103 protein-coding genes and 5 tRNA genes (2 of these 108 running past the window's edge) are annotated in these 115,343 nt (G+C 57.6%); 29 read left to right on the forward strand and 79 right to left on the reverse strand.

What is annotated here, in order from left to right:
* The 13 genes from flgL to C4S72_RS13625 all read right to left on the reverse strand — a co-directional run.
* Positions 1 to 376, reverse strand: the start of a protein-coding gene (gene flgL / locus C4S72_RS13565; RefSeq protein WP_104003683.1) for a flagellar hook-associated protein FlgL. 1,217 nt of this gene lie to the left of the window's left edge; only the first 376 of its 1,593 coding nucleotides appear in the window; the start codon lies at positions 374 to 376; its stop codon lies off the left edge, out of view.
* A 2-nt stretch (positions 377 to 378) separates the two neighbouring features.
* Positions 379 to 2,439 carry a flagellar hook-associated protein FlgK gene (flgK, locus tag C4S72_RS13570; protein WP_104003684.1) on the reverse strand — a complete coding sequence of 687 codons (2,061 nt, stop codon included), beginning with the start codon at positions 2,437 to 2,439 and terminating at the stop codon, positions 379 to 381.
* Positions 2,440 to 2,524: 85 nt separating this feature from the next.
* Positions 2,525 to 3,586: a flagellar assembly peptidoglycan hydrolase FlgJ gene (gene flgJ, locus C4S72_RS13575; RefSeq protein ID WP_104003685.1), complete on the reverse strand. Its 1,062-nt coding sequence runs from the start codon at positions 3,584 to 3,586 to the stop codon at positions 2,525 to 2,527.
* Positions 3,586 to 4,677, reverse strand: a complete 1,092-nt coding sequence (locus tag C4S72_RS13580) for a flagellar basal body P-ring protein FlgI (protein WP_104003686.1) — start codon at positions 4,675 to 4,677, stop codon at positions 3,586 to 3,588. The genes flgJ and C4S72_RS13580 overlap by 1 nt, the downstream gene beginning before the upstream one ends.
* A 25-nt stretch (positions 4,678 to 4,702) precedes the next feature.
* Positions 4,703 to 5,383, reverse strand: coding sequence for a flagellar basal body L-ring protein FlgH (gene flgH / locus C4S72_RS13585; protein ID WP_104003687.1), 681 nt, complete (start codon positions 5,381 to 5,383; stop codon positions 4,703 to 4,705).
* A gap of 16 nt (positions 5,384 to 5,399) precedes the next feature.
* A complete protein-coding gene (gene flgG, locus C4S72_RS13590; protein WP_104003688.1) occupies positions 5,400 to 6,185 on the reverse strand; it encodes a flagellar basal-body rod protein FlgG in 786 nt (261 codons plus the stop codon).
* A gap of 14 nt (positions 6,186 to 6,199) precedes the next feature.
* On the reverse strand, positions 6,200 to 6,943 hold the full coding sequence (gene flgF / locus C4S72_RS13595) for a flagellar basal-body rod protein FlgF (RefSeq protein WP_104003689.1): 744 nt from the start codon (positions 6,941 to 6,943) through the stop codon (positions 6,200 to 6,202).
* A 183-nt stretch (positions 6,944 to 7,126) separates the two neighbouring features.
* The gene (locus C4S72_RS13600; RefSeq protein WP_104003690.1) at positions 7,127 to 9,220 is read right to left on the reverse strand and encodes a flagellar hook-basal body complex protein; all 2,094 of its coding nucleotides are present in this window, start codon (positions 9,218 to 9,220) and stop codon (positions 7,127 to 7,129) included.
* A gap of 14 nt (positions 9,221 to 9,234) precedes the next feature.
* On the reverse strand, positions 9,235 to 9,912 hold the full coding sequence (locus tag C4S72_RS13605; RefSeq protein WP_104003691.1) for a flagellar hook assembly protein FlgD: 678 nt from the start codon (positions 9,910 to 9,912) through the stop codon (positions 9,235 to 9,237).
* A 21-nt stretch (positions 9,913 to 9,933) separates the two neighbouring features.
* A complete protein-coding gene (gene flgC, locus C4S72_RS13610; RefSeq protein WP_104003692.1) occupies positions 9,934 to 10,368 on the reverse strand; it encodes a flagellar basal body rod protein FlgC in 435 nt (144 codons plus the stop codon).
* 2 nt (positions 10,369 to 10,370) lie between these two features.
* Positions 10,371 to 10,769 (reverse strand): flagellar basal body rod protein FlgB, encoded by a 399-nt coding sequence (gene flgB / locus C4S72_RS13615; RefSeq protein ID WP_104003693.1) that lies wholly within the window; start codon positions 10,767 to 10,769, stop codon positions 10,371 to 10,373.
* A 197-nt stretch (positions 10,770 to 10,966) separates the two neighbouring features.
* On the reverse strand, positions 10,967 to 11,806 hold the full coding sequence (locus C4S72_RS13620; RefSeq protein WP_104003694.1) for a CheR family methyltransferase: 840 nt from the start codon (positions 11,804 to 11,806) through the stop codon (positions 10,967 to 10,969).
* Positions 11,807 to 11,820: 14 nt separating this feature from the next.
* Entirely contained in the window at positions 11,821 to 12,759 is a 939-nt protein-coding gene (locus C4S72_RS13625; RefSeq protein WP_104003695.1) for a chemotaxis protein CheV, read from the reverse strand.
* Between C4S72_RS13625 and flgA the strand changes: the two genes are divergently transcribed.
* From flgA to C4S72_RS13645, 4 genes are all read left to right on the forward strand, one after another.
* Positions 12,758 to 13,537, forward strand: coding sequence for a flagellar basal body P-ring formation chaperone FlgA (gene flgA, locus C4S72_RS13630; RefSeq protein ID WP_104003696.1), 780 nt, complete (start codon positions 12,758 to 12,760; stop codon positions 13,535 to 13,537). The genes C4S72_RS13625 and flgA overlap by 2 nt on opposite strands.
* 191 nt (positions 13,538 to 13,728) lie before the next feature.
* Entirely contained in the window at positions 13,729 to 14,055 is a 327-nt protein-coding gene (flgM, locus tag C4S72_RS13635; protein WP_104003697.1) for a flagellar biosynthesis anti-sigma factor FlgM, read from the forward strand.
* Positions 14,056 to 14,076: 21 nt separating this feature from the next.
* Positions 14,077 to 14,565, forward strand: a complete 489-nt coding sequence (locus C4S72_RS13640) for a flagella synthesis protein FlgN (protein WP_104003698.1) — start codon at positions 14,077 to 14,079, stop codon at positions 14,563 to 14,565.
* A 48-nt stretch (positions 14,566 to 14,613) separates the two neighbouring features.
* Positions 14,614 to 14,688, forward strand: a tRNA-Arg gene (locus C4S72_RS13645).
* 64 nt (positions 14,689 to 14,752) lie between these two features.
* On the opposite strand, the gene C4S72_RS13650 is transcribed toward C4S72_RS13645, so the two are convergent.
* Complete coding sequence (locus tag C4S72_RS13650; protein ID WP_104003699.1) at positions 14,753 to 16,351, reverse strand: response regulator; 1,599 nt, start codon at positions 16,349 to 16,351, stop codon at positions 14,753 to 14,755.
* 326 nt (positions 16,352 to 16,677) lie between these two features.
* On the opposite strand from C4S72_RS13650, the gene C4S72_RS13655 reads away from it, so the two are divergent.
* A complete protein-coding gene (locus tag C4S72_RS13655; RefSeq protein WP_104003700.1) occupies positions 16,678 to 17,598 on the forward strand; it encodes a histone deacetylase family protein in 921 nt (306 codons plus the stop codon).
* A 274-nt stretch (positions 17,599 to 17,872) separates the two neighbouring features.
* Here C4S72_RS13655 and C4S72_RS13660 read toward each other — a convergent pair whose 3' ends face one another.
* The 14 genes from C4S72_RS13660 to pncC all read right to left on the reverse strand — a co-directional run bounded on the left by C4S72_RS13660 (position 17,873) and on the right by pncC (position 30,428).
* Complete coding sequence (locus C4S72_RS13660; RefSeq protein ID WP_104003701.1) at positions 17,873 to 19,174, reverse strand: sodium ion-translocating decarboxylase subunit beta; 1,302 nt, start codon at positions 19,172 to 19,174, stop codon at positions 17,873 to 17,875.
* 21 nt (positions 19,175 to 19,195) lie between these two features.
* Positions 19,196 to 20,983, reverse strand: a complete 1,788-nt coding sequence (gene oadA, locus C4S72_RS13665; RefSeq protein ID WP_104003702.1) for a sodium-extruding oxaloacetate decarboxylase subunit alpha — start codon at positions 20,981 to 20,983, stop codon at positions 19,196 to 19,198.
* Positions 20,984 to 21,029: 46 nt separating this feature from the next.
* Positions 21,030 to 21,281, reverse strand: coding sequence for an OadG family protein (locus C4S72_RS13670; RefSeq protein WP_104003703.1), 252 nt, complete (start codon positions 21,279 to 21,281; stop codon positions 21,030 to 21,032).
* 442 nt (positions 21,282 to 21,723) lie between these two features.
* The gene (thiI, locus tag C4S72_RS13675; RefSeq protein WP_104003704.1) at positions 21,724 to 23,199 is read right to left on the reverse strand and encodes a tRNA uracil 4-sulfurtransferase ThiI; all 1,476 of its coding nucleotides are present in this window, start codon (positions 23,197 to 23,199) and stop codon (positions 21,724 to 21,726) included.
* Between the two features lie 26 nt (positions 23,200 to 23,225).
* A tRNA-Arg gene (locus C4S72_RS13680) sits at positions 23,226 to 23,302 on the reverse strand.
* Positions 23,303 to 23,332: 30 nt separating this feature from the next.
* Positions 23,333 to 23,409: transfer RNA gene (locus C4S72_RS13685), tRNA-Arg, on the reverse strand.
* Between the two features lie 35 nt (positions 23,410 to 23,444).
* A tRNA-Arg gene (locus C4S72_RS13690) sits at positions 23,445 to 23,521 on the reverse strand.
* 4 nt (positions 23,522 to 23,525) lie between these two features.
* Positions 23,526 to 23,614, reverse strand: a tRNA-Ser gene (locus tag C4S72_RS13695).
* 127 nt (positions 23,615 to 23,741) lie between these two features.
* Positions 23,742 to 23,933: a carbon storage regulator CsrA gene (csrA, locus tag C4S72_RS13700; protein ID WP_104003705.1), complete on the reverse strand. Its 192-nt coding sequence runs from the start codon at positions 23,931 to 23,933 to the stop codon at positions 23,742 to 23,744.
* A gap of 158 nt (positions 23,934 to 24,091) precedes the next feature.
* A complete protein-coding gene (locus C4S72_RS13705; protein WP_104003706.1) occupies positions 24,092 to 25,327 on the reverse strand; it encodes an aspartate kinase in 1,236 nt (411 codons plus the stop codon).
* A gap of 52 nt (positions 25,328 to 25,379) precedes the next feature.
* The gene (gene alaS / locus C4S72_RS13710; RefSeq protein WP_104003868.1) at positions 25,380 to 27,977 is read right to left on the reverse strand and encodes an alanine--tRNA ligase; all 2,598 of its coding nucleotides are present in this window, start codon (positions 27,975 to 27,977) and stop codon (positions 25,380 to 25,382) included.
* A 247-nt stretch (positions 27,978 to 28,224) separates the two neighbouring features.
* The gene (locus tag C4S72_RS13715) at positions 28,225 to 28,710 is read right to left on the reverse strand and encodes a regulatory protein RecX (RefSeq protein WP_104003707.1); all 486 of its coding nucleotides are present in this window, start codon (positions 28,708 to 28,710) and stop codon (positions 28,225 to 28,227) included.
* Between the two features lie 81 nt (positions 28,711 to 28,791).
* Positions 28,792 to 29,844, reverse strand: a complete 1,053-nt coding sequence (recA, locus tag C4S72_RS13720; RefSeq protein WP_104003708.1) for a recombinase RecA — start codon at positions 29,842 to 29,844, stop codon at positions 28,792 to 28,794.
* A 107-nt stretch (positions 29,845 to 29,951) separates the two neighbouring features.
* Positions 29,952 to 30,428 carry a nicotinamide-nucleotide amidase gene (pncC, locus tag C4S72_RS13725; RefSeq protein WP_104003709.1) on the reverse strand — a complete coding sequence of 159 codons (477 nt, stop codon included), beginning with the start codon at positions 30,426 to 30,428 and terminating at the stop codon, positions 29,952 to 29,954.
* Positions 30,429 to 30,639: 211 nt separating this feature from the next.
* Here pncC and C4S72_RS13730 point away from each other — a divergent pair, with 211 nt between their 5' ends.
* Positions 30,640 to 31,323, forward strand: a complete 684-nt coding sequence (locus C4S72_RS13730) for a heavy metal response regulator transcription factor (RefSeq protein WP_104003710.1) — start codon at positions 30,640 to 30,642, stop codon at positions 31,321 to 31,323.
* The gene (locus C4S72_RS13735) at positions 31,320 to 32,690 is read left to right on the forward strand and encodes a heavy metal sensor histidine kinase (protein ID WP_104003711.1); all 1,371 of its coding nucleotides are present in this window, start codon (positions 31,320 to 31,322) and stop codon (positions 32,688 to 32,690) included. Before C4S72_RS13730 ends, C4S72_RS13735 begins: the two co-directional genes overlap by 4 nt.
* A 128-nt stretch (positions 32,691 to 32,818) precedes the next feature.
* Here C4S72_RS13735 and C4S72_RS13740 read toward each other — a convergent pair whose 3' ends face one another.
* From C4S72_RS13740 to C4S72_RS13770, 7 genes are all read right to left on the reverse strand, one after another.
* Positions 32,819 to 33,091 (reverse strand): CopK family periplasmic copper-binding protein, encoded by a 273-nt coding sequence (locus C4S72_RS13740; protein ID WP_104003712.1) that lies wholly within the window; start codon positions 33,089 to 33,091, stop codon positions 32,819 to 32,821.
* Between the two features lie 215 nt (positions 33,092 to 33,306).
* Entirely contained in the window at positions 33,307 to 34,317 is a 1,011-nt protein-coding gene (locus tag C4S72_RS13745) for an ABC transporter substrate-binding protein (RefSeq protein ID WP_200826764.1), read from the reverse strand.
* Positions 34,318 to 34,415: 98 nt separating this feature from the next.
* Positions 34,416 to 35,414 (reverse strand): ABC transporter permease, encoded by a 999-nt coding sequence (locus C4S72_RS13750; RefSeq protein WP_235009144.1) that lies wholly within the window; start codon positions 35,412 to 35,414, stop codon positions 34,416 to 34,418.
* Entirely contained in the window at positions 35,411 to 36,292 is an 882-nt protein-coding gene (locus C4S72_RS13755; RefSeq protein ID WP_104003713.1) for an ABC transporter permease, read from the reverse strand. The genes C4S72_RS13750 and C4S72_RS13755 overlap by 4 nt, the downstream gene beginning before the upstream one ends.
* A gap of 13 nt (positions 36,293 to 36,305) precedes the next feature.
* A complete protein-coding gene (locus C4S72_RS13760; protein WP_104003714.1) occupies positions 36,306 to 37,139 on the reverse strand; it encodes an ABC transporter ATP-binding protein in 834 nt (277 codons plus the stop codon).
* A 40-nt stretch (positions 37,140 to 37,179) separates the two neighbouring features.
* Positions 37,180 to 38,622 carry a dihydropyrimidinase gene (hydA, locus tag C4S72_RS13765; RefSeq protein ID WP_104003715.1) on the reverse strand — a complete coding sequence of 481 codons (1,443 nt, stop codon included), beginning with the start codon at positions 38,620 to 38,622 and terminating at the stop codon, positions 37,180 to 37,182.
* Positions 38,623 to 38,944: 322 nt separating this feature from the next.
* Positions 38,945 to 39,598: a TetR/AcrR family transcriptional regulator gene (locus C4S72_RS13770; protein WP_104003716.1), complete on the reverse strand. Its 654-nt coding sequence runs from the start codon at positions 39,596 to 39,598 to the stop codon at positions 38,945 to 38,947.
* Between the two features lie 331 nt (positions 39,599 to 39,929).
* Here C4S72_RS13770 and C4S72_RS13775 point away from each other — a divergent pair, with 331 nt between their 5' ends.
* The 3 genes from C4S72_RS13775 (at position 39,930) to C4S72_RS13785 (ending at position 43,972) form a co-directional block, all read left to right on the forward strand.
* On the forward strand, positions 39,930 to 41,282 hold the full coding sequence (locus C4S72_RS13775; RefSeq protein ID WP_104003717.1) for an NAD(P)-dependent oxidoreductase: 1,353 nt from the start codon (positions 39,930 to 39,932) through the stop codon (positions 41,280 to 41,282).
* Positions 41,283 to 41,284: 2 nt separating this feature from the next.
* Positions 41,285 to 42,556 (forward strand): NAD-dependent dihydropyrimidine dehydrogenase subunit PreA, encoded by a 1,272-nt coding sequence (preA, locus tag C4S72_RS13780; protein WP_200826765.1) that lies wholly within the window; start codon positions 41,285 to 41,287, stop codon positions 42,554 to 42,556.
* 135 nt (positions 42,557 to 42,691) lie between these two features.
* Positions 42,692 to 43,972 carry a Zn-dependent hydrolase gene (locus C4S72_RS13785; protein ID WP_104003719.1) on the forward strand — a complete coding sequence of 427 codons (1,281 nt, stop codon included), beginning with the start codon at positions 42,692 to 42,694 and terminating at the stop codon, positions 43,970 to 43,972.
* Between the two features lie 433 nt (positions 43,973 to 44,405).
* Here C4S72_RS13785 and C4S72_RS13790 read toward each other — a convergent pair whose 3' ends face one another.
* The 4 genes from C4S72_RS13790 to C4S72_RS13805 all read right to left on the reverse strand — a co-directional run bounded on the left by C4S72_RS13790 (position 44,406) and on the right by C4S72_RS13805 (position 49,446).
* Complete coding sequence (locus C4S72_RS13790; RefSeq protein WP_104003720.1) at positions 44,406 to 45,914, reverse strand: hypothetical protein; 1,509 nt, start codon at positions 45,912 to 45,914, stop codon at positions 44,406 to 44,408.
* Between the two features lie 71 nt (positions 45,915 to 45,985).
* Entirely contained in the window at positions 45,986 to 46,729 is a 744-nt protein-coding gene (locus tag C4S72_RS13795) for a hypothetical protein (protein WP_104003721.1), read from the reverse strand.
* A gap of 63 nt (positions 46,730 to 46,792) precedes the next feature.
* The gene (locus tag C4S72_RS13800) at positions 46,793 to 47,449 is read right to left on the reverse strand and encodes a hypothetical protein (RefSeq protein WP_104003722.1); all 657 of its coding nucleotides are present in this window, start codon (positions 47,447 to 47,449) and stop codon (positions 46,793 to 46,795) included.
* 620 nt (positions 47,450 to 48,069) lie between these two features.
* Positions 48,070 to 49,446 (reverse strand): acetamidase/formamidase family protein, encoded by a 1,377-nt coding sequence (locus tag C4S72_RS13805; protein ID WP_200826766.1) that lies wholly within the window; start codon positions 49,444 to 49,446, stop codon positions 48,070 to 48,072.
* Positions 49,447 to 50,314: 868 nt separating this feature from the next.
* Between C4S72_RS13805 and C4S72_RS13810 the strand changes: the two genes are divergently transcribed.
* Positions 50,315 to 51,184 carry an aldo/keto reductase gene (locus tag C4S72_RS13810; RefSeq protein WP_104003724.1) on the forward strand — a complete coding sequence of 290 codons (870 nt, stop codon included), beginning with the start codon at positions 50,315 to 50,317 and terminating at the stop codon, positions 51,182 to 51,184.
* Positions 51,185 to 51,505: 321 nt separating this feature from the next.
* On the opposite strand, the gene C4S72_RS13815 is transcribed toward C4S72_RS13810, so the two are convergent.
* Together C4S72_RS13815 and C4S72_RS13820 are read right to left on the reverse strand one after the other, a co-directional pair.
* Positions 51,506 to 52,279 carry an alpha/beta fold hydrolase gene (locus C4S72_RS13815; protein ID WP_104003871.1) on the reverse strand — a complete coding sequence of 258 codons (774 nt, stop codon included), beginning with the start codon at positions 52,277 to 52,279 and terminating at the stop codon, positions 51,506 to 51,508.
* 17 nt (positions 52,280 to 52,296) lie between these two features.
* The gene (locus tag C4S72_RS13820; protein WP_104003725.1) at positions 52,297 to 53,397 is read right to left on the reverse strand and encodes a M14 family zinc carboxypeptidase; all 1,101 of its coding nucleotides are present in this window, start codon (positions 53,395 to 53,397) and stop codon (positions 52,297 to 52,299) included.
* Positions 53,398 to 53,540: 143 nt separating this feature from the next.
* On the opposite strand from C4S72_RS13820, the gene C4S72_RS13825 reads away from it, so the two are divergent.
* Together C4S72_RS13825 and C4S72_RS25780 are read left to right on the forward strand one after the other, a co-directional pair.
* The gene (locus tag C4S72_RS13825) at positions 53,541 to 54,056 is read left to right on the forward strand and encodes a M48 metallopeptidase family protein (protein ID WP_104003726.1); all 516 of its coding nucleotides are present in this window, start codon (positions 53,541 to 53,543) and stop codon (positions 54,054 to 54,056) included.
* A gap of 74 nt (positions 54,057 to 54,130) precedes the next feature.
* On the forward strand, positions 54,131 to 54,307 hold the full coding sequence (locus C4S72_RS25780) for a hypothetical protein (protein ID WP_160115521.1): 177 nt from the start codon (positions 54,131 to 54,133) through the stop codon (positions 54,305 to 54,307).
* Positions 54,308 to 54,318: 11 nt separating this feature from the next.
* Here C4S72_RS25780 and C4S72_RS13830 read toward each other — a convergent pair whose 3' ends face one another.
* From C4S72_RS13830 to maiA, 8 genes are all read right to left on the reverse strand, one after another.
* Positions 54,319 to 54,660, reverse strand: a complete 342-nt coding sequence (locus C4S72_RS13830; RefSeq protein ID WP_104003727.1) for a type II toxin-antitoxin system Phd/YefM family antitoxin — start codon at positions 54,658 to 54,660, stop codon at positions 54,319 to 54,321.
* A 59-nt stretch (positions 54,661 to 54,719) separates the two neighbouring features.
* Positions 54,720 to 55,577, reverse strand: a complete 858-nt coding sequence (locus tag C4S72_RS13835; RefSeq protein WP_104003728.1) for a PA4780 family RIO1-like protein kinase — start codon at positions 55,575 to 55,577, stop codon at positions 54,720 to 54,722.
* 206 nt (positions 55,578 to 55,783) lie between these two features.
* A complete protein-coding gene (locus C4S72_RS13840) occupies positions 55,784 to 57,052 on the reverse strand; it encodes a TRAP transporter large permease (RefSeq protein ID WP_104003729.1) in 1,269 nt (422 codons plus the stop codon).
* A complete protein-coding gene (locus C4S72_RS13845) occupies positions 57,049 to 57,579 on the reverse strand; it encodes a TRAP transporter small permease (protein ID WP_104003730.1) in 531 nt (176 codons plus the stop codon). Before C4S72_RS13845 ends, C4S72_RS13840 begins: the two co-directional genes overlap by 4 nt.
* 56 nt (positions 57,580 to 57,635) lie before the next feature.
* Positions 57,636 to 58,607 carry a TRAP transporter substrate-binding protein gene (locus C4S72_RS13850; protein WP_104003731.1) on the reverse strand — a complete coding sequence of 324 codons (972 nt, stop codon included), beginning with the start codon at positions 58,605 to 58,607 and terminating at the stop codon, positions 57,636 to 57,638.
* Between the two features lie 120 nt (positions 58,608 to 58,727).
* A complete protein-coding gene (locus C4S72_RS13855; RefSeq protein WP_104003732.1) occupies positions 58,728 to 59,426 on the reverse strand; it encodes a fumarylacetoacetate hydrolase family protein in 699 nt (232 codons plus the stop codon).
* A 94-nt stretch (positions 59,427 to 59,520) separates the two neighbouring features.
* The gene (locus tag C4S72_RS13860) at positions 59,521 to 60,552 is read right to left on the reverse strand and encodes a cupin domain-containing protein (RefSeq protein ID WP_104003733.1); all 1,032 of its coding nucleotides are present in this window, start codon (positions 60,550 to 60,552) and stop codon (positions 59,521 to 59,523) included.
* A gap of 87 nt (positions 60,553 to 60,639) precedes the next feature.
* Complete coding sequence (maiA, locus tag C4S72_RS13865; RefSeq protein WP_104003734.1) at positions 60,640 to 61,281, reverse strand: maleylacetoacetate isomerase; 642 nt, start codon at positions 61,279 to 61,281, stop codon at positions 60,640 to 60,642.
* Positions 61,282 to 61,397: 116 nt separating this feature from the next.
* On the opposite strand from maiA, the gene C4S72_RS13870 reads away from it, so the two are divergent.
* The gene (locus C4S72_RS13870) at positions 61,398 to 62,315 is read left to right on the forward strand and encodes a LysR family transcriptional regulator (RefSeq protein ID WP_104003872.1); all 918 of its coding nucleotides are present in this window, start codon (positions 61,398 to 61,400) and stop codon (positions 62,313 to 62,315) included.
* Between the two features lie 33 nt (positions 62,316 to 62,348).
* On the opposite strand, the gene C4S72_RS13875 is transcribed toward C4S72_RS13870, so the two are convergent.
* Positions 62,349 to 63,254: a LysR family transcriptional regulator gene (locus C4S72_RS13875; RefSeq protein ID WP_104003735.1), complete on the reverse strand. Its 906-nt coding sequence runs from the start codon at positions 63,252 to 63,254 to the stop codon at positions 62,349 to 62,351.
* A gap of 134 nt (positions 63,255 to 63,388) precedes the next feature.
* Between C4S72_RS13875 and C4S72_RS13880 the strand changes: the two genes are divergently transcribed.
* The 6 genes from C4S72_RS13880 (at position 63,389) to C4S72_RS13905 (ending at position 69,496) form a co-directional block, all read left to right on the forward strand.
* Entirely contained in the window at positions 63,389 to 64,372 is a 984-nt protein-coding gene (locus tag C4S72_RS13880; RefSeq protein ID WP_104003736.1) for a 2Fe-2S iron-sulfur cluster-binding protein, read from the forward strand.
* A 58-nt stretch (positions 64,373 to 64,430) separates the two neighbouring features.
* A complete protein-coding gene (locus C4S72_RS13885) occupies positions 64,431 to 65,687 on the forward strand; it encodes an aromatic ring-hydroxylating dioxygenase subunit alpha (protein ID WP_104003737.1) in 1,257 nt (418 codons plus the stop codon).
* 3 nt (positions 65,688 to 65,690) lie between these two features.
* The gene (locus tag C4S72_RS13890) at positions 65,691 to 66,161 is read left to right on the forward strand and encodes an aromatic-ring-hydroxylating dioxygenase subunit beta (protein WP_200826767.1); all 471 of its coding nucleotides are present in this window, start codon (positions 65,691 to 65,693) and stop codon (positions 66,159 to 66,161) included.
* A gap of 19 nt (positions 66,162 to 66,180) precedes the next feature.
* The gene (locus C4S72_RS13895) at positions 66,181 to 66,495 is read left to right on the forward strand and encodes a non-heme iron oxygenase ferredoxin subunit (RefSeq protein WP_104003739.1); all 315 of its coding nucleotides are present in this window, start codon (positions 66,181 to 66,183) and stop codon (positions 66,493 to 66,495) included.
* Positions 66,496 to 66,595: 100 nt separating this feature from the next.
* Complete coding sequence (locus C4S72_RS13900; protein WP_104003740.1) at positions 66,596 to 67,558, forward strand: TAXI family TRAP transporter solute-binding subunit; 963 nt, start codon at positions 66,596 to 66,598, stop codon at positions 67,556 to 67,558.
* 24 nt (positions 67,559 to 67,582) lie between these two features.
* Entirely contained in the window at positions 67,583 to 69,496 is a 1,914-nt protein-coding gene (locus C4S72_RS13905) for a TRAP transporter permease (protein WP_104003741.1), read from the forward strand.
* Between the two features lie 114 nt (positions 69,497 to 69,610).
* On the opposite strand, the gene C4S72_RS13910 is transcribed toward C4S72_RS13905, so the two are convergent.
* Entirely contained in the window at positions 69,611 to 69,856 is a 246-nt protein-coding gene (locus C4S72_RS13910) for a DUF2798 domain-containing protein (RefSeq protein WP_235009145.1), read from the reverse strand.
* Positions 69,857 to 69,971: 115 nt separating this feature from the next.
* Here C4S72_RS13910 and C4S72_RS13915 point away from each other — a divergent pair, with 115 nt between their 5' ends.
* The 6 genes from C4S72_RS13915 to C4S72_RS13940 all read left to right on the forward strand — a co-directional run bounded on the left by C4S72_RS13915 (position 69,972) and on the right by C4S72_RS13940 (position 76,627).
* Positions 69,972 to 70,859, forward strand: a complete 888-nt coding sequence (locus tag C4S72_RS13915; protein WP_104003742.1) for a LysR family transcriptional regulator — start codon at positions 69,972 to 69,974, stop codon at positions 70,857 to 70,859.
* A gap of 220 nt (positions 70,860 to 71,079) precedes the next feature.
* Positions 71,080 to 71,748 carry a TetR/AcrR family transcriptional regulator gene (locus C4S72_RS13920; protein WP_104003743.1) on the forward strand — a complete coding sequence of 223 codons (669 nt, stop codon included), beginning with the start codon at positions 71,080 to 71,082 and terminating at the stop codon, positions 71,746 to 71,748.
* Positions 71,749 to 71,809: 61 nt separating this feature from the next.
* Entirely contained in the window at positions 71,810 to 73,330 is a 1,521-nt protein-coding gene (locus tag C4S72_RS13925; protein WP_104003744.1) for an efflux transporter outer membrane subunit, read from the forward strand.
* The gene (locus tag C4S72_RS13930; RefSeq protein ID WP_104003745.1) at positions 73,327 to 75,540 is read left to right on the forward strand and encodes an FUSC family protein; all 2,214 of its coding nucleotides are present in this window, start codon (positions 73,327 to 73,329) and stop codon (positions 75,538 to 75,540) included. Before C4S72_RS13925 ends, C4S72_RS13930 begins: the two co-directional genes overlap by 4 nt.
* Complete coding sequence (locus tag C4S72_RS13935) at positions 75,530 to 75,730, forward strand: DUF1656 domain-containing protein (RefSeq protein WP_104003746.1); 201 nt, start codon at positions 75,530 to 75,532, stop codon at positions 75,728 to 75,730. The genes C4S72_RS13930 and C4S72_RS13935 overlap by 11 nt, the downstream gene beginning before the upstream one ends.
* 9 nt (positions 75,731 to 75,739) lie before the next feature.
* The gene (locus C4S72_RS13940; protein ID WP_104003747.1) at positions 75,740 to 76,627 is read left to right on the forward strand and encodes an efflux RND transporter periplasmic adaptor subunit; all 888 of its coding nucleotides are present in this window, start codon (positions 75,740 to 75,742) and stop codon (positions 76,625 to 76,627) included.
* Between the two features lie 119 nt (positions 76,628 to 76,746).
* On the opposite strand, the gene C4S72_RS13945 is transcribed toward C4S72_RS13940, so the two are convergent.
* Positions 76,747 to 77,697, reverse strand: coding sequence for a 2-hydroxyacid dehydrogenase (locus C4S72_RS13945; protein ID WP_104003748.1), 951 nt, complete (start codon positions 77,695 to 77,697; stop codon positions 76,747 to 76,749).
* Positions 77,698 to 78,322: 625 nt separating this feature from the next.
* A complete protein-coding gene (locus C4S72_RS13950; RefSeq protein ID WP_104003749.1) occupies positions 78,323 to 78,568 on the reverse strand; it encodes a hypothetical protein in 246 nt (81 codons plus the stop codon).
* 175 nt (positions 78,569 to 78,743) lie between these two features.
* On the opposite strand from C4S72_RS13950, the gene C4S72_RS13955 reads away from it, so the two are divergent.
* Positions 78,744 to 79,646, forward strand: coding sequence for a LysR family transcriptional regulator (locus C4S72_RS13955; protein WP_104003750.1), 903 nt, complete (start codon positions 78,744 to 78,746; stop codon positions 79,644 to 79,646).
* 18 nt (positions 79,647 to 79,664) lie between these two features.
* Here C4S72_RS13955 and soxR read toward each other — a convergent pair whose 3' ends face one another.
* From soxR to C4S72_RS13985, 6 genes are all read right to left on the reverse strand, one after another.
* The gene (gene soxR / locus C4S72_RS13960; protein WP_104003751.1) at positions 79,665 to 80,129 is read right to left on the reverse strand and encodes a redox-sensitive transcriptional activator SoxR; all 465 of its coding nucleotides are present in this window, start codon (positions 80,127 to 80,129) and stop codon (positions 79,665 to 79,667) included.
* A gap of 96 nt (positions 80,130 to 80,225) precedes the next feature.
* Entirely contained in the window at positions 80,226 to 81,698 is a 1,473-nt protein-coding gene (locus C4S72_RS13965; protein ID WP_104003752.1) for an efflux transporter outer membrane subunit, read from the reverse strand.
* Positions 81,691 to 84,768 (reverse strand): efflux RND transporter permease subunit, encoded by a 3,078-nt coding sequence (locus C4S72_RS13970; RefSeq protein WP_104003753.1) that lies wholly within the window; start codon positions 84,766 to 84,768, stop codon positions 81,691 to 81,693. Before C4S72_RS13970 ends, C4S72_RS13965 begins: the two co-directional genes overlap by 8 nt.
* Positions 84,765 to 85,931: an efflux RND transporter periplasmic adaptor subunit gene (locus C4S72_RS13975; protein ID WP_104003754.1), complete on the reverse strand. Its 1,167-nt coding sequence runs from the start codon at positions 85,929 to 85,931 to the stop codon at positions 84,765 to 84,767. The genes C4S72_RS13970 and C4S72_RS13975 overlap by 4 nt, the downstream gene beginning before the upstream one ends.
* A gap of 394 nt (positions 85,932 to 86,325) precedes the next feature.
* Positions 86,326 to 88,458 (reverse strand): TonB-dependent siderophore receptor, encoded by a 2,133-nt coding sequence (locus C4S72_RS13980; protein ID WP_104003755.1) that lies wholly within the window; start codon positions 88,456 to 88,458, stop codon positions 86,326 to 86,328.
* A 119-nt stretch (positions 88,459 to 88,577) separates the two neighbouring features.
* Positions 88,578 to 89,555 carry a helix-turn-helix transcriptional regulator gene (locus C4S72_RS13985; RefSeq protein WP_104003756.1) on the reverse strand — a complete coding sequence of 326 codons (978 nt, stop codon included), beginning with the start codon at positions 89,553 to 89,555 and terminating at the stop codon, positions 88,578 to 88,580.
* Between the two features lie 423 nt (positions 89,556 to 89,978).
* Between C4S72_RS13985 and mutS the strand changes: the two genes are divergently transcribed.
* Together mutS and fdxA are read left to right on the forward strand one after the other, a co-directional pair.
* Entirely contained in the window at positions 89,979 to 92,579 is a 2,601-nt protein-coding gene (gene mutS, locus C4S72_RS13990) for a DNA mismatch repair protein MutS (RefSeq protein WP_200826768.1), read from the forward strand.
* A 63-nt stretch (positions 92,580 to 92,642) separates the two neighbouring features.
* Positions 92,643 to 92,966 (forward strand): ferredoxin FdxA, encoded by a 324-nt coding sequence (gene fdxA / locus C4S72_RS13995; RefSeq protein WP_104003757.1) that lies wholly within the window; start codon positions 92,643 to 92,645, stop codon positions 92,964 to 92,966.
* A gap of 53 nt (positions 92,967 to 93,019) precedes the next feature.
* Here fdxA and rpoS read toward each other — a convergent pair whose 3' ends face one another.
* The 20 genes from rpoS to rseP all read right to left on the reverse strand — a co-directional run.
* Positions 93,020 to 94,051 (reverse strand): RNA polymerase sigma factor RpoS, encoded by a 1,032-nt coding sequence (rpoS, locus tag C4S72_RS14000; protein ID WP_235009146.1) that lies wholly within the window; start codon positions 94,049 to 94,051, stop codon positions 93,020 to 93,022.
* Between the two features lie 42 nt (positions 94,052 to 94,093).
* Positions 94,094 to 94,909 (reverse strand): peptidoglycan DD-metalloendopeptidase family protein, encoded by an 816-nt coding sequence (locus C4S72_RS14005; RefSeq protein ID WP_104003759.1) that lies wholly within the window; start codon positions 94,907 to 94,909, stop codon positions 94,094 to 94,096.
* Positions 94,910 to 94,979: 70 nt separating this feature from the next.
* Positions 94,980 to 95,900, reverse strand: a complete 921-nt coding sequence (locus C4S72_RS14010) for a DUF368 domain-containing protein (RefSeq protein ID WP_200826769.1) — start codon at positions 95,898 to 95,900, stop codon at positions 94,980 to 94,982.
* A 17-nt stretch (positions 95,901 to 95,917) separates the two neighbouring features.
* Positions 95,918 to 96,556, reverse strand: coding sequence for a protein-L-isoaspartate(D-aspartate) O-methyltransferase (locus tag C4S72_RS14015; RefSeq protein ID WP_104003876.1), 639 nt, complete (start codon positions 96,554 to 96,556; stop codon positions 95,918 to 95,920).
* Positions 96,557 to 96,582: 26 nt separating this feature from the next.
* On the reverse strand, positions 96,583 to 97,341 hold the full coding sequence (gene surE, locus C4S72_RS14020; protein ID WP_104003760.1) for a 5'/3'-nucleotidase SurE: 759 nt from the start codon (positions 97,339 to 97,341) through the stop codon (positions 96,583 to 96,585).
* Between the two features lie 76 nt (positions 97,342 to 97,417).
* Complete coding sequence (gene truD / locus C4S72_RS14025) at positions 97,418 to 98,521, reverse strand: tRNA pseudouridine(13) synthase TruD (protein ID WP_235009147.1); 1,104 nt, start codon at positions 98,519 to 98,521, stop codon at positions 97,418 to 97,420.
* Positions 98,518 to 98,814, reverse strand: a complete 297-nt coding sequence (gene ftsB / locus C4S72_RS14030) for a cell division protein FtsB (RefSeq protein WP_104003761.1) — start codon at positions 98,812 to 98,814, stop codon at positions 98,518 to 98,520. Before ftsB ends, truD begins: the two co-directional genes overlap by 4 nt.
* A gap of 143 nt (positions 98,815 to 98,957) precedes the next feature.
* Entirely contained in the window at positions 98,958 to 100,253 is a 1,296-nt protein-coding gene (gene eno, locus C4S72_RS14035; protein ID WP_104003762.1) for a phosphopyruvate hydratase, read from the reverse strand.
* 23 nt (positions 100,254 to 100,276) lie between these two features.
* Positions 100,277 to 101,920 (reverse strand): CTP synthase, encoded by a 1,644-nt coding sequence (locus tag C4S72_RS14040; RefSeq protein ID WP_104003763.1) that lies wholly within the window; start codon positions 101,918 to 101,920, stop codon positions 100,277 to 100,279.
* Positions 101,921 to 101,971: 51 nt separating this feature from the next.
* Complete coding sequence (gene tilS, locus C4S72_RS14045) at positions 101,972 to 103,288, reverse strand: tRNA lysidine(34) synthetase TilS (RefSeq protein ID WP_160115522.1); 1,317 nt, start codon at positions 103,286 to 103,288, stop codon at positions 101,972 to 101,974.
* Positions 103,278 to 104,237 carry an acetyl-CoA carboxylase carboxyl transferase subunit alpha gene (gene accA / locus C4S72_RS14050; protein ID WP_104003765.1) on the reverse strand — a complete coding sequence of 320 codons (960 nt, stop codon included), beginning with the start codon at positions 104,235 to 104,237 and terminating at the stop codon, positions 103,278 to 103,280. Before accA ends, tilS begins: the two co-directional genes overlap by 11 nt.
* 120 nt (positions 104,238 to 104,357) lie before the next feature.
* Positions 104,358 to 107,858, reverse strand: coding sequence for a DNA polymerase III subunit alpha (gene dnaE, locus C4S72_RS14055; RefSeq protein ID WP_104003766.1), 3,501 nt, complete (start codon positions 107,856 to 107,858; stop codon positions 104,358 to 104,360).
* Between the two features lie 2 nt (positions 107,859 to 107,860).
* A complete protein-coding gene (gene rnhB / locus C4S72_RS14060; protein ID WP_104003767.1) occupies positions 107,861 to 108,460 on the reverse strand; it encodes a ribonuclease HII in 600 nt (199 codons plus the stop codon).
* The gene (gene lpxB / locus C4S72_RS14065; RefSeq protein ID WP_104003768.1) at positions 108,453 to 109,643 is read right to left on the reverse strand and encodes a lipid-A-disaccharide synthase; all 1,191 of its coding nucleotides are present in this window, start codon (positions 109,641 to 109,643) and stop codon (positions 108,453 to 108,455) included. Before lpxB ends, rnhB begins: the two co-directional genes overlap by 8 nt.
* A 4-nt stretch (positions 109,644 to 109,647) precedes the next feature.
* On the reverse strand, positions 109,648 to 110,418 hold the full coding sequence (gene lpxA, locus C4S72_RS14070) for an acyl-ACP--UDP-N-acetylglucosamine O-acyltransferase (protein WP_104003769.1): 771 nt from the start codon (positions 110,416 to 110,418) through the stop codon (positions 109,648 to 109,650).
* Positions 110,419 to 110,856, reverse strand: a complete 438-nt coding sequence (gene fabZ / locus C4S72_RS14075) for a 3-hydroxyacyl-ACP dehydratase FabZ (protein WP_104003770.1) — start codon at positions 110,854 to 110,856, stop codon at positions 110,419 to 110,421.
* The gene (gene lpxD, locus C4S72_RS14080; protein ID WP_104003771.1) at positions 110,843 to 111,907 is read right to left on the reverse strand and encodes a UDP-3-O-(3-hydroxymyristoyl)glucosamine N-acyltransferase; all 1,065 of its coding nucleotides are present in this window, start codon (positions 111,905 to 111,907) and stop codon (positions 110,843 to 110,845) included. The genes fabZ and lpxD overlap by 14 nt, the downstream gene beginning before the upstream one ends.
* Before the next feature lie 3 nt (positions 111,908 to 111,910).
* Positions 111,911 to 112,408, reverse strand: coding sequence for an OmpH family outer membrane protein (locus tag C4S72_RS14085; RefSeq protein WP_104003772.1), 498 nt, complete (start codon positions 112,406 to 112,408; stop codon positions 111,911 to 111,913).
* A gap of 9 nt (positions 112,409 to 112,417) precedes the next feature.
* The gene (gene bamA, locus C4S72_RS14090; protein ID WP_104003773.1) at positions 112,418 to 114,760 is read right to left on the reverse strand and encodes an outer membrane protein assembly factor BamA; all 2,343 of its coding nucleotides are present in this window, start codon (positions 114,758 to 114,760) and stop codon (positions 112,418 to 112,420) included.
* Between the two features lie 46 nt (positions 114,761 to 114,806).
* A protein-coding gene (rseP, locus tag C4S72_RS14095; protein ID WP_104003774.1) for a sigma E protease regulator RseP crosses the window boundary here: on the reverse strand, positions 114,807 to 115,343 show its 3' end. The gene runs 819 nt beyond the window's last position; the window shows 537 of its 1,356 coding nt (coding positions 820-1,356); its start codon lies beyond the right edge, outside the window; it ends in the stop codon at positions 114,807 to 114,809.

Below are 115,343 nucleotides of genomic sequence, written 5' to 3' on the forward strand. Positions count from 1 at the left end.
TCATCAAACCAGCGGCATACTCCACCAGGTCTTCCAGCTCATAGGAGATAGCCACACGGTCCGGATCGGACATCGTACCGTTAGCCGCCTGCAGCACCAGCTCTCGCATGCGGTCTGTGGCGGTGTTCAGGTCGCCAATGGTGGTTTCTTCCAGTTGTAGCCGGCGCCGTGAAGCATCTACGTTACCCTGATACATTTCCAGCTGCGCCAACTCACGCTGCAAACTAACCACCCGGCTCGCACCCACGGGATCTTCCGCCAGGGAAGTAAATTCCTTGCCACTGGCCAACTTGTTCTGGATATCAGCCAGGGACGACTGATTCTCCATCATGTTCTGGTTGGCATTAGTGTAAATCTGGCCTGTGGATATACGCATAATTACCTCCGCACAGCCGAAATCAGGCTGTCGAATATGGTCTGGTAAGCCGTTATAAGCTGGGCGGACGCAGAGTAAGCCTGCTGGAAACGCACCAGGTTGGCGGCTTCTTCATCCAGGTTTACACCCGCTACGCTCTGCAGCGCATTCTCGCTGGACTGGAGCACTGAACGGCTTGAGTTGTAAGCGATTTCAGCAGTACTTGCCTGAGTACCCACCCAAGCCAGCATCTGACCATAGGTATCCTGATAGCTAAAACCATCAACAGTTTCAGCGTTCTGCAGATTGGACATGGCCAGGGCGTTACTGTTATCGGAATAACCATCCACGTTGCGCTCGATGGTGAAGCGATCGCCGGCATTGGGCTGGTTTGTCAGCGTGATGCTGAAATCGTAGCCGTCCGCCAGGTCGCCCGCCTGCTGACCATCGGCCGTGCTGGCAAGACTGAAACTGATCGGTTCACCCGCGACGTAAGACAAGGCACTTACTGTATTACCTTCAGCGTCGATCAGATCAATCTGCTGAGGGTTATCTTCGTCTCGCACGTCATAAACGCTGTAACTACCATCCGCGTTGAACACGACCTCCAGGTTTACCGGCACACCCTGACGTAACGGCGAACTATCCTGGGTGGCGGTAATCTCCACATTAGTGATTTCTGCATTGCCGCTATTGGTGGTGGCAGGTTCAACTCGCAAAGGTGAAGCCAAAGCCAGCATACGGGGGTTGGTAATTTCCACATCCATCAGCTGGGCAGCTGAGCGAGTAGGCTGAACGAGAAAACTGTCTCCACGCGACATCTGACCATTGAACTTCATGGTCATGCCGTCGAGGCTGATGGTCAACTGGTTGCCGTCGCGGACAAACACCCCGGACTGGTCCAGATCCTGCTCGTCTTGAGGCAAAGAGGACAGATCACTCAGCTCGGCCGAGGTGATTTTTTCACCATCACTTAACCGAGTGATTGTAAACGTATCGACACCGGTCGCCTCGACACGATAATCGCTGGCGGTCAGCGCTCCTACATCGTAAAAACCAACCGACGCGGAAACATTCAGATTCTTGTTGTTGGCGTTGGCCGTGACTTCTCCGCTTCTAATGTCGCGGAACAGGTCCTGCCCCATATCACCGTTCAGGTCCATCCCTTTACGGTGCTGCTCATTCATTGTTTCTGAGAAAACCAGCGCCAAACGCCCAACTTCATTGATCGTGGGCTGAAGCACCTCATCACGATAACGCACCATACCACCGATAGAGCCTTCGCCAAGCTGATCCGTGACTCTGGCTTCCACACCACTGCCATTGGTCATGTAGATATCAAGCTGGGTCGGATCAGCGTCCCCCGTACGTACCTGCAACGTCGCGGCGCTACTACCTACCACCAGCGGCTGACCATCTCCCATCATCACGTTATAGGTGATGCCATCCTGAGAGATAACATTGGTAGAAACATAGCCGGAGAGCTCTTTTACCAGCAGATCGCGCCGGTCCTGCAGCTCGTTAGAGTTCTGTCCCGCCGTCTCCAGGGTACCAATCTGCACGTTCAAGTCGGCGATATTCTGGGTAATCGAGTTAACCGTCTGAACCATACTGCGGATTTCGGTATTAATGGAATCCGTCTGGCTACGTAGCCGGGAGTCAAAGTCATTGAATGAGTTGGTCAATGACTGAGCTTCCGCCAGGAACAACTCACGGTTGGCGATATACAGCGGGTCGTCCACGACCTGCTGCAAAGACGCGAAGTAGCTGTCCATGGAGGCAGAGAGGCTCGTAGACTCGGATACCAGCATACTGTCCAGCAGAGCGATCTTTTGAGAGAACGCCTCGTTGCTGTTGAATGTAGAGGTATCTGACCAGACCTGACGTACGAGAAACTGGTCGGTAACCCGGTTGATATCCTGGACCTGGACACCAAGAATAGGTGGATCCTGCGTACCAAAGATAACCGTCTGCCGGCTATAACCCTCGGTATTCACGTTGGCGATATTCTGACCAACGGTTGTCAACGCACTCTGGTTAGCGTTAAGCGCCTGAACACCGATGTTGAGTATGCTGGAACTCATTTTAATCTCCGCGGCGCTTGGTTACTGGCGCCTTGAACTTTGCCATTCCGTATCGGCTGGTTATCTTTTGGTTATCGGCTGAGCATCAGCCTTCTTGAGGCTGACCGGTGATCGCCGCCAGTGTGTTACCGCTGAAAATACGCTCGATTTTGTCGGCGTATTCCGGGTCTGTGGCATAGCCGGCACGCTGCAGCTCCTGCAGATAAGCGACCGGGTTACCGGACTGCTTCAGGGCGTTTTCATAACGCGGGTTGTTCTGGATGAACTGCACATAGTCGTCCAGGCTCTGCTCGAGCGAATCGTAAGCACGAAACTCAGCGCGCTCCGGTTGCGGCAGACCGTTGCGATACTCCAAGGTCTGCACCGCTACTCGGTCGCCACTCCAACCACCGTTGGCCTTGATATTGAACAGGTTATTAGTGCTCTGCCCCGCAGCATCACGAATCACCGAGCGCCCCCAACCGGTTTCCAGGGCCGCCTGAGCCACCAGCACCCGGGGATCAACACCAAGCGCCTTGGCGGCGTTCTCAGCCAGCGGCAACAGACGCTGCACAAACTGCTCGGGGGAGTCGAAGGTGACCGATTCTTTGGCTGTTGACGCTGCTGCAGTTGTCGACGTTTCGGTTTCGGCATCTACCGCTGTTGCTTCTGCTGCACTCAGTTTCTGGCTGATCTGGGTAACCGCATCCAGGGAGCTACCAGCGACCCGTCGTGCCGCCAGGTTGAGCAGCGCCTCGTTGATGGAATCGCCCTGGCGTACCGCCTCATCAAGCTGCTGATCATCGCCCGGCATCTGCAGCGCCTGCCGCAGCGTTTCCGGGTTCAGATCACTGCCACCGAGCTGGCGTACGATAATATCGGCCAGGCCAAATCCGTTGCCGCGAGATAACTCCATGGTCAGCTGCTGATCGAGCATCCCCTGGTACATCTCCACTTCACTGGAGTTGAACGGGTTATCTTCGGCAAAACTCTGGTTAGCCTCGCGCATGGTTTTGAGCATCATGTTCATAAACACCTGCTCAAACTGCTCCGCCACCTGCTGCAAAGCTGCGTTTTTATCCTTACCAGCCTCTGACTTGAGTTTACTCAGAGCGGTAAAGTCACTGTACAGCGCGGCATCTGTGCGACCGGGAATTTTACTGTCCATCAGATCACCACCAGCTCGGCTTTCAGGGCGCCAGCCTGACGCAGGGCTTCCAGGATCGCCATCAGATCACCCGGTGCGGCGCCCACCTGATTGACCGCCTCTACCACATCGCTCAGGGTCGGGCCCGGCGCAAATTCAAACATATGGCCGGAGCCTTCATCCACTTCGATGCCGGTGCGCGGCGTGATCACGGTCTGGCCGCCCGCCAGCGGGTCGGGCTGGTTTACATCGAAGTTTTCGTTAATCGCAATGGTCAAGCCGCCATGAGTGATCGCCACCGGCGAAATCGTTACGTTCTGGCCAATCACAATGGTGCCGGTACGTGAGTTGATGACAACCTTGGCCACCTCCTGCCCCGGCTGCACGGTGAGGTTTTCCAGCACGGAAAGGAAAGAAACCCGTTGCGAAGAGTCACGCGGTGCACGCACGCGAATTGAGGTCGCATCCATGGCACGAGCTACTTCAGGCCCCAACAGGCCATTGATCTGCTCGGCCACACGGCGGGCGGTGGTGAAATCAGGCTGGTTCAGGTTCAGCACCAGCGAGTCGCCCTGCGAAAAAGCATTGGGTACGGCGCGCTCAACCGAGGCACCATTAGGAATACGTCCAACACTGGGCACATTCACCGAAAGGCGTGAACCATCGGCACCCTGGGCGCCAAAACCGGAAACCACCAGGTTACCCTGAGCCACTGCGTAGACATTACCGTCCGCGCCCTTGAGAGGCGCCATCAGCAAAGTGCCACCGCGCAGGCTTTTGGCATCGCCGATGGTGGATACGGTCACATCGATGTTCTGCCCGGGCTTGGCAAAGGGCGGCAGATTGGCGGAGATCGCCACAGCCGCGATATTATCCGATTCAGGATCCACATCCGCTGGAATCGCCACACCGAAGTTGTTCAGCATGTTACGGAAGGTCTTCGACGTAAAATCGGTGCCATCACCAGTACCGTCTAGACCGACCACCAGGCCGTAACCCACCAGCTGGTTACTGCGCACGCCGGATACAGAGGTAATGTCTTTCAAGCGCTCGGCGTAAGCGCTGGGTGCGAGCAGACTGAAAGCCAGAATCAGAACAGAAAAGATTTTCATCGCTAAGCCCTTTTAAAAAGCTTCGTTAGAACGGCCAAAGCGGGCCGATAAAGAAGCGGGACAACCAGCCCATAACGTTGGCATCCTGCACAGACCCCGTGCCGCTGTAGGCAATACGTGCATCAGCCATCTTGGTGGAGGCTACCGTATTGGCTTCATCAATATCCTGAGGGCGGATAAGACCACTGACACGGATGTATTCGTCGCCCTGGTTCAGGGTCAGCCACTTCTCGCCCCGTACCAGCAGGTTGCCGTTAGGCAGCACCTTATGCACTGTCACCGTGATGTTGCCGCTCAGGCTATTGCTCATATCCGAGTCGCCCTGGCCATCAAAGGAGTTTTCACTGCCGAGAGAGGCTGAAAGCGGGTTGCCAAAGGCGGAGAGGTTCTGCCCAAAGACGCTTCCCACACCCACCTCATTGCTGTTCGATTTATCGACTTGGGTAGAGCTGCTTTTCGAGGACTGGGTGTTTTCCTGCAGCGCTACGGTGATGATGTCGCCAACACGATGAGCGCGACCGTCACCGTAGATGTTCATGGCAGTAGCTGCGTTATAGATCGAACCGGTCACCGGCTGCAGATTCGGCTGCGGCGCCGCCTCTACAGGTGCGTAGTAAGGATTATCCGGCTTGGGCGGCGTGTTGACGCAGCCCACCAACCCCAACAGCCCTGCGATAAAAACGGCGATCTTTAACTTAGCGCTCATGCCACGAAACCTCGATTTAAAGCTGCTGCGTCACGAACGACAGCATCTGATCAGCGGTAGAGATCACCTTGGAGTTGATCTCGTACGCACGCTGGGTGGTGATCATGTTGACCAGTTCTTCCACCGCGTTAACGTTTGACCCCTCGAGCATCCCCTGTCTCAATGTGCCGGTACCATCTTCCCCCGGGACAGACAGCTGAGGAGCACCACTGGCGGCAGTCTCCATCAGCAGGTTCTGACCGATCGCCTGCAACCCCTGTGGGTTAACGAAGTTCGCTATCTCAAGCTGGCCAATTTCCTGGGGCTGAGTGTCGCCGGCAACGGTGACCGTGACGATACCGTCATTCGCTACGGTGAAGTTTTCGACCTCATCCGGCAGGGTGATCGCCGGCTCAATCAAAAAGCCTTCGGCCGTTACCAGTCGGTTTTCGCCATCCAGATGAAACTGGCCATTGCGGGTGTAGGCTATCTCACCGTCCGGCATCTCAACCTGAAGAAAGCCCTGACCGTTGATCGCAACATCAAAGGTCTCACCAGTGACCTGCATGTCACCCTGCTGGTAAAGCTTCTGCGTACCGACGGTACGCACGCCGTTACCGAGCTGTAGACCAGAGGGCAGCTGAGAGTCAGCGGCGCTCTCAGCGCCCGGCTGACGGCGAATCTGGTAAAGCAGGTCCTCGAAAACGGCCCGGTCTTTCTTGAAACCAACGGTACTAACGTTTGCCAGGTTGTTGGAGATGACCTTCAGCTGAGTATCCTGCGCGCTGAGACCTGTTTTAGCGACGTGAAGCGCCCCGTTCATAGCTATCCTCCGGTTTAGCTCAGCTGCAGAATATTGGCAGCCGCGCTGGAATTCTCTTCAGCTGTTTGCATCATTTTCACCTGCACCTCGAACTGGCGCGCCAGGTTGATAATCGAGGTCATCTCTGCAACTGCATTCACATTGCTTGACTCGAGGTACCCCGATTTCAGGCTAACGGTTGGATCCGGCGGCAACACCTGGTTGTTGTCGGCGTGCATCAGGCCATCTTCCCCTTTATAAAAAGCCCCCGGCTCAGGCCGCACCAGCTTGATCTGATCGATCTGCACCAGGTCCGTGGCGTTATCGCCCAAGGGCCGTATGGTCACCGTGCCATCGCCTGAAATATCGATTTTTTCCGCGGGGGGAATGACCACCGGCAGACCACCGTTGCCCATCACCGGCAAACCACTGCCAGTCACCAACTGGTTGGCGGCATTGATCTGCAGCTCCCCTGAACGGGTATAGGCCTCCTGGCCGTTGGGGCCCAGAACCGCGATCCAGCCTTCGCCATTAATCGCCACATCCAGGTCTCGGCCGGTCTGGATCAGCGTACCGGACGTGGTATCGGTCGCGGGGCGTTCGCTCATGGAATAGACACGGGACTCATAACCGTCGCCCAGAACTCGCATGGCGCGGGCCTGTTCCAGGTCGGTCTTGAAACCAGTGGTGGTGGCATTGGCAAGGTTATTGGCGTGCACCTGCTGAGCCAGCATATTCTCGCGGGCACCAGTCATCGATACGTACAACAACTTGTCCATAACAGCTCCATCAGGAAAAAGGTTGCCGCTTTAAGCGGCCTATACCCTGATAAAGCAAGGCGTGTGCCAATAGAATTTGAGAGACAACTGAGGAGGGAGAGATTCGCGGCGAGAGCTTCGCTCCTAAGATGGGTGCGAAGCGCTCGCCGCGGTAGCCGCCTGGAGCCAGGCGCTTATAGCAGGTTAGATCTGCAGAATTGCCTGGGTCACGGTGTTCAGCGTTTCCAGGGTTTTGGAGTTGGCCTGGAAGTTTCGCTGACCTTCAATCAGCTTCACCAACTCTTCCGACAGATCGACGTTGGACTGTTCCAGAGCGGCAGAACGCAGAGTACCGTTCAGACCGGTACCCGGCGGGTTTACGATCGCGTTGCCGGAGGCCAGAGTCGCTATCCACTCGGTGTTACCGCTGGGCTGCAGGCCATCCTGGTTTTCAAAGGTAGCCACGGCGACCAACCCCAGGTTGGCGCGCTGGCCATTGGAGTAACTCGCCACCATCTCACCGGTTTCGGCGAAGCTTACGCCGATCAGGTCACCCTTGGTGTAACCATCCTGCTGCTGACTCTTAACAATCGATTCTGAGGCGAACTGGCTTGAGTCGGTAATATCCAGCTGGATACCGGCAAGCTGATCGATATCCGAGTCCAGAATACGATCTTCCGGGTTAGCGGGATCCGCGCCAAGAATGGTGATATTCGGAGCCTGGCCATTTCCTGCCACTCGCTCACCGTTAACTTCTTCCAGCACACCCGTTGTGGAGTTAAAGCTAATAAGAATAGGCCCTACTTCACTGGGATTAGCACCACCTGCACCGCCCGCGCCCGGATCTGGCGTTTTACCGATGTTCAGCTGCTCGGTATCGTTCAAGAACGCATAAGCACGATAAACACCTACGTAACTGTTATCACCCTTGTACGCTTCAACGGCGATCTCAGAGCCATCCGGGGTAAAGAGCTGGGCTGTCTGATTTACGTCAGCCAGATCAACATCGCCAGCATCAGCCTTCCAGGTAATTTCCAGACGGTTGTTGTTGGCGTTATAAACAACAGATTCGATATCTGGATTACTATCCAGAATCTCCTGTTCATAGGTGGCAATCTCTTCACCGACATCATCGATCGTTTTCTCGCCAGTATCCGTCACCTCGATGCTGATCCCAGCGACAGAGATCGTGACCGGAGAGCTCAGAAGGTTAGCATCAGGGCCTGCAGTGAACAGCGAGCTATCGAGTCGCAGATACTGAACCTCATTGGAGTCGCGCTCAGAGTTATTACCGGTAAGCGCATTGACCACCTCATCCCCACTGGAATCAAGCACCGCATAATCGCCGTAGCCGGTATATTCGGCGTTCGCCTCAAAATGCAGTGAGCCGGCGTCATCCACATAAACCGTATCTGCAGCTATACGCGGATCACCACCATCCTGCTGCAGTTTCTCTACTGAAGCAGCGGTCAACACCCAGTTACCACTGCCATCGGTGGCCTGAGTAAAGTAGAGCGTATCAGGGTCTGCAGAATCCTGTGCAGGAGTTAACGCTCCAATGTCATCGAGGTTAAAATCAGACAGCATCGCCTGACCACCGAAGTCGATGGACGGTGCCGCATTATCTACGGTACCCATGCCATTGAACTCATAAACTTCACGGACCGGACGCTGCTCGGCAAAATAAAACCGGATACTGTGCTCGTTACCGAGGCTGTCGAAGGTACCTACAGTGGTTGAGTAGGAGTAGGAACCAGGATCGGTCCTGTTGAACACCCGACTCAGATCTTCTGCATTGGCGTTCGAGTTGATATTGAATGACAGATCGATCTGCTCAGTACCCTTAGGCGGGCTTTCCTTTTCGGTCACTGACAGATTCTGAATCGGTAACTGGTTACCCTGGGCATCCAGACCATAGCCCTGCAAAAACTTACCGTTCTTGCTGACGATGTTGCCGTCTTTATCCAGCTCGAAGGCGCCAGCGCGGGTGTAAGTGATATTGCCCTGCCCATCATCCAGCTGAAAAAAGCCGGAGCCGTTGATTGCCAGATCCAGGTTGCTGTTGGTGAACTCGATGGTACCGCCAGAGAAGTCCTGCGCAATATCAGTTACGGTCACACCAGAACCCGCAGTGTTACTCGAACCCGCACCTACTACAGCAGTCGCGTAGATATCACCAAACTCGGTACGTGAGGATTTAAAGCCCACGGTACTGGAGTTAGCAATGTTGTTACCCGCCACGTCGAGCAGCGACGATGCTGACTTCAGGCCAGTTACGGCCGTGTTAAAACCTGCCATTTAATAATCCTCGCTTAGCCGATCTGACGAATATCGTTCATGCTGAATGAGCCCGCATCGGTATTAACGCGCATACCGATACCGTTCTGCCCAAGGGATACACTGTTAACAGTCTGGCCAGTGAATATGGGTACTTCTGTAATGCCGTCACCGGAAGTCGACTTCGCCACCAGCGAATACTCACCCGCCGGATAACCTTCGCCACCCCAGACAAAATCATGATCACCTGCTTCCAGGTTCCCCATGGAAGCCGTAGAGACCAGCTGACCGTTAGCGTCATAGATCTCAATACTGACGTTAGGTGCACTGGCGTCCAGAGACACCATGCCGCGAGCGTATGAGCCTTCCTGATACAGGGTTTTATCGCCACCCTCGGTAAACACGGTCTGTCCAACCATAGAGGAAGCCTGCAAGGCAGCCTGGCTGCTAAGCATGGAATTACTCATATCTTCCACCGTGCTCACCAGCGTGTTGAGACTTTCCACCTGGCTCATGGTCGCTATCTGCTGCATAAAGTCAGTGGTATCCGCCGGGTTGGTGGGGTCCTGATTCTGCAGCTGGGCAATCATCAGCTCCATGAACATCTGACTATCCTGAGCCGACTGGCTCTGTTCAGTGTTCGCGCCTGACTGATTGGCCTGGTTTATCTGGTCATAAACGTTATTGTTACCGACGCCGTTTACTGTACTCATGGCGTTATCCTCTTAACCCAATCACTGCCCAAGCGTCAGCGTGCGCTGCAGCATCTGCTTGGCGGTGTTCATGATCTCCGTGTTGATCTGGAAAGAGCGGGAGGCGGAGATCATATCTGCCATCTCTTCCACGACATTGACGTTCGGGTAGTACACGTAACCATTTTCGTCCGCCATCGGATGACTCGGCTCATAGGCCATGCGCAGCGGTGCATCGCTTTCGACTATGCCATCCACCTGCACGCCCTGCCCCGGCACCAGGCCAGCCTCAACGGCGGTGTAATCATCCGCGGTCGGCTGCTGCACTGAGAAAATCGGTTTGCGGGCACGATAGGTTTCGCCCTCGCTGGAGCTGACACTTTCGGCATTGGCCAGGTTACTGGCGGTGGTGTTCAGACGGATACTCTGCGCGTTCATGGCAGAGCCGGCGATTCCAAATACGTTAGACAATGACATCGTTATTCACCTGTAATCGCGCTGACAAGGCCCGTGAACTTGCTGTTCAGGAAGGTAAAGGAGCTCTGAAAACGGATGGCGTTATCGGTGTAGCGCGCCATCTCTTCCTGTACTTCCACGGTATTGCCATCCACCGACGGCTGATGCGGATTGCGGAACATCAGCTCGGCGGCAAAGTCGGGCTCGATAAAGTCACTGCTGTGCCCGACAGAGGTGGTTTCAAGCTCCATACTCATGGCGCTCTGCTCACCGCGCAGTACCGCCGCAAAATCGATGTCGCGAGCCTGAAAGCCCGGTGTGTCGGCATTAGCGATGTTATTGGCCAGCACTTCGGCACGGCGTGCACGCAGCAGCAGTGCGTCGTCGTGAATACCCAGTGCAGAATCGAAACTGATGGCCATTGAGCTCTCCTCTTGGCTGCCCGTGGAATTGGCTGCTCAAGGAGTAAAGCAAATGGCATACCAGAGTGAGCCGGAGTGAGAAAAGCACCGCTATAACGCGGGTTGGAAGAGCAAAGGGATATTTCAGGTTGAGCGAAGCGGCAACGGGGTGCCTCTGCCGGCGGCAATAGCTGCCGCCTTGCCGCTCCCGAACAGGCTTAGATCGCCTGGTAGATAATACCGGGGCGGCAGTGAATCATCTTGTAGATATCGGACAGGCCGGACAGGGATTCAGACGCCCCTAGCAGAAGATAACCTCCCGGGCGAAGCTGGCGACGCATCTTGCGCAGAATTTCCAGTTTCACGTCGGAAGAGAAGTAGATCAGCACGTTACGGCAGAAGATGATATCGAACTGCCCCAGGGCGCCGTACTGCCCCAGAAGGTTAATACTCTGGAAGCGGACCCGAGACTTGATACCCTGCTGCACCTGCCAGGAACCATCAGCTGAGGAGTTGAAATACTTTTTCAGACGCTCCTGAGACAACCCTCGGCTCAGCGCCAGCATCTCATATTCACCGCGTTTGGCCTGATCCAGAACCTGCGTGGAGATATCGGTGGCAAGTATCTCTTCGCCTGAGCTGAACAACCCCGGATTGGAGCGTTTGAATTCATCGATCACCATGCTGATCGAATAGGGCTCCTGGCCGGTGGAACAGGCCGCAGACCAGATTCTCAGCTTCTGAAACTTACGCTCCGCAGCGATCTCCGGCAGCAGCCGCTTGGCGAGAATATCGTAGGGATGGATATCACGAAACCAGAGGGTTTCGTTGGTGGTCATCGCGTTGATGACGTTTTCTTTCAAGGCGTTGCCGCCGGGCCGCTTAAGGCGATCGACGAGATCCTTAAGCGAACCACAGGCCTGTTCGCGCATGATTTTGCTGAGGCGACTCTGCACCAGGTACTGCTTGTGTTCCGCCAGCAGAATTCCGCAGCTCTCTTCAAGAAACTTGCTGAACTGACGGAAATCTTCCGTGGTGATACTGAAAGCGTGAGTCACCGTTGAACCTGCCCTCAGACCTCACGAACCTGGTTGATACGGTTGACCACAACCGACGCCAGATCGTTAGGGTTAAATTTAGCCAGGAAGCCATCAGCCCCCACTTTTTTCACCATCGAGACGTTAAAGCCGCCACTAAGTGAAGTGTGCAGCACCACATGCATGCGCTGCATACGGGTATCTTCACGGATCATCGCAGTCAGGGTGTAGCCGTCCATCTCCGGCATCTCGATATCAGAGATAACCATCAGGAAGGCGTCTTCGATGTCGATGCCCTTGTCAGCCATACCGCGTAGCAGATCCCAGGCCTGCTTGCCGTTGTTGGCAGACGTCACCTTAACCCCCAGACTTTCCAGCGAGCGCTGCATCTGGTTACGTGCCACTGCAGAGTCATCAACGATCAGCACATGGAACTGCTGTGCACGCTGACGCACCTGAGCGGTCGCCACCTCGTCGCTGACATCTGTGGGCATGGGATAAAGATCGGCAAGAATCTGCTCGACATCGAGGATCTCGATCAGCTTGCCTTCATGTTCGAATACGGCGGTCAGGTAGTTTTCGGAGCCGATCTCTGCCGGCGGCGGCATGATCTGATCCCACTGGGTATTGAATATCCGGTCCACCTTGCGCACCAGAAACGCCAGCGTACGACGGTTATACTCAGCAACAATAAGGAAACACTTGAGCTGATCCTCTTCCGGGATCGGACGACGACCAATCGCCTCGGAAAGATCCAGCACCGGGATAGTTTCGCCGCGGATGTGCGCCATACCCTTGATCGCGGTCGTCTGGCGAGGCACCTCTGTGAGCTCGGGGCACTGCAGCACCTCACGCACCTTGAAGACGTTGATACCGTATTTCTGAGAGGTTTCCAGACCGAATAAAAGCAGCTCCAGCCGGTTCTGCCCCACCATCTGGGTACGTAGGTTTACACTATCCAAGATACCTGACATGATCGATCCAAACCCCAAGGCCAGCGTAGTAATGCCCTATCGAAACGCCCTGCACAATCAGGACTCAGGCGTGAACTTCCGCAATATAATACTATTTGGTGTGCTCATCGCCACCTTTCTGGCTTTTCCATCACGACCCTCTGTCGCGGCCAGCGATATCAACTCTGACATAGAGAATCAGGTCAAGTCGACCATCGAGGAGACTTACCGCTCAAGAGTACCAGATAGTCGCACAAAGGTAACAGTAAACCCCACCAACCGCACTCTTTCTCTGACACCCTGCAATCACAGCCTAGCTATAGACCTGCCCTTTGCCAGTGGCGAACGCATAACTGCCAAAGTCAGCTGCTCTTCACCCCGCCCCTGGAGCCTGTTTGTGACGGCTCGCGTCGAACAGTTTATCGACGTTGTCACCGCTGCGCGGCCAATCCCCAGAAACAGCAAGATACAGGCTGCAGCACTGACACTGACCGAGCAGAACGTCACCCGCTTGCGCGGCGATTACTTTACCCGCCTGCAGGATGTGGCAGGACAAACTGCAAGAACACCAATCGATAACGGCGAGGTGATCACCCCAAGGTCACTTGAAGCAACGCTGGCGGTGCGCCGCGGCGATCAGGTAACTCTGGAAGCACTCAAGGGCAGTCTGGTGATTAGAACCAAGGGAATCGCTCAGGAAGATGGCCATCTGAATCAGCAGATCGATGTCAAAAATCTGCGCTCGGGACGTGAACTGCGCGGTACCGTTACCGGGCCCGGCACCGTCAGGATGGATTGAAGACTCTATTTCAGCTCAGCCAAAGCCGGCAGTTGGCCCACATACGCACCGAGGTTATACTGTGATTTCAAGAAGCTTCGGAGCTGATTTGGAGTCTCCGATGATTTTTGTCAGTTTTTTTTAAAAATTCACCTAAAGTTTCCGACCGGCTAACCGATACCCTTAGCTGTAACAGATAAGAGGTATGAAAGATGGCAATGGATATAACCGGCCTTTCCAACGCTCAGGGGAGCAACGGACGGGGTACCCGGATTAACAATGAGCAGCAGAACACTCCCGGCAACGCCGGTGGGTCTGTCCCCGCTCAGCCATCGGTCCACCAGGGATCACCGGATACGGTGAAGATCAGCGATGCCGCCCAGGCTATTCAGGGCGCAGCACAGAAGCTGGAATCTGAGCCGGATGTAAACAGTGATCGCGTGGCCGAGCTCAAGGCTGCGATCGACAGTGGTGAATATAAAGTAGATGCAGAGCGCGTCGCAGACCGCATGCTCGCATTCGACTCCCTGTTCAGCTAAGCCCAGGCAAGCGGCCGACCGATGTCCAACCCGCAGACTTCCGAGCAACTCCACCCTCTGATCACTCAGGGCGTGGAGCTTTTGCGTGAGCTCAACGAGCTACTCTCTGAAGAGCGCGTCGCTCTGGAGAAACGTGACCTGGATGGCATCCAGAAAGCCACTGAGCTCAAGGCCGATCTGCTGAACCGTGTCGGCGCAAACTTCAATGAGCGCCACGGCGCCATGGAAGCCCAGGGCATAGAACTCTCCGCCGAAGGCTGGGACAGTTTCCTGGCAGATCTGCCGGTAACAGAAGCCAAACCTCTGGCAGATGCTTGGATAGAGCTGGACCAACTGCTTGAACAGGTTCAGAAGGCCAGTCAGATCAACCAGCAACTGGTGCATCGCGGCCAGGAAAACACCGCTCGCCTGCTCAATCTGCTGCAGGGGAAAAACCAGAAAAGCGAACTCTACGGCCGTTCTGGCGCACGCAACAACTTCAGCACCCAAAGCCGCATAGGCAAAGCCTGAACCCTGCCACTGGCGACAGCAGCTCTTTGCCGTTACAATGCGCGCCGTCTCCCCATAGTTCAATGGATAGAACAAACCCCTCCTAAGGGTTAGATCGGGGTTCGAGTCCCTGTGGGGAGACCACTCTTTGCCTCTTTCCGGCTACTCTCTGCCGGAACCTCCATGCCATACCGATAACAGTCATCTGTCAGCGCAGTAACACCGCGAGCGATCCGCCAGGCAATTCCTCCACCGGATGCTGACGCAACTCCTTGAACGCATCGACACGCTGCTGCATCGCCGCATCCAGCGGAAGTTGCTGCGTCAGACGCAGATAGCGATCCACCATTTTCAGACGCTCATCGCGACGGTTCACATTATCCCTGGCGGATTCCAGGTAAAGCTGGGCGAGATTGAGCAAGGCAACGGGGTAACCCGGGTCGTATTCGATCGCCAGACCAAAGTAACGCGTTGCCTGGGAAAGCTTGCCCGCCATGTAATGCTTGATGCCGAGACGATTGACCTTGGCGGCCATCTCCTGGTCTCTGCGCACGTGGGAATGGGCAGCCGCTGATTGTGGCTCCAGCAGCGGCACCTTGTCGCCACTAAGGACAAGATCCTCGCGGGCCAGATCCATGGGATTATCCAGCGCCTGGTTATAACGCTGAGCCTCTTTCTGGAAGCGATTAACCTCATCTTCCTCACCGAGATCCCCCGCCATCTTGCCGCGCAATAGCGCTGACTTAACCTTCAGCGCAGGATCCTTAGGAAAGTTGTATTCGGCGTTGTTAAGCAGGGTATCGAACTCGTTCCGCAACTCGACGCTACGGCGCTCATCCGCGCCCTGCATCTCCAGGCGACGCACGTTAGCCAGTCGCAGAAAAGGTTCGGGTGAACGGAAGCAACTGCGCCGCCCCAAAACGATGGAGCGCTTGTAAGCACCCTCCGCCGTATCCAGCGCCTTGGACTGAGTGGCAACTCGTCCCAGCTCCATCTGCCGAGGAATACCCAGCGGGGCCTTCTGAGTCGCCTCCTTCAGCGTTTCCCGCGCGTCATGCAGCATACCGTTGCGCTCGTGAACCTTGGCCAGCAGATCGAAAGCAGCTATGAGCAGCGGATACGACTCAATCAAACCATTCAGCAGCTCTTCGGCGTCGTTAAGGCGCTCAAGGCGGCAAAGAGCTTCCGCCAGCAACAGGCCTGTGTCCTTATCGTCGTCTTTCCAGTACTGACGCTCCAGCTCCTCACAAGCCTGCTGGGTTCGCCCCAGATCGATAAGGCAACGACCACGCAGACGCATCGCCTGCTCATAGCAGGGATCAGAAGCGGGAATCTCTCGACACGCATCAACCGCCGCTTCCAGATCACCAATTTCAATGGCCTGCTCAACCTGGAAAAGGGTGCGTTTGCGCAGCACCAGTTGATCCAGGCGCTGCTTCAGCTCTTCGACGGAAAATGGCTTGGTGAGCAGAAAATCGGGACGACTGTCGATGGCATGAAGCACCAACTCCTGGGACGCATCCGATGTCATAAAGATCCAGCCTGCCGTGGGGCGGATATAGCCGCGGTAGCGCGCCTCTTCCAGGATCTGCGCACCGCTGACCAGATCACTGCTGTTGTGGCCCAGCAGAATAATGTCGAACGCCTCCTCCCGAATCATTTCCAACACGCGCTCGCTGACGGTGGTAGCCCTCAGATTCTGGACACCCAATTCACGCAGCATATAAAAGATGGTCGAGCGCATGTTGCCGCTGCTATCAACAAGCAGGACATTTTTGTCGGAGTAATCGATTTTCGGCGGAGCCACTAGCGTATTCGCTCACCCTGTTGAACCGGGCAAAGCCAGTTCCGAAGATAGAAGTCGGGAGTTCAAACCCCAGTATACAGAGAGTTAGGAGAGCGAAGAAGAATGCCGGGCGGCAGAAAAAGAAAAGGCACCGATGTTGGGTGAAAACATTCGGTGCCAAAGACAGTTCTATGCTGTGAGTGCAGATTACGCCAGCAACGCCCCAGGCGTTATGACCTGAGTCAAGAAAGGCTCAGAGGCCCAGAAAGCTCCCTAATACCTTCGCCCTAAAGGCAGCGAAGCGCATTTGTAATAAGATGTGAGCAGATGGGAAGTAGGAACTAATAATGACAACAGCATACATCAGCCATCAGGACTGCGGCCTTCACAATATGGGCCCGGAACATCCGGAGAGCCCCATACGCCTGCACGCTATTCAGCGTGTGCTGGAGCGCTCCGGCCTGATCGAGCAGCTACTGTCACTCCAGGCACCCCATGTAGAGCCCGAGCAGATCAAGCGGGTTCATGCCGAACTGCACCAGACTCGCCTGGAGATGAAGCTTCCCACCGAAGGCGTGGTCTACACCGATGAAGACACCGCCCTCTGCCCAGACTCCCTTCATGCCGCCAGCCTTTCTGCCGGTGGCGCCGTACTGGCCACTGACCAGGTGCTGTCCGGCCAGGTAAAAAACGCCTTTGTCGCCACCCGTCCGCCCGGCCACCACGCCGAATTCAAAGCTGCCATGGGCTTCTGCTTCTACAACAATGTTGCCATAGCAGCAGCGCACGCACTGGCGCACGAAGGTATTGAACGGGTCGCAATCCTCGACTTCGACGTACACCACGGCAACGGCACTGTGGATATTTTCAAGGACCGCCCGGAAGTGCTGGTCTGCTCCACTTTTCAGCACCCGTTCTATCCGGAACGCTACTGCGAGATAGACCGCCCGAACATCATCAACTGCCCGCTGGCCGCGTTCAGCCCGGCCAGCGAATGGCGCGAAGCGGTGGAAAAGCGCTGGCTTCCCGCCCTTGAGGAGCACAAGCCCGATATGATTTTCATATCCGCCGGCTTTGATGCGCACAAGGAAGACCCCATGGCGGATCTGAACCTGGAAGAGGAAGACTACCGCTGGGTCACCGAGCAACTGATGGCGGTAGCGCACAAGCACTGCAAGGATCGTATCGTTTCCGTACTGGAAGGGGGTTACAACCCTATCGCCCTCGCCTTCAGCGTACTGGCGCACCTGGAAGCGCTGTCGGCCTGAGGTACTAAGCAAAAAGCGTCGCGGCGGGCGTTAAATTCTGGCGGGTGATCGCGACGGGGTCGTCGCTCCTACGAAAAACCACCGAGTCAAAGTAGGAGGCGCGCCTTCGCGCCGATTGAACACGGCACCACAGCCATTTCAAACCACGGCAGGTGATCGCGGTGGAGGCGCCGCTCCTACGAAAAGCCAGCTAGCTCACGCTGATCGGGCACTAGAGAGAACGAAAAAGGGCTGCCGGATGGCAGCCCTTTTCTATTACTACGACGCTGAACAATCAGCCGACGAACTTGATCATCACACCGGCCGCAACCGCAGAGCCGATAACGCCGGCCACGTTGGGGCCCATGGCGTGCATCAACAGGAAGTTCTGCGGGTTCGCTTCGAGACCAAGCTTGTTGGATACACGCGCAGCCATAGGCACAGCAGACACGCCCGCAGAACCGATCAGCGGGTTGATCGCATCGCCGCCCTGAAGCTTGTTCATCAGCTTGGCCATCAGTACGCCACAGGCGGTACCGATACCGAAAGCGATAACACCCAGAACCAGGATACCGAGGGTTTCCAGATCCAGGAACTTGTCGGCGCTCAGCTTGGAGCCCACGGACAGACCCAGGAAGATGGTTACGATGTTGATCAGCGCGTTCTGGGCAGTATCGCTCAGACGATCTACAACACCACACTCACGCATCAGGTTACCGAAGCAGAACATACCCAACAGCGGCGCCGCATCCGGCAGCAGCAGCGCCACCAGGATCAACAGCAGGATCGGGAAGAGGATCTTCTCGGTTTTGGAGACGTGACGCAGCTGATGCATCTTGATCTTACGCTCGGACTCGGTGGTCAGCGCGCGCATGATCGGTGGCTGAATCAACGGCACCAGCGCCATGTAGGAGTAAGCAGCAACAGCAATAGCACCCAGCAACTGCGGAGCCAGCATACTGGCGACGTAGATCGCTGTAGGGCCGTCAGCACCACCGATGATGCCGATAGCAGCCGCATCCTGAATGGTGAAGTCCATCACGCCGGTCATGCTCAGGCCAACCGCACCCAGTACGGTGGCGAAGATGCCGAACTGGGCAGCAGCACCGAGGAACAGCGTCTTCGGGTTAGCCAGCAGCGGACCGAAGTCGGTCATGGCGCCCACACCCATGAAGATGATCAGCGGCGCGGCACCCGAGGCGATAGCCACACTGTAGAAGTTATACAGCATGCCGTTGGCATAACCGGAGTCCAGAGCCACATCAGTCGCCGCGGTATGCGCCGAATGGGTCGCGCCCTTGTAGGCGTCGAGAATCGCATGGGGATCGACGGAATCGACACCCAGTGCGCCAGCGAGACTTGCCAGCACTTCCGGCTTGGCGAAGTGGATCGCGTTTTCCACCGCCGAGAACGCCAGCCCCGCTTCCGGGATGTTGGCGAGGATGCCACCGAAGCCTATCGGCACCAGCAGCAGCGGCTCAAAGTTCTTGCGGATCGCAAGAAAGAGCAGCAGCAGGCCGATCGCCATCATCAGCGCCTGCCCGGGGCTGATGTTGTAGATCCCCGATGCCACCCATAGATCGAGTAGTTTATCCATTACTCACACCTTTACGTGGCTTCAGGCCAGAGTGACCAGAGAATCGCCTACCTGTACGGCATCGCCCTCTTTGACGTCGACGCTAACGATGGTGCCAGCGCGAGCTGCACGCACTTCGGTTTCCATCTTCATCGCTTCCAGGATCACCAGCACGTCGCCTTCCTGAACCGCCTGACCTGCGTTGACCATCACTTTCCAGATGTTGCCAGCCAGCGGCGCCGGCACTTCTTCACCCGGGCCTGCAGCCGGAGCAGCGGCCGGAGCGGGAGCGGCGGCCGGAGCAGCTGCAACGTTGGAGATATCGCCACCTTCAGCTACCTGAACCACGTAGTTCTGGCCATTTACGGTGATGGTGTAGACTTCCGGTCCGGATTTCTTCGGTGCTGTCATGGCTTTTGCGTCCTCAAGCGTCGGGGCTGGTTCAAAGGCGTCGGGGTTACCACGGTTTTCCAGGAATTTCAGGCCGATCTGCGGGAACAGTGCATAGGTCAGTACGTCATCGATCTGATGCTCGCCCTGCTCCAGCTTGATCCCTTTCTGGCCGGCAATCTCTTTCAGCTCAGCGCTGAGCTTGTCCATTTCGGCTTCAAGCAGATCCGCCGGACGGCAGGTGATCGGCTCGGCACCGGCCAGAACACGTTCCTGCAGTTCAGCGTTGTAAGGCGCAGGCGCTGCACCGTACTCGCCCTTGAGGATGCCCTGCACCTCTTTGGAGATGGTCTTGTAGCGCTCGCCCATCAGGACGTTGATCACAGACTGGGTACCGACGATCTGAGAGGTCGGCGTCACCAGCGGGATAAAGCCCAGGTCTTCGCGCACGCGCGGGATTTCCGCCAGCACTTCGTCAAACTTGTCGGCAGCGCCCTGCTCTCTCAGCTGGCTTTCCATGTTGGTCAGCATGCCACCCGGCACCTGAGCGACCAGGATACGGGAATCGGTACCGCGCAGAGAGCCTTCGTACTTGGCGTACTTCTTCCGCACTTCACGGAAGTAAGCGGCAATCTCTTCCAGCTGAACCAGATCCAGGCCGGTATCGCGGTCGGTACCCTGTAGCGCAGCTACAACGGACTCGGTGGCGGTGTGGCCGTAGGTCATGGACATGGAGGAGATCGCAGTGTCGACACGGTCGATACCGGCTTCCACCGCCTTGAGGATGGTCATATCGGAAAGGCCAGCGGTAGCATGGGCGTGCAGTTGCACTTCCAGACCAGTCTGGGCTTTCAGACGGGAAACGAGATCGAAAGCACCGTAAGGCGTCAGGATACCGGACATATCCTTGATGCAGATGGAGTCGGCGCCCAGCTCTTCCAGAGTTTTGGCGTACTCGACCCAGTTCTCGACGGTGTGCACCGGGCTGGTGGTATAGGAGATAGTACCCTGGGCGTGCTTGCCGGTCGCCTTGACCGCTTTGATGGCGGTTTCCAGGTTACGCGGATCGTTCATCGCATCGAAAATTCGGAACACATCGATACCGCTGACAGCGGCGCGCTCTACGAACTTTTCGACCACATCGTCGGCGTAATGGCGGTAGCCCAGCAGGTTCTGGCCGCGCAGCAGCATCTGCTGACGGGTGTTGGGCATGACAGCCTTGAGTTCACGGATACGGGTCCAGGGATCTTCGCCAAGGTAGCGAATGCAGGAATCGAAGGTCGCTCCGCCCCAGCTTTCAAGTGACCAGTAACCGACTTTGTCGAGTTTTTCTGCGATCGGCAGCATGTCGTCCAGTCGCAGGCGAGTGGCAAACAGGGACTGATGCGCATCTCGCAGTACGACGTCGGTAATGCCTAGTGCTTTCTTTGCGTCGGACATGGGATTGGCCTTATCTCAATCTCGTTTATGATTATTTGTACGCTACTTACGAGCGATACTTCTTGATGGCGGCCGTCATAACGGCGACCAGTTCGTCGTTATTGGCAGTTGCGCCAGCGCTGGCTGCCGCCGGGGCGGGCTTGCGTGCCGGTGCCGCTTTAGGCGCAGGTGCCGGTACGTACTTGTTCACCAGCTTCGACATGACGCCTGTGCTGAAAACCAGCAGCGTCAGGAAGACAAAGACGAATCCCATACCAAAGACCATCAGTTCCAGGCCTTCCGTTAACAGACTATCCATCTATGGGTGCTCCTGTTCGTTACATAACCCTTTCGTCCATTCCGGCTTGTGGCCGCGCCGGTCAACTTGCTTGTGCCAGGACCTGCATGGACGGATGAACCGGCAAGTTACTGATACTTGTGCACAAGTAAAGCAACGCAACCGAGCGGCTATTCTATCCCGAACTCTATGGGTAAAAGCAAGATTCAAGAGGATATGTAATTTTTTTACAGAAATTCGGCGACATTCAGTGCAAAAGTCGTTTTTGCACCTTGCCAAGGAAAGGCTATCAGCGGGGATAAAACAAATTAGGTAGCCGAGCTATCCCTGTCAATATAGAGATACGAACCCGACCACCGGGTTTGCGACGCGGAATTGACTCCGGTCAGACCGGACACCAATAGGTGCCCGGTTTCACTTTGTAGCATGGTTACGCAAGCGGCGGCCAGCGCCACAAAACAGCTTACTTGGCGCTTGCCGGACGGTAAACGCCGATATTCTCGAACCCTTTCTCTACCAGGCTCTGAGCGTGCATCTGGCTCATCACGCCCTTTTCGCAGTAAAGCAGGTATTCACGCTCACCATCCAGCGTCTTGATCTTGGTTTCCAGATCGTAGAACGGGATCTTCAGGATCGTGCAGCCAGGAAGGTTCAGCGGCTTGCGCTCCTCTTCGTGCGGCGCACGGATATCGATGATTGACTGGTTGGCGTCAACGCGGGTCAGCGCCTGGATCTCGGAGTTGATGTTCTGGTTTTCCACAATCTCATCGATGGAGATCACTTCAGCCGACTCCAGGGCGCGCTCCAGCACCTCGAAATCAAACCCGGACTCCTCACGCTCGACACGCTCCTTACGGGCGGCCGTGGTGGGCTTGTCAGAGATGACACCGCAGAACTCCGGCATGGCGCTGGCAAACTCGAAGCAGCCGATCTGGCGGCTGTACTCGATGATATCCGGCTTATCCATGGTCACCAGCGGGCGGATCACCAGATGCTCGGCGACGTTGTCGATCAGATTCAGGTTAGGCAGCGTCTGGCTGGAAACCTGGGCGATGCTCTCACCGGTCACCAGAGCCGGCAGATTCATGCGATCAGCCACCTTGTCTGCGGCACGCATCATCATCCGCTTGAGCACGACACCCATGTGCGAACGATCAACGCTCTGCAGGATTTCACCGACCACCTCTTCAAACGGCACGGTAATAAACTTAACGCGCGCAGAGGAGCCATAGCGCTTCCACAGGTACAGAGAAACCTGTTTCACACCGATCTCGTGGGCATGACCACCAAGGTTAAAAAACAGGAAGTGGGTTTTACAGCCGCGACGCATGGTCATCCAGGAGGCAACGATCGAGTCGAAACCACCGGAGATCAAAGACAGCACCGGCTCCTGGGTACCCAGCGGATAACCGCCCAGACCAGGATGAATATCGGTGACGATAAACAGGCGGTCGTCACGCACCTCAAGGTCTACCCAGACCTCAGGCTTGTGCACATCAACGCCAGCCGCTTCAGTGTGCTGACGCAGGCCACCACCGACGTAACGTTCCATCTCCACCGAGGTGAACTCATGCTTGCCGGAACGGCGTACACGCACCTTGAAGGTCTTTCCCTTGAGCCTCTCGGCATAGGCGTCACGGGTACGCTCGTAGGCCTGATGAAAGTCTTCCAGCGGATGCTGTTCAACTTCCAGGAAGGTCTGAATGCCAGGGATACGCTTCAGCGCATCGACCAGGTCATCGCGCAGGGTTGCCGGCATGCTGGACAGGCCGCCTTCGTAAACCACCTCGATCTTGTCCCAGAAGGCACTGACTTTCACTTCAGGATGGATACGACCAAGAATGATCTGGATGTTGTTCTGGAGACGTGCGACCAAGCGCTTGCGGACAGGCCGGCTCTTGATAGTGATCTCAGGGAAGAGCTTGATGATGAATTTCATGAGGCGATACGTGGGGGAGTTAGAAGTGGCGCGCCCGAGAGGATTCGAACCTCTGACCGCCTGGTTCGTAGCCAGGTACTCTATCCAGCTGAGCTACGGGCGCATGCCGAAAACGGATTTAACGATCAAAGGATGGCGCGCCCGAGAGGATTCGAACCTCTGACCGCCTGGTTCGTAGCCAGGTACTCTATCCAGCTGAGCTACGGGCGCACACTTGAAAGCTTTACCGCATGTTGTCCATTTAATGGCGCGCCCGGCACGATTCGAACGTGCGACCGCCTGGTTCGTAGCCAGGTACTCTATCCAGCTGAGCTACGGGCGCTAAATGGCGGTGAGAGAGGGATTCGAACCCTCGATACCCAAGAGGTATACACCCTTAGCAGGGGTGCGCCTTCAGCCACTCGGCCATCTCACCTTGACAACGGCGCGTATACTACAAGACTGATTTTCAAAAGGAAAGCACTAATTTGAAAAAAAATCTGGTGGGTAAAATATCACCGCTAGACAACTGCAGAAGGAGACGCTTCGCGCCCCCCTTCTGATCACTCCTGAGAGTCGTCGTTGTCGCCTTTTTCGCGCTGAATGCGCTGGTAAATCTCTTCACGGTGCACGGATACATCTTTAGGTGCGTTAACACCAATCCGGACCTGGTTGCCCTTTACTCCCAGAACAGTGACGGTGACTTCATCACCGACCATCAGGGTTTCACCTACACGGCGGGTAAGAATCAGCATTGGCGGATCTCCTTATTACGTCCTGTGGGGCGCTGACCTTTTGATACATCCTAGCTACATTGACTCTACAATTAAGCATATACAACAGAGTCTGCAACCTTAACTAAGTTCAGGATGTTCTGATATTCAATATAGCTCAAAAGGCCAGCAACTCGTATTTATTCGCAGACAGTGTCTGCGCTATCCAGGTTGAACGCCGCATGGAGGGCTCGAACCGCCAACTCCATGTATTTCTCAGCAATCACCACAGAGACCTTGATCTCAGATGTGGAGATCATCTGAATGTTGATGTTCTCCTGCGCCAGGGCGTCGAACATCTTGCTCGCGACACCCGCGTGGGAGCGCATGCCTACACCAACGATAGAGACCTTGGCGATCTTGCTGTTGCCGCCATGGCTGCGGGCACCCAGCTCTACCACGATCTTCTCGAGAATCGCCTGCGCGCGCTCGAAGTCGTTACGGTGAACGGTAAAGGTAAAGTCGGTGGTCTGATCGGCCCCAACGTTCTGCACGATCATGTCGACTTCGATGTTCTCGCGACTGATCGGCCCCAGAATGCGGGATGCCACACCCGGAATATCGGGCACACCCACCACCGTCAGCTTGGCTTCGTCACGGTTGAACGCGATGCCGGAAATAACGGGTTTTTCCACTGTTTCTTCATCCTCTATTGTGATCAACGTGCCCGGACCGTCCTGGAAGCTGGACAGCACGCGAAGCGGCACCTTGTACTTGCCGGCGAACTCCACCGAGCGAATCTGCAACACTTTTGAGCCCAGGCTCGCCATCTCAAGCATCTCCTCGAAGGTGATCTTGTCGAGACGACGGGCGCCGGCCACCACACGCGGATCGGTGGTATATACGCCATCCACATCAGTATAGATCTGACATTCGTCGGCTTTCAGCGCCGCCGCCAGAGCTACACCGGTAGTATCTGAACCACCACGACCCAGGGTAGTGATATTGCCCTGCTCATCAACGCCCTGGAAGCCAGCAACGATTACCACGCGACCCGCTTCCAGATCGGAACGCATACGCTGGGTTTCGATATCCTGGATACGCGCCTTGCCGTGCGAGGTGTCGGTCAGAATCCTGACCTGGCCGCCGGTATAGGAGCGGGCATCGACGCCACGCTTCTTCAGCGCCATCGCCAGCAGTGCGATGGTGACCTGCTCACCGGTGGAAACCAGCACATCCATCTCGCGACGGTCGGGCGTGTCCTGAATCTGGTTGGCCAGGCCGATCAGACGGTTGGTTTCGCCGCTCATGGCAGAGACAACCACGACCACATCATCACCGCGCTCGCGGAACCCTTGAACCTTCTCCGCGACAGCTTCGATACGCTCTACCGAGCCCACCGAGGTGCCGCCATATTTCTGAACGTATAACGCCATTTTCTGTATCTATTCCCAAACGGCGCCCCTGCCAGGGCGCCTATCGCCTATCTTAGAGTGCCTGGGATACCAGCTCCGGCACCGACTCCAGCGCCGCCGGCATAGCCGATGCGTCGGTTCCGCCACCCTGCGCCATATCCGGGCGGCCACCGCCCTTACCACCCAGTTTAGCTGCCAGGTCACGTACCAGATCACCGGCCTTGACGCGGTCGGTCAGATCCTTGGTGACGCCAGCGGCAACACTGACCTTTTCGCCCTGGGCGGTCATCAGCACAACCACACCGCTGCCCAGCTTGTTCTTCAGCTGATCGATGCTGTCACGCAGAGACTTGGCCTCAACGCCTTCCAGCTTGGCCGCGAGCACCTTGATGCCCTGGACCTCGATCACCTGGTTGAGCAGATCACCACTGGCAGCAGAAGCCAGCTTGGCGGTCAGGCGCTCAATCTCTTTTTCCAGCTGACGGTTGCGGTCATTCAGGTTACGCACCTTTTCCACCACCGAGTCGCGAGTACCCTTAACCAGTGAGGAAAGATCGCCCACCACCGCTTCGGTGGTACGGAACCAGTTCAGCGCCGCCTTACCGGTGACCGCTTCGATACGGCGTACGCCAGAGGCGATACCGCTTTCGGAAACGATCTTCATCATCGCGATATCGCCAGTACGGCTGGCGTGGGTACCGCCGCAGAGCTCGACGGAGAAGCCGTCTTCGCCCATGCTCAGCACACGCACCACTTCGTCGTACTTCTCGCCGAACAGCGCCGCAGCGCCCTTGGCCTTGGCTTCGTCGATCGGCATCACCTCGGTGGTCACCTCAGTGTTGGCGCGAATCTGAGCGTTGACGATATCTTCAACCTGCTGCAGCTCTTCGTCGGTCACGGCCTCAAAGTGAGAGAAGTCGAAACGCAGACGATCTTCGTTAACCAGAGAGCCTTTCTGCTGTACGTGGCTGCCGAGCACAATGCGCAGCGCTTCATGCAGCAGGTGGGTTGCAGAGTGGTTCAGAGCCGCCGCACGACGTTTTTCCACATCGATCTCGGTGGCTACGCTGTTGCCGACTTCCAGCACGCCTTCGGCCACTTCACCATGGTGCAGATGGACCTTGCCCTCTTTGGTGCAGTCGCCGACGTTGAACAGGCCGCGATCCCAGCGCAGCACACCGCTGTCGCCTACCTGGCCGCCAGACTCGGCGTAGAAAGAGGTGTTTTCCAGCACCACGGTGCCGCGCTCGCCGGCGCTCAGCTGGTTAACCGGTTCGCCATCGCGGAACAGGCCGACCACCTTGGTCTGGTCTTCGTAGGCTTCGTAGCCGGTGAAACGGGTTTCGCCGTCCACCTCGATACGGGCGTTGTAATCCACGGAGAACTGACCGGAAGCACGCGCTCTTTCACGCTGTTTCTGCATCTCGGACTCAAAGCCATCCATATCCAGGGTGACTTCGTGCTCACGGGCCACATCGGCGGTCAGATCGACCGGGAAACCGTAGGTGTCATACAGACGGAATACGGTTTCACCGGGCAGTACCTTGCCATCCAGATCGGCAATCGCCTGCTCCAGCAGTGACAGACCGTTATCCAGGGTACGAGCGAACTGCTCTTCCTCTTTAAGGATGACGCGCTCAACCTGCGCCTGCAGCTCTTTCAGTTCCGGATAGGCTTCACCCATCTCGGCCACCAGCGGAGCAACCAGCTTATGGAAGAACGTACCCTTGGCACCGAGCTTGTTGCCGTGACGCACGGCGCGACGCAGGATGCGGCGCAGCACGTAACCGCGGCCTTCGTTGGACGGCAGCACGCCATCGACAATCAGGAAGGCGCAGGAACGGATATGGTCCGCAATCACGCGCAGTGACTTGGCAGTAATATCCTGCTGACCCAGCACTTCGGCGGTAGCCTTGAGCAGGTTCTGGAACAGGTCGATCTCGTAGTTGCTGTGGACCTTCTGCATGACTGCAGCGATACGCTCCAGCCCCATGCCGGTATCGATGGACGGCGCGGCCAGCGGCGTCATCTCGCCATCGGCGGAGCGGTTGAACTGCATGAAGACCAGGTTCCAGATCTCGATGTAACGGTCACCGTCTTCGTCCGGGCTTCCTGGAGGGCCGCCCGCCACTTCCGGGCCGTGATCGAAGAAGATCTCTGAACACGGGCCGCAGGGACCGGTATCACCCATGGACCAGAAGTTGTCTTCATCCAGCTTGGAGAAACGCTCGGGATCGGCGCCGATCTCCTCTTTCCAGATCTTTTCCGCTTCATCATCGGTGTAATGCACGGTGACCCAAAGTTTCTCTTTCGGCAGACCCAGTACTTCGGTCAGAAAGGTCCAGGCAAACTTGATCGCATCGCGCTTGAAATAGTCGCCGAAGCTGAAGTTGCCCAGCATTTCGAAGAAAGTGTGGTGACGGGCGGTGTAGCCGACGTTTTCCAGGTCGTTGTGCTTGCCACCGGCGCGGACACAACGCTGAGAGGTGGTTGCGCGGCTATAGGAGCGCTTGTCAGTACCCAGGAATACGTCCTTGAACTGAACCATCCCGGCGTTGGTAAACAGCAGGGTCGCGTCGTTGCCAGGCACCAGCGGGCTGGAGGGAACGATCTCATGGCCATGTTCGTTGAAGTAGTTCAGGAACGCCTGGCGAATTTCGGCACTCGTCATGTATTTCATCTGAATAAACCGTTTTCCTAGTTTCCTATTGCTGCGTAAAACAGCGGGAATGTCTCTGGCGCAGCCGCCGAACTCAAACACCAGAGCACAATCTGGTCATTCGATTAGCTTTTTCGCGCCCTGGCGCGTGCAAACACCGCAAAAAATGGCGGAACAGTATATAACGTGTCTGTTTTTTGTTCGAATACTTTTAGCGGCCCAAACGCGGCAGATTCAAGGCATTCAGCGCCAAACCCGCTCAGTCTTCGTCCACTTCCAGCGCGTATCGGATCTCGTCGAAGCCGAACCCCCGCCCCTGAAGATGACGCACCCGTTTCGCCTTCTCTTTCATATCGGTTATCGGCCGCCCTGCATACTTGCGCCCGGCTAGCTCTCTGGCCTGGTCAAACCAGTCCACGGCCTCCTCCTCCAGCACCTGTTCAATCAGTGTCGAGTCAATGCCTTTGTTCTGCAGATCGAAGCGGACCCGGCGCTCGCCGTACCCCTGCCCCACACGCTGGCGCAGAATCATACCGGCACAGCGCAGGTCACTCTGGTAGCCGTCCGCAACCATCCGGTCGAGCACTTTATCCAGCAGCGCCTCATCAGCCACCCGGCTACGAAAGCGTTGCTCCAGTTCGTGGCGGCTGTATTCTCGCCGCGCCAGCAGCTGGATAACCGCCTCGACCAGTGCCGATTCGGTTTCGATCAGCTTGTCGCTGCTGTTTTTTCGCTGTCCAAACATCGCTAACCCCAGAAAACAGAAAAGGCCCCGAGGGGCCTTTTCATTTTATATCGACGCGCAGCACTTGGAATTCAGTGACAGTTAGAATTCAAGCTCTGCGTTTTTATCAGCGTCTTCCGTGCTCTCTTCCTTGCTCTTGGGCTTGGAAACGTTGAGCAGCTCAGCGCGGATAGCGGCTTCGATCTCATCCGCCACTTCCGGATGCTCCTCAAGGTAACGTGCGGCGTTAGCCTTACCCTGGCCGATCTTGTTGCCCTGGTACGCGTACCAGGCGCCGGACTTGTCGATCAGCTTCTGCTGCACGCCCAGGTCGATCACTTCGCCCATGTGGTAGATACCGGCACCGTACATGATCTGGAACTCGGCCTGACGGAACGGCGGGGATACCTTGTTCTTCACGACCTTAACGCGGGTCTCGTTACCGATTACTTCGTCACCCTGTTTCACAGCACCGGTACGACGGATATCCAGACGTACAGAAGCGTAGAACTTGAGCGCGTTACCACCGGTAGTGGTTTCCGGAGAACCGAACATAACGCCGATCTTCATACGGATCTGGTTGATGAACACCAGCATGCAGTTGGCCTGCTTGACGTTACCGGTCAGCTTACGCAGCGCCTGGGACATCAGACGTGCCTGCAGACCCACGTGGGAATCACCCATCTCGCCTTCGATTTCCGCCTTCGGCACCAGTGCCGCCACGGAGTCGACGATGATGACATCGACCGCGCCAGAGCGGGTCAGCATGTCGGTGATTTCCAGTGCCTGCTCACCGGTATCCGGCTGGGAGACCAGCAGCTCGTCCACGTTAACACCCAACTTTTCGGCGTACTGCGGATCCAGCGCGTGCTCGGCATCGACGAATGCACAGGTCTTACCCTGTTTCTGCGCCTGGGCGATGACCTGGAGAGTCAGCGTGGTTTTACCGGAGGATTCCGGGCCGTAGATCTCTACGATACGACCGTAAGGCAGACCGCCGATACCCAGCGCGATATCCAGGCCGAGCGAGCCGGTCGAAACAGCCGGAATCGCCTCACGGGGCTGGTCACCCATACGCATGACCGCGCCCTTGCCGAACTGACGTTCTATTTGCGATAGCGCCGCATCAAGCGCCTTCTTTCTGTTATCGTCCATCACTCAACCTTTATCAAAGCCAGAGCTTTTATCGAGAGCCGTAAAAGCCGGTTCAAAATACTGTATACCTGACCAGTATTATTCCAGAAAAAGGTTAATTTGCAACCTTAGTCGGGGAGATAGGCCAACAGCCCCTCAAGCGCCTGTATTACGGCCTGTCGGCGCACGGTCTCGCGGTCACCATGAAAAAAACTCAAGCAGGTAACCGTGGGTTTTCCCCGTACCGCCCAGGCCAGCCAGACAGTGCCTACCGGCTTCTCTTTCGAGCCGCCATCGGGACCGGCAATTCCGCTGATCGCCACCGAGATATCGGCGCTGGAATTAGCCAGGGCGCCTTCGGCCATCTGCGTGACCACGGGCTCGCTTACCGCGCCATACTGCTCCAGCGTTTCCGCTTTCACCCCCAGCATCCGCTGCTTGGCATCGTAGGAATAGCTGACAAAGCCTCCCTCAAACCAGGCCGAGCTGCCCGGAATCGCTGTCAGCGCTTCAGCCACCCAACCGCCAGTGCAGGATTCGGCAGTCACCGCCGACGCCCCGGCCTTCAAAAGTGCTTCTCCAACACTGCGCGCCAGTGCTTCCATACGTCCCCCATCTTGTTCTGATTATCCGCCGCACTTCTCTGTGTTGTTATTTATGCGGCTGTATTTATAAGACTTTAGTCGAACCAGTATATAAGCCGTGTATCGTATGACCAGCCCCGATTGGGCTCAGCCGCCAGATTACATTTTTGTCATTGTGACCACGACCACAGTATTTGCTGGCAAAATAATATCCAGCGGAGGACTGGCTTAGATGAAGATACTGATCGTCGAAGATGAGGAAAAAACCGGCAGCTATTTAAAGCAGGGGCTCAGCGAGTCCGGCTACGTGATCGATCTCGCCACCCGCGGCCTCGATGGGCTGCACCTGGCGACCACCGAAGAGTACGACCTGATCGTGCTCGATATCATGCTGCCAGAGATAAACGGCTGGCACATTCTGGAAGCGCTGCGTAAACGGGGTGACGAAACCGCCGTGATTATTCTCAGTGCCCGGGACCAGGTTGAGGACCGTGTCAAAGGCCTGGAGCTAGGCGCCGACGATTACCTGGTAAAACCTTTCGCGTTTTCCGAACTGCTGGCCCGTATCCGCAACGTACTGCGCCGCAGCCAGCAAAACGCCGAGCCCACGACGCTGACCATCGCCGACCTGGAGGTGGACATGATCGCACGCCGGGTCACCCGCGCCGGGCAGCGCATCAACCTGACCGCCAAGGAATATACCCTGCTGGAGTTCCTGCTGCGCCGACGCGGCAAGGTGCTGTCACGCTCTCTGATCGCCTCCCAGGTCTGGGACATGAACTTCGACAGCGATACCAACATCATCGAGGTAGCGATCCGCCGCCTGCGCAGCAAGATCGATGACCCCTTTCCCACCAAACTGATCCACACCCAGCGCGGTATGGGTTACGTGATGGATGAACCAGACGCACCATGACCTCGCTCACCGGCCGACTGACGCTGCTTTTTATCCTCGTATTCACCGTTATGTTCACCGTGCTGGGCCTGATCATTCAGCACAACGTCGAGCAGGAGTTCGAAAAACAGGACTTCAAGCAGCTGGATGACAAACTGCATACCGCAGCCGGACTGGTGACAAACCTGCAGGCCAGCGGTAAATGGACTCTTGTGGACAAGATCATGGACACTGCACTCGGTGCCCACGACAACATCATGATCCGCATCGAAACCACCGCCGGGGACACAATTTTCAGTGACCGTCCCTTTAGCTCGCCGTTCGATAACAACAGTCTGCTCGATAAACCCGGCCATACCGAGCACCTGAGCTGGCGCTCGGACGATCAAGAGTACCGGGGTGCCGCGCTGGCGATGTATGAACCTAAGTCGGTGATTATTTCGGTGGCGATGGACACCAGCCGTCAATCATCCTTCCTCGATCACTTTTCCACCCGCCTGCTCGAGGTGATGCTCTGGGCAACCCTGTGCAGCGGCTTTCTCGCCTGGTGGGTCTCCCGCCAGGGATTGGCTCCACTGCGCAGCATGGGCAGCAGCGCCAAGCAGATTACCGCCTCACACCTGGATGTTCGGGTGCCGCTGGAGCGGATGCCGTTTGAGCTGCATAACCTGACGCTGGAGCTCAACCGCATGTTCGATCGGCTGCAGGACTCCTTTAACCGGCTCAACAACTTCTCCTCCGATCTCGCCCATGAACTGCGCAGCCCGATCAGCAACCTGACCACCCAGATGCAGGTATCCCTGTCGCAGCAACGCAGCGCCGAAGAGTATCGGGATGTGCTTGCATCCAACCTGGAAGAGCTCGACAAGCTCTCCCGCATGATCGCGGACATGCTGTTTCTGGCAAAAGCGGAAAACGGCATGGAGCTGCCATCCAGCGAGGAGATCAGGCTGGAGCAGGAGGTCGAAAAGCTGTTTGAGTTTTATGAGGCCCTGGCGGAAGACCGGGAAATCACCCTGGCAACCAGCGGCAGCGGCACGATCAGCGGTGACCGCATCATGGTCGACCGGGCGATCAGTAACCTGCTCTCAAACGCCATGCGCCACACCTACAAGGATGGCAGGATCGATGTGGATATTTCCACACACCAGGACAACGTCAGGATCAGTATCAGCAACGACGGCGACCTGATTCCTCAAGCCGATATCCCCTACCTGTTTGATCGCTTCTACCGCGGTGATCGCTCCCGCAGTCACAGCGGCAACGAGAGCACCGGGCTTGGTCTGTCGATCACCCAGGCGATCATCAAGGCGCATAACGGCAGTATCGAAGTGACCTCTGACGATGAGGGCACCTGCTTCATCCTGATCTTTCCCTCTATCCAATAAGCGCCTCGCGGCTGGCTCTCAAACCCTGAGCTGGTCGTTCAAAACCGTCCAAGGCATCACGCATAAAAAAGACCTCTTCCCCATAAGGGAAAGAGGCCTTTGGTGCCTGTCGCTGAGAGCCGGATGGCTCAATCAACGTTGCGCAGCAGCTCGATATGACGAACGCGCGCGATCTCGTTACCCACCATGGTGATCTCTTTACCGGTGGTAGTGGTCAGGGTTGAACCTTCTTCCACTGATTTAACCAGACCAAATTCGTTTTCCACACCCATTTTGCCGTCGTCGAATACATAAAGGGTTCCACCATCCTGCAGGGCGTAATGTTCAACCGGCTGAAGACCGGCAAACGCAGCAGAGCTCATCAGGGCAAAACCAGCGGCAATCAATGTCTGTTTAATCATCGTCTTAATCTCCTTGAGTAACTGTTCGAGAGCCATGGTACGACCGCGCCACTTACTCAAAGCTGACATGAAGATTACATGACCGTAATGTTAATCGAACGCCGCTATAACAAGGGTTAAGGAGTTAAGAATAAAGAGGTGGATCGAGAAGAAGAGGATCAGACGCGAAAAACAGAAGCCTCCGCACGGAGGCTCCCGTTTAGCTCAGGCGTTAATTAAAGGCCCGATTTTTCATACACTTCATGAGTCCAGGCACCTTCCGGTTTCTTGGTGATAACCGGGGCGGAGTCGCCGCTCAGCAGGATATCCACAGTACGGTCGAAGGCAGCCGGATCCAGGTAGCCGATCTCTTTCGGGTTACCTTCCAGCAGCTTGGCCACTTCCTTCGCCATGCGGATCTGGTGATCTTCGGTCTGGGCGCCGGTATCGTCATACTCCAGTACGATCTCGGCGGCTTCTTCCGGATGCTCGGCGGCGTATTTCCAGCCTTTCACCGAGGCTTTCAGGAAGCGCGCCAGCTTGTCGACCATTTCCGGGTCAGCCAACTTCTCTTCGGTGGTGTAGAGGCCGTCTTCCAGCATCGCCACGCCCTGATCTTCATAGCTGAATACGGTCAGCTCTTCCGGCGTCAGACCGCCATCAAGTACCTGACCATACTCGTTGTAGTTCATGGTAGAGACGCAGTCCGCCTGGCCCTGGAAGATCGGGTCCACGTTGAAGCCCTGCTTCAGCACGGTGACTCCGCCTTCGCTGCCATCGGTGGCGATGCCCAGCTTGGACATCCACGCCAGGAACGGATACTCGTTACCGAAGAACCAGACACCCAGGGTTTTATCCACCACGTCCATCGGCTGTTCGATACCGGAGTCTTTCAGGCAGGTCAGCATCATACCGGACTTGTTGAAGATCTGGCCGATGTTTACCAGCGGCAGCCCTTTTTCGCGGGATGCCAGCGCCGCCGGCATCCACTCCACGATCACGTCGGCACCGCCACCGGCGATAACCTGCGGCGGCGCGATATCCGGGCCGCCCGGTTTCACGGTCATATCCAGGCCTTCCTCTTCATAGAAGCCCTTTTCCAGCGCCACGTAGTAACCACCGAACTGCGCCTGGGTCACCCACTTCAGCTGCAGCGTCAGCGGGTCCGCCGCCTGCGCAGAGACAGTGGAGAGCGCCGAAAAAGCCAGCGTACATCCTGCAATCAGAGAACTGATGTTTTTCTTCATCCTGTGTAGCTCCTGCTTTGACAAACCGTGTTTTGGCTGTTTGATTTAAAACCCGTTTTTCTAACCCTGTTTACTAAGCACTGCTTTACGAAGAACGTTTAACCGGCAGCCCGTGTTGAGGGGTGCCAGAATGTCAGCTTGCGCTCCAGCAGCGCCAGCAGGCCGTAACTGATCGAGCCGGCCAGGGCAGCAACCAGAATCGTCGCCCAGACCATATCCATGTTCATGCGCCCCACCTCGGTGGAGATGCGAAAGCCCATGCCCACAATCGGCGTACCGAAAAACTCCGCGACGATGGCGCCGATCAGCGCCAGCGTGGAGTTGATCTTTAGCGCGTTGAAGATGAACGGCAGCGCCGCCGGCAACTGCACATACCAGAGCGTCTGGCGACGGTTGCCGGCATAGGTGTGCAGCAGATTCAGGTGCAGGTTGTCGCTGGCATGCAGCCCGGCCAGGGTGTTCACCAACATCGGGAAGAAGGTCATGATCACCACCACCGCCGCCTTGGACTGCCAGTCGAAGCCGAACCACATCACCATGATCGGCGCGATACCGACGATAGGGATCGACGACATGATATTGCCGATCGGCATCAGCCCCTTCTGCAGAAACGGGCTGCGATCGATCAGCAGTGCGACGACAAAGCCGCTACCGCAGCCGATCAGCCAGCCGGCCAGCACAGCCTTGAGCCAGGTCTGGGCAAAATCCTTGGCCAGGGTTTCAAGCTCGGAAAAGAAGGTGATGCCGATGGTGCCCGGCGCCGGCAAGAGTACCGAAGGCACCGCGAAACCTGTGCAGATCAGCTGCCAGAGTACCAGCAGCAGCACGGCGAACAGCGTCGGTACCGCCAGGTTCACGGCCCGCACCGCTGCTTTCGATTCCAGCCGGTCGCCCAGGGCGGTCAGTTGCTCCATGGCAAACCAGCCACCCAGCAGCATCAGCGGAATCAGCACCAGCCAGATCGGCTGACGGTTGTAGGCACCGGGCTCACCGCCGGTTATCCAGAGGCTGAGAAGCAGCGCCGCAGCACCTGCTGCGATCAACACCAACCGGCCCACCGGCGCACTCTGCGTATTAACAGTCATAGCGGAGGTCATGCGGCGATCCCCATACGTCGATTGATCTTGCGCTCCATCATGCCGACCAGCGCTACCAGCACGGCACCGAGCACCGCGGCGACCACCAGAGCCGCCCAGATCTGTACCGTCTGGCCATAGTAGGAACCGCTGAGCAGTCGAGCCCCAAGACCACCCTGAGCACCGGTGGGCAACTCAGCGACGATGGCGCCCACCAGTGAGGCGGCGATGGCGATCTTCAGGCTGGCAAAGAGGTACGGCAGCGCCGTGGGCCAGCGCAGCTTCCAAAAGAACTCACCGGGCTTGGCACTGTAGGTGGCCAGCAGCTCCATATGCAGTTTGTCCGGCGCCCTCAGCCCTTTCACCATGCCGATAGTGACCGGGAAGAAGGAGAGGTACATGGAGATGATCGCCTTGGGCACCAGGCCAGTGAAGTTCAGCGCCCCCAGCACCACGATGATCATCGGCGCAATGGCGAGAATCGGAATCGTCTGCGAGGTAATCACCCAGGGCATCAGGCTGCGCTCCAGGGTACGGTTATGCACTATGCCGATGGCCAGCACGATGCCGAGCAGGCCGCCCATCAGGAAGCCGAGCAGCGTTGAAGAGAGCGTGATCGCCGAGTGATAAACCAGCGAGCGCTTGGAATCCACGGCGGTATCGAAGATCGACTTATACAGCTCAGCACCGATCTGGTCCGGCGTCGGCAGCATCGGCCTTTTCATCGAATAGGCGTCGGCCACCAGCTGGCTGAAATTCCAATCGATATTGCGCCGCTCATAGCCGTTGATCAGCTGATCGCTGTTGAGCCAGAGTGCCCCGGCATACCAGAGCAGCAGCAGCGCCAACACCATTAATGTCAGCGCGGCGGCCTGACTTTTGTGAAACGACTTGAACATCGATCCGCCCCCGTCAGTTGATGCGATGATCGTTGGCCAGTGCTTCACGCACTTCCTGCGCCAGCGCGATAAATTCCGGGCTCTCCCGATCCTCAAGGGTGCGTACCCGCGGCAGCGGGCTCTTGATGATCTTGGCGATCCGCCCCGGTCGCGGCGACATCACCACGATATGAGTCGAGAGCAGCACCGCTTCGGGGATCGAGTGGGTCACGAACACCACGGTCTTGCGGGTCTCGCGCCAGATCTTCAGCAGCTCCAGGTTGAGGTGATCGCGGGTAATCTCATCGAGAGCGCCAAAGGGCTCATCCATCAGCAAAAGTTCCGGCTCGAAACTCAGCGCACGGGCGATGGAGGCCCGCTGCTGCATACCGCCGGATAGCTGCCAGGGAAACTTCTTGTGGAAATCGCCCAGGCCCACCAGCTCCAGGTACTTATCCACATGGCGCTGTTGCTGCTCCTTGCTCATGCCGAAGATCTCCAGCGGCACCTTGCAGTTACCGGCGATGGTGCGCCAGGGAAACAGCCCCGGCGCCTGGAACACGTAACCGTAAAGACGGTTCAGGCGGGCATCCTCCGGCGAGGTACCGTCCACCTGGATCGAGCCTTCGGTCTGCCGCTCCAGATCGGCGATAACCCGCAGCAGCGTGGTCTTGCCGCAGCCCGACGGGCCGATAAAGGAGACGAAATCCCCGGCGTGAATATCCAGGTTGATGTGCGACAGCGCGTTCACCGGCCCGTCGTTGGTCTCGAACACCAGCGACAGGTCATCGATGGCGATGATCTTGCGGGCCTCTTCCTTCGCCCTCTCGGGACTTGAAGCGGGCTGCGTGTTTACCATCATATCCATTGTTTCCTCCAACTCTTTCCTCCTGATCAGGGCGCACTGCTCAGTCACGTTCCACGGCGGTAGGCGTGTGTGCTTCGTTGAAGCGCTTCTGGGCGGCAAAGGGGGAGGCAAAGGCCGGACGCTTGATATAGCGGCCCGCACCCTCTTCCACGAACAGTTCACCGTTGGCGTAAACCACCTTGCCCTGGCTGATGGTGTGGCTCGGCACGCCGGTCACGGTGCGGCCCTCAAAGATGTTGAAGTCCACATTCTGGTGGTGAGTCTTGGCGGAGATGGTTTTGCTCTGGGCCGGATCCCAGATCACGATATCGGCATCGGAACCCTCAGCCACGCGCCCCTTCTGCGGGTAGATATTGAAGATCTGCGCCGCATTGGCGGAGGTGACGGCGACAAACTCGTTCATGGTCAGACGGCCGGTATTCACACCGGAGTCCCACATGATCATCATGCGGTCCTCAACGCCGGCGGTGCCGTTGGGGATCATGGAGAAATCGTCCTTGCCCATCGCCTTCTGATCGGTGCAGAAGCAGCAGTGATCGGTGGCGGTGGTCTGCAGCGTGCCGCCCTGCAAGCCCTTCCAGAGTGCGGACTGATGCTCCTTCGGACGGAACGGCGGGCTCATTACATGGGCCGCAGCAAAGTCCCAGTCGTCGCTGCGGTAAACGCCGTCATCCAGCTCCAGGTGACCGGCCAGCACCTCGCCATAAACACGCTGACCTTCCTGACGCGCGCGGGAGATCTCACCCAGCGCTTCCTTGCAGGAGACATGCACCAGGTAAAGCGGCACACCCAGGGTCTGGGCAAAACGGATGGCGCGGTTGGCGGCTTCGCCTTCCACCTCGCTTGGGCGCGACAGCGGATGACCTTCGGGTCCGGTGATCCCCTGCTCCGCCAGCTTCTTCTGCAGGTGGTAAACCAGCTCACCGTTCTCGGCATGCACGGTAGGCATGGCGCCCAGCTCCATGCAGCGGGTGAAGGAGTTCACCAGGGTTTCGTCTTCGGCCATGATGGCGTTCTTGTACGCCATGAAGTGCTTGAAGCTGTTCACCCCCTCCTGTTCGACCAGGATCTTCATCTCATCACGTACCGATTCATCCCACCAGGTCACCGCCACATGGAAGGAGTAATCGGAGACGGAGCGGCTGGCCCATTCACGCCAGGTGCCGTAGGCCTCGAGCAGGCTCTGCTGAGGGCTGGGGATAACAAAGTCGATGATCATGGTGGTACCGCCGGCGAGACCCGCACGCGTACCGGTAAAGAAGTCTTCGCTGGCCACGGTGCCCATAAACGGCAGCTGCATATGGGTATGGGGATCAACGCCGCCCGGCATTACATACTGACCGGCGGCATCGATCACTTCTGCGCCCGCCGGCGCCTCCAGATCCGGGCCTACCGCCAGGATCTTACCTTCGTCACACAGTACGTCCGCTTTCAGTGTCTGATCGGCATTGATGACTGTGCCGTTCTTGATAAGTAGAGCCATGACAATCCTCTGCGCAGCTAAATGTAGAAACTGCAGAGGCTATGCAATAGCTTGACCAACTGGACAAGAGGTTAGTACAGAAAGCGATCAACCCATTGAAAAGATAAGGGTATTTTTATGAAAGAAAACTGTTCAACCAGCCAACAGAGCTGACCGGTCAGTTAGAAAAGCGCGAGCTATATGAGCAGATAATGAGCGGGAGGAACCGTATTGGTGCACTTTTGACCAGCTGGTTAAAAGATGAAGAGGCCAGAAATGCTCAGCTGAGTTTAGAAAGCGTTATCGAGACAGCCAAGGCAAGGAAAAGCAAGGCAGATAGCGTTCACACCATTTTGACGCCGCAGCCTTTCAGCACCAGCCTGGTGAGCAGCTCGATGGCGTTATCGAAGTCATCGTCGGTGAGCTCTTCGCGGCCCAGCAACACCTTCATCTGCAAGGCAAAATCGGCGTAGGACTGAGTCGATGCCCAGAGCGTGAACAGCAGGTGTTCGGGATTCACCGGGTCCATCCAGCCCTTGGCGATCCAGGCGCGGAACACCGCCACGGTATCGTCGAACTGACGCTTCAGCGGGCCTTCCAGCTCTTCGCGCACATAGGGTGCACCATGCAGGATCTCGGCGGCGAAGATCTTGGAGGCATCGGGAAAATCGCGGGACTGACGCAGCTTACGCACTATATAGCCGCGCAACGCCTCACGGGGATGATCCTCGGCGTGCAGGTCATGCATCGCCTCCATCCATAATTCCAGGATCCGCTTCAATACCGCGCGGTAGAGGCCTTCCTTGGATTTGAAATAGTAGAGCACGTTGGGCTTGGGCAGGCCCGCCGCCTCGGCAATAGAAGAGACCGTGGTGCCGGAAAAGCCGTTATCGGCGAACTGTTTCTCCGCCGCTTTGACTATCTGGTCAATGTTTTCCTGCCGGATTTCGGTCAACGGCCGGCGTGTGCGTTTGGCCGCTTTTTTCTTCTCGATCATCTTTTATCCACCCAATACAGCGACAGGCATGCGCAGGAATCGATGCCCGCATGGACCTCCAAGGTTGCACCAGTATGGTACCCAGACTCTGAGTTAAGCGCCAATTGAGGACCAATCCAAGCTTTTATCCACAGTTTTTTTGTTTTGCGCTTATCCACCGTCGCAAACAAAAAGTCTTATTTTTTATCGGTGAATATTCTTTTTCATTCACAGACTTAGCTCAAAAAACCACCAGCGGGAAAGCTCATCTTCTGACCGTGCGGTCAAAAGATGGCACAGCCTCTGCATTACCGGATGACCGAATTACAACGAAGAAAGAGGCTGTCACAGCATGATCGAGCCACTCAAACATCTGGCAAACACCCCGGTTAAACCGGAAACGCTGGAGCTGAAGTTCTCCGACATAGCTCCACCCCTGACAGAACGCCAGGCGGCGCTGGAAAGCGCACGCTGCCTGTATTGCTACGACGCACCCTGCGTTAACGCCTGCCCGAGCGATATCGATATTCCGGAGTTCATCCGCCAGATCGCCCAGGACAACGTCAACGGTGCGGCGAAAACCATCTGGAGCGAGAACATCCTCGGCGGCAGCTGCGCCCGCGTCTGCCCCACCGAGATTCTCTGCGAGCAGTCCTGCGTGCGAAACAAGACCGATGAGTGTGCACCGGTCCTGATCGGCCAGCTGCAGCGCTACGCCACCGATAACGCCGACAAGAGCGCGCATCCGTTTGCGCGTGCCGAGTCCACCGGCAAGCGGATCACCATCGTCGGCGCCGGCCCTGCAGGCCTCAGCTGCGCCCACCGTCTCGCCATGCTCGGCCACGATGTGGTGATCCACGAAGCCCAGGCGAAAAGTGGCGGCCTCAACGAATACGGTATCGCCAGCTACAAGATGACCGATGACTTCGCCCAGAAAGAGGTGGAGTTCCTGCTCGGCATTGGCGGTATCGAGATCGTCTACAACAGCGCCCTGGGCCGGGAGATCTCCCTGTCGGCGCTGCAGTCCGAGTTCGATGCGGTGTTCCTGGCCATTGGCCTGGGCTCCACCCGCACCCTGGCGCTGGGCCATGAAGAGGCACCGGGCGTAATGACCGCCGTGGATTACATCCGCGAACTGCGCCAGAGCGATGACCTCACCGCCCTGCCGGTACCGGAAAACGCCATCGTCATCGGCGCCGGTAACACCGCCATCGATATGGCGGTGCAGATCAAACGCCTGGGCGCCGAACAGGTTTACCTGGTTTACCGCCGCGGCGAAGAGGCGATGTCCGCCACCGATCACGAACAGGCACTGGCCCGCGATGAGGGCGTACAGATCCGCACCTGGGCGCGCCCGGCGGAGATCGAGCTGGATAACGAGGGCAAGGTTGCCGGTATGCGTTTTGTCCGTACCGCCGAGGATGGCGGCAAGCTGGTCGACACCGACCGCAGCTTCAGCCTAAAAGCGGAAGCGATCTTCAAGGCGATCGGCCAGACGCTTGTCAGCGACGAGCTAGACCCAGCCATCGAACTCAGCGGCGGCAAGCTGCTGGTCGACGAGAGTTTGCACACCACCCTGACCGGCGTTTATGCCGGCGGCGACTGCACCGGTATCGGGCAGAACCTCACCGTGGAAGCGGTGCAGCAGGGCAAGAAAGCAGCAGAATCTATCCATCAGGACCTGATGGCAGCAGGAGATAAATAATCATGGCTGACCTGAGTATCGAATTCGCGGGTATCAAGGCTCCCAACCCCTTCTGGCTGGCATCCGCTCCGCCCACCGACAAGCAGTACAACGTGGAACGCGCCTTTGAAGCCGGCTGGGGCGGTGTGGTGTGGAAAACCCTGGGTGAAGACCCGGCCGCAGTGAACGTCTCCTCCCGCTACTCCGCCAGCTACGACGCCCACGGCGATGTGGTCGGCTTTAACAACATCGAGCTGATCACCGACCGTCCGCTGGAGGTGAACCTGCGCGAGATCGAAGAGACCAAGCGCAACTGGCCCGACCGTGCTCTGATCGTCTCGCTGATGGTGCCCTGTGAAGAGGACGCCTGGAAACGGATCGTCAAACAGGTGGAACAGACCGGCGCCGATGGCCTGGAACTGAACTTCGGCTGCCCCCACGGCATGCCGGAACGCGGCATGGGCGCCGCCGTCGGCCAGGTGCCGGAATATGTCGAGATGGTCACCCGCTGGTGCAAGCAGTACTCCAGCCTGCCGGTGATGGTGAAGATGACCCCCAACGTTACCGACGTACGCCACCCGGCCCGTGCCGCCTTCCGTGGCGGTGCCGATGCGGTATCACTGATCAACACCGTCAACTCCATCACCGGACTCGATCTTGACCGCATGGTGGCGCGCCCCATCGTTGGCAGCCAGAGCACCCACGGCGGCATGTGCGGCCCGGCGGTGAAACCGATCGCGCTGAACATGCTGGCGGAGATCGCCCGTGACCCGGAAACCGCCGGCAAACGCCTCTGCGGTATTGGCGGCATCAGCAACTGGCGCGACGCCGCCGAGTTCATCGCCCTGGGCGCCGGCTCGGTACAGGTGTGCACGGCAGCGATGTTGCATGGTTTTCGTATTGTCGAAGGGATGAAGGACGGCCTCTCCCGCTGGATGGATGAAAAGGGCTACGCCCGCATCGAGGATTTCCGCGGCCTGGCGGTACCCAACACCACCGACTGGAAGTACCTGGATATCAACTACAAATCCATCGCGCAGATCGACCAGGACAAGTGCATCAACTGCGGCCGCTGCCATATCGCCTGCGAAGACACCTCGCACCAGGCGATCAACAAACTGCTGCAGGCGGATGGCAGCAACATCTACACCGTTAACGATGACGAGTGCGTCGGCTGCAACCTCTGCGAGATCACCTGCCCGGTGGATCAGTGCATCACCATGGTGCCGCAGGAGACCGGCCTGCCCTATATGAACTGGACCCAGGACCCGCGCAACCCGTACCGCGAAGCCTGAGCATCGAAGAGTAAACCTGAACGAGACTGTAGCGACGAGAGATAACCGGCACGGCCCACAGATCAAAACGCCTTGCCGGTTTTACCGCAGTACCCGCCACGCAGCCCGTTTTTGAATAACTGCAAGGAGGACAACATGTCTGTTGAGACGCTAGTCAACGAAGCAGGAACCAGCAGCGATATCGCCAACCTGAACATCAACGGCGAGCGCCTCTGGCAATCGCTGATGGACCTGGCCCAGCTGGGCGCCACACCCAAGGGCGGTGTCTGCCGTCTGGCGCTGACCGATCTGGACCGCGCAGGCCGCGACCTGTTCGTGAAGTGGTGTGAAGAAGCCGGCTGCAGCATCACCATCGACGTGATCGGCAACATCTTCGCCCGCCGCCCCGGCAAGGATAACAGCCTGCCGCCGATCATGACCGGCAGCCATATCGACACCCAGCCCACCGGCGGCAAGTTCGACGGCTGCTTCGGCGTCATGTCCGGCCTCGAGGTGATCCGCACCCTGAATGATCACAACATCGTCACCGAAGCCCCCATCGAGGTCGCCGTCTGGACCAATGAAGAGGGCTCCCGCTTCGCCCCCTGCATGATGGGCTCCGGCGTATTTATCGGTAAGTTCGACCTGGAAGAAACCTACGCCATCGCTGACTACGAGGGCGCCAAGGTGGGTGACGAACTCAAGCGCATCGGCTACCTGGGCCAGCAGCAGGTGCCCGGCCACAAAGTGGGCGCTTACTTCGAAGCGCATATCGAACAGGGCCCAATCCTGGAAAACGAAGAAAAAACCATCGGCGTCGTCATCGGCTGCCTGGGCCAGAAATGGTTCGACCTGACCCTGAAGGGCGTCGAATCCCACGCCGGCCCCACCCCCATGAGCCTACGCAAGGATGCCCTGCTGGGCGCTGCCGAAGTAATTCAGGCGGTCAACCGCATCGCCCTGGAACACCAACCCTACGCCTGTGGCACCTGCGGCCATATCGAAGCCTACCCCGGCTCACGCAACGTGATCCCGGGCGAAGTGCTGGTCAGTATCGACTTCCGCCACCTGGAGGAAGACCAGCTTGCGCATATGATCAGCGAACTGGAAAAAGTGCTGGAGAAACTGAAAACCGAAAACGGCCTGGAGCTTGAACTCAAACCCACCGCCAACTTCCCGGCGCTCTACTTCCACGACGACTGCGTCAACGCCGTGCGCACCGGCGCCCAGCGCTTGGGCGTCCCGCATATGGATATCGTCAGTGGCGCAGGCCACGACGCCATCTTTATGGCCGAAGTCTGCCCGGCGGGGATGATCTTTGTGCCCTGTGAGGATGGCATCAGCCATAACGAGATCGAGAATGCGGATCCGGAGGATCTGGCGGTGGGGTGTAATGTGTTGTTGCATGCGATGCTAGAAAGATCAGGAGTCTGCTGATCAGCAGATTTTCGTTGGTGGGCTTGGGTGGGTAATTGTCTACTATGCCAGTAGTTAGCGCACCTTTCGCCTGCTGGCGAGTCAAGGATCTTGGACGGCCAAGATCCTTAACAATCCTAAGCCGCCCCGACAGCTTGGCCCGCTCCGCGGGCTTCCCTGTGCTTCTCGCCTGAAAGAGCGGGAAGGGAAACTCGGCTTCGCCTCAAACAGCCCTTCCCTTGTTTCTCTTTCAGCCTGCGATGCTCGGCTGCGCTGAAGGGGATTAGGCTGCGGTTAGTTGGATTTAAGATAAATAAAATTTAAATCTGTTTTCAGACCTTACTTCTGGTTCTGTCCCAGAGCGTACATTAACGTTGCGGATCACAGGCGCCAAACTTGGAGCGAAGCGTAGAGTTTGGTGTCCTTGTGAAGCCGATTGTTATCTCACTTGGATTCACATCCCAAGCTCTTTAGCGTACTCAAGTACTTTTTCCAATACATACTTTTGGATGTGACCAACTGAAAGGGTATTTTGTTTTTTATCAATCTCACCAGCAATTTCTGTCCCAGTAGTTCGCCATGTTGGCTCCAAACAAAATACCTCCCCACCCTCAAGCTCAATGAAAATGTCGGGTTTGAGATTACCATCTTTCAGCTTTTTTTCTGGAGTGACTGTTCCGGAAATTTCGCTGGACTGAAGTATTTCCGCTATTGCACCCGCTAACGCCCTATTGAAACGTTTATCATCTTTACCTGCGTTTACCTGTACTCGTCTATACTCATTTGCAGTTTGATCGTCTGTTGGCCTTAGGGTTGCGTTTCGCGCCTGACCAGACGAAAGAATGATACGCATAAAAGCTGTATTAGAAATTGCTTCTAGGCCTGTTGTCTTATTTGTACTCTTTAGGTTTAGCGGCGCCTTTGCAATGTCATCGCCATATAGCCGAATCGCAGCGAGACCAGCATTAGGAGGCAGCTCAAATAAACGGACATCTAATCGTCGCATTATGAAGGCTACTTGTTGCCTTCTCTGTTGCCAATCTTTTAAGTAAGCAGAACCATTGGACGGATCGTCGAGAAACTTAAGAACCCTATCTATATCGATCTGCTTCTCAGTTCCTTGAGTAAGGGTGGAAACTGTCAGATTGAGATCCTGGCTTACGTCGCCGCCAACAAGTATCCACACTCGAGGTATAACCTTTTCCTTTAAGATATCTTTGTAGGTGTCGTTTATTTCTGTGGACTTCGCCTCAAGGCGCGAGTAGAACTCAGCGATAGTTTCTGATTCTGATATTAGAGAACGCGTAACTTCCTTGGTGAGACCAAATGTTTCGAGGGTTTGTCCTGGCGCAAGGTTTCTGGTAGTCAGGTCTCCAATTTCGTAGTATGCGTCTCTTGGCACTCCCTCAAATGCGTAAATACCTTTGCTTATTACATCAACGATGCTGTCTCTTCCAATTTCCCATGCGGCTTTCGATAAGGTGTCAACTGCGTTCTTATCAGTAATTGGCCAAGCAATCACCACTTGCCCATAATCTTCGCGAAACAGAACGCGTAGACTTTCAAAAAAATCTTTAGCCTCATCGTATGTGACCTTTTCGTTGTCACGGTCATAAAGTACGTATACGGTAATCTCTTTGTCGCCCCCGTATCTTCGTTCTCTTATATGCTGACTCAGGTCAGACAAAGGAACTGTATTTCCAACCGCCTCTATCCTGATTCCGTCAAAGAACTGCTGAAGGGTACGGAAAAACGTTGTTTTTCCAGAACCAGATTTCCCTAAGAAAAGCTCGAATCTTCCAAGCCCTCCGTCCCTGACTTGTCGAACAAGTGTTTCTACACGGGCAGCCGCACTATCAACCCTTTGCACAATTTGAGATATGTCTGTACCGGTACTTGTCGCTTCTCTTTCCAGCGCTTCGAACCGTTTTGGCAGCTTTAAAATTGGAAATTGTGTAGTCATTTTTGATCCGTTCGTTTTTAAGAGATAACGCCTCAATAACCGGCGCCGAAGGCGCGTAGTTTATTGATTTGTTAGAAGCTTTTCGCATAGTTGCATGTTTCTGGGGTGAACTGAGAGCCTTCTGGATTTTGTGGTTGGTAAGCTAAAACACGATTTCCACCTAAAAACAGAACACTTTCAGTTGTTTTAGACCAGTCATCTGTACAGAGGTGATTACTATTAAAATCAGCCCACAGCGCAAATCGTTGAACCAGGGTCTCTTTGTTCAGAGCTAGGTTTGACACTACCCCTATAAAGAATGAAGAAAGGCCTATAATGAGAAAACTGACTCCTATTATTTTTGCGACTTTCTTGAAAGGAATTGGAAGAATTAATAGTATAGGAAAAATCCCCCCCCAAATCATTCCGACAATAATAAGCGAGTTCCATAGCCCAGATATGATGGAATCTTGGTATAGCATGCCGAACGGAGTAAATAAAAATGCTAGAAGTGTATATGTAATACCAAGGTTTCCCGCATCAACGAGAAATACATCATTTATAATACCTGCGGCCCATTTTTGAGAATATATGGCATAGCCAAAAACAAACCAAGATATACCAATAGCCACATGCCAATTCTTCGCATTCTCCCTTAATTTTATTCCTGTTTCAGATTTTGAAATCCATAAAACAATATAGATAAAAGGGAGTAACCCTGTGTAGAAGATTGTGAAAGCAGCTATAGGACCTGATTGCGAAGCCATGAAAGTAACAATGCATAACAGCCAAAATGCTAAGAAAGCAATATATGGATTTTTAAGTTTCTCTAGCATCTACTTCGTACTCCTTGGGGCTTCTAACGCCGCATTCAGCGGTTTGTCCGCTGCAATGCTTTGTTAGCTTTTTTGTAAGCAAAAAACTGTCACAACAAGCGATTCATGTACAGGAAAACCAAATAGCCCTGAATCAAGCACTTGAAAGCGGCAACTTACATTCATGCTACTTCCAAGACACCTTTGAATATTGCTCATTCGAGTATCAAGCAGTCCATCAATATTATTTGCTCTTGGGCTAATTTTAAGCCTACTGACTGTTGCAATGAACCCTGTTTCCAGACGCTTTGACTGGTGTCGTTCAGTCGCTAGAGCTTTCAACCTCTTTGCATCTTTAAGCAACTGACGATTACTTAACGACCGTTTTACTTCAATTACATGCCTTAGCTTCCTACTTTTCTTACTGGTAAGAACAATATCAAATCTCCCACCATCTCTGAGATCATCACCGTTTTCTGCACTATTTACTCCCAAGCCAAGAAGAGCCTCCTTAACTGGCATCTCGAGCCTATAACCAAGACTGGGGAAAATATTAGTTAGCCTATGAGCAATAAGAACATTCAAATAATACTCAGGCATTTTTCTTATATGAACCCCGGTATTCTCAAATGATTCTTTTGACGCAAACACAATTGCTTCGATAATTGCGTCTTGAATATTAATTTTTGTTGCTCTTTTCAAAGTAACCTCGGAGAAAGCTAACATTTTAATACTGCGCATGCGTGTTTTTGCTCCCAGCCACAGGCTTGGAGAGATTATCTATTCGATTGAAGAGAAAAGATAAATCGAGATATCACAGCCATTCTCTTCCGGTGAAAACGAGCATGCGCATTTTTACGCTTTGCTGTGCTCAGTATCTCACAGCGGCCTTTCCATAATGTCTTGATATTGGACCAATTTCCCACCAATCGCCAGTGGCAAATGAGCATGAATATGTGGCAAAACGAGCATAAGCAAGGGAAATCGGGCTCAGAGTAAAATATCGATATTCCAATCACACCAGAACCAACTAACCGCAGCCCAATCCCCTTCAGCGCAGCCGAGCATCGCAGGCTGAAAGAGGAATAAGGGACGGGCTGTTTGAGCCGCGAAGCGGTGAGTTTCCCGTCCCGCTCTTTCAGACGAGAAGCACAGGGGAATCGGCGTAGCCGATCAAGCTGTCGGGGCGGCTTAGGATTGTTAAGGATCTTGGCCGTTCAAGATCCTTGACTCGCCAGCAGGCGAAAGGTGCGCTAAGCCGGTGCTGCCAAGCACAAACCCACCACCAATCCCTCAACCATCAGACAAAAAAACGGACCTCACAACCAAGCAAGGCCCGTTTCACTGGCAAGGAAGGCTAATCACTTAGCCGGAAAAATCCCCTTCTCAATAACCCCATGTACCCCCCAGTTGCCATCCACAACCTGGGTCACGCCGAAGTCGGCGGCCACCGACATCAGGGAGATCGCTTCATCTTCGCTGAGGCCCTTGGTAGTCATCAGGAAGGTGCGCATCTTGCGGAAGGCATCACGCATCGCCTTGTCGATGGAAGACTGGGAATAGATATCGCTTTGCGCGCTCTCGCCCAGTTCCTCCAGATAGTTGGCGTAGCTGAAGCCGTGCACCACGTATTCCGAATCGGTTTCCAGCAGCGGGAAGTCCAGGCCTTCCATCACGGTGTCGGCCAGCTCATCCTTCTTATGCAGGATCACCTGCACAACGCCGGTGTAGGAGGTTTCGATGGCGGTACCGGCCAGCTCGGAATCGCCCTGGGCGGCGTGCGGGTCGCCTGCGCTGAGCAGTGCGCCTTCCACTGCGATCGGGTAGTACATGGTGCCGCCCTTGCCGATACGCCAGTTGTCGATGTTGCCGCCAAAGTAACCGGGCGGCACGGTATCGACGAAGTCAGCCTCGGCCGGTGCCACGCCCATGGTGCCGAAGTGCGGACGTACCGGGATGCGTACGCCCTCCAGCACGTTCATATCCTTCTCGATAGTGCTGTGATCCACCGGTACGCCGGGGTAGTCGATGGTTTCATGCAGCACGCCGTCCGGGTCGGTCTGGGGCACCCAGTTGTACTTATACACAGCCTGGGCCCAGTTGGTGGCGCCAGTGGCGTCCATCTCATAAATGGTGATCACCTCCCGCGGCTTGGGCTCTTCGATCAGGTCGTTGTAGTGGAAACCCCACCAGGCCGCGGCATTACTGCCGAAGGTTTTGCCTGCGTATTCCGGGTTCTGTGAAGGACGAGGCGTCATATCCAGAATCTTCACCTCCAGAATATCGCCCGGCTCCGCCCCGCAGACATAAATCGGCCCAGTGAGCACATGCACACCAAAGCCTTCACCGGCGCCACGTCCGAGAATGGATGCATCCACAGGGCCAGCACCACGTCGGTTGACGCCCTTATCGCCCTTTTCCCACTTGAACACGCTTTCCGCGCCGGCATCGCCTTCGATCATGCGCGAGGCATCGTCGTTGGCATGGTGGGTGAGGGTTTCGATGGTGACGAAATCACCGGACTGCACCGCAATCTGCGGCTCCACTTCCTTACTGAAATAGCCCCAGTGCACCGTGTCACTGTTGGCTGCAAGCAGGTGATGTTGCGGGACGCCCGACGGGGTTTCACATTCAATCGCAAGGGCAGGTGCACTGATACTTAACGCGAGAGCGGACAGGGTCAGGTTTTTAACCACCTTTCCCTTCTGATGAGTTGAAGCCGGTTGAATCTTCATCATTCCTCGTACCTCCGTAGTTAACTGGCGAATAGATGTAAGCAGCATGCATGCCATGGAGAGGTATCACAGGCGGGCTATAAATCACTCGACAAAACAAACACTTAAAGATTTTTGAAAACTTAAGCCCCTTACATCCGGGCATAATCTGGTTTTCACGCCCGTATCCAAGCGCCTTGTATACAAAACGACCAGTTATAGTGCGAAATAAACTGCTAACCATCCGCCTTCCCAAAAAGCCAACTAATTGCACCCCATTCCCCTTCAGCGCAGCCGAGCATCGCAGACTGAAAGAGGAAAAGGGATGGGCTGTTTGAGCCGCGAAGCGGCGACTTCCTTAAAGGTGGAAAGCCTTCTCGCTCTTTCAGACGAGAAGCACAGGGCAATCGGCGTAGCCGATCAAGCTGTCGGGGCGGCTTGGGATTAGCAAGGGTATTGGGCGTCCAATACCCTTGCTTCGCCAGCAGGCGAAACCTTCATCCAAGCAGTGCTGCCAGCACAGCTAAATCAGCCAGACTCAACACCCACAAAGTTAGCAATCTGGGCTAACCTTCCCCCACGTCATTTCCGTATCCGGTTGCTCACAAAGTCCCCTCTATGCACTGCTTCGCACCAAACATGCTCGCGTTATTAATGAGGCGTAATCATGGAATTCAGAAATCCAATTATTACTTATGACCCTTATCGATTAGTGCTGTCGAAACACAGCGGCTAATTTTTGACTGCTCTTTGCGATAACCTCCTCAGCCAGTTATGCAGTGTTATGCGGGCGTCAGAGTCGCAAGACACGAACTCTTTTTACTCTGATTTCCTCAAGAAACGCTGACGTTTTGAAGAGCTAGAATCAACCCATCACCCTGGAGCCTTGACTATGGAATATGCAACATTAAGTAACGATCTCAAGATGCCTATGGAAGGGTTCGGCGTCTTTAAAGTCACCGACAAAGAAGAGTGCAAACAGTCGATCCTGACGGCCATTCGTACCGGCTATCGTCTGATCGATACGGCTGCGGTATACGGCAATGAAGATGCGGTCGGTGAGGCGGTACGCGAGGCGATCGCAGAAGGGCTGTGCACACGCGAAGAGCTGTTTATCACCTCCAAGCTCTGGGTGCAGGATATGGCCAACTACGATATGGCCAAAGCGGCGATCGATGCCTCCCTGGAGCGCACCGGCCTTGAGTATATCGACCTCTACCTGCTGCATCAGGCGATGCGCGACTACTTCAGCGCCTGGCGTGCTCTGGAAGATGCCTACGAAGAGGGCAAACTGAAAGCGATCGGCGTTTCCAACTTCTACGCGCACGTACTGGCCAACTTCTGCGAAACGGTAAAAATCAAGCCGATGGTCAACCAGGTTGAACTGCACCCGTTCTTTGCGCAGCCCGCTGCCCTGGAAACCATGAAGCACTACAACGTGCACCCGGAGGCGTGGGCACCGCTGGGTGGCGGCCGGTATAACCCGTTCGACAGCGAAGTACTGCAGAAGATCGCTGCAGAACATGACCGTTCCATCGCTCAGGTGGTACTGCGCTGGAATATTCAGCGCGGCGTAACGGTGATCCCCAAGTCCACCAACCCGAACCGTATCGAAGAAAACTTCGCGGTATGGGATTTCGAGCTGAGCGCTGCCGAAATGGAGCAGATCGCCAGCCTCGATATGGGCTATGTGGGCGAAGCGGTTAAGCACTTTGAGCCCGAGTTTGTACGTGGCTGCCTGGGCGTAAAGATCCACGACTGATCCCGCGATCAAGCGCTGTGAGTGCTTTTGGAAATCGGAGCCCAAGCAAGATCTCCCAGTGACCCCAAACCATCTGATCGCACCCCATTCCCCTTCAGCGCAGCCGAGCATCGCAGGCTGAAAGAGGAATAAGGGACGGGCTGTTTGAGCCGCGAAGCGGTGAGTTTCCCGTCCCGCTCTTTCAGACGAGAAGCACAGGGTAATCGGCGCAGCCGATCAAGCTGTCGGGGCGGCTTAGGATTGTTAAGGATCTTGGCCGTCCAAGATCCTTGACTCGCCAGCAGGCGAAAGGTGCGCTAAGCCAGTGCTCCAATGCACAAATTACCTGCCGCCCCACTCCACAAGCGTATCAACAACCCACTCCCCCGCATCATGCGTCAAATCATGCCCCGCCTCGGGATGTGCCCTCAGCTCCACACCCCAGCGCCTCGCTATCGCCGCACTGCAATCCGGATTCACCAGGCGATCCCCCAAGCCGCTGATCACCAGCGTATTGGCCACTGGCGTCTGATCCGGCGCTCGAAACCGGGCCGCCGCGGCCAGTTGCCGGGCAAAGTTGGACGGGCTTAGCGGACACTCCAGGGAATAACCTACCCATTCATCCACCCGCGCCTGCCGATCTTCCGAGCGTTCGCAAATCAGATCAAACACCCGCACTTCGCGCTGTTCGGTGGTCAGCCGCAGGGAGCCCATCAGCGACAGAAAAGCGTTGGGCCAGAGCCGCTTCCACGGCGGGCTGAAGTTGCCGAAGCTGGAGTTGGCCAGTACCAAGGCACTGACCTCCTGTGGATAAAGCCGCGCCCACTCGGTGGCGATCATGCCCCCCATGGAGAGCCCCAGCAGATTAACCGGGGCACGGTAGCCTATCTCCCGCCTTACCCTTTCCAACGTTGCACTGATGCTCAGCGGGCTGGCTTCGCCGTTGAGCCTGCCGTTGCCCGGTGTATCGGGGCAGAACACCTCTACGCCCAGTGCTGTGCTTAACTGCTCGGGGAAGTCACCCCAGTGGCGGCTCTCCCGCGCCAGCCCGCGCAACAGAATCCAGGGGGCATCATTTTTCAGTTCGGTTTTCTGTTCGTTTTTCTCGATTGGCATGCTCTGGCGTTCCCCGGTCATCCCTGTTTTTCCTCTTCCAGCCAGCGGCGTTCGGCGTTGCGATGATGGCGCTGACGCTCCTGCTCCAGCGGCAGCCAGTTCTGCCAGGAGCGCACGGCGTTGATCATAAATTCCAGCAGCAGATGATGCCGGCGCAGGGTGCGCTTCTGCCGGTGCGGCACCAGGGGGTTAAACAGCCCCTTGTAGCTGGTGAGCTGACGAAGGTTTTTCTTCACCCAGAGCCAGGACCCCATCTCCAGCGTCAGCGGCAGAAACACCTGGCCGGCGCGTTCCAGATGTTCGCTGTAGAGGTAATCCCAAAGGTCGCCATGGGTACGGTAGTGGTGAAACTGGGGCTCAAACAGGTAAGGATGGTTCGGATGCGCCTTCTCAAACAGACGCACCATGGCGTGCAGTTCGGCGGCGTGTTCCATCATCCTCAGGTCATTGGCGTAGGGAAACCAGACCCGGTCACGCATACCAAAACCGGAGTGGCAGTCCAGCGCCAGCGTAAACGGGGCGTGCTCGATCTGCCGGCTGACCAGTTCGCAGAGCGCCTCGGCCTCGGCCTCCATCGGGTCGCCCTTGCGGCCGCGATACCAGGGCAGCCAGCGGCTATAGCGATGACCGGACACCAGCCAGGGACGGGGCGCCAGCGCATCCACCGGCGCGTTGCGCATCAGATCGACACCCTGGCCGTTGCTGCGCAGCCCCCTGGCCATCCCCACCGGGTTCACCAGCGGAACCATCACCAGGCGCATTTTGGTCAGCGAATGGTTTAGCCCTTCATCCCACTTCAGGCGACTGATCAGGGTACCCAGCTGGGCCAGCAGCAGCTGGGTGCCAATCCGCTCGATGCCGTGCACACCGCCGCTGAGAAGCAGCACCGGTGCATCTTTGGCGGTGCTGCCCAGCTCCAGGCTGTAGACCGGCAACACCAGCCCACCCTCCGGCGCCTTGCCGTCGAGTACCTCTGTCAGCACCTCGACCCGAAACGCATCCCCTCCCTTGTGGATAAGCTTTTCCAGCAGGCGCATCTCCGGCAACCGGTCACGGTAGTACTGCTGCCTGAGTGTCTGTTCACGATCCAGTGTGTCCGGTTGGGTAAGCGTATCCATCTCGTTGATCCGGCCTGATCCAAGTCGTTTGAATCCAGTGTAGTCCTCAGCGTGTGGGGCAAACTGCGCGTACATAGCACTGCGCCCCTCAACCGCTCTACAATACTAGCCACGCCCTATTTCAGCCCTGCTACGCTATCGCCATGAATCAGCCCAAAACCACCAATTACCTCAGCTGCTACAGCCCCGATATCCAGCAGCAGGCCAAGTCCCTGCTCGATAACGAAAAGACCGGCCCCTGGCTGCTAAAGAAATATCCCCAGCCCCATGAGCTTAGCTCGGAAAAGGCGCTGTATGACTACGCCCAGGGGATCAAGAACCAGTTTATGCGCAGCTCGTCGCCGATCAGCAAGGTGATCTACGACGACAAGATCCATGTGATCAACAACGCGCTGGGGCTGCACACCTATGTGTCGCGGGTGCAGGGCAACAAGCTGAAGGCGAAAAACGAGATCCGGGTGTCATCCCTGTTCCGGCGGGTGCCGGAGCCACTGCTGCGGATGATCCTGGTACATGAACTGGCGCATCTGCGCGAGAAGGAACACAACAAGGCGTTCTACAAGCTCTGCAGCTATATGGAACCGGATTACCATCAGCTGGAGTTCGACCTGCGGCTGTATCTCTGTCACCGGGATCGGTTTGGGGAGTTGTGGGGTTGATCAACGGGCGTCGCTGACTTCCCTTGCCAAGACGCTTAGGCTATTGAACAGCAAGTAAGCGAGGAGAGCTGAATATGGATGACTCATTGTTCGATGCGCTTTGCCAAAGCGTCCGGGAAGCCGGAGCTATGCGTCGAGGTGAGAAACAGGCGAGCCGCGAGACGACAGCTTATGCGCAGGATGCTAAGGCGACCAGCAAGCTCGGAACTACTGGGAAAGAGAGCGGGACGCCACCATTGAAAAAACTATGAGGTTACCCTCTTTAGACCTTCGTGCGCTTTATTTCAGCCGCAATATCACGCAGTGATAAATTGCTCTCTCCGCTTCGCTCCCCGTCCAGCACAGCCGCTTTCAGTTCAGACCCGTGTCGATCATCTATTGTTGCGGCCTTGATATGTGCCACCGATTGCAGCAGGCGCGCTGCGTTGGACGGGCTATTGAGCAGGTGAAGGGTCTCTATCATGCCATCGTAGTCACGCTTGGACAGAATAACTACTGGCTCTCCTTGACGCCTTTTTAGCAAAGCAGGCTCATGAGACTCACAGACTTCATCCATTACCTGCTCTAAATCGAAACTCGCATCACTGAAGGAAATAACATTCATCGTTCCGCAGCCCGTTTTAGTCTCAGTTGAGTATTGAAGCCAGGCCCTTACTGGACTGACTACTCATCCTCCATCCCCGCCTTCAACCGTTCCCGCCGCTTCTCTTCATCACGCAGGATCTGCTGGATCTCGGCCATCACCGAATCCACATCGGCGCTGTGGGTGTCCTCTTCCACCAGGCCGGTCAGTTCGGTTTCCAGCGTCAGATCGCCCGCTTCAAATAGGTGCCACATCTCTGCGGCATAGCGGGTTTCCATCAGTTCCGGTGCGTACTGGGCGTAGTAACGGGTCATGTTATCCACATCCCGGGCCAGCATGGCACGGGCGTTTTTGTTGGCGGCGGCATCCACCGCCTGGGGCAAGTCGATGATCACCGGGCCGTAGTCATCCACCAGCACGTTGAATTCCGACAGGTCGCCGTGCACGAGCCCGGCGCAGAGCATCCGTTTGACGTACTCCATCACCATCAGGTGATCTTCGCGCGCCTGCTCGGCGGACATGCCCACGTCATTGAGACGCGGCGCCACCCGGCCCTCATCGTCGGTGACCAGCTCCATCAGCAGCACACCATCGAAGCAACCGTAGGGTTCCGGCACACGCACGCCGGTGGCGGCCAGGCGGTAAAGCGCATCGACCTCGGCGTTCTGCCAGGTCTCTTCGGTTTCCTTGCGGCCGAAGCGGGAGCCCTTCTCCATGGCGCGGGCGCGGCGGGAGTTACGCACCTTGCGTCCCTCCTGGTAGAGCGCCGCCTTTTTGAAGCTGCGCTTCTCGGCATCCTTGTACACCTTGGCGCAGCGCACTTCGTCACCACAGCGGACCACATAAACCGAGGCCTCTTTGCCACTCATCAACGGCCGCAGCACTTCGTCGATCAGGCCATCCTCCAACAGCGGGATAAGGCGTTTAGGGGTTTTCATGGCACTCCTGTTTAATGGCGGTGGCTACCGATTAGCTGCTCAGGGCAGCAAGACTATTAAACAGGTTATGTCGGCTTGGCGATCTGTTCAAATACTATGCATCTGGAATCGATCATAAAGGCCGATTTTCAGTGATTGGCTTTGCAGCAGGCAAAAAAACGCCCCTGAACAGGGGCGGGAAGGTTTCACTGCGATAAAGCAAGGGGTCACATCAGGCTGGGCAGCCAGAGTGAAATCTGCGGGATCAGCGCGATAATCAGCATGCTGATCAGCATGGTTGCCAGGAACGGCAGCATCGCTATGAACAGACGCCCCATGGGCAGGTTCGCTGCGGTCATGGCGATATACAGGCCAGGGCCCACCGGCGGTGTCACCAGTCCAACCAGGGTGGCCAGGCTGATGATTACGCCGAAATGGATAGGATCGATCCCGTAGGAGACCGCAGCTGGCAGGATGATCGGCACGATAACGATCATCACGCTGATGCTCTCCAGGAACATGCCCAGCAGGATCACCAGCAGGTAAACCAGCATCAGGAACATCACCGGTGAATCGGTGAGCCCCGTGATGTACTCGACCATCATGTCCGGCACGCCCTCGAACGACAGCGCCCAGCCAAAGACCGAGGCGATACCGATCAGGCCGGTGATGGTCGCGGTATTGATCGCCACCGAGCCGAACATCTGCGGCAGGTCACGCAGGGCGATCGCCTTGTAGACGAACTTGCCAAGCAGGAACGACAGAATCGAGGCGATGGCGCCCGCTTCGGTGGGCGTCATTACACCGGAGATGATGCAGACGATCACCACGGCGGGGATAGCCCCCGGCAGCAGGCCGCCGATCAGATCTTTTTTCAGTGTCTCACGATGGCGGATTTCCCCCTTGGGCAGTCCCTTGGTGAGGCCGGTGATAAAGATCACGATGGCAAAGCCGGCGATGATCACCAGGCCTGGCAGGATACCGGCGATAAACAGCGCGGAGATCGGCTGATAGGCCACTACGCCATAGATGATCATCAGCATCGACGGCGGAATAATCGGGCCCAGCAGGCCGCCCGCCATGGTGACCGCGGCGGAGAACTCCTTGTTATAGCCCTTCTCCACCATGGTCGGCACCATCAGCCGGCTCATCACCGAGATCTGCGCCGTGGCGGAACCAAGGATCGATGCAGCCATGGCGTTGGTGAGCAGGTTCACATAGGCCAGACCACCGCGAAAACCGCCGACGAACACCTCGGCGGCGTTCATCAGTCGGCTGGTCAGCCCACCCTTGTTCATCAGCTCGCCCACCAGCATAAACAGCGGAATCGCCAGCAGGCCGTTCTGGTTCAGCGAACCATAGAGCTGGATCGGTAGCGAACTCATCAGAATCGTCAGATCCGTCTGCCAGAGGAACACCAGCGTGCCCAGCAGCAGGGTGATAAAGATCGGCAGGCCGACCAGCAACGCCACAAAAAACGTCAGCGTGGTAATCATGCCTCACCTCCGGCGCCCTGGGTGTCTGTGCCCGTGGCGTCTGTATGCTGATAGGGGCGGAACAGGATCAGCTTGGCCAGCATATGCCAGGTCATGCAGTAGAAAGCACCTACCAGAATGGAGTAGTTGTACCAGCGCGGCAGCCCGGTGGTCGGCGAGATATCGGTCTTGATCTCCGGGCGCAGAATCCAGTCGGTGGCGTAGTAGCAGAAGATCACCAGCACCCCGAAGCCGACCAGCCGCAGAAGGAAGATCAGTGCATTCTGAATGCCCCGCGGCAACTGATCGATCAGGAAGTCGACCCGCACCAGCGAATCGGCAAAGGTGAGATAGCTGACACCGATAAACGTGGCCGAGATAAGAATCTGAACGGAGACTTCCTCAGCCCAGAACAGCGGACTGCTAAACAGATATCTCAGGAGAACCTGAGCGGAAAGGATGAGCGTAAGAGCCGCAATCAGGGCGATCAGCAACGTGAATTCGACACGCGCCACTCCCCTGTCGAGCCGTTCAATTAACTTGATCATGGCAATCCCTGCGGGCCCGGGCTGAGTTTTCGTCTCAGCGGGCCCGGTCTCTCGCTTTACTCGGTCTGAGCCTTGTAGAACTCAGCGATAGCTTCGTTGGAAGAGGTGTACTTCTGAACGATCTTGCCGGCCGCTTCACGCAGGGTGCTCTGGTCAATCTCATTCACGCTGACACCGGCATCCTTGAGCAGCTGCAGGTTGCTGACTTCCGCCTTGGCCTGCTGCTCGAAGCCCCAGGCTTCCGCTTCCTTGAAGGCGTCCATCACGGTCTGCTGCTTCTCGGCAGAGAGGCCAGACCACCATTTTTCAGACGCAACCACTACCGCCGGAAACGCCATATGGTTGGTCAGCGTCAGGTTAGGCGCCTGCTGGTACATCTTCAGACCGACCACGATATCCAGGTCCACATCGACACCGTCCAGCAGGTTGGTGGTCAGTGCGGAGGAGACATCAGCCAGCGGCAGTGCGGTGGGCGCAGCGCCCAGTTCAGACCACCAGTCGTTGAAGACCGGGTTCGGGAAGGCACGGACCTTTTTGTTCTCGAACGATTCGATGCTGGTCAGCGGCTCGGCGGAGAGCACATGACGCATACCGGCCATGGCGTAGCCCAGGCCCACCATTTTGTATTCTTTCAGATCTTCCAGCATCTGCTGGGCTTCCGGCGAATGGGTCGCGGCAGCGGCTTCGCTGACGTTGTTGAAGGTGTACGGCAGGAACCAGGCGTTCATCGGCTCATAGCGATTGGCGACAGAGCTGGCCGTGAGGATCGCCAGCTGCAGACCACCGGACTGGAGCAGGTCGATCATCTGATCCGGGCCGCCGAGTTTGCCAAGCGGGAAGATCATCATTTTGTCGTCGCCGTCGGTGGCCGCTTTAAGGTTGTCATTAAAGCGTTCTGCCACCTTGTGCCAGATATGGCTCGGCGGGGTCACATGGCCCAGACGCAGGGTTTCGGCCTGGGTCGCGGCGCTGGTCAGCAGGGTTCCACCGAGGGCCATACAGGAGATCAGTTTCTTGATAGTCAGCATCACAAAACCTCGTTGTTGTTCTGTTTCTTATGGTCTGCGAGTCTTCGCGCGAGCATAGAAAGGGCGCCGGTTGCGGGGTCAGCACCGGCGCGAACTGCTAATGATTTGGAACTGCAGCGCTTACTTGTTAATGGTCAGCGCGATCTCGCCTACACCTTCGATGCTGCCGGTGATCTTGTCGCCGGCAACAACCGGGCCCACACCTTCAGGGGTGCCGGTGTAGATGATGTCGCCCGGCTGCAGGTGGTAGAACTTGGAAAGGTGCTCGATGATCTCGCGCACGTTCCAGATCAGCAGGTTCAGATTGGATGACTGCTTGGTTTCACCGTTAACGGCCAGCTCGATTTTGCCTTCGGTGACGATACCGGTCTGGGCTACAGGTACGATCGGAGACAGGATCGCAGACTCTTCGAAGTCCTTGCCCAGATCCCAGGGACGACCGGTTTCGCGCGCTTTCAGCTGCAGGTCACGGCGGGTCATATCCAGACCACAGGCGTAACCCCAGATCAGGTCGTCCGCATCTTCCTGGGACACTTCAAAACCGGCTTTACCGATGGCGACCACGAACTCCATCTCATAGTGGTAGTTCTCGGTCTGAGGCGGGTAATCGATAGCCGCACCAGATTCAACCAGGTAGGCCGGATGCTTGTTGAAGTAGAACGGCTCCTGCTTGCTCTTATCCACAGCCACGCCCATTTCAGCGGCGTGGGCCAGGTAGTTACGGCCGACGCAGAAGATGCGGTTAACCGGGAAGGTCTCATCGGAACCCTGGATCGGGGCCAGTACCGGAGCGGGAACGGGGAATACTGTGTTAGCCATGATCTGTCTCTCTTAATTCTTGCTGTTGTATGGGCTGTATAAGTTGGGTCGTTGAGTAGCGTGCAACGGGCCCCGGCCTCGGCCGGGGCGGCTATCAGAAGATGCCGAGATACTGGTGCAGCGGCGCTTCATCGGCGGTGATAAAGAACGCAGGCTCAGTGCCCGAGGCGTTGCTCAGGGTGATATCGCTGTAACCCGGCGCGCTGAGCGTGTCTTTCTCCACCCAGCTGAGTGCTTCTCCGCCATCCACCTGGAAGGAACCGGCGCCTTCCACCGCGTGGAAGATGCAGGCGGTGGTGCGCTTGGGCAGGGTGAGGGTCTCGCCCGGGCGCAGCATGATGGCGCCGAAGCCTATGCTCGGGAACAGGCTGGTGCCGGTCTCAGGGTTCACGTAGCTGATGCGTAGCAGACCTTCGGCGTAATCCGCAGCCATTTCGGTGAGACAGGCGCGGGTCTTACTCCAGGGGTAGCGCAGCATCGGCGCATCGGTGTTCTCACGCTGGAAGTTCAGGTTCGGTACCACGCCGGCGGCGCTGTAATCGGCAAAGGATTTGTCCCGCGCCTTAACATCCTGCTGCGGCTGGCCTTCCATCGCCCAGGAACCTTCCAGCGAGTAGATCAGCGGCAGATCGAGCACATCCAGCCAGACGATGGGGCCTTCGCCCTCGTGGTGATGTTCATGCCATTTACCGGCCGGGGTCAGTATCAGATCACCGCGATCCATGCGGCAGGGCTCACCATCCACGGTGGTGTAGGCGCCCTCGCCTTCGACGATGATGCGCACCGCGTTAGGGGTATGGCGGTGGTTTGGCGCAGTCTCGCCCGGCAGGATCAGCTGCAGGCCCAGGTAGATACTCGGCGTTGCCTGCATGTTGGTAAGGCCGTGACCCGGATTGGCCAACACCAGCACGCGGCGCTCCGCTTTCTCCATCGGCGTCAGTTCACCGGCCTTGATCAGCAGCGGACGTACCTGCTCGTAGCGCCAGTTGAGGGTCTGCGTTTTGCGGGTCGGAACACCGTAGGGCAGCACCGCACGCATGCTCGGCCACAACGGCACGAGGTTCAGGTCGGTAAGGTCGTCACGGTATTCCTGTGGAAGCTCTTCCAGTGTGCCCAGAGACTGCATCGTTATTATCCTCGTCTTGGGTTGGTCGTTATCTTTTAAGGTACTTTCTAATTCTGCTAATCGGGGTTATCAGCCGATACTTTCCTGTCAAACGATATAGTCGGGCTGATTTTCCGGTGCAGCCTCTTTGAACGCTGGCTGCTTCAGGCAGTGTCCGTAAATCGCCATCACCCGCTTGTAGGGGCTCAGGTCGCAGCCGAAGCGCGAAGCGTTGGCCACCTGGGGTACCAGGCAGCAGTCCGCCAGGGTCGGCTCGTCACCAAAGCAGTAGGGGCCGCTGCCGTGGCGTTCCAGCAGTTTTTCCGCAGCAGCAAAGCCTTCGGCGATCCAGTGGGCGTACCACTCTTTTTTCTGCGCCTCGTCGGCACCCTGGTTCTTCACCAGGTAACCGAGAATGCGCAGGTTGTTCACCGGGTGCATGTCGCAGGCGATCAGGTTGGAGAGTTCCAGTACCCGCGCCTTGGCCAGGACACCCTGCGAAATCAGACGGCAGCCTTCATGGGTGTCATCCAGATACTGAATGATCGCCATGGACTGGCTCAGGGACACGCCGTTATCGTCCACCAGCACCGGTACACCCTTGGCCGGGTTGACCTGCTGGTAATCCTCACTGCGCTGATCGCCGGCACGCAGGTTGATACCCTGGTAGTCGTAGCTCAGCCCTTTGAGCGCCATCGCGATACGCACGCGGTATGAGGTGGAACTGTTAAAGAAACTGTAAAGCTGCATCTGGCTTTCCTGTGGTTCGTTGCTTTATAGCGATGGAGCCATTATTGTCGAGCCGACCTATATCGACTAATGATATATAAGCATGCTCCCATACCATTTTTGACATGGGTAACATCATGGACTGGACACGACATATACGCCTTAAACATCTGCCGCTGCTGATCACCCTCGGTGATACCGGCAGCCTCAGTGAAACCGCACGGTTGACCTACACGACGCAGCCTTCGCTGTCGCGCTGGCTGAAAGAGCTGGAAGAGGACGTGGGCGGCGAGCTGTTCGAGCGTCACGCCCGGGGCCTCAGACCAACGGCACTGGGGCAGATGCTGATCGCCCATGCACGCAGGATTCAGACCGAGGTGGAGCGCGCGCAGCAGAACATCGAGGCGGTGCATGAGGGCGCCGCCGAAAGCGTGGCGATCGGCACCTCCCCCGCTTCTGCGCCGAGTTTTGTACCGGCGGCCATCGCCCGTTTTCTCGAGCTGCACCCACGCTCCAAGGTGCAGGTGCAGGAGAACACCATGAACACCCTGCTGGCCAAGCTGAAGCTGGGCGAACTGGATGTGGTGGTGGGTCGGCTGGACAACTATCGCCCCTCGCTGGAGTTTCGCAGCGAGCAGCTTTACGACGAGCGCATCAGGGTGGTGTCGCGCCTGAGTCACCCGCTGGCCCAGCGCGGCAAGGTCAGCTGGGACGATCTTTACGAGTACGACTGGATCGTCTGGCCGGACGGCACCCCGATCCGCACCAAACTGGATGCAGCGCTGACCCGGGCCGGGCGAAAACCGCCCAACTACCGGGTAGAGTCCACCTCCCAGGTGGGTAACCTCTGGCTGCTGCAATACACCGATATGATCTCTGTCGCTTCGGAGCGCGTAGCGAATCATTTCAACGACCGTGGTCTGATGGAGCCGCTGGATATCGATATCGACAGCGACGAAGGCTCGGTGGGCATGTGCTGGCGTGAAGATGTGCAGGATGAACCCACCCTGGTGGATCTGCTGAACAGCTTCAGGGAGTCCACCCGCTTTATCTGAGGGCGGACTTTCCTGCGTTATCTGCAGAAGCTCTCACTCCGAGAACAGCTGGAATAGCAGGTTACGCAGCCAGATATTGCCGGTGTCCTGGTGGAAGCGCCGGTGCCAGAACAGGTTGATCTGCGCCGACGGCAACTCGACTGGATGTGGATGGGCCACCAGCCCCAGCTTGTCGGCGGTCTGTAGCGCAAGCTTCTCTGTGACTGTGGCGACCAGGTCGGTCTCGGCGACGATATAGGGGGCCGACATAAAGTTGGGCAGTTTCAGTCTCACGATTCGATTAACACCACTGCGCTTGAGCAGTTCTTCGATCCGGCCGTGGCCGGTTCCACGCGCCTCGATCACGATATGCTGCGCTTCGGAAAAGCGCTCCAGCGTCAGCTCCCCCTGCGCCAGCGGGTGATCCCGGCGCATCAGGCAGACATAGTCCTGATCGAACAGTCGGCGCTGGTAGAAACCCGCCTCCAGCTGCGGCAGCAGTCCCACCGCCAGATCCACAGCCCCCGCGCCCATCTCCTCGTTCAGGGAACGACCGGTATCGCGCACGGTGCTGATTGAGATCTGCGGCGCATGCTGCGCCAGGTAGGAGATCAACCGGGGCAGCAGGTACATCTCCCCCAGGTCGGTCATGGAAATACAGAAGGTACGATCACTTTTCGCAGGGTCGAAACGCTCTTCAAAATTGAGCCCGTCCTGCAGGGTACTGAGGGCATAGCCGACGGATTCGGCGATATTGTCGGCATAGGGTGTGGGCCGCATCCCCCTGGCCGTGCGCTCAAAGAGTTCATCGTTGAGCACCTTGCGCAGTCGCGCCAAAGCGTTGGAAACGGCGGGCTGGGACAGTCCCAGCTGTTCGGCCACCGCGCCTGTCTTGCGTTCCCGGTACATCAGCTGAAACACGATCAGCAGATTCAGATCGATATCCTGCAACCGAACCATCGTTCACCTCACACCATTTTTATTATTAGTTTCGTGAATAATGTGTATTCCGGATCTTTTATATCTGAATAACACTCCCCTGCCTATAGTGATTTCCACGTCATCAACGAGCCATAGTTACGGAGCGATGGACGATGGAAGTGCGTATAAAACCAATAAACAAGACGCTTACCGCCGCCACCGGCACCAGCCTGCTGGACCTGCTGCGCGATAATGAAGTACCCGTGTCGTACAGCTGTCTCTCCGGCCGCTGCGGCACCTGCCGCTGCAAAGTAATTAGCGGCGAAGTGAAAGGTCCGATCGCTGCCGAGGGCCGTCTGGCCAGCAACGGCCAGTATGTTCTCGCCTGTCAGAGTTCTGTGGAAAGCGATTGCGAGATCGAGATTCCAGAACCGGATGAAGTGATCATCCACCCCACTAAAACACTCAAGGCTGAAGTCACCGCCTTTGATGTGCTGGCTGACGATGTTCGCCGGCTACGCCTGAAAACCGCCAAGCCGCTGGAGTACTCGCCGGGCCAGTACGCCAACCTGACCTTCTGGAAAGAGGGCACCCGCGCTTACTCCATGGCGGGGCTGGCAGAGGATAACGAGCTGGAGTTCCATATCCGCCTGGTCCCCGGTGGCCGCGTGACCTCCCAGCTGGATGAGAATATCAAGGTGGGCGCCAAGCTGAAGCTGAATGGCCCTCTGGGCGCCTCTTACCTGCGCCGAAAACATGAAGGCCCGATGCTCTGCATCGCCACCGGCACCGGCCTTGCGCCGATCCTCTCGATCCTGCGTGGGGCGCTGGAATCGGGCATGCAGAACGATATCCACCTGCTGTTCGGCGCCCGTACCGAAGCAGATCTTTACGGTCTCAACTACCTGAACACCCTGGCCGCCGACTTCCCCAACTTCAACTACCAGATCTGCCTGAGCCACACCGGTGAGCACAAGCAGTACCGCCTGGGACTGGTCACCGATGTGCTGGCCGAAGACTTCCCCGACCTCAGCGACTGGCGCATCTATCTCGCCGGCGCACCGGCAATGGTGGAAGCCGCTTCACTGGCAGCCACCAGGCGCGGCGCCGATATGGATCACATCTACGCAGACGCGTTTTATCCCAGCGGAGTCTGAACACCCGGTTCAGCCCCCGCAAAAAGACACAGACAATAACGATAAGAAGGTAAACAAGATGAGCAACGAGACTCACATCCCGATGCGTCCGGTCTGGGATCAGCCGGATACAAGTCGCATTCCCTTCAAGGTTTACACCGATGAACAGACCCACCAGAAGGAGCTGGAGAAGCTGTTCTACCAGAACCACTGGTGCTACGTGGGTCTGGAAGCCGAAATCCCCGAACATGGTGACTTCAAGCGCACCGTCATCGGCGAACGTTCCGTCATCATGGTGCGCGGCGCCGATGGCGAGATCAACGTGGTCGAGAACGTCTGCGCACACCGCGGCATGCGTTTCTGCCGCAAGAAGCACGGCAACGCCAAAGAGTTCGTCTGCCCCTACCACCAGTGGAATTACGACCTGAAAGGCAACCTGCAGGGCGTACCTTTCCGCCGCGGCGTGAAGCAGGACGGCCAGGTCAAGGGCGGCATGCCGAAGGACTTCAAACCCGCCGATCACGGCCTGACCCAGCTGCGCGTGGCCCAGCGTGGCGGTGTGGTGTTCGCCACCTTCGATCAGGAAGCGGAATCCTTTGAGGATTTCGTCGGTCCGGAGATGCTGCACTACTTCGACCGCATGTTTAACGGCCGCAAGCTCAAGCTGCTCGGTTACAACAAGCAGCGTATTCCCGGTAACTGGAAACTGATGATGGAAAACATCAAGGATCCCTACCACCCGGGCCTGCTGCACACCTGGTTTGTCACCTTCGGTCTCTGGCGCGCCGATAACCGCTCCGAGCTGAAGATGGACAAACATCACCGTCATGCAGCGATGATCTCCACCCGTGGCGAAGGCGGCAAGAACGCCCAGACCACCGGCGTCAGCAGCTTCAAGGAAGAGATGAAGCTGCACGATCCGCGCTTCCTCGATGTGGAAGTGGAACCCTGGTGGAACGGCCCCACAGCCGTGATGATGACCCTGTTCCCCAGCGTCATCCTGCAGCAGCAGGTCAACAGCGTCAGCACCCGTCATATCCAGCCCAACGGCCACGACTCCTTCGACTTCGTCTGGACCCATTTCGGTTACGAGGACGATACCGAGGAGATGACCGAGCGCCGCCTGCGCCAGGCCAACCTGTTCGGCCCGGCCGGCTTTGTCTCCGCCGATGACGGCGAGGTGATCGAGTTCTCCCAGGAGGGTTTTGAGCAGAAGCCGTTCCACCGCTCCCTTGCGGAACTGGGTGGCCGCGAGATCGGCGATACCGACCACATGGTGTCGGAAACACTGATCCGGGGCATGTATGAATACTGGCGCAAGCAGATGGAGGACTGAGTGATGAATATGGAGATCTACCTGCAACTGACACAGTTCTACCAGGAATACGCCGCCAACGTGGATGCCGCGGAGTGGGACAGCTGGATAGAGATGTTCACCGAAGATTGCACCTACCGCATCCAGGCGCGTGAGAACCACGAGCGCAATCTGCCGATGGCGGCGCTGTCGCTCGAAGGCAAAGGGATGCTGAAGGACCGTATTTACGGCATCACCGAAACCATCTTCCATGACCCGTACATGCAGAACCATGTGGTATCGGCACCGCGCATCAAGTCACTGACGCCCGAGCTGATCGATTGCGAGGCCAACTATGCCGTGTTCCGCACCAAGAACGACGGCATCGCCCAGGTGTTCAATGTGGGTCGTTACATCGACCGCATCCGCAATACCCCGGATGGCCTGAAGATCGAGTCACGCATCTGCGTGTTCGACAACGACATGATTCTCAACTCACTGATCTACCCGATCTGAGCATCGGCCGGAGGTATTTATGAGCGACAACTGGATCAAGGTGACCGCACTGGACGAGATCCCCGATGACGATGTGATCGGCGTCTCCGTCGAAGGCCGCCAGATCGCCCTCTACAAATACGAGGGCGAGGTGTTCGCCACCGATAACGTCTGCACCCACGGCCAGGCGCTGCTCAGCGATGGTTTCCTGGAGGATGGCGAGATCGAGTGTCCGCTGCACCAGGGCCGTTTCTGCATCAAGAGCGGCAAAGCGATGTGCGACCCGCTCACCGAAGACGTGCGCACTTACGACACCCGTGTCGATGGCGAGGAGGTCCTGTTGCTGATCGGCTGATCGCGGCCTCTGATAGCGAACAACCAAGAGAGAACGCTCAAAAGAGATCCTTTGATAGAGAACCGCAGCGATATAACAAGAAAGACTCTGGAGAATAATAATGAAACGCACAGTTCTTACCGCCCTAGCCGGCCTGTCTCTGACCCTCGGTGCCAACCTGGCCTCCGCCCAGATGCTCTCATTCGCATCACCACCCCAGGGCTCGGTGTGGAACACCATGAGTACCGCCATGGCCAACGTGGCCCGTTCCGAACAGAACATCAACGCGCTGGTGCAGCCGTTCAGCGGTAACCGCGCCATGATGGATGCGGTGGACCAGGGCATGGCCGAGTTCGCCATCAATGACGTTAACGATGTGATCGTCGCCGTGCGCGGCGAAGAGGACTACAACGACCGCCAGCGCAAGAATCTGCGCGTGGCGCTGCGCATCAGCCCGCAGCCGATCGGCATTTTCGTACGCGAAGACTCGGGTATCGACAGCATCGCTGATCTCAAGGGTAAAAAGGTCGCCGGCGGCTGGAATGCCTTCCCGCTGGGTCGCCCACACATGGCGGCGATGCTCGCCACCGGCGGTCTCGGTTGGGACGATGTGGACCAGGTGCCGGTCCCTGACCTGATCCGCGCCGCCGACGCCCTCTCTTCCGGACGTCTCGACGCCACCTACTTCGCCGTAGGCGGCCCGAAAGTGGCCGAGGTTGATGCTTCAGTCGGCGGGGTGAAATTCCTGCCGGTAGCCTCCGACGACACCGCCAACGCAGCGATGGCCAAGATCCGTCCGGCGTTCTACTACTCCGTGGTCAATCCCGCTCCGCACTATGCCGGCGTCGAAAAGCCGATCGAAATGGTGACCTGGGATAACGTGCTGGTGGTGGGTGCTAACGTTTCCGATGAACAGGTTTACCAGATGGTTGCCGCGGTGCTGGAGAACAAGGAGAAGCTCATCGAACTGTTCCCCGGCTTCAGAAACCTGACCGTGGATACCCCGCACAAAAGTTACCCCTCCCTTGAGTATCACCCGGGCGCCGTGCGCTACTTCAAGGAAAAGGGACTCTGGCAAGAGTAATCAGTTGCCGTCAGGAGGTCTGTCATGAGTGATCATGTATCCGTTCATGAACCCAAGGCACTGAAAGCGACAAGGACCCTGCTCGGGTCTCTTATCGCCATTGCCGCTATCGCTTACGCATCCGATCTGTTCAGCCGTATCGGTCTGGCGATCTATACCGAGCAGTACCTGGCGGTGGTGCTTGGCACCAGCCTGGCGCTGGTGTTCCTCAAACCCCAGGCAAATCCAGCCCGGCGTGGCATGGATGCCTGCGTAGCCGTTGTCGCCTTTATCGCGGGCCTGTATCTGGCGGTACAGTACCCGATGCTGGTGGAGCGACAGCTGGATATGCCTCCGGCGGCACTGGCGCTTTCCGGCCTGTTTTTCGTGCTGGTACTGGAAGGGCTGCGCCGCGTCATCGGCATCACGTTGGTGATCGTAGTGCTGGCGTTTCTCACCTTCGCCCTGGTGGGGCATAACTTCTCAGGGCCCTTGCAGACCCGGCAGATCGATCTGGACCGGCTGATGGTCTACGTGGGTATCGATACCAACGGCATGCTGGGCCTCACCCTCAGCGTGGCCGCTACCATCGTTATCGGATTCGTGCTGTTCGGCCAGTTGCTGCTGCGCTCAGGCGGCGCCGACTTCTTCAACGATATGGCGTTGACACTGATGGGCCGCTCCAAGGGCGGCTCCGGCAAGATCGCCACCATCGCCTCAGCGCTGTTTGGTTCCATCTCCGGTGTGGTGGTCTCCAATATCGTCGCCACCGGCGTGGTGACCATCCGCATGATGAAACAGGGCGGCTTCAAACCGCAGACCGCCGCTGCCATCGAAACCGTGGCCTCCACGGGCGGGCAGATCATGCCGCCGGTGATGGGTGCCGTGGCGTTCCTGATGGCGGAGTTCCTGCAGATCAGCTACTCCGAAGTGGTACTGGCGGCGCTGGTGCCGGCGATCCTCTACTACGCCTCGCTCTATATCCAGGTGGATCTGGAAGCGGCCAAGGAGGAGATCAAAAAGATCGATCCGGCACTTATTCCGCCGAAAAAGCAGGTATTCAGCCAGGGCTGGATCTTTGCCATCCCCTTCGCAGGCGTAATCGGCGCCCTGTTCTTCTTCAACCTGAGGCCGGAAACCGCCGCCCTCTGGGGGGCACTCGGTGCGCTGATCGTAGGTCTAGTGCGTGGCTATAACGGCAAACGCATGGGGCTGGCCGATATCCGCGATGCGCTGGCTGAAACCGGTCACTCCATCGTCGATATCATCATGATCGGCGCAGCGGCTGGCTTTATTATCGGCATCCTCAACGTCACCGGTCTCGGCTTCGGCCTGACCTACGCGCTGGTACAGCTCGGCCAGGGCAACCTGTTCCTGCTGTTGGTGATCGCCGCTGCGGTCTGCATCGTGCTCGGCATGGGTATGCCCACCGTGGGTGTATATCTCCTGCTGGCGGTACTAGTCGCACCCTCGCTGGTGCAGGTGGGCGTAGAACCGATCGCCGCACATCTGTTCATCTTCTACATGGGCATGATGTCGATGATCACGCCGCCGATCGCCATCGGTGCGTTCTTCGCCGCGAGTATCGCCAAGGCGGACCCGATAAAGACCTCGTTTACCGCCATGCGTCTGGGCTGGACCGCGTACATCATCCCCTTCCTGTTCGTCACCTCACCGGCACTGCTGCTGATCGGTGATCCCATGTCGATCGCGGTATCGGTGGTCTCGGCACTGGTGGGTGTCTGGGCCGTATCAGTGGGTTTTGTGGGCTACCTGGGCCACAAGCGTAAACCGGCGGCACGGCTGGCGTTCATGATCGCCGGCGCCCTGTTCCTGGTGCCGCTACCGGGAGAAACCGAACTGCTGATCGGCGCCCGCCTGGCGGGGCTGGTGATCCTGGGCCTGCTGATCGGTTTCTCCTGCTCGGCCAAGGGCCGGCTGGCGGTACGCACCGAGTAGTCATCAGAAAAAAGTCCTAGCAGAGAAAGAGCAATCCCTGCGAAAAGGCGTCTAAACAGCGCCAAACAAAAAACCCGGCCTCAGCGCCGGGTTTTCTTTTGTCTAAAGCTGCACTCAGCCTGCTTCTGTTCGGGCCAGGTAATGAGCAAAGCGGTGAATCCCCGGGCCGCTGATAAACGAGATTACCCCAGCCGCGGGCCAGGCCAGTATCCAGGCGTGCATCCAGTAATCGAGAAAGCCCTCGATCAGCCCCACGTTAAGAAACGTGACCCAGGCGGACATAAAAAAGGTCAGCACCAGCGACATCAGGATCGCAAACAGAATCCGGTGCTTCATAGCAAGATTCATAGACAGCTTCATCGAAAGTCTCCTATCCGGTTAATCGATGCACCCAGCCTATGCGATTGCATATTTAGCGAACATACCGATAATCGTTAGCACTGTTTGCATTTTTGAGAAGCTGAAGCCCGAACACATGCTGGATAACCTGCGTATTTTTATCGCCGCCGTGGAAAAGGGCAGCCTCAGTGGCGCCGCTGCTGCACTTGAAATGACGATCGCCACCGTATCCCGGCGCGTCAGCGAGCTGGAGAAGAGCCTGGGCTCGGAGCTGCTCCACCGCAGCAACCGGGGGTTGAGCCTTACTCCGGCGGGACAGCGCTATTACGATGAATGCGCCGCCTATATCCGCGAGGTGGAAACCCGCCTGGCCGATCTGGATGCCTCACTGAATGAGCTGGCCGGGGGCCTTCGCATCTGCGCGCCGCGCAATATCGGCAGCGGCCCTCTGGATCTGTTCTGGCAGCAGTTCGTAGCCCGTTATCCCCAGATCTCGCTGAGCCTGAACCTGGTCGACCCCAGCGCCGATATGACCGACGCCCGCGCCGATCTGAATATCTGTTCCGGCGAGCAGAAGAGCTCGGGTCTGATCCAGAAACATCTCGGCTCGATAACACCGGTGCTGGTGGCGGCACCTCAGGGACCTCAGCCTGAAACGCTCGACACCCTGGCCGAGGCACCGACCATCGCCGCCGATATTTTCAGTGACTGGACGCTGCACAACGCTGGGCAGACCTCTCCCATTAATAAACAGCATCAGCATCTCAGCAACGATATGTCGGTGACCCTGAACCTGGCCAAGGCGGGTGCCGGCGTTGCCCTGCTGCCGTTGAGCCTGGTGCATGACGCCCTGGCTGACGGCAGCCTGGTGCGAGTAATGCCCGAGTGGAGCGGTGCCGACCGGCCGATCTACCTGATCTGGCCCTATCAACGCGCCCTGTCGATTCGCGCCCGGGTGTTCCGGGATGCGTTAATCGACTTCCTGCGTGAACAGCGCTGGTTCAATAACGCGCCAGGCCTTTGAGCCAGGCGTCTACGGCTCGGCGGCAACTCCCTTAACGCCATACAGCCGTTGCATATTTACCGCCAAAAATCGATCGTCACGTTCTATTGGTTCGCTCCCGGCAACAGTGGCGTTGCAGAGTTTCGAATTGATTCTTTTCTGCCGATCAGAAAAAATATCAACAGTTGTTGATTTAATTCCCCTGCATCACTGACACCGATAACCCAATACTCCAGACCCTATGACCGAGCAACAGAAGTCTGCCGCACCGCGTCGGCGGGGTCGGCGCAGCAGCCAGGATATCTCCGGCCGCGAAGCGCTGATCCACGCGGCGATCCGCGCCTTTGCCCAACGGGGTTATGAGGGTGCAAGCCTGCGCATGATCGCCCGCGAGGCCCAGGTTGATGTGGCGCTCTGCGCCAGGCTGTTCGGTAACAAGGAGCAGCTCTGGCAGGCGGTTATCGCTCATCTTGCGGAGAAATTTGAATCGGATTATGCACACAGGCTTGCCGCACTGGAGAGCCTCAGTGAGCAATCGCCGCGACAGGCACTGGAGGGCTTTATCCGCCTCTATGCGGATATCTGCATGGCAACACCGGCGTTTACCGCCTTCCTGCTACAGGAGTCCAACGCCCACTCCCAGCGTCTTGAAATCATTATCGAGAAGCTGACCCGTCCACTGCTGCTACCCGCTCACGGCATCGTACGCAAAGCACAGGCGGCTGGCGTGGTCGCAGCCCGGGAGCCCGAGCTGTTTGTGCGTATGCTGACCTCGGCACTGGCGTTACCGATGACGACACCGGCGCTGCTGCCTGCACATACCCGAAGCGCGAGCAACCTGGAACAGCGCATTGTCGATGAAGTACTGAGTATTTTTCTGCTGCCCGAATCCGGCAACCCGCCGGTTTAAGTAGCCAGGTCCCTGGCTCTGTAGCGGGCTTTACACCCGACTTTTACAAGATTTAAACATTATGAACTCATCCATCAATAGACCCACTTTGGGGGCTAAAAGCCGCCTGTGGTTGGCGGGCCTGACCGCGGCGTTTGTGCTGGCAGGCTGCGCTTCACCGGAGGGGATTCACCCCCAGGCGGCGCTGACACAGCCCGAGGCCGTCGAGGGTGTCAGCCATCCGGCCGCAAACAGCGATAACTGGCCCAGCATCCGCTGGTGGCAGAGCTTTGCCGATCCGCAGCTCGACAAGCTGGTTGAACAGGCGATGCTGGATAACCCAACCCTGGAAGCCGCCGCCGCACGCATTCGCCGTGCTCAGGCCCAGGCTGGATTGACACTATCGCCCTCCGCCCCGCAGCTGAATGCCGACGTGAACGCCGGTATTCACGGCTGGCCCACCGATGATCACTACGGTCCCGGCGCCATGGCCGATACCGAAACCTGGGATAACCAGGCGATCCTCGGCTTCAGCTACGAGCTGGATCTGTTCGGCCGCCAGCAGGACCGCAAGCAGCGCGCCCAGCGGGATGTGGCCGTCAGCGAAGCCAGCGCCCGCGTGGTACAGCTGAACCTGACCGCCAACCTGATCCGCACCTATATCGCCTACGCGCTGAACTACGCCCAGCTGGACGTGCAGAAGTCACGCCTGGCGCAGCAGCACCAGATCGTCGATCTGACCCAAAAGCAGCTACAGGCGGGCATCGGCACTCGCTACGATCTGCAACAGGCCCGCGCCCAGCTTCCGGTGACCCAGCGCCGTATCCGCGCCCTGGAAGAAGCGATCGAGCTCAACCGCAATACGCTGGTCACGCTTGCAGCACGACCCTTAAGTGAAGCGCCCGAGCTGATCCGGCCCAGCCTGCTGCTGAACCGTCAGCTGAGCCTGCCCAGCGATCTGCCGCTGGAGTTGATCGGCCGCCGTCCGGACCTGGTGCTGAGCCGCTGGCAGATCGCCTCCCAGGCCAGCGCCGTAGATATGGCGCGCACCGACTTCTATCCCAACATCAACCTGGTGGCGAGCCTGGGCCAGGTGCTGACCAACGGCGCTCTTAATGATTGGGCCGATGCCGAGCGTCGCACCTTTACCGCAGGACCTGCGCTGTCACTGCCGATCTTCGATGGCGGCGCCCGTCGTGCCCGCCTTGGTATCGCCGCGGCCGAATATGACGAGGCGGTGCAGCAGTATAACGACACCCTGAGGCACGCCCTGCAGGAGGTCAGCGACCAGCTGATCCGCCAGCGCTCGGCCAAGGATCAGTCGGAGCTGGCGGACCTCGCGGTACAGCAGGCGGAACAGGTGTACGACACGGCGGAAAAAGCGTTTCAGCGCGGGCTGACCGACTACCTGCATGTGCTGGACGCCCAGACCCGACTGCTCGACCAGCGCATCGCCCGCGAACAGATCCACGCACAGCTGCTCCGTGTGCAGGCAGACCTGGCCCTCTCCCTGGGCGGTGGCGTGCAGTTCATAGCGCAGCCAGACGATGAACAGCTGACGCCAGCTCGCGTAGAAGTCAGTGCAGAGATCAGTGCACCATGAGTACGTTAAGCAAGGAACTGTTCAGCCGGGAGGCACACCGCAGCGCATTCCTAAACTGGCGCCTGGGCAACGGCAGCGGCTGGCTCTATGTAGCCAAGGTGCTGCTGGCGATGAGCCTGGCCTACTACGCCTCGATGATCCTGGAGCTGCCGCACACCCGTTCGGCGGCGCTGACCGTGTTGATCGTGATGCAGCCGGAAGCGGGACAGGTACTGACCAAGAGTATCTTCCGTCTGATCGGCACCCTGTTCGGTCTGATCGCCATGCTGACGCTGGTGGCGCTGTTTCACCAGCAGCCGCAGATGTTCATCCTCGGCACCGCGCTCTGGTGCGGTGTCTGTGTTGCCGGCGCGGTGCACTACCGCGATATGCGCTCCTACTCTTTCCTGCTGGCCGGTTACACCGTCGGCATGATCGGCGTGCCCGCGGCGATCACCCCCGATGCGGCGGTGAACCTGGCGGTGGGCCGGATGCTGGCGGTGGTGATCGGCATCATCTGCGGTGGCGTGGTCAGTGCGGTGATCTTTCCACGGGAAACCGCTGGCTCCATGCGCAATCAGCTGGTCAGCCGGGTCGGTCGCCTCTGCGGTTTCGCTCGCGCATCGCTGCTCGGTACGCTGGATCGCGACAGCCGCAACGCCCGCGGCCGCGCCCTGGCGGCGGAGAGTGTCTCGATTGAGGTGCTGCGCCAGGCCGCCACGGTAGAGAACCTGCAGTTGAAGCAGAAGAACCCGCTGCTGAAGGCACTGAACCGCCAGTACATGGCGATGGGAACACGTCTGCACTCCATCGGCCGCCTGCTGGAGCAGCTACGCAGCAGAGCCGAAGAGTCACAAGCCGAGGCCACTCTTCTTGCCCGGGTCGAACCTGTCGCTGCGCCTTTGCTGGAGCTGATGCAACGGCTGGAGAAAGCACCACCCCAGCCACAGGTTGCCGGCCAGCTGTTACGTGAGTTCGAACTGATCGAAGCCACTCTTAAGCAGAATATCCGCGATACCCGCGCCGATCTGCGCCAGCAAGTTACCGACCAGGAAGCGATGGAGCGTTTCGATACCCTTGTCGAACTGATGGTGCGCTTTGCCGAGCAGCTCGGCCAGTACCTGCGCGACTACAGCCGCCTGGACGATGAAAAGGTGCCGGAGTTCGACACGCAGTACACCGGCTTTCGCTCGCACACCAACCCGCTTTACGCCGTCACTACCGGCGCCCGTTCTGCACTGGTGATTCTGTTTGTGGCCTGGTTCTGGATCACCAGCGGCTGGGAGAGCGGCACCATGTCGATCCAGAACGCGATTATCGCCGCGGTGCTGACATCGACCGTACCCAACCCGAACAAGATGGCCCAGTCCGTGGCACAGGGCGCCATAGTCGGTTGTATCGTAGGCTTTATCGTCAGCTTTTTCGTGCTGCCCTATGTGGATGGTTTCCCGCTGATGATGGCCGCCATTGCGCCGGTATTCATCATGGGTGCCTGGATGAGCCTGTCGCCGCGCTGGGCAGGGCTTGGCTTTGGCTCGGTGGTGAACTTCTGCTTTGTGGCCTCGCCGGATAACCCGGCCAGCTTCCTGCCACAGCAGTTTGCCAACCAGTCGATCGCCAGTGTTGCCGGGTTCCTGATGTCATGCGTGTTGCTCGCCCTACTGTTTCCGCCGAGTGGACGCTGGCTGCATCGGGTGATGCTGCGTGATATGCGAGACCTGGCAGTAAAAGCGCTTACCGCTCCGCTGCCGGGGCTGGCCGCGCAACTGGATAGCCGCAGCCGTGACCTGCTCAACCAGACCTACAACATGTCTGGTGGCCAACCGCAGCAACAGCAGACCGCTCTGGAGTGGTGCTGCCATATCCAGGAAGTGGGCCATGCGGTGATCGAGCTGCGTACCCTGCTGCGCTCGGAAGCGCTCAATGACACAGACCCCGATGCTCCCTGGCGCCAGAGCCTGGACCAGATGGGACGGGCGCTGAGCCGGCTCTACATCAAGCCGGGCGCACGCAGCTTCGAGCGCGCTATGGAGCAGGTCGAACTGGCTATCGAGCAACTGCGTCCCGCGCTGGAGCCAGAGCAGGAACACTTTTCCAATTCACCGCGGCGCCAGCTGCTGAGCTACCTGCACTTTATCAAGGTCTCGCTGCTCGACCCGCAAGGCCCGCTCGCTATGTACCGCGAGCAGAACAACGCCACTTTAGAACAGGGAGTCGCCCATGCCGCGTGAGATCGCCTTTTACGGCTTCTATTTTCCGACCGTCACCGTGCTGTTTATCACCGCACTGCTGATTACCTGGGGTGTGGATCGCATCCTTGCCGGCACCGGCCTTTACCGCTGGGCCTGGCATCCCACCCTGTTACGTCTTGCCATCTATGTCGGCATCAGCTGCGCGCTGACGCTGCCTGTTTATCGCTGAGGTCCACCCATGACTCTGAAAAAACTCTACAGTATCGTTTTTACCCTGGTGATCGTGCTTGCAGCACTGCTGATGGTGCGCCTGCTCTGGCTGCACTATATGAACGATCCCTGGACCCGCGACGCCCGTGTCCGCGCCGACGTGATCAATATTGCCCCGGACGTAACCGGCGCCGTCGTTGCCCTCAATGTGCAGGATAACCAGCGCGTGAAGAAGGGCGACCTGTTGCTGCAGATCGACCCGGCCCGTTATGAGCTGGCGGTAAAACGCGCCCAGGCCCAGGTGGAAGCCCAGGAAGCGATGCTTTCACTGCGCACCGATGAAGCCCGCCGTCGCGCCGATGCCGATGCCCTGGTCGTCTCCCGCGAGAGCCGCGACCAGGCAGAACGCGCCGCGCAGACCGCCAAGGCGGAACTGGACCAGGCCCGCGCCCAGCTCGACGCCGCCCAGCTCGATCTTGAACGTACAACGGTCTTCGCTCCAGAAGATGGCTATATCACCAACCTCAACGTTCACACCGGTGATTACGTGCACGCCGGCCAGGCTTCACTGGCGCTGATCGATGAACACTCCTTCTGGGTCTACGGCTATTTCGAAGAGACCAAGCTGCCGCTGGTCAAACCCGGCGCGGCTGTGGATATCACCATGATGAGCGGTGTGAAGATGAAAGGTCAGGTGGAGAGCATCGCCCGCGGTATCTACGATGCGGACAACCCGCAGAGCAATGAACTCACCGCCAACGTCAGCCCCACCTTCGACTGGGTGCGCCTGGCCCGCCGTATCCCGGTGCGCATCAGCATCGATGAGATACCCGAAGGTGAAACCCTCACCGCCGGCACCAGCTGCACCGTGGTGCTGACCGGTGTAGATACCCGGAAATGGTGGCAGATATTCTGAGCGCGCCAGCAGCCCGCTGATACGGCGAGCAAAGCTCCCGCCTCAGCCTTAAACATAAAATCCCGATTTTCAGACCGGGATTTTATGTTTTCAAGCCGCCGTCACTGCAGAAATCCTGTTCAGCGGATCTCCGTCAGCAGCAGCTGACCAGCAAAGTGCGCCGCCAGGTTATCCACAACCAGCTGCGCCATAGCGCCGCGTGTTTCTTCGGTACCGCTGGCACAGTGCGGTTGCAGGACCAGGTTATCCATGGCGAGCAGCGCCTGCGGTACGTGGGGTTCATCGACGAACACATCAAGTCCCGCGCCCGCCAGTTTTCCCTGCTCAAGCAGCTCAACCAGTGCGGCTTCATCCACCACCGAGCCACGGGAGATATTGATGAAGTATCCCTCGGGTCCCAACGCTGCGAGCACCTCGCGGCTTATAAGGCACTCAGTCTCAGGCCCACCTGGAATAACCGGGGCGAGAATATCCACATCGCGGGCCAGCGCGACCAGGTCGTCGTAATAGCGGTAGGGCTGATCAGGCTGGGGCCTGCGCCCATAGTAGCTGATGCATATACCGGATGCCTGGGCTCGCAGCGCCAGCGCCTTGCCTATGCGTCCAAGGCCCACGATACCCAGCGTCTTGCCCTTGAGCGAGCGGTTCAGCGGCATCATCCCCTTGTTGATCCAGTCTCCGCTGTTGATCCATTCGACGCCCATCAATAGACGACGCACAGTAGCCAGCAGCAGCATCATGCCCATATCGGCTACGTCATCGGTGAGTACATCCGGGGTATTGGTGACGGGGATGCCACGCTCGCGGCAGGCCTCCACACACAGGGTATCGAAGCCCACGCTGGAGCAGCAGACGATCTCCAGGTTCGGCAGTTGCGCCATCAGTGACTCCTCAAAACCTGCGCCATGGGAAGTGATCACCGCGCGGATATCGGCACCGACCTCGCGGAGCATCGCCTCTTTCTCGACCGCAGAAGCCAGATCGTAACGATGCAGACGATAGGTCTGCTCCAGCATTTTCATCTGCACGGGACGGTTTGGCCCAACGACCAGGATATCTATTTTTTCCATAATGTCTGTTTGCACATCCTTTTGGTTTTTTGTATCGATTCCGTTTTATTCAGTGCTTGTCTGACAGGTTAAAGGATTTCCAACAATCACTACGGACGACACCAGTTAATGGAAACCTTGCCACTAACTCAGGCTTTAAACCATACCGCTGGATTAGAACAGTTCGTTCCCCACATCAATCCGTTTTTAGCTGTTTTCGACTGTCATCCATATAAAATCAGATCTAAACGAATAGCCTTTATAATCGAATAATTGATTGAAGGATAAAAACAGAAAAATCCCATTAGACGGGATTGACAAAAGGAAGGATGAATATCGCAGGGGAATAGATTGAAGGTCTGAGCCCAACCGAGATGATCCATCATCCCGGTTCGTAGCTCGCCTGGCGAAGGGAGAGAAAACAGGCTTAAAGGCCCGGTTCGCCAGGGATAGACAGGGCTGGAGAAGCCCTAAAGCAAGTCATTGTATAGTTAAAGCCAGGGTTGTCTTGACTACTCTTGTCGCGTGATAACTGAGGCTCGATACCTGAAACTCTATACCTTAAAAGACAGCGAATAATATCCCTGAGCTTTTTCTATACAATTTTTACGCGGGGAAACTCTGTTACGATACAGCGTTGAACCGATTACAGGTTCGGGTGAGTAATGGTGAACAGATAGTCACGCTCGCCGCTGGTCAGAATTTCCTTGGATTCTTTGTCGCTTTTGTCTGCTGTTTTAACAGCCTGGTCGCGAGCGGTAGAAGCCTGAGCCAGGTGGATTTCGTTCTGAGCCTTGGCGCTTTCAGCTGTGTCATTTGCAGGGGTTGCCTGGGCGATGCCAGCGAAACCAACGAGTGCTGCAGCAAGTGCGAATTTTTCGATACCTTTCATGGATAAATACCTCTATTTTGCGAGCTTCTTCGTTAAGGAGGGACACCGGCTAAAGAAGCTGATTTACGATGGGATGTACGGTGTTTCTTTCTAGTGATTGCTATTCTACTAGTGCACTACCGCCGTGATAATATGGCAAAAACACCAAAGATTAGTGCATGAGAGCAACAATAAAATGGACGATCTTAACGACCTTTTCTTCTTCTGTGCCGTGGTCAAACACAACGGTTTTTCCGCTGCGGCGCGGGCGATTGGGGTGGAAAAAACCCGCCTGAGCCGCCGCGTGGCGGACCTGGAGAAGCGCCTTGGCCTACGTCTACTGCGCCGTTCGACCCGTTCCATGACACTGACCGAAGCCGGCGAGCGCTTTTATCAGCAGTGCCAGAAGGTGGTGGACGATGCGGAGCAGGCTTATGAGAGCATCGCCGAGCTGAAGAACGAGCCCAGCGGCAAGGTAAAACTGAGCTGCCCGGTTATTCTGGCGCAGAGTTATCTGGCGCCGATCTTATCCGGTTTTATGGAAGCCTATCCCAAGGTTTCCCTGCTGGTCGTGGCCACCAATCGACAGATCAACTTTATAGAGGAACGCTTCGACCTGGCGCTGCGAGTCACCCCGGCCATCGAGGATTCCGCCAGTCTGGTCGCCCGCGAGCTGGGCGGCGCCAGCCGGATTCTGGTAGCCAGCCCCGATTTCCTGGAACGTAACGGTCACCCGGAAAAGCCAGAGGACCTGAACGCTCAGGCGATCATCTCGGATATTCAGGATGGCGAAGTGCAGTGGGCACTCTCAACCGCAGACGGGCATAGCCATACCCTTGATCTCACCCCAAGGCTTGTCACCAACGATCTGCGAGTGCAGGTCGAGGCGGCCGCTGACGGAGTCGGCATCGCCCTGCTCCCCGAGCCTATAGCCTCGGACGCCCTGCGCACTGGCGAACTGATACACGTGCTGCCCGAGTGGAGCGGCTCGAGACACACCATCTACCTGGTCTATCCGCGCCCCCGCGGCATGCTGCCCTCAGTGCGCAGCCTGATTGATTACCTGGTGGAAGAGATTCCGAAAACCCTGGACGATTAATTGCCGATTAATTGCCGATTAATCCTCGCTAGGGCGCTCCAGCAGCACCGGCCCGCTGGCGTCGTCGCCGAGTACATCGTCCGGGTTTTTCAGCGGGCAGTCGTCCAGTGAAAGACAACCGCAACCGATGCAGCCGTCCAGCTCATCACGCAGGCGGCGCAGGGTTTCAATACGGCTGTTGAGGATCTCGCTCCAGCGCGATGACGCCTGTTTCCAGTGTTCCAGGCTGATCTTTACGCCATATTCGTAGCTGCCCAGGGTTTCCTTGATCTCATCCAGGGGGATACCGGCACGCTGGGCCACTTTGACGATGGCCAGGTAGCGCAGCACGCTGGGCGTATAACGGCGCTGGTTGCCGTTGTTACGCTTGCTGATGATCAGCCCCTTGGATTCGTAAAAGTGGATCGCCGATACGGCGACACCGCTGCGCTGGGATACCTCGCCCACGCTGAGTTCTCTTGGGGGGCCTGCGGGTTTATCCAAAGCCCTGTCCTCTCTTATCGTTGTTCGGTTGGTCTGTTTTAGCCCTAAAAAGCCGGAGCGCCCGATTAACCGGAACGCTCCGGAAAATCGCTGGATTTAAGGGCCTTCAGTGGTAGCAAGCAGTGATGGCTTCAGTGACTGAGAGCCACCGCCCTGCCAGCCGCCGCCCAGCGAGCGGAACAAGCCGACCAGCGCCAGTTGACGCTGAGTCTGAACATCTACCAGGCCACGCTTGGCACTGAAGTCATTACGCTGCGCCTCTAGGTAACGCAGGTGATCATCGACGCCGGCGTTATAGCGCGACTGCGACAACCGTAGCGCTTCGGTACTGGAGCCTACCAGGGCACGTTGCGCGGTTTCCTCTCTTTGCAAAGTATCGTTGGCGACCAGCGCATCCGCCACATCGGTAAACGCCTGCTGGATCGACTGCTCATAGTCCTGGATGGCCATCGACTTGCGTACCTCGGCCAGGTCGAGATTAGCCTGGTTACGGCCGCCATCAAAAATAGGCAGCGTCAGCCGGGGCATAAAGGCCCAGCTGCGCTGCCCTGAGGAAAACAGGTCGGACAACTCGGCACTGGCGCTACCGTAGGACCCGGTCAGCGAGATGCGCGGGAAGAACGCCGCCCGCGCAGCACCGATACGGGCGTTTCGCGCCATCAACTGACGCTCGGCAGCGCGAATATCGGGGCGCTGCTCCAGCAGTTCCGAGGGCATACCAGGTTGCAGCTGTTGCTGGATCAGGTAGCCCGCAACCGGCTCCGCCGGCAGCAGCGAATCCTCCTCGGTGATGCCGGTCAGCAGCATCAACGCATTGCCGGACTGGCGCACCTCTCGGTCGATCCGTTCCAGCTCAACCCTCACCTGCTGCACCAGCCCCAGCGCTTCCTGGTAATCCAGATCGGTGGCTGCGCCAAACTCACGCCGGGCGGCGATCAACTTCAGCGATTCCTCCCGTGCCTCCAGGGTTCGGCTGGCCAGATCGTAACGCTGCTGCGCGCCGTTACGGGCGAGGAAGGTACGGATCACCTCCGCCACCAGGCTGATACGGGCGCTGTTGGCCGCCTCTTCGGTGGCAAGGTACTCCTGCAGCGCAGCATCGGAGAGGTTGCGCACCCGGCCAAACAGATCCAGCTCGAACTCGGCCATCCCCAGGCTGGTCTGGTACTGGTGCTGCACATTATTACTGCCGGGGGTACGCAGATCATCCGGCAGCCGCTGCCCCTGACCCTCGGAGTTAAGGTTGAGCCCCGGCAGCTGTTCGCTGCGCTGGATGCCATAGGTGGCGCGGGCTGCTTCCACGTTGAGCAGTGCCTGCTTCAGGTCGCGGTTATTATCCAGCGCTACCTGAACCACCCGGGCCAGCGACGGATCGGTAACAAAGCTCTGCCAATCCAAAAGCTGAATTGCCTGAGCAGTAGTATCTGCACCGGCAACCTCCTGCTGCTGCCAGCTGTCAGGCACCGGCGCTTCCGGCCGCTTATACTCCGGCGCCAGCGAACAGGCGGCGGTCAGGGAGGTCAGGCTTAGCAGCAGAGTAAGCCGCTTGATCTGTACAATCTTAGGCATGAGATTGCTCCTCTACGGCAAGGCCCGCTTCGAGATCACGTTTGGACGGCTGTGCATGGTTGCGCGCAATCAGGCTGTAGATGGTCGGCAGCACGAACAGCGTAAACAGGGTGCCGATCAGCATACCGGTGACCACGACGATGCCGATGGCAAAGCGGCTGGCGGAACCGGCGCCACCGGCGAACAACAGCGGCACCAGGCCTGCGACCATGGCCGCTGTGGTCATCAGTACCGGACGCATACGGATCACTGCCGACTTGTGCATTGCCGCCATGGGCCCGAGCTTCTCGTTGCGCTGGATATCGTTGGCGAAGGAGACCATCAGTATGCCGTGCTTGGAGATCAGGCCAATCAACGTCACCAACCCGATCTGGGTGTAGATGTTCATGGTGGTGTAACCGAGCCAGATCGGCAGTAGCGCACCACAGATCGCCAGCGGCACGGTCACCAGGATGACCAGCGGATCGCGGAAGCTCTCATACTGAGCCGCCAGCACCAGGAAGATCACGATCAGCGCGAAGCCGAAGGAGATCACCAGCTGATTGCCCTCCTGCACGAACTGACGGCTGTCGGAGAGCCAATCGATACTGGCACCGGCCGGCAGCGGCTGGCTTTTGAGGAAGTCCACCGCCTGGCCCATGGTGACACCGGGCATCAGCACCGCCGACAGGGTCACCGCGTTCATCTGGTCGAACTGCGGCAGTCGGTTGGGCGCCGCCTGGATATTGACCTCCACCAGGTTCGCCAGCGGCAGCAGGTCGCCGGACTGGGAGCGCACGTAGTAGCCGGTCAGATCCTGGGGCCCACGGCGTTTGTCCTGGGGTACCTGGGCGATGACATCGTAGGAACGGTCGAACCAGTTGAAGCGGTTGACGTAGTTCTCCCCCACCAACATCGCCAGGGTATCGGCGATCTCCGACATGGAAACCCCCATCTCACCGGCCTTGGCCGCATCCACCGTCAGCCTTGCCAGCGGGCTGTCGAAGGCCAGGTCGCTGTCCACGTAGGCGAACAGACCACTGCCCCAGGCAGCGCCCTTGATGTTCTCCAGCGCGGCATAGAGCTCAGTGAACTCCGCCGGAGCTCGCAGCACCATCTGCACCGGCAGACCGCCGCTGCCCGCCGGCAGAGGCGCCGGCTGGAAGGCGGTGACATAGGCCCCGGTCACCGAGGATCCGCGCCCATTTAGTGTGCCCTCAACCTGGGAAGCGCTCATCTGGCGTTCCTCCCAGGGGGTCAGCACCACGCCGCCGAAGGCGTTGTTCTGGCCATCGGTGCCGTTGAGGAAGAAGCTGTTCTGGTAATCGGGCAGCTGACGGAACAGGCCTTCAACAGCCTTGGAGGCGCGCTCGGTGTAATCCACGTTGGCGTACTGAGGTGCCTTCACCGCGGTGAACACATAGCCCTGGTCTTCACCGGGTGCCAGCTCACGCTTGACGCCAAGGAAGAGGAAGACGATACCGGCCAGCACTACAACGCTGACCAGCAGCACCGCCGCACGGGCATGGAGAACTCGATCCAAAAGACGTCCATAGCCGTTGGCCAGAGAGGTCATAGCATGGTCGATCGATTGCGCCAGGCGCCCTTCCGAGACCGAGCTGTTCAGCAGCGCGCTACTCATCATCGGTGAAAGCGTCAGCGCTACCACACCGGAGACCAGCACGGCGCAGGCCAGGGTAAAGGCGAACTCCTTGAACAGCGCACCGGTGAGGCCGCCCATCAGACCGATCGGCGCGTACACCGCCGCCAGGGTGATGGTCATGCCGATCACCGGCCAGACGATCTCGCGGGCACCGAGAATCGCCGCCTTAACCGGCGTCAGCCCCTCTTCGATATGCCTGTGGATATTCTCCACCACGACGATGGCATCATCCACGACGAGGCCGATGGCCAGCACCATCGCCAGCAGCGTCAGCAGGTTCAGCGAGAAGCCGAACATCAGCATCAGCGCCGCCGTGCCCACCAGCGACAACGGGATGGTAACGATGGGGATAATCACCGAGCGGAAAGAGCCGAGGAACAGGAAGATCACGACGATAACGATCACCACCGCCTCGAGCAGCGTCTTGATCACCTCATCGATGGAGGCGTTTACGAAGCGCGCCATATCGAAGACGTTGACGATCTCCATCCCCGGCGGCGCCGCCTTGCGCAGCTCCGGCAGCAGTGCCTCGACACCGGCGACGATCTCCAGCGGGTTGCCGTCCGGTGTCGGCGTGATCGCGATGGAGACCACGCGCTTGCCGCCGCCGAGGAAGCTTGCGTCATAGTTCTGCCCACCCAGCTCCACGGTGGCCACATCGCCAAGGCGCACCACGCTGTTATCGGCGCGTTTCACCACCATATCGCGGAACCCCTGGATGCTGCGCACCTCGGTGGATGCCTGGATCGGGATCAGCGTGTCCTTGCCGCGCAGGGCACCGGGGGCCGCCTGCACGTTGTTGGCGCGCAGCGCGTTGGAGAGATCGCCGGCGGTGAGACGGTAAGCCGCCAGTTTCACCGGGTCGACCCAGAGACGCATGGCGTAGGTCTGCCCACCGTTCACATCGGCACCGGCCACACCGGGCACCGAGGTGATCAACGGCTGTACCACACGGGAGATGTAATCGGTGATCTCCGGAATGGTCTGGCTGTCGTTTTCAAAGGTCAGGTACTGCACCGCGGAGACACCGTCGGTGATCTTCTGGATCTGCGGGTCGAAGGCACCCTCCGGCAGGCGGTATTTCACCTGCTGTACCTTGGCCAGCACCTCGGTCATGGCGCGATCGGCATCGGCGTTAAGCACCAGCTTGGCGCGAATCTCGCTGCGCCCCATGGTGGAGGTCGATGTCAGGTATTCGATGCCGTTGGCGCTGGCGATCGCCTGGGAGATCGGCGTGGTCACAAACCCCTGCATGACCTCCTGGGAGGCACCCGGATACTGGGTGGTCACCACGATGGTGGCGCTTTCCATCTTCGGATACTGGCGCACCGGCAGAGAGAACAGCGAGGAGAGCCCCACCAGCAGGATCAGCGTACTCAGGGTGATGGAGAGGATAGGTCGTCGGATAAAGAGATCGGTAAAGGTCATGACTGCCCGCCCTCGGCGGCCGCTGCCTCCTCCGCATTCTGGCCATCACCGCTGTTATCGGCGCCGGCACCAACCACCTTGAGCTGGCTGTTCGGCTGCACCCGCAGCTGACCCTCGGTGACCACCAGATCGCCCGCCTTAAGGCCGCTGCCGATCACCACCTGGTCACCGATACGGCGGCTGACGGTCACCGGTACGAATTCCGGCTTGCCGATCTGCTCGGCGTTGAGCTCACGCACCACCAGCGCGGAATCGCCATAGGCGGAGGTCAGGATCGCGGAGGCCGGCAGCAGCAGTGCATCGGGCTCGGTATGCAGATCCAGCCGCACACTGACATACATGCCGGGGCGCAGTTGCTGGCCCTCATTAACCATCAGCGCCTGCACCCGCAGGTTACGGGTATCGCGGTTCACTTGGGGCTCCAGGGCGCTAACTTCAGCGGTCAGCGTTGCACCCTCGGTGATCAGCTCTATCGGCTGGCCCACAGCGATATTGCTACGCTGACGCTGCGGCAGATCGAAGTTGATAAAGAGTTCAGACAGGTTGGTCAGCGAGGCCGCCGTATCGCCAGGGTTCAGGTACTGGCCAAGATCGATGTGTCGCAGGCCCACCTCGCCGTCAAAGGGGGCGATAATGCGCTTCTGCTGGATACGCGCTTCAAGCTGGGCGATCTGGGCGCGGGCCTGATCATACTCGGCCTGGCGCTGCTGCAGTTCTTCCTGGGTCATGGCGCCGGAGGGCGCTAGCTGGCGGGCGCGGGCCAGCTGATTGCGGGTGAAGGTTTCACGGGCCTTGGCGGCGGCAAGATCGGCCTCTTCCACCGAGGTATCCAGGGTCACCAGCACGTCTCCGGCGGCTACCTGCTGGCCGGCACTGAAATCGATAGCCGCCACCTTGCCGGAGACCTCGGCGGTTAGCATCACCTGCTGTACCGCTTCCAGCTCACCGGGCACCTCCAGCGTATCGGGCACATCCTGGCTTTCCAGCCTGATTGCCGTCACATCCACCGGCGCGCCGCCATGCCAGCCACCGGATGCCGAATTCTGGGTTTTCCAGAACCAGAGACCGCTGATTATCGCGGCCAGTACAAGAAGAACAACGATCAGTGTCTTCCACCCTGCTCCCCTGGCGGGAGATGACTCATTCTGCACCTGTGGCGTCATTGGCAATCCGTCCTGATATTTATTTGCCCAGTTACTTTGCCCAGCGGCCTATGCGGTCCGGCAACTCTGGACATGCCCGTTTCGGGTCAATCACTGTTGGGTTATAAGATGTCTGGTTAGTCGCGGTGAATAACGCCGAACGGCGGTCAATCTCTGCTCAGCTAACCCGGGATTCGCTGACTTTACTGCCTCAAGTAAACTTTAGGTCAAGCAGGCTTTTGGTTTTTTATTGCAGACGTTTTTGAATGGGATAGCTGAAGCGCCAGCCAGGGACAGGAAAGCCAAAGCCTGAAACGAAAAAGCCGGCCATCGCTGTAAAGCGAGGCCGGCTGAAGAAAAACCGGGCATTCCCTGGCCCGAAGGCGATGTTGTAAAGGTACGGTTCTGAAGGGGATTAGAAATCGTAGCTAAGTGTCGCCATCACGCTGCGTCCTGCGCCGAAGTAGCAGATCGATTCGCTGTAGCAGGCACCAACATATTCCTTGTCGAACAGGTTGTTGACGTTCAGCTGAGCGGAGACGCCATCCAGCCCCATATTGCTGAGATCATATTTCACCAGGGCATCGGTCAGAGTGTAGCTCGGTGCTTCCAGCGTATTGCTTTCATTGACCCAGCTTTCGCCGATGTAGCGCACCCCAAGACCCAGTTTCAGGCTGTTGAGCGAGCCGTCATGAAACTCATAGGCACCCCAGGCAGACGCCATATGTTCCGGCGTCGCCACCGGCGTTTTGCCCTCGGTGCCGGTGGTGGATTTCTGCACTTCCACATCGGTGTAGGTGTAGCTGGCCTGCAGGGTCAGGTTATCGGTCAGACGTGAGAGCGCTTCCAGTTCAACACCGCGGGAACGCACCGAGCCCACCGCCTCATAGGCATAGGTGGTGCGGTTCATATTGGCGACGTTATCCTGATCGATCTGGAACAGCGCAACGCTGTAGCGATCACCTGAACCGTTGGGCTGATATTTAAGACCGAACTCGTACTGGCTCGCCTCGGTGGCCTTAATCAGATCACCGTTTTCATCCACATTGGCGCTGGGGCTGAACGACTCGGAGTAACTGATATAGGGCGCTACGCCGTTATCGAACAGGTACATCAGCGCCGCACGACCGCTGAAGTGTTCATCTTCCAGCTCTTCATCACCCTGTACACCGGTGAGCATGTTGTCGTACTCGTTGCGCACCTCGACCCAGTCATAGCGGCCGCCCAGAGTCAGGCGCCAGCGATCCAGCGCAATCTGATCCTGCAGATAGACACCGGTCTGCTCCAGCCTGCGCTCATTGTCCTGGTAGGGGTTGATGCGGCCTGTTGCGCCGTACACCGGATCGAAAGCATCGATCGGCGCGAAGTCGGTGTTGTAGGCGGCATCGTAATCGGAGGTCCAGTAGGCATCGGTGGTGCGATGCTGGTAATCCAGGCCGGTCAACAGCGTATGACGGGTGGACCCGGCCTCAAACTCTGCAAGCAGCTGGTTATCGATGGCGAAGGCGTCCAGCTCTTCATCGGCGCCAAAGAAGGTACGCGGCAGTGTATCGCCAACCCAGTACCCAAGATTATACACCTGGCCATAATCCACCTGAGTATTCACGTAGCGAACGTTCTGACGTGCTGACCAGACCTCGTTGAAGCGGTGCTCCAACTGGTAGCCGATCATGGTCTGCTCACGGTCGAACTCTTCGAACTTCTCTTCGCCGTCGAAAAACTCGTTGGAGATGCGGCGACCGTTATGATCAAACAGCGTCCCCTCTGCCGGCAGGCCGCCGTAGAATCCGCCTTCCGGATCTTTCTGCAGATAAGCCATCAGCGTCAGCGTGGTGACATCGCTCAGATCCAGCGTCAACGAGGGCGCCAGACTGTAGTGCTCCTCTTCCACCTTGTCCCACTGGGTATCGGACTGGTACACCCGCCCGACCACACGGTAGGCAGCACTGCCGGACTCGCCGATCGTATCGCCCATATCGAAGCCGAGGCTCGCGGTGCCATCATTACCTATACCCGCCTGAATCTGGCGATGCTGTTCGAACAGCGGCTTCTTGCTGGTCAGCGCCACGATACCGCCCGGCGCCGCCCGGCCATAAAGTACCGATGACGGACCCTTGACCACCTCGATCCCCTCCAGGAAATAGGGATCGATCTGCATGATGCTGTAGGTACCCTTGTCGTTGAGCAGCTTCAGGCCATCCAGATACTGGTTGTCGATACTGTCGCTGCCAAAGCCGCGCAGCTTGATGGCGTCGTAACGCCCAGCGGTGGAACCGTACTGGCCGGTGAACACCCCGGCGGTATAGCGGGTGGCTTCCTGCACATTGCGGGCGCCCTGCTCTTCAATCTGCTCCTCGGATACCAGGGAGATCGACTGCGGAGTCTCCACAAAGGGGGTTTCCGTTTTGGTAGCGCCGCGGGTGGTCGTGACCTCCAACATATTCAGATTGACGGAAGCATCCTGCGTTTCTGCGGCAAACACGACAGGCGAGCTGATACCACCCAGGGCAAGCGCGACTGCGAGGGATATCTTGGAGGGTCGGAACATCAGAGAAACCTCTTCGCTTAGAACGTAACTGTAATACGAATTATTCTCTTTTTTATCTTCTTCGAGGTATTGGCAGTGCCAGGGTTCGTATGCGCAATGACAAAACGCGCGTCCCGACGCTAAATGACGGCTCGGGGACTAACGCCAAATTCACGGCGGAATGCGGTAGAAAAGTTGGTGGCGTGTCGATAACCCGCCCGGTGCGCCGCCTGCTGCACACTAAACCCCTGCTCCAGGTAGCGGCGTCCCAGTTCCAGCCGACAGCGCCGCAGGTAATCGAACACAGAGATACCATAGGCCGAACGAAACTTGCTGCGCAGGCTGCTGGCACTCATCGCCGCCTGCTGAGCCAGACCATCCAGGGTGTACTCCCGCGTGGGCTCAAACTCCAGTTGCTGCCGCACCGCTTCCAGCCGCTGATAGTCTCGCTGGCTGGCCGGCCCCACACTTGGCGGTTGGTATGCCGCTTCCGGCAGACCATAAGCGATCAGTTGCAACGCCAGCCCCTCCAGCAGCAGTTGCCGCTGAATATCCGGTCGATTCAGTTCACAGCAGTTGTACAACTGCGCCAACAGAGACTCAGGCACCGACCAGGCCAGTGCCCGGTTATAGATTCCCTGAAGAATCGAGTTCATGGAGGTTGTCAGGGCACTGCCAACCGCGGCACTGCCGGGATCAACAGCGAGTGTCAGGCTGTGCAGTTTCTGCCCCCCGGTTTGCGTTGCCTCAAGCGCAAACTCAGGACTGAGCTGCAGGCTCAACGCCTGCCCCGCAGACAGCTTGTGACTCAGAGCCCCCACCGAAAGCTCAACCTCTCCCGTCAGCACGATCACCATCAGCAACGGCGCATGACCATGTGAAGCGGAGCTGTAGGTCTGGAACAGTTCCAGTTCGGACTCGGTAAAGCGAAAGCCGGAGGGTAGTACAACCTCGTCAATTCGCCCCTGGGCAATCACTGGGTTCAGCTCAGCCTGAACGATAGAGCCGTTTGAGAGGCACCGATCATGAAAGCGATAATCTATACCGTACTCCCGCCCGAACTCGAGAAAATCACTCTCCCGGAAAGAGCGTACGGCTTCGAGCGCACCAGGTTGCATAAAACGCCTCACGCCGGAAACCAGCTTCAGTGAACAGAAAGATAAAAGCCGGTCGGGGTTACAGCCCACCGTCTTAGACAGGACAAGACTCTACAGTAAACAGTTCTCATTTCCAGTGCATAAAGAATGGCCAAAAACAGGCAGTCCTCCTTTAGCCCGCCTAATCTTCGACCAGACCCGCGGGGCTCCCACCGATACTACCTCTGGGACAAAGGGCCACTGTTCCTTAACAGTGTTATCCACAGCTTTTGTAGATAACTCACAACGAGTTTTCTACTCGCCGCAGAGCGTCCCAGCCCTCGGCTACTGCGAAGACAGCAGTGCCGACTATTGCGCACTCGAAATAACCTGTACCTGTCTTTGCCACAGCTGGTTTGGTACTCTGACGCGCTGCATTACTCCCAACCGCTCCCCGGAAGAATCATGGACACAAGCAAAGTCAAAACAGCCGCCGACACCAACCACACCCCGATGATGCAGCAGTATTTCAAGATCAAGGCCGAGCACCCTGATCAGCTGCTTTTCTATCGTATGGGTGACTTCTACGAGCTGTTCTATGACGACGCCAAGCGGGCGGCGAAGCTCCTCGATATCTCGCTGACAGCGCGGGGTAAATCTGGCGGCGAGCCTATCCCCATGGCGGGCATCCCCTATCACGCCGCCGAAGGCTATATCGCCAAGATCGTGCGCGCCGGCGAGTCGGTAGTGATCTGTGAACAGGTGGGCGATCCGGCCACCAGCAAGGGACCGGTTGAGCGTCAGGTGGCACGCATCGTTACTCCGGGAACGCTCAGCGATGAGGCCCTGCTGGATGAGACCCGCAACAATCTGCTGGCGGCGATCGATGCTAATAATGGCAGTTTCGGCATGGCGCTGGTGGATATCAGTTCGGGCCGTTTCAGCCTGCTGGAGGTGGACTCCGAAGAGGGCCTGCTGGCAGAACTTGAGCGTCTGCGCCCGGCGGAGATCCTTTACCCGGAACACTCGGGCCTGAGCAGCGTGCTGGCCAACCGCCGCGGTCTGCGTCCCCAGGCGCCCTGGCACTTCGAATTCGATACGTCACAGCGCCTGCTGTGTCAGCAGTTCAATACCAAGGATCTGAGCGGGTTCGGCTGCGATCACCTGGAGCTTGCGATCGGTGCCGCGGGCTGTCTGCTGCAATATGCGCGTGATACCCAGCGCAGCGCCCTGCCCCATATCCGCCGTATCCAGGTGGAACAGCGTTCGGAGGCGGTACTGCTCGACGCCTCGACCCGCCGTAACCTGGAGCTGGATCAGAACCTGGGCGGCGGTACGGAAAACACCCTGGCCTCAGTGCTGGATAAGACCCGCACGTCCATGGGCGGACGCCTGCTGCGACGCTGGCTGCACCGTCCGCTGCGCGATCGCAGCACCCTGCTGGCGCGTCAGAGCGCCATCGGCTGGCTGCGCCAGGGATTTCAGTTTGAGGATATCTCCGACACCCTGCGCTCAGTGGGCGATATGGAACGTATCCTCTCCCGCGTGGCGCTGCGCTCTGCCCGTCCCCGCGACCTGGAGCGACTGAAAATGGCCCTGGCCTGCCTGCCAACGTTGCAGCAGCAGTTAGCCACCGAAGACGCGCCGCGTATCCATGAGTTGGCCGCGCAGATCGGCACTTTCCCCGCGCTTGCTCAGTTGCTGGAGAAAGCCATTATCGAAACACCGCCAATGCTGATCCGCGACGGAGGCGTGATCGCCGAGGGTTACGACGAAGAGCTGGACGAGCTGCGCGGCATCAGCGAAAACGCCGGCGCTTACCTGCTGGAGCTGGAAGCACGCGAGCGCAAACGCACCGATATCAGCACGCTTAAAGTCGGTTATAACCGTGTGCACGGCTACTTCATCGAGGTCAGCAAGGCCCAGGCTGTGGATATGCCCGCGGAATACCAGCGCCGCCAGACGCTGAAAAATGCCGAGCGTTTTATCACCCCCGAGCTCAAGGAGTTCGAGGACAAGGCCCTTAGCGCCAAGGGCCGCGCCCTGGCCCGCGAGAAACTGCTTTACGAGGCACTGCTGGAAAGCCTCGCCGCCGAGCTTGCGCCGTTGCAGGACTGCGCCTCGGCCCTGTCCGAACTGGATGTACTGCAGAACCTGGCCGAGCGAGCCGAGACCCTGGGCTATCACGCGCCAACGCTGGTCGAGCATCCCTGCATCGAGATCCGAGAGGGCCGCCATCCGGTGGTCGAAGCGGTGCTGGATACACCGTTCGTAGCCAACGATCTGGACCTGGATCCGGAACGCCGCATGCTGGTGATTACCGGCCCGAACATGGGCGGTAAATCCACCTACATGCGCCAGGCGGCATTGATCACGCTGCTGGCCCATATCGGCAGTTATGTACCGGCCAGCCAAGCCACCATCGGTATCGTTGATCGGATCTTTACTCGCATGGGCTCATCCGATGACCTGGCCGGCGGGCGCTCCACCTTTATGGTGGAAATGACCGAGACCGCCAACATTCTCCACAACGCCAGCGATCGCAGCCTGGTGCTGATGGATGAAGTGGGCCGTGGCACCAGTACCTTTGATGGTCTGTCACTGGCCTGGTCCGCTGCCGAGTTTCTCGCCCGAGAAGTGCGCGCTTTTACGCTGTTTGCCACCCACTATTTCGAGCTGACGGCATTGCCCGATCAGTGCGAAGGGGTCAGCAACGTGCATCTGACCGCCGTTGAACACAATGACCATATCGTGTTCATGCATGAGGTACAGGCAGGCCCCGCCAGCCAGAGCTACGGGCTGCAGGTCGCGCAACTGGCCGGTGTGCCGCCCCATGTGATCCGTCAGGCCAGGGAAAAGCTGGTTCAGCTTGAGCAGGATTCCCGAGCAGCAGATCTGCGTCCAGCGCCGACAAACTCACCTAAAGAAAGCCCGATCCAGAACGATCTGTTTATCGCGCCGGTACCCTCGGAGGTGGAGCAGAAGCTGGAAACGATAGACCCGGATGAGCTGACGCCGCGGGCTGCGCTAGACCTGCTCTACGAGCTGAAAAAACTGGCGCGATAAGCGCCCAGCGGAAGCAGGGCTGACTATACTGCCTTCAAACCGCCGCTACAGGGAGTCTTTACGATGACGTACGTCGTAACCGAGAACTGCATTCGCTGCAAATACACCGATTGTGTCGATGTCTGCCCGGTAGACTGTTTCTACGAAGGAGCCAATTTTCTGGTCATCCACCCGGATGAGTGTATCGACTGTGGCCTCTGCGAACCGGAATGCCCGGCCGAGGCGATACTCTCGGAAGATGACCTGAGCGATGCCCAGCAACCCTATGTGGAGCTGAACGCCGAACTTGCCGAGGCCTGGCCCAATATTAATGAGCGCAAGGCGCCATTGGACGATGCGGAAGAGTGGAACGGGGTGGAGGGAAAACTGAAATACCTGGAGCGCTAGCAGATCACAGACACAGAAAAGGGGCCTGAAGGCCCCTTTTCTCTATGCGATGATCACTGCAACAGATCTTCGCCTGACAGACCGTTTTTCTCCACGATCTCCCTCAGTTTACGCAGCGCCTCGACCTGGATCTGGCGCACCCGCTCGCGGGTCAGGCCTATTTCGCGTCCCACCTGCTCGAGCGTGGACATCTCATGTCCACGTAATCCAAAACGGCGTGACAGTACGTCGGCGTGTTTCTCCGGCAGCATATCCAGCCATTTGTTGAGGTTACCGCTGATATTGGTGTTCTGCAGCAGGGTTTCCGGATCTCCGGTGCCCTGATCAGCGATGGTGTCGAGCAGTGACTTGTCGCTGCTTCCACCTACAGGTGTGTCGACGGAGCCGATACGCTCGTTCAGGCCCAGCATACGCTCCACATCCTCAACCGGCTTATCAACCAGTTGGGCGATCTCTTCGGCGGAGGGTTCGTGATCCAGCTTTTGGGCCAGTTCACGCGAGGCACGCAGATAAACATTGAGCTCTTTGACCACATGGATAGGCAGACGAATCGTGCGGGTCTGGTTCATGATCGCGCGTTCGATGGTCTGGCGAATCCACCAGGTAGCGTAGGTCGAGAAACGGAAACCGCGTTCCGGATCGAATTTTTCCACCGCCCTGATCAAGCCGAGGTTACCCTCTTCGATCAGGTCCAGCAGCGAGAGGCCGCGATTGATATAACGCCTGGCGATCTTCACCACCAGTCGGAGATTGCTCTCGATCATTCGCTTGCGGGAGGCTTCATCACCCTTCAGTGCCCGACGTGAGAAGTAAACCTCCTCTTCCGCGGTCAACAGAGGCGAAAAGCCGATTTCGTTCAGGTATAGCTGAGTCGCATCCAGGGTCTTGGCGTTGACCAGATCCTTGTGCGCCATGCTTCCACGACCACGGCCACTGTTAATGAACTCAGGTACATCGTCCGAATCATCCGAATCGTCGGTATCGGCCTCGTCGTCCTGGCTCATCTCCAGCTCATCATCGGTATCCATCTCCTGATCCCGACTCGAGCTCAAGGTGTCGTAGTCCTTGGTTCCGACTGTTACCATCTGATTTCCCCCATGCATCTAGCATTGACGCTATCTGACTTATTATTCTTTTTTGGGCAGATACTGCAGCGGATTTACAGGCTTACCGTCCCGCCTGATCTCGAAATGGAGCATCGGACGATTGGCACCAGTATTTCCAAGCTCAGCGATCTTATCGCCGACCTTCACACTATCACTTTCCTTGACCAAGATGCGACTGTTATGTGCATAAGCACTTAAGTACTGGCGGTTATGGTTGAGGATAACCAGGTTGCCATACCCAAGCAGACCACTGCCCGCATAAACTACCGTTCCCGAAGCCGCAGCATAGACCGGGTCACCGGTATTGCCGGCCAAATCTATCCCCTTATTGGGGCTGGAACCCGCAGAGTAGCCGCCTATCAGCCGGCCCTGCGTTGGCCAACGCCACTGGATCTCGCTGGAAGCAACTGCGGGTGTCGGCATAGGTTTGGCGCTGCTCTTGGGAGTACTGGCAGTCGATGGAGTTTGAGCCGGCGTAGTTTTTTTGGTTCCGCTGGATCGCGAACTCGATGCCACTGCCTGCCCCTTCAGACGCAGCTTCTGGCCGGGATAGATAATATAGCGGTTGTCGATACCGTTAAGACGAGCGACAGATTTGAAGTCGAGGCCGTAGCGCCAGGCGATCGAATAGAGGGTATCGCCGCGACTGACGGTATAGGTGGAAGGCACAGGCCCATTGTAGCGACTGCCCATGGACTGGTCGGTAACAGGGGCGTAGCCGCCCGAGCAGGCGACGAGGGTGCACGCAGCAGCTACTACTATCAATCTCTGCAGATTGCGCATCAAGCCCCGCACCCAACCTCCTAGCTGCTGCCGCTTTGCATCGTTACTGTCCATAGTGAGTGTCCCGGGCAGCCGACCAAGGCGGCTAACCGGAACGTCTATCCGGCACTTTTATCTGCTGCTCTTAACTAGAGTGCCTATCCAGCGCCAGCACCAGTACCACACCGACCAGCATCAATGCCAAAGCGGGCCAAAGCTGGGTCGGCAGGCCTGTCAGCTCATTGAAAACCGACGGGAAAACGTTGCGCTGCAACAGCGGAACGGCCTCACCATGGCGGTCCAGGGTGTAGGACAGGGTATATTTCCAGGGCCATACCTTGTTCAGCGAGCCCAGCATAAAGCCACCCAGCAACGCCAGAATCATGCGGCGATGATGGTGAAAAGCCCAGCTTAGCAGGCGTGAAAAGCTAATCAAGCCGATAACGCAGCCACCGGCGAAAAGCGCCAGGGATACAACTTCGAACCCTTTCACCGCAGCCAATATCGGCGCGTACATCCCCAGCAGCAGTAGGATGAAACTACCGGATATGCCCGGCAGGATCATGGCGCAGATCGCCAGCATGCCGGATCCGAACAGTGTCCAGGGAGTCACGCTCACCGTACCCGGCACCATAGAAGTAATCACATAGGCGATCAACGCGCCCAACAGAAAGATCAGGTTACTGCTCAGGTTCCAGCCCTTCACATGGCGAACCAGGCTCCAGACCGAGGCCATAATCAAGCCGAAGAAAAATGCCCAGAGCAGCACCGGCTGACTATCCAGCAGATACAGCACTACCCGCGCCAGGCTCACCAGGCTGATGATGATGCCGGAGAGCAGAGTGACCAAAAAGGTACCGTTGATATGGCGCCAACAGGCAGCAATCCCCTGGCTGAACAGAATCCGCACCGCCTGCAGATCGCAACGGCGAATACTGTCGATCAGCTCTTCGTAGATTCCGGTAATAAATGCGATAGTGCCGCCAGAAACGCCAGGCACGGCATCCGCCGCTCCCATCATCATTCCCTTGCCGGCCAGTTTCAGGTAATCCGTTACGCTGCGCATGCGCCCGCCTTTGTCATTCAACGCACAGTCCCCGCCAGCAGGGGCACAAAACGAACAGGCTCGAGCTCTTCCCGCTCGAACTCATCCTCTGCGGTACGGCGTATACGCATCAGTACCTGCCCCTCACCGTCGCCGACCGGCAATACCATGATGCCGCCGATAGCCAGCTGCTCGAGCAGCTCTTCCGGCACCTTTTCCGGTGCCGCGGTGACCAGGATGCCGTCAAACGGCCCCCGGTCCGGCCACCCCATACCGCCATCGGTATGACGCAGCATGACGTTATGAAGACGCAGTTGCTGAATACGCTTGCGAGCTTTTTCCTGCAGCGGGCGGATTCGTTCAACGCTATATACCTGGTCCACCAGCTGCGCCAGGATGACGGTCTGGTATCCGGACCCAGTACCCACTTCCAGCACCTTTTCCCGCGGGCCATCTTCGAGCAGGAGCTCGGTCATACGGGCGACGATATAGGGCTGGGAGATGGTCTGGTTGAAACCGATGGGGAGGGAGCTGTCTTCGTAGGCACGATGTGAAAGTGCCTCGTCGATAAAAATATGCCGGGGTGTATCACGCACCACAGTCAGGACTTTGTCGTTTTCTATTCCCTGCTCTCGCAATCGCGCTATCAATCGGTCCCGGGTTCGCCGGGAGGTCATCCCTATGCCCTGAAAAAGAACGTCGTTCAATTCATCTCCTCCAGCCAGAGCGCCAGGTTGTCCATTCCCGAATAGTGCGTCATATCGATCTGCAGAGGCGTGATCGATACGTACCCCTCGGCCACTGCGTAGAAGTCTGTCCCCGGACCACTGTCTGCCGGCTCACCGGTGCCGGCGATCCAGTAACGGGTGCGGCCCCTGGGATCCTGCGTCTGCACCGGTGCCTCGCCGGCGAAGCGATGTCCAAGCCGGGTGACATGAATGCCCTTGATCTCCTCCAGCGGCAGATCAGGCACATTGACGTTGAGCACCGTACGCGGCGCCAGTACCAGGGATTCAAGCCGCTGTACCAGCTCGCGGACAATTTCAGCCGCGGTTTCGAAATGCTTGGGGTGAAAGCTGCACAAGGATACCGCGATGGCAGGCAGAGAGCAGTTACGCCCCTCCATCGCCGCCGCCACCGTGCCTGAGTAGATCACGTCATCGCCAAGATTGGCGCCGGCATTGATACCGGAGACGACCACATCAGGCCTGCGCTCTGCACTGAAAAGACCGGAGACGCCCAGGTGAACGCAGTCAGTGGGCGTGCCGTTGATACTGATAAATCCTGAATCGTGCGTGTGCGCTTCCAGCGGCCGGTCCAGCGTCAGCGAGTTGCTGGCACCGCTACGGTTACGGTCCGGCGCGACCACGCAGACCGACTCGGCGTCTTTCTGCAGAGCTTTAGCCAGAGCAGCCAGGCCCGGCGCGTAAACGCCATCATCGTTAGAAATCAAAATATGCATCGGGTGGGAATACTCCGCGGGCCTTCTCTGTGCCCTGTATCCAATCAAACAGCTTTTAAAAAATTAGGTTTCAGACTCACTCAACGGCGCCACTCTGCGGTGTTTGCCAGTTGCACAGTTCACGCAACACGCTGGTTGCGAAGGAGCCCGCGGGCAGATCAAAACTCAGTCGCCATTGTCCGTCACTCTCACGCTCAATCGCAAGCGACTCCGGCACCAGTCGCAACGAACGCCGTTCCTGCTTCAGACCCAGCTGTTCGAGCTGTTCGCAAGCCAGAGATTCGGTGCCATAAACTTCCTGCTCGAACTCACGGGCGGCCGCTTCGGTCATCAACTCACCCCGGCCCCACATGGGCCCTGTCAGGTTGAGCTCGCCTTTTGCCAGGCGCTCAGGAAGCGTCAGGTCCGCGCTATCATAGCGGAAACAACTCTGCGAACCATTGATCATCAGCACATCGCCTTCCAGCAATGTATCCCAGAGGCCTCTTTTAATACGCTCGGATATCAACCGGTTAAATAACCAGGAACGTACCGCCGAGATATAAAGCCCCTTCTTGTGCCGCTGCCTTTCCTTGAAGCGGCCGGCAATCAGGGCCAGTCCCTTCTCGATATTACCGAAATCGTGGCCGAAGCGCTGCTCGCCGAAATAGTTGGGCACACCCTGCGCCAGCAGGGCAAAGCGGCGTTCCAGCTCAGCTCCGTCGGAGACGTCACGCAGACGCAGCTCGAAACGGTTGCCCTGCAGCGCGCCGAGGCGCAGCTTGCGGCCATGCTTTTCCGCCCGCAGTACTTCGATGGTATCGCCACCGAACAGCTTCCAGTTCAGGTTGGCCCTGTGCCCAGGCATATGCACACAGAACCACTGCTCGGTCACCGCGTGACGGTCTTTTTTACCGGCGTAACTGACATCACGGGGACTGACCTGGCAAAAGTTCGCCAGCTGCCGCGCCACCCAGTCGGTGTTTTCACCAGTTTTACGGATATAAAGGAACTGATGTTCCCCTTCCCCATCCGGCTCGAAACCCAGGTTTTCAACCACGCGGAAATCCTCCGGCGCGGCCCTGAGGGTAGCGCTGACGCTCGGCTCGCCATGCAGCCAGACGGGAGTATCCCGCCAGCGAGGTAGCTCCTGGGCATCAGTGATATGTTGACCTTCGGTCGGGTCTTGGTAGTCGCTCAACGCTTGCTCTTCTCCTGCTCGGGCTCGATCAGCTGGAAGAAGGTTTCCCCTTCCTTGATCATGCCCAGCTCACTGCGCGCTCGTTCTTCAAGCGCAGCCAGCCCTTTTTTCAGATCCTGCACCTCGGCTTCGAGCCTTGTATTTCGCTCGACCAGGCGCGCATTTTCTACCCGCTGCTCCTCAATCTGATCCTCGAGCTGCCAAACCTGGCGCAGGTTGGCCTCACCAAACCAGAGCCGGTACTGTAAGCCCGCGAACATCAGCAGCAAAATTAACAAAAGCCAGCGGTACACTAAGGCCTCTCTACCCTTATTCCTTGCAGACGGAACAGCCTATCAGACTCAGGCGTTCGGTCATCAAACTCTAATGGTTTCTATCCTAACCAGTGTGCAAAAAAAAGGGGCCTTTTCAGCCCCCTTTCTTTCAAACCAGGCTATCAGCCCTGGCCTTTGATCTCTTTCAGACCGTTGTAAACCGCACCGGCGCCCAGCTCTTCAGCGATGCGCAGCAGACGGTTGTACTTGGCAACGCGATCAGAGCGGCACAGTGAGCCGGTCTTGATCTGGCCTGCAGCGGTACCCACCGCCAGGTCAGCGATGGTGGTATCTTCGGTTTCACCGGAACGGTGAGAGATCACCGCGGTGTAACCGGCGTCCTTGGCCATCTTGATCGCGTCCAGAGTCTCGCTCAGGGAGCCGATCTGGTTAAACTTGATCAGGATGGAGTTGGCGATGCTCTTGTCGATACCTTCCTTCAGGATCTTGGTGTTGGTTACAAACAGGTCGTCACCAACCAGCTGTACCTTGTCACCGATCTTCTGGGTCAGCGCAGCCCAGCCATCCCAGTCAGACTCGTCCATACCGTCTTCGATAGAGACGATCGGGTAGTTGCGGGTCAATTCGGCCAGGTACTCAGCGAAACCTTCAGCATCAAATACCTTACCTTCACCGGACAGGTCGTACTTGCCATCCTTGTAGAACTCGGAAGAGGCACAGTCCAGGGCCAGGGTCACATCTTTGCCCAGCTCGTAACCAGCTGCGGCGATCGCTTCCTTGATGACAACCAGCGCTTCTTCGTTGGAACCCAGGTTAGGCGCGAAACCACCTTCGTCACCGACAGCAGTGTTCAGGCCTTTGCCCTGCAGGACCTTCTTCAGCGCGTGGAATATCTCGGCGCCGCAACGCAGAGCGTCCGCGAAGTTGGTAAAGCCAACCGGCTGCACCATGAACTCCTGGATGTCGACGTTGTTGTCGGCGTGCTCACCACCGTTGAGGATGTTCATCATCGGCAGCGGCATGGAGAACTGGCCGGCGGTGCCGTTCAGCTCAGCGATGTGCGCGTACAGCGGGATGCCTTTTTCGGTAGCTGCTGCTTTGGCTGCGGCCAGGGAAACCGCCAGAATAGCGTTGGCACCCAGGTTAGCCTTGTTGTCGGTGCCGTCCAGCTCGAGCATTTTGTTGTCGAGGGCGCGCTGATCAGCGGCGTCCATACCAACCAGTGCTTCGCGGATGGAGCCGTTTACAGCAGCCACAGCTTTCTGAACGCCCTTGCCCAGGTAACGGGACTTGTCGCCGTCGCGCAGTTCCAGCGCCTCGCGGGAACCGGTGGAAGCACCCGAGGGAGCGCAGGCACTACCGACTACACCGGAAGCCAGGATAACGTCGGCTTCGACGGTGGGGTTGCCGCGGGAATCGAGTACTTCGCGCGCTTTAATATCAGCGATCTGAGCCATTCTATTTTTCTCCGTTTTTCAGCTTATTCAGTTACGGCCTGCTGAGCCTGACGCTCCAGCGCGGCTTTAATGAAGCCGGTAAACAACCCATGACCGTCGCGCGGCGTGGAGGTGAATTCCGGGTGGAACTGACAGGCTACGAACCAGGGATGGTCAGGTACTTCGACCACTTCCACCAGTTCTCCATCCTCAGAACGACCGGAGATAAGCAGTCCTGCTTCTTCCAGACGCTGAGTGTAATTGTTGTTGAATTCGTAACGGTGACGGTGACGTTCCTTGATGTCGATACGACCGTAGGCTTCGGCAACCTTGGAACCCGGCTTGAGGTGGCAGATCTGTGCGCCAAGACGCATGGTGCCGCCCAGGTCGGACTCTTCGCTACGCTGCTCTACTTCACCGCTGGCGTCGGTCCACTCGGTGATCAGACCGATAACCGGATGCTCGCTTTCGATATCGAACTCGGTGGAGTTGGCGTTGTTCAGCTGTGCCACGTGACGCGCGAACTCGATCACCGCTACCTGCATCCCTAAGCAGATGCCCAGGTACGGAATCTTGTTTTCGCGGGCATAACGCACGGCGCTGATCTTGCCCTCGACACCGCGCTCACCGAAGCCGCCCGGAACCAGAATCGCACTGACATCCTTGAGGATCTCGGCGCCTTCGCGCTCGACACGCTCGGAGTCGATGTACTCGATGCGTACCTTCTTACGCAGGGTGATACCGGCGTGGGTGATCGCTTCGATCAGGGATTTGTAGGCGTCGAGCAGCTCCATGTACTTACCGACCATGGCGATACGTACTTCACCTTCCGGGTTAAGGAAGGCATCGGCAACACGGTCCCACTCACGCAGGTCTGCCGCCGGGCAGCCGGCCAGGCGGAAGCGGTCGATAACAATATCGTCCAGCCCCTGCTCACTGAGCATGCGCGGAATTTTGTAGATTGACTCGGCGTCCGGCAGAGAAACCACGGCGCGCTCTTCCACGTTGGTAAACATGGACAGCTTGCGACGGGACGATTCCGGAATCGGCTGTTCGGAACGGCAGATCAGGATATCCGGCTGGATACCGATGGAGCGCAGTTCCTTGACCGAGTGCTGTGACGGTTTGGTCTTGGTCTCGCCCGCAGTAGCGATATATGGCACCAGAGTCAGATGCATGAACAGGGCGCGGTTGGAGCCCAGTTCCACTTTCAGCTGACGCACAGCTTCCATGAAAGGTAGAGACTCGATATCACCTACGGTACCGCCGATCTCAACCAGCGCCACGTCAGCATCGCCTGCACCTTCGATCACGCGACGCTTGATCTCGTCGGTGATATGAGGGATCACCTGCACGGTTCCGCCCAGGTAGTCACCACGACGCTCCTTGCGCAGCACATGCTGGTAAACGCGGCCTGCAGTGAAGTTGTTGCGCTTGGTCATCGTCGTACGGATGAAGCGCTCGTAGTGACCCAGATCCAGGTCAGTCTCGGCGCCATCTTCGGTAACGAACACTTCACCATGCTGGAAGGGGCTCATTGTGCCCGGGTCCACGTTGATATACGGGTCCAGCTTGAGCATTGTGACTTTGAGACCACGGGCCTCGAGAATAGCCGCCAGAGAAGCAGATGCGATGCCTTTGCCCAATGAGGACACAACACCGCCGGTGACGAAAATATAACGCGTCATGCGGAACCTGTCAGATCGAAAGTTAGGAGGGAAAACGTACTCAAGATGGGGTTACAGTCTACCAAAGCAGCCCCCTTCAGACAAACCTAATGGACGCCAAGAAGGGATCAATCCGCCCTTTGTCACCGCCTCTTCACAAAGACAGATGCCGGGCACGGCCACCAACCGGTCACCGCGGTAGAGAATCGGCCAGTCTGGCCGCAGCCAGGGTGGCACTCCCGCCTCCTGCAGAAGTTGCTTCAGACTCACCGAGCCGCCTCTTCCGAGCGGCCTCAGGCGTTCGCCACCCTGCCTGTAATCAAGCCTCAGCGTTTCGCCTGCAACCAGCCCAACCCCATCGGTGGACTGAAAGGCGATAACGCCCTGCGCCAGCTCCCTGCGACTATCCGCAGTGCAGTCTAGCTCAAGGGGCGCGGAACGCGGTGGCAACGGCGGCGTTAAAAACAAGCGGCCACGATAACGACGCAGTTCGTATCCTCCCAACTGAAGCAGAGGAACACGATCCTCAGCGGCCGCAATCACCGAATGTTCAATTTCATGCAGTTCATCCTCGGAGGGATAAACTCCGCTGCAACGGTATACCCAATGACGAATCAAATTGCGCTGCCTGGGCAATGAAAGATCAGCCAAAGGCGTCAGCGGCAGACATTCTGGAGCGCTCTGCAGTGCGGCCAGATCCTCGGACGCCAGTTCATCCAGCAGCTGATTGGCTTCGGCCAGCCGGGCAGTTGTCGCCAGCACCCGCTCCAGTACGGCAGGCTTGCGCTGCTTCAAAGGCGCCAGGATGCGATGACGCAGCCAGTTACGGTCATAACGTTCGCTGGCATTACTGGGATCTTCCACCCAGTCGATCCCATGCAGCCTTGCCCAGGCTTCCAGCGCTGCGCGGGGCTGGTCCAGCAGTGGGCGATAGAGCATCCCCTGCCCCACCGGACGCTGCCAGGGCATAGCGGACAAACCACGGACTCCGGCGCCGCGCAGCAGCCGCAACAGGAAAGTTTCCGCCTGATCATCGGCGTGCTGCGCCAGCAATAGCCAGTCACCTGGCCTAAGCACCTGCTCAAACGCCCGGTAACGGGCATCACGCAGATCCGCTTCGGAACCGCTACCCGGATCGACAGAAAGGGAGGTAAAAGGGACACCCAGACGCTGACACTCGCCAGCACACCAGTTTTCCCAGTCCGTAGAGACCGACTGCAACTGGTGATTGACGTGCAGTGCCAGCAGTTTATCCCGCGGCAGGGTTCTGGCGCAGAGCTCCAGCAGTACCCTGGAATCAACACCGCCGCTGAGTGCGATCACCCAGCGGCGGCTGTCGGGCAGGCGCTCAAGACGCCCAGGCAAAAGCGCTTCGAGATCAGTCTGCAATGCGCCCATAGTCCATGAGGCGCGCGTAACGACGCTCAAGCAGCTCGTCGATAGACATGCTCTGCATGCGATCCAGCGTTTCGACCAGCACCTGCTGCAGGCTGGCGGCCATCAATGCGGGATCGCGGTGCGCGCCACCCAGAGGTTCTGCGATCACGCGGTCCACGAGGCCCAACTCATGCAGACGCTCGGAGGTGATACCCATCGCCTTGGCGGCGTCTGAGGCGCGCTCGGCGCTCTTCCACAGGATAGAGGCGCAGCCTTCCGGAGAGATAACGGAGTAGGTGCTGTACTGCAGCATCAGCAGCTCGTCACAAACACCGATCGCCAGTGCACCACCAGAACCGCCCTCACCGATAACGGTGGAGATGATCGGCGTACGCAGCTGCGACATCTTCGCCAGGTTGTAGGCGATCGCTTCAGACTGACCGCGCTCTTCGGCGTCGATGCCCGGATAGGCCCCCGGCGTATCGATAAAGGTCAGTACCGGCAGGTTGAAACGCTCTGCCATCTCCATCAGACGCAGCGCCTTGCGATAACCTTCAGGACGCGGCATACCGAAGTTGCGCTTCACCTTCTCTTTGACTTCGCGACCCTTCTGGTGACCGACAATCATGACCGGTTTGTCGTCGAGACGGGCGATACCACCCACCAGCGCCTGGTCGTCGGCGAAATGACGATCGCCATGGATCTCTTCGAACTCGTCGAAGGCATGCTTGACGTAGTCAAAGGTGTAGGGACGCTTCGGGTGACGCGCCAGCTGGGAGATCTGCCAGGCCGTCAGGTCAGAGAAAATGCTCTGCGTCAGGCTGCGGCTCTTGTCCTGCAGACGTCCGATTTCATCGGCCAGGTTAAGGTCTACATTGTCTTCGCCGACGAGGCGCAGCTCGTTGATTTTTGCTTCCAGCTCAGCGATTGGCTGTTCGAAATCCAGATAGTTAGGATTCATGCGCGTCTGCTTCTGCTCTTTTAAGTGTGTTATACGGCGCCCATTCCGGCCCGCCGAAATAGTGGGATTCTACCGGGTGAGGGTCATAGACTCCACCCCGGACTGGATGAACCTCAGAGTTCAACGATCAAAGCGAAGTTCCACCTGTTCGTTACCGAACTGCTCTTTCAGGGCGAGGATCAGTTCATCACTGACCCGTACCCGCCAATTGTCACCAAAGTGCAGCGGCCCCTCGGCATCCTCGCGGCGATACTTCAGCACCACAGGCAAGCCACCTTCGGGCGTGCGCTCACGCCCCAGGGTTTCGGCGAGAGTTTTCAGGGTCTGACGCTTGATCTGGTCGTGGCGGCAACTAACCTCCACGTGACTGGCATACATGGAACGGGCGTCCGCCATGCCGTAGACCTTGTTGCCCCGCACCTTCAGACCACCATTGTAGTCATCGTTGGCGACCTCGCCCTCGATGATCAGCACCGCATCCTTGGCAATCCTGTTACGCGAGGCTTCATAGGCTTCACCAAAGAGGGTGACCTCCATACGCGCACTGCGGTCGTCCAGGGTCACGAAGCACAGCGTGGCACCCTTTTTGGTCTTTTTAAGGCGCATATCTACGACCAGGCCGGCCAGCTTCTGCATCTGGCCGCGGGCCGGCTGCATATCCACCAGTTTCTTGCGGGCAAAATGGCGCAGCTCAGCTTCATACTCGTCGATCGGGTGGCCGGTGACGTAGAGCCCAAGAGTATCCTTCTCGCCGGTAAGTCGTTCCTTGTCGCTCCACTCGCGGGCGTCGCGGTAGTTCTCGTAAGGATCGCTCTCCTGCTGGGCTTCCATCTCGCCGAACAGGTCGAACATACCGGCATTCTGGTTCTGCTCCTCCTGATCCGCGGATTTCAGCGCCGCCGGGATCGCCTGCCAGAGCACCGCTCGCTGCGCTCCCAGTCCATCCAGGGCGCCACAGCGCACCAGGGCTTCGAGCACACGCTTGTTCAGACGCTTGCTGCCGACCCGCTTGCAGAAATCGAACAGGTCGGTGAACACCCCGCCCTCGGCACGGGCTTTGACGATGGCGTCTACCGGGCCTTCACCCACGCCCTTGATCGCGCCGAGGCCGTAAATAATCTCTTCGCGGTCGTTAACGGCGAACTTGTATTCGCCGTCATTCACGTCCGGCAGACGCACCGTGAGGCCCATCTGGCGACACTCTTCAATGAAGATCACCACCTTCTCGGTGGTCTGCATATCCGAGGACATAACCGCCGCCATAAACGGCGCAGGGTAGTGCTGCTTCAGCCAGGCGGTCTGGTAGGAAACCAGTGCATAAGCCGCAGAGTGGGATTTGTTGAAACCGTAACCGGCGAACTTCTCCACCAGGTCGAAGATATTGCCCGCCAGATCGGCATCGATCCCGTTGTTCTTGCTACCATCAAGGAAAGAGGTGCGCTGCTTAGCCATCTCCTCAGGTTTTTTCTTACCCATGGCTCGACGCAGCATATCCGCACCGCCGAGGGTGTAGCCCGCCATCACCTGGGCGATCTGCATGACCTGTTCCTGGTACAGGATGATGCCGTAGGTGGGCTCCAGCACCGGCTGCAGCGAGTCGAGCTGGTAATCGGGATGCGGCCAGGCCATCTCCGCCCGGCCGTGCTTACGGTTGATGAAGTCATCCACCATGCCCGACTGCAGCGGCCCCGGACGGAACAGGGCCACCAGTGCGACGATATCCTCAAAGCGCGATGGCTGCAGGCGGCGGATCAGATCCTTCATACCGCTGGATTCAAGCTGGAATACCGCGGTAGTCTGGGCGCTCTGCAGCAGTTTGAAGGTTTCGGGATCCTCGAGGTTAATTCCCTCGATCTCCAGGTTGTCTTCACCACGACGCTTGCGCTTGTCGTTGATGATCTCCAGCGCCCAATCGATGATGGTCAGCGTACGCAGACCGAGGAAGTCGAACTTAACAAGGCCCGCCTCCTCCACATCGTTCTTGTCGAACTGGGTCACCAGGCCGTGTCCCTCTTCGTCGCAGTATGTGGCGGCGAAGTCGGTCAGTTTGGTGGGGGCGATAACCACACCACCGGCGTGCTTGCCGACGTTACGGGTAACGCCCTCAAGCTTGTACGCCATCTCCATGATCTCCTGCGCTTCTTCGCTGGACTCAACGAATTCGCGCAGCGCCTCCTCCTGCTCCCAGGCCTTGGAGAGGGTCATGCCCACTTCAAACGGAATCAGCTTGGAGAGACGGTCGGCCAGACCAAACGCCTTACCCTGAACACGGGCCACGTCGCGCACCACCGCCTTAGCGGCCATGGTGCCGTAGGTGATGATCTGGGACACGGCATCACGGCCGTATTTACCGGCTACGTAGTCGATAACCCGGTCACGGTTATCCATGCAGAAGTCGATATCGAAGTCAGGCATGGAAACACGTTCCGGGTTAAGGAAACGTTCGAACAGCAGGTCGTATTCCAGCGGATCCAGGTCGGTGATCTTCAGCGCGTAAGCCACCAGGGAACCGGCACCCGAGCCTCGTCCCGGCCCTACCGGAATACCGTTGTCCTTACCCCACTTGATGAAGTCCATCACGATGAGGAAGTAGCCGGGGAAACCCATCTGGATGATGATATCGAGCTCAAACTTGAGACGGTCATCATAGGGCTTACGGATCTCGGTAAACTCCGGCGCGCTGGTGTCGTAGAGAAATTCGAGGCGCTCTTCCAGGCCCTGACGGGAGCGGTAGCGGAAGTAGTCATCCATCAGGATCCCTTCCGGGATCGGATAACGCGGCAGGTAGTAGGTACCGAGTTCAATCTCGATATTGCAGCGACGGGCGATTTCGACGGTGTTAGCCAGTGCGCTGGGGATATCGGAGAACAGCTCAGCCATCTCTTGCGGGGTACGGAAGTACTGCTGATCAGAATAGTTACGCGGCCGGGTCGGATCTTCCAGCGTGCGGCTCATGTTGATGCAGACACGCGCCTCATGGGCCTCGAAGTCCGCCGCGTTGATAAACATGACCTCGTTGGTGGCCACCAACGGACAGCCGGTTTCCCGGGCCAGCGCTACACTGCCGTGCACCAGCGCCTCGTCACCGGCACGACCGGTGCGCTGGATCTCCAGATAGAAGCTGTCCGGGAACACCTGCATCCATTCACGCACGATAGCCGCAGCATCTTCACTTTCGGACAGAATAGCGCGACCCGCTTCACCGAGGCGATTACCCGACAAGGCAATCAGACCCTCGGCCTTTTCACGCACCCATTCACGCTTCACCAGGGCGCGGTCCGGCATAATCCCCTGGCCCTTTTCGTAGGCCAGAGAGACCAGTTCCATCAGGTTGCGGTAGCCTTTGCCGTTACGCACCAGCAGGGTAAGGCGGAAAGGATCGTTCTCCGGATCCTCTTCATTTTCAACCCAGAGATCGACGCCACAGATCGGCTTGATACCGGCGCCTACCGCCGCCTTGTAAAACTTGACCAGGGCAAAGAGGTTGGTCTGATCGGTCATGCCGACCGCCGGCATACCGCCTTCCGCCGCCGCCTTGACCAGCTCCTTGATACGGACCAGACCATCGAACAGGGAATATTCGGTATGCACCCTCAGGTGAATGAAGTTGGCTGCAGACATCTTTACTCCTGGTTCAGTAAGCGTTTTACCGGACCAAAGCTGCGGCGGTAATCCGGCAGCAGGCCCAACCGACCCAAGGCCTCTAGATGTGCCTTGGTCGGGTACCCCTTATGGCTGGCAAAGCCATATTCCGGGTATTGTTGGTGAAGCTCCTCCATCTGCCGGTCGCGATAGACCTTGGCCAGGATGGAGGCGGCACTGATCTCTGCAATCAGCAGATCGCCCTTGACCACCGGTTCCGATGGGCAGGGCAGCTCCGGGCAGCGGTTGCCATCGATCATGGCGTATTCCGGCTGCGGATCCAGCGCCAGCACGGCACGGCGCATCGCCAGCATGCTGGCATGGAGAATATTCAGCTCATCAATCTCAGCGGGCGACGCGCTCTGAATCGACCAGGCCAGGGCTTTCTCCTGGATCTCATCGAACAGCAACTCGCGCTTCTTGGCACTGAGCTTTTTTGAGTCGGTCAGTCCCTTAATCGGCCTGGCGGGATCGAGAATCACAGCGGCGGCAACCACATCACCGATCAGCGGACCGCGCCCTACCTCATCGACACCGGCAACGAGACCGGCGGGGCGAAAATCAAAGCCGGGATTATCCACGCTGACTCCTAGGCTCAGTGCCAATTTCAAGTGGCCGCCCACGTTGCTCTAGCAGCTCAATCACCGCATCAGCGGCGCGCTCGCTGGCGTTCTGGCGCAACGTATCGCCGATTTCGCCAAACACCTGCTCAATTCGCTGGCGATACTCGGCATCATCCAGCGCTTTCTGCAGCAGCGGACCAAGCACCTCAGGGCGTACGTCATCCTGAAGAATCTCCGGCACCATCTCCTTACCGGCCAGCACGTTGGGCAGAGAGATCCAGCGGCTCTGGATCATCCGCGAATAGATCTTGTAGGTCAGCCCCGCCATGCGATAAGCAACCACCATCGGCTTGCGCAGCAGGCAGGCTTCCAGCGTGGCGGTACCCGACGCGATCAGGATTGCATCGGAGGCGGCCATCACTTCCCGTGAGTGACCCCGCACCAGCTTAAGCTTCAGGTCGGAGTATTCATCAGCCACCATTTCGGCCAGCTGGTCATAACGACTCTGATTGGCCGCCGGCATCACGAACATCAGATCGGGATGGCGCGCCTGCAGCCAGCGCGCCGTTTCAAGAAACGGCTTGGCCAGATACTTAAGCTCGCTACCGCGGCTCCCCGGAAGGATCGCCAACATCTGTTGCCCTGATCCTGCGCCGTAGTGTTCCACTGCCAGATCCATATCGATCTGGGCGGGAATCATCTCCGCCAGTGGATGCCCCACAAAACGCAGATTTTGCTGAGTAGGCTCGTACACCTCTGCTTCAAAGGGGAACAGCGTCAGCAACAGGTCGACACAGCGCTTGATCTTAAAGATCCGCTTACGCTTCCAGGCCCAGACCGACGGGCTGACGTAGTGAACCGTCGGAATACCCGCTTCTTTCAGCTGGCGTTCCATACCCAGGGTGAAGTCCGGTGCGTCTATACCGATGAAAAGGTCGGGCGGATTGGCTATAAAATGGCGCACCAGACGACGGCGCTCGCGCAGCAGCTCCGGTACCCGGCCGAGCACTTCGACCAGGCCCATCACCGACAGGCGCTCCATCGGATAGAGCGAGCAGCATCCAGCCTCCAGCATCAGCTCACCGCCGATGCCTTCAAACTGGATTCCGGGACAGCGGCGCTGCAACGACTGTATAAGTCCTGCGCCAAGAATATCGCCGGACGCCTCGCCGGCGACGATACCTACTCTGAGCGTTCGCATCGGCTCAGCGGATGATGCCGCGGGCTGAGCTGTTAAGCGAATCGATCAGCGGCTGTACCGCCGGCTCGTCATTCGCAAGCAGCTGCAGTTGCTCCAGAGCTTCGGTCGTAGTGAGACCTTTGCGGTAGATGGTTTTGTAAGCCTGACGCAGGGTACGCAGCGCTTCCGGTGTAAAACCGCGACGGCGCAGCCCTTCGAGGTTGATACCATGAGGCTCTGCGGTGTTACCGGTGGCCATGACGTAGGCGGGAATATCTTTCAGCACCACAGTACCGGCACCACACATCACATGTGGACCGATCTGGCAGAACTGATGCACTGCAGTGAAGCCACCCAGAATCGCGTAGTCGCCCAGTTTTACATGACCCGCCAGCGCGGTGCTGTTGGCCAGAATACAGTGGCTGCCGACGATGCAGTCATGGGCCACGTGCACGTAAGCCATCAACAGGTTATCGCTACCGATGCGGGTGATCCCTTCGTCCTGCACGGTTCCGCGATGGATGGTACAGCCTTCACGAATCACGTTGCGGTCGCCGATAACCAGTTGGGTAGGTTCACCGTTGTACTTTTTGTCCTGGCACTCTTCGCCAACGCTGGCGAACTGGAAGATCCGGTTATCCTCACCGATGACGGTGGGCCCCTTGATCACTACATGAGGACCAATCCGCGTGCCGGCGCCGATCTCGACATCGGCGCCAATATAGCTCCACGGGCCTACTTCGACGTTGTCGGCCAGCTTTGCTCCGGGTTCAACGATAGCCTGTGGATGTATCACTTACACCTTCCTGTCTGCACAGAGAATAGTAGCTGAACTAACGGTATCGCCATCGACACTGGCGCGCACTTCGAATTTCCAGATGCCACGACGCTCGGAAAGAACCTTGGCCTCCAGCTGGAGACGGTCACCCGGCACCACCGGACGCTTGAATCTCAGATTGTCCGCTCCTACAAAATAGTAGATAGAACCATCTTGTGGAGTTTTATCCATGGTTTTAAAGCCCAGAATGCCCGCAGCCTGAGCCATCGCCTCGACGATCAGCACGCCTGGCATCACAGGATGATCCGGAAAATGCCCGTTAAAAAAGGGCTCGTTTACCGTGACATTCTTGTATGCCACGATCGATTCTCCCGGGACCAACTCAACCACCCGGTCTACCAGCAGAAAGGGGTAGCGGTGGGGCAGGTATTCCCGGATTTCCTTAACATCCATCATCTTTTTGACCTTCAGTAGAAATATGCTCGAGTCTGTTTTCGAGTTTGCGCACACGCCTGGCAAGCTCATCCAGCTGCCGGAAACGAACCACATTGCGCTTCCATTGCTGATGGGGTTCGATCCCTGTCCCCGATGAGTAGGCACCCGGCTCGGTAATAGACCGGCTGACCAGCGTCATAGCGGTCACATGGGTGCCATCGGCTATTTCCAGGTGCCCTGTGATACCGCTCATGCCGGCGATGGTGCAATGGCGGCCAATTTTAGTGCTTCCGGCTATGGCGGTACAGCCCGCAATGGCGGTACCTTCACCGATTCTGACGTTATGCGCCACCTGAACCTGATTATCCAGTTTAACGCCACGCTCAATATGGGTGTCATCGAGAGCACCGCGGTCGATGGTCGTACCAGCGCCGATCTCTACATCATCCTCGATCAGAACACCGCCAAGCTGACAGATCTTGACCCAGCCACCCTTACGATCGGGCGCAAAGCCAAACCCATCGGCGCCGATAACCGCTCCACTGTGGATAAGTACACGCTCGCCGACACGCACTTTCGGATAGAGGGTGACTCCCGCCTCAAGACGCGTTCCGCTACCGAGGCGACAGTCACGACCGATCGATGTATTGGCACCGATAACAACCCCGGCCTCGACCTGGGTGCCGGCAGCAATCACAACACCAGCACCCACTTCTGCATCCGGTGAGACACTCGCCGCAGGATCGATACTCGCCGAGGGATGAATCCCGGGCGAACACGGATCGCGCCAATCGAAAAGATGGGTCAACCGGGCAAAGGCAAGATAGGGATCCGCCACGACCAAAGCACTGCCCTGGACATCATCCAGATGCGCCTCGGTCACCAGCACTGCCTCAGCCTTGCTGGCCTTGAGCTGTTTCAGATAACGGCTGTTCGCAAAGAACGACAGCTGGCCTGGGCCAGCTGTCTGTAATGTTGCCAGAGAATGGATAAGGCGATCACTATCGCCTACCACCCGGGCTTCTATGCGGAGGCCCAGTTCCTCGAGCGTATAACCTGATGATCTGTTCATCGATTACTGCTTGTTCAGGAGCTCAGTCACTTTGCTCGTAATGTCCAGGTCCGGGTTGGCATATACCGAAGCGTTTTTGCTGATGATCAGGTCGATATCCTGTTCCTTGATCATGTTACGGATGATTTCATCCAGCTTCGGCTTCATTTCAGCCAGGAAGTTCTGTTCACGCTGGGACTGTTCCTGCTGCAACTGCTGGCCCTGGCGCTGATATTCACCGAAGACCTTCTGAAACTGCATGCGCTGCTGCTTCATCTCATCTTCGGAGCTGAGGCCCGCATTTTTCTGCATCTTCTGCTGCAGGGATTTAGCCTGCTTTTCAAGATCAACCAGGGCCTGCTGATCGGATGCAAAATCCTGCTTCATCTGGTTACGAAATGTCTCCGCCGCATTGGAGGTCAGCAGCGCTTCGCGGACGTCCAGTACCGCCAGTTTGCCGGCAAATACCGGTGCACTCAGCGTCAGACATAGAGCCGCGCACAGCGTTTTCATAGATTTCATGCTTTCTCCTTAAAACGTTTGACCCAGTGCGAACTGGAAGCTTTCGGTTTCGTCGTCTTCGCCTTCATTCAGCGGCATCGCTATCGCAATCGATAGCGGACCTACCGGCGTCAGCCAGCTAAGCCCAAAGCCTGCGGAGTAACGGAGGTCACCAAGATCCAGATCGTTGGAACAGTTTTGCTGGCCCGGCTGGCAGTCGGTGGAGTAGACATTACCCGCATCGAGGAACAGCAGGGAACGCCAGGCACTCTTGTCACCGACAAACGGCATCGGGAAGACCAGCTCCGCGCTACCGGTAAGTATCAGGTTACCGCCGAAGGCATCCTGGTCACTACAGTCGGTAACACCATTGATCGTAGTACAGCCCTCTCGCGGCCCCAGAGAGTTGTTCTTGTAGCCTCGCACACTGCGCAGACCACCAGCATAGAAGTTACGGTAGAACGGATAGCGGTTATCGCCCCAGCTGTCGCCGTAGCCGATACGCCCCTTCAGACCGGAAACCCAGATTTCGTTATCGTCGATCGGGTTGTACCAGGTGACATTGTAGTTGGCGCGATAGTAGGTCAGATCACTGCCCGGCAGAGCGATCTCGATGTTTGCGCGCTGCGAATAGCCATCGGTCGGGAACAGACCCTTGTTGAGGCGGTTATCGCTCCAGCCAAAGGTCATCTGGTAAGAGAAGTAATCCTCACCCTCTTCATCGATGAAATCCTTGATGATATCCGCGGTATCTTCATAGGTATTGATCTCGGTAACATCGAGCCCCAGACCGAAGGAAAGACGCTGGTAATCATCGATCGGATAGCCGAAGTTCATGCCACCACCAAATTCGTTGGTGGTGTAGGAGCTCACATCATCCTCATCGTAGTCACGCTCGCGGTAGTAAGCTTCAAAGCCGCGGCTGACACCGTTCATGGTGTAATACGGGTTGGTGTAGTTGAAGCTGTACTCGGTCAGGGTGTCACTGTTGGACAGGTTCACGCCAAACTTGCGGCCAGTACCCAGGAAGTTGTCCTGCTGTACGCCCAGCTGGAAGATGATGCCATCGCTGTCAGAGAAACCGACAGACGCAGAGAACTGACCGGACTGCTGCTCTTCTACCGCGTACTCCAGATCGACCTGATCGTCGGTACCCGGCACAGGCACGGTTTCCACGTTCACCGATTTGAAGTAACCGGTACGCTCCAGGCGCTCCTTGGAACGCTCGATCGCATCGGTAGTTGCGATGCCAGACTCCATCTGCTCCATCTCACGACGCAGCACCTCATCGGCAGTCAGTGTATTGCCGCGGATATTGATGCGACGCACATAGGTACGCTTGCCCGGCTCGACGAAATAACGCACCGACAGCGTGCCGTCTTCGGCCAGCTCAGGTACGGGACTTACGTTGGCAAACATAAAGCCTTCATCACCAAGTCGACGCACCAGCTTTTCCTGGGTATCGGTCATCGCCTTGCGGGAGAAGGTATCGCCCGGGTGCAGCAGATACAGGGATTCAAGCTCTTCACGCGGCACAACCAGATCACCGGCCACGTCAACGCTGCTTACAGAGTACTGCTGGCCTTCGGTGACATTGACGGTGATGTAGACGTGACGCTTGTCAGGTGTGATTGAAACCTGGGCGGACTCGATATCGAAATTGATATAGCCGCGGTCCATATAGTAGGAGCGCAGACGTTCCAGGTCACCGGACATTTTCTCGCGGGAGTAGCGATCACTCTTGGTGTAGAAGGTCCAGAAATTGGGGAGTTTGAGAGAGAACAGTTCTTTCAGTTCTTCATCATCAAAGACGGTATTGCCGACGATATTGATATGCTGAATGGTCGCTTCACGACCTTCAGTGATATTCACGTTCAGCGCAACGCGGTTGCCCGCCAGGGGTTCAACCTCGGTCTGGATATCGGCACCGTAGCGTCCCTGACTGACATACAGGCGCAACAGGTCGAGACGGATCTGGTCCACGGCAGAACGACGGAACACATCGCCCTCCTGCACACCGGACTGCTTAAGCCCTGAACGCAGATCTTCTTCGGAAATAAAGTCGTTGCCGTCAATGCGTATCAGCGCGAGTGATGGCCGCTCATGCAATTGCAGCACAACATCATCGCCATCGCGCAGGATATCCACATCGTCGAAGTAGCCTGATGCAAACAGCTCTCGGGTGGCTTCAGACAGCTGTCGCTGACTGAGCTGATCACCCACGTTCACCGGGAAATAGCGAAACACCACGCCCGGCTCGACACGCTGCAGCCCCTCGAGACGTATATCATTGACAGTAAATGGAAATTCAGCCGCTTTCGCTTGAACAATCCACAAGAACGATATAAGTAACAATCCCAGCTTACGTTTCATGCTGCAGGTCTTAATTTCCGTATAGTGAATTCTTTTCGAAGCGTACTCAGAGTCTGGCGATGTCGTTGAGGATGGCCAGGGCCATCAAACTGAACAACAAAGCCATACCGATACGCAGGCCCATCATCTGCACTTTTTCGCTGACCGGGCGCCCTCTGACCAGTTCGATAAACTGATAAAGCAGGTGCCCGCCATCAAGCATCGGGATCGGCAGCAGATTGAGAACGCCGAGACTGATACTCAGGTAAGCAAGGAAGCTGACGAAAGACTCCAGCCCCGAGGCCGCCGAAGCCCCCGCCACTTTAGCAATGGTGATCGGGCCACTCAAGTTTTTTACCGAGATGGCGCCGGCGATCATTTTGCCGATAGCATCCAGCGTCAGCCCGATCATCTGACCGGTTTTCTGCACCCCGATCCACAGTGCCTCGACAGGTCCGTGGCTGACTTCACGAAGCATGGAGTCAGGCCACTGCACGGACTGAACACCGGCACCAATAAAGCCATACTGCTGACCATTGTCATCAACCCGTGTATCCGGCGTCACGTCGAGAGGCTGCTCAGTGCCGGAACGCAGAACGGTCAT

The sequence above is a fragment of the Marinobacterium lutimaris genome (assembly GCF_900108065.1).
In the GTDB taxonomy this organism is placed as follows: Bacteria; Pseudomonadota; Gammaproteobacteria; order Pseudomonadales; family Balneatricaceae; genus Marinobacterium_D; species Marinobacterium_D lutimaris.

What these genes read in the sequence shown, in the direction of transcription:
- flgK (WP_104003684.1), bottom strand. Translation starts at nt 2,439, where the DNA reads ATGAGTTCCAGCATACTCAACATCGGTGTTCAGGCGCTTAACGCTAAC.
- flgJ (WP_104003685.1), bottom strand. Translation starts at nt 3,586, where the DNA reads ATGGACAGTAAAATTCCCGGTCGCACAGATGCCGCGCTGTACAGTGAC.
- C4S72_RS13580 (WP_104003686.1), bottom strand. Translation starts at nt 4,677, where the DNA reads ATGAAAATCTTTTCTGTTCTGATTCTGGCTTTCAGTCTGCTCGCACCC.
- flgH (WP_104003687.1), bottom strand. Translation starts at nt 5,383, where the DNA reads ATGAGCGCTAAGTTAAAGATCGCCGTTTTTATCGCAGGGCTGTTGGGG.
- flgG (WP_104003688.1), bottom strand. Translation starts at nt 6,185, where the DNA reads ATGAACGGGGCGCTTCACGTCGCTAAAACAGGTCTCAGCGCGCAGGAT.
- flgF (WP_104003689.1), bottom strand. Translation starts at nt 6,943, where the DNA reads ATGGACAAGTTGTTGTACGTATCGATGACTGGTGCCCGCGAGAATATG.
- C4S72_RS13600 (WP_104003690.1), bottom strand. Translation starts at nt 9,220, where the DNA reads ATGGCAGGTTTTAACACGGCCGTAACTGGCCTGAAGTCAGCATCGTCG.
- C4S72_RS13605 (WP_104003691.1), bottom strand. Translation starts at nt 9,912, where the DNA reads ATGAGTACAGTAAACGGCGTCGGTAACAATAACGTTTATGACCAGATA.
- flgC (WP_104003692.1), bottom strand. Translation starts at nt 10,368, where the DNA reads ATGTCATTGTCTAACGTATTTGGAATCGCCGGCTCTGCCATGAACGCG.
- flgB (WP_104003693.1), bottom strand. Translation starts at nt 10,769, where the DNA reads ATGGCCATCAGTTTCGATTCTGCACTGGGTATTCACGACGACGCACTG.
- flgA (WP_104003696.1), top strand. Translation starts at nt 12,758, where the DNA reads ATGATCGATCCAAACCCCAAGGCCAGCGTAGTAATGCCCTATCGAAAC.
- C4S72_RS13625 (WP_104003695.1), bottom strand. Translation starts at nt 12,759, where the DNA reads ATGTCAGGTATCTTGGATAGTGTAAACCTACGTACCCAGATGGTGGGG.
- flgM (WP_104003697.1), top strand. Translation starts at nt 13,729, where the DNA reads ATGGCAATGGATATAACCGGCCTTTCCAACGCTCAGGGGAGCAACGGA.
- C4S72_RS13640 (WP_104003698.1), top strand. Translation starts at nt 14,077, where the DNA reads ATGTCCAACCCGCAGACTTCCGAGCAACTCCACCCTCTGATCACTCAG.
- C4S72_RS13655 (WP_104003700.1), top strand. Translation starts at nt 16,678, where the DNA reads ATGACAACAGCATACATCAGCCATCAGGACTGCGGCCTTCACAATATG.
- C4S72_RS13660 (WP_104003701.1), bottom strand. Translation starts at nt 19,174, where the DNA reads ATGGATAAACTACTCGATCTATGGGTGGCATCGGGGATCTACAACATC.
- oadA (WP_104003702.1), bottom strand. Translation starts at nt 20,983, where the DNA reads ATGTCCGACGCAAAGAAAGCACTAGGCATTACCGACGTCGTACTGCGA.
- C4S72_RS13670 (WP_104003703.1), bottom strand. Translation starts at nt 21,281, where the DNA reads ATGGATAGTCTGTTAACGGAAGGCCTGGAACTGATGGTCTTTGGTATG.
- thiI (WP_104003704.1), bottom strand. Translation starts at nt 23,199, where the DNA reads ATGAAATTCATCATCAAGCTCTTCCCTGAGATCACTATCAAGAGCCGG.
- csrA (WP_104003705.1), bottom strand. Translation starts at nt 23,933, where the DNA reads ATGCTGATTCTTACCCGCCGTGTAGGTGAAACCCTGATGGTCGGTGAT.
- C4S72_RS13705 (WP_104003706.1), bottom strand. Translation starts at nt 25,327, where the DNA reads ATGGCGTTATACGTTCAGAAATATGGCGGCACCTCGGTGGGCTCGGTA.
- alaS (WP_104003868.1), bottom strand. Translation starts at nt 27,977, where the DNA reads ATGACGAGTGCCGAAATTCGCCAGGCGTTCCTGAACTACTTCAACGAA.
- C4S72_RS13715 (WP_104003707.1), bottom strand. Translation starts at nt 28,710, where the DNA reads ATGTTTGGACAGCGAAAAAACAGCAGCGACAAGCTGATCGAAACCGAA.
- recA (WP_104003708.1), bottom strand. Translation starts at nt 29,844, where the DNA reads ATGGACGATAACAGAAAGAAGGCGCTTGATGCGGCGCTATCGCAAATA.
- pncC (WP_104003709.1), bottom strand. Translation starts at nt 30,428, where the DNA reads ATGGAAGCACTGGCGCGCAGTGTTGGAGAAGCACTTTTGAAGGCCGGG.
- C4S72_RS13730 (WP_104003710.1), top strand. Translation starts at nt 30,640, where the DNA reads ATGAAGATACTGATCGTCGAAGATGAGGAAAAAACCGGCAGCTATTTA.
- C4S72_RS13735 (WP_104003711.1), top strand. Translation starts at nt 31,320, where the DNA reads ATGACCTCGCTCACCGGCCGACTGACGCTGCTTTTTATCCTCGTATTC.
- C4S72_RS13740 (WP_104003712.1), bottom strand. Translation starts at nt 33,091, where the DNA reads ATGATTAAACAGACATTGATTGCCGCTGGTTTTGCCCTGATGAGCTCT.
- C4S72_RS13745 (WP_200826764.1), bottom strand. Translation starts at nt 34,317, where the DNA reads ATGAAGAAAAACATCAGTTCTCTGATTGCAGGATGTACGCTGGCTTTT.
- C4S72_RS13750 (WP_235009144.1), bottom strand. Translation starts at nt 35,414, where the DNA reads ATGACCTCCGCTATGACTGTTAATACGCAGAGTGCGCCGGTGGGCCGG.
- C4S72_RS13755 (WP_104003713.1), bottom strand. Translation starts at nt 36,292, where the DNA reads ATGTTCAAGTCGTTTCACAAAAGTCAGGCCGCCGCGCTGACATTAATG.
- C4S72_RS13760 (WP_104003714.1), bottom strand. Translation starts at nt 37,139, where the DNA reads ATGGATATGATGGTAAACACGCAGCCCGCTTCAAGTCCCGAGAGGGCG.
- hydA (WP_104003715.1), bottom strand. Translation starts at nt 38,622, where the DNA reads ATGGCTCTACTTATCAAGAACGGCACAGTCATCAATGCCGATCAGACA.
- C4S72_RS13770 (WP_104003716.1), bottom strand. Translation starts at nt 39,598, where the DNA reads ATGATCGAGAAGAAAAAAGCGGCCAAACGCACACGCCGGCCGTTGACC.
- C4S72_RS13775 (WP_104003717.1), top strand. Translation starts at nt 39,930, where the DNA reads ATGATCGAGCCACTCAAACATCTGGCAAACACCCCGGTTAAACCGGAA.
- preA (WP_200826765.1), top strand. Translation starts at nt 41,285, where the DNA reads ATGGCTGACCTGAGTATCGAATTCGCGGGTATCAAGGCTCCCAACCCC.
- C4S72_RS13785 (WP_104003719.1), top strand. Translation starts at nt 42,692, where the DNA reads ATGTCTGTTGAGACGCTAGTCAACGAAGCAGGAACCAGCAGCGATATC.
- C4S72_RS13790 (WP_104003720.1), bottom strand. Translation starts at nt 45,914, where the DNA reads ATGACTACACAATTTCCAATTTTAAAGCTGCCAAAACGGTTCGAAGCG.
- C4S72_RS13795 (WP_104003721.1), bottom strand. Translation starts at nt 46,729, where the DNA reads ATGCTAGAGAAACTTAAAAATCCATATATTGCTTTCTTAGCATTTTGG.
- C4S72_RS13800 (WP_104003722.1), bottom strand. Translation starts at nt 47,449, where the DNA reads ATGCGCAGTATTAAAATGTTAGCTTTCTCCGAGGTTACTTTGAAAAGA.
- C4S72_RS13805 (WP_200826766.1), bottom strand. Translation starts at nt 49,446, where the DNA reads ATGATGAAGATTCAACCGGCTTCAACTCATCAGAAGGGAAAGGTGGTT.
- C4S72_RS13810 (WP_104003724.1), top strand. Translation starts at nt 50,315, where the DNA reads ATGGAATATGCAACATTAAGTAACGATCTCAAGATGCCTATGGAAGGG.
- C4S72_RS13815 (WP_104003871.1), bottom strand. Translation starts at nt 52,279, where the DNA reads ATGCCAATCGAGAAAAACGAACAGAAAACCGAACTGAAAAATGATGCC.
- C4S72_RS13820 (WP_104003725.1), bottom strand. Translation starts at nt 53,397, where the DNA reads ATGGATACGCTTACCCAACCGGACACACTGGATCGTGAACAGACACTC.
- C4S72_RS13825 (WP_104003726.1), top strand. Translation starts at nt 53,541, where the DNA reads ATGAATCAGCCCAAAACCACCAATTACCTCAGCTGCTACAGCCCCGAT.
- C4S72_RS25780 (WP_160115521.1), top strand. Translation starts at nt 54,131, where the DNA reads ATGGATGACTCATTGTTCGATGCGCTTTGCCAAAGCGTCCGGGAAGCC.
- C4S72_RS13830 (WP_104003727.1), bottom strand. Translation starts at nt 54,660, where the DNA reads ATGAATGTTATTTCCTTCAGTGATGCGAGTTTCGATTTAGAGCAGGTA.
- C4S72_RS13835 (WP_104003728.1), bottom strand. Translation starts at nt 55,577, where the DNA reads ATGAAAACCCCTAAACGCCTTATCCCGCTGTTGGAGGATGGCCTGATC.
- C4S72_RS13840 (WP_104003729.1), bottom strand. Translation starts at nt 57,052, where the DNA reads ATGATTACCACGCTGACGTTTTTTGTGGCGTTGCTGGTCGGCCTGCCG.
- C4S72_RS13845 (WP_104003730.1), bottom strand. Translation starts at nt 57,579, where the DNA reads ATGATCAAGTTAATTGAACGGCTCGACAGGGGAGTGGCGCGTGTCGAA.
- C4S72_RS13850 (WP_104003731.1), bottom strand. Translation starts at nt 58,607, where the DNA reads ATGCTGACTATCAAGAAACTGATCTCCTGTATGGCCCTCGGTGGAACC.
- C4S72_RS13855 (WP_104003732.1), bottom strand. Translation starts at nt 59,426, where the DNA reads ATGGCTAACACAGTATTCCCCGTTCCCGCTCCGGTACTGGCCCCGATC.
- C4S72_RS13860 (WP_104003733.1), bottom strand. Translation starts at nt 60,552, where the DNA reads ATGCAGTCTCTGGGCACACTGGAAGAGCTTCCACAGGAATACCGTGAC.
- maiA (WP_104003734.1), bottom strand. Translation starts at nt 61,281, where the DNA reads ATGCAGCTTTACAGTTTCTTTAACAGTTCCACCTCATACCGCGTGCGT.
- C4S72_RS13870 (WP_104003872.1), top strand. Translation starts at nt 61,398, where the DNA reads ATGGACTGGACACGACATATACGCCTTAAACATCTGCCGCTGCTGATC.
- C4S72_RS13875 (WP_104003735.1), bottom strand. Translation starts at nt 63,254, where the DNA reads ATGGTTCGGTTGCAGGATATCGATCTGAATCTGCTGATCGTGTTTCAG.
- C4S72_RS13880 (WP_104003736.1), top strand. Translation starts at nt 63,389, where the DNA reads ATGGAAGTGCGTATAAAACCAATAAACAAGACGCTTACCGCCGCCACC.
- C4S72_RS13885 (WP_104003737.1), top strand. Translation starts at nt 64,431, where the DNA reads ATGAGCAACGAGACTCACATCCCGATGCGTCCGGTCTGGGATCAGCCG.
- C4S72_RS13890 (WP_200826767.1), top strand. Translation starts at nt 65,691, where the DNA reads ATGAATATGGAGATCTACCTGCAACTGACACAGTTCTACCAGGAATAC.
- C4S72_RS13895 (WP_104003739.1), top strand. Translation starts at nt 66,181, where the DNA reads ATGAGCGACAACTGGATCAAGGTGACCGCACTGGACGAGATCCCCGAT.
- C4S72_RS13900 (WP_104003740.1), top strand. Translation starts at nt 66,596, where the DNA reads ATGAAACGCACAGTTCTTACCGCCCTAGCCGGCCTGTCTCTGACCCTC.
- C4S72_RS13905 (WP_104003741.1), top strand. Translation starts at nt 67,583, where the DNA reads ATGAGTGATCATGTATCCGTTCATGAACCCAAGGCACTGAAAGCGACA.
- C4S72_RS13910 (WP_235009145.1), bottom strand. Translation starts at nt 69,856, where the DNA reads ATGAAGCTGTCTATGAATCTTGCTATGAAGCACCGGATTCTGTTTGCG.
- C4S72_RS13915 (WP_104003742.1), top strand. Translation starts at nt 69,972, where the DNA reads ATGCTGGATAACCTGCGTATTTTTATCGCCGCCGTGGAAAAGGGCAGC.
- C4S72_RS13920 (WP_104003743.1), top strand. Translation starts at nt 71,080, where the DNA reads ATGACCGAGCAACAGAAGTCTGCCGCACCGCGTCGGCGGGGTCGGCGC.
- C4S72_RS13925 (WP_104003744.1), top strand. Translation starts at nt 71,810, where the DNA reads ATGAACTCATCCATCAATAGACCCACTTTGGGGGCTAAAAGCCGCCTG.
- C4S72_RS13930 (WP_104003745.1), top strand. Translation starts at nt 73,327, where the DNA reads ATGAGTACGTTAAGCAAGGAACTGTTCAGCCGGGAGGCACACCGCAGC.
- C4S72_RS13935 (WP_104003746.1), top strand. Translation starts at nt 75,530, where the DNA reads ATGCCGCGTGAGATCGCCTTTTACGGCTTCTATTTTCCGACCGTCACC.
- C4S72_RS13940 (WP_104003747.1), top strand. Translation starts at nt 75,740, where the DNA reads ATGACTCTGAAAAAACTCTACAGTATCGTTTTTACCCTGGTGATCGTG.
- C4S72_RS13945 (WP_104003748.1), bottom strand. Translation starts at nt 77,697, where the DNA reads ATGGAAAAAATAGATATCCTGGTCGTTGGGCCAAACCGTCCCGTGCAG.
- C4S72_RS13950 (WP_104003749.1), bottom strand. Translation starts at nt 78,568, where the DNA reads ATGAAAGGTATCGAAAAATTCGCACTTGCTGCAGCACTCGTTGGTTTC.
- C4S72_RS13955 (WP_104003750.1), top strand. Translation starts at nt 78,744, where the DNA reads ATGGACGATCTTAACGACCTTTTCTTCTTCTGTGCCGTGGTCAAACAC.
- C4S72_RS13965 (WP_104003752.1), bottom strand. Translation starts at nt 81,698, where the DNA reads ATGCCTAAGATTGTACAGATCAAGCGGCTTACTCTGCTGCTAAGCCTG.
- C4S72_RS13970 (WP_104003753.1), bottom strand. Translation starts at nt 84,768, where the DNA reads ATGACCTTTACCGATCTCTTTATCCGACGACCTATCCTCTCCATCACC.
- C4S72_RS13975 (WP_104003754.1), bottom strand. Translation starts at nt 85,931, where the DNA reads ATGACGCCACAGGTGCAGAATGAGTCATCTCCCGCCAGGGGAGCAGGG.
- C4S72_RS13980 (WP_104003755.1), bottom strand. Translation starts at nt 88,458, where the DNA reads ATGTTCCGACCCTCCAAGATATCCCTCGCAGTCGCGCTTGCCCTGGGT.
- C4S72_RS13985 (WP_104003756.1), bottom strand. Translation starts at nt 89,555, where the DNA reads ATGCAACCTGGTGCGCTCGAAGCCGTACGCTCTTTCCGGGAGAGTGAT.
- mutS (WP_200826768.1), top strand. Translation starts at nt 89,979, where the DNA reads ATGGACACAAGCAAAGTCAAAACAGCCGCCGACACCAACCACACCCCG.
- fdxA (WP_104003757.1), top strand. Translation starts at nt 92,643, where the DNA reads ATGACGTACGTCGTAACCGAGAACTGCATTCGCTGCAAATACACCGAT.
- rpoS (WP_235009146.1), bottom strand. Translation starts at nt 94,051, where the DNA reads ATGGTAACAGTCGGAACCAAGGACTACGACACCTTGAGCTCGAGTCGG.
- C4S72_RS14005 (WP_104003759.1), bottom strand. Translation starts at nt 94,909, where the DNA reads ATGGACAGTAACGATGCAAAGCGGCAGCAGCTAGGAGGTTGGGTGCGG.
- C4S72_RS14010 (WP_200826769.1), bottom strand. Translation starts at nt 95,900, where the DNA reads ATGCGCAGCGTAACGGATTACCTGAAACTGGCCGGCAAGGGAATGATG.
- C4S72_RS14015 (WP_104003876.1), bottom strand. Translation starts at nt 96,556, where the DNA reads ATGACCTCCCGGCGAACCCGGGACCGATTGATAGCGCGATTGCGAGAG.
- surE (WP_104003760.1), bottom strand. Translation starts at nt 97,341, where the DNA reads ATGCATATTTTGATTTCTAACGATGATGGCGTTTACGCGCCGGGCCTG.
- eno (WP_104003762.1), bottom strand. Translation starts at nt 100,253, where the DNA reads ATGGCTCAGATCGCTGATATTAAAGCGCGCGAAGTACTCGATTCCCGC.
- C4S72_RS14040 (WP_104003763.1), bottom strand. Translation starts at nt 101,920, where the DNA reads ATGACGCGTTATATTTTCGTCACCGGCGGTGTTGTGTCCTCATTGGGC.
- accA (WP_104003765.1), bottom strand. Translation starts at nt 104,237, where the DNA reads ATGAATCCTAACTATCTGGATTTCGAACAGCCAATCGCTGAGCTGGAA.
- dnaE (WP_104003766.1), bottom strand. Translation starts at nt 107,858, where the DNA reads ATGTCTGCAGCCAACTTCATTCACCTGAGGGTGCATACCGAATATTCC.
- lpxB (WP_104003768.1), bottom strand. Translation starts at nt 109,643, where the DNA reads ATGCGAACGCTCAGAGTAGGTATCGTCGCCGGCGAGGCGTCCGGCGAT.
- fabZ (WP_104003770.1), bottom strand. Translation starts at nt 110,856, where the DNA reads ATGATGGATGTTAAGGAAATCCGGGAATACCTGCCCCACCGCTACCCC.
- lpxD (WP_104003771.1), bottom strand. Translation starts at nt 111,907, where the DNA reads ATGAACAGATCATCAGGTTATACGCTCGAGGAACTGGGCCTCCGCATA.
- C4S72_RS14085 (WP_104003772.1), bottom strand. Translation starts at nt 112,408, where the DNA reads ATGAAATCTATGAAAACGCTGTGCGCGGCTCTATGTCTGACGCTGAGT.
- bamA (WP_104003773.1), bottom strand. Translation starts at nt 114,760, where the DNA reads ATGAAACGTAAGCTGGGATTGTTACTTATATCGTTCTTGTGGATTGTT.